Annotated in this window: 111 protein-coding genes, 5 tRNA genes, 9 rRNA genes, 1 other RNA gene and 2 other annotated features (1 of these 128 running past the window's edge); of the genes, 118 read left to right on the plus strand and 8 right to left on the minus strand. The window is 45.1% G+C overall.

From position 1 onward, the window contains the following. The 13 genes from dnaA to rrf (HHK01_RS00065) all read left to right on the plus strand — a co-directional run bounded on the left by dnaA (nucleotide 1) and on the right by rrf (HHK01_RS00065) (nucleotide 16,215). Nucleotides 1-1,356 carry a chromosomal replication initiator protein DnaA gene (dnaA, locus tag HHK01_RS00005; protein WP_170005852.1) on the plus strand — a complete coding sequence of 452 codons (1,356 nt, stop codon included), beginning with the start codon at nucleotides 1-3 and terminating at the stop codon, nucleotides 1,354-1,356. Between the two features lie 353 nt (nucleotides 1,357-1,709). Further along, nucleotides 1,710-2,843 (plus strand): DNA polymerase III subunit beta, encoded by a 1,134-nt coding sequence (gene dnaN / locus HHK01_RS00010; protein WP_170005853.1) that lies wholly within the window; start codon nucleotides 1,710-1,712, stop codon nucleotides 2,841-2,843. Nucleotides 2,844-2,973: 130 nt separating this feature from the next. Further along, nucleotides 2,974-3,195, plus strand: coding sequence for a S4 domain-containing protein YaaA (yaaA, locus tag HHK01_RS00015; protein WP_170005854.1), 222 nt, complete (start codon nucleotides 2,974-2,976; stop codon nucleotides 3,193-3,195). Between the two features lie 14 nt (nucleotides 3,196-3,209). Continuing rightward, on the plus strand, nucleotides 3,210-4,325 hold the full coding sequence (gene recF, locus HHK01_RS00020; protein ID WP_170005855.1) for a DNA replication/repair protein RecF: 1,116 nt from the start codon (nucleotides 3,210-3,212) through the stop codon (nucleotides 4,323-4,325). Between the two features lie 82 nt (nucleotides 4,326-4,407). Beyond that, nucleotides 4,408-4,650: an extracellular matrix regulator RemB gene (remB, locus tag HHK01_RS00025; protein WP_170005856.1), complete on the plus strand. Its 243-nt coding sequence runs from the start codon at nucleotides 4,408-4,410 to the stop codon at nucleotides 4,648-4,650. A gap of 11 nt (nucleotides 4,651-4,661) precedes the next feature. Next, nucleotides 4,662-6,584 (plus strand): DNA topoisomerase (ATP-hydrolyzing) subunit B, encoded by a 1,923-nt coding sequence (gene gyrB / locus HHK01_RS00030; protein WP_170005857.1) that lies wholly within the window; start codon nucleotides 4,662-4,664, stop codon nucleotides 6,582-6,584. 146 nt (nucleotides 6,585-6,730) lie between these two features. Then, a complete protein-coding gene (gene gyrA / locus HHK01_RS00035; protein WP_170005858.1) occupies nucleotides 6,731-9,220 on the plus strand; it encodes a DNA gyrase subunit A in 2,490 nt (829 codons plus the stop codon). Nucleotides 9,221-9,554: 334 nt separating this feature from the next. Then, entirely contained in the window at nucleotides 9,555-10,667 is a 1,113-nt protein-coding gene (locus HHK01_RS00040) for an HD-GYP domain-containing protein (RefSeq protein WP_170005859.1), read from the plus strand. Nucleotides 10,668-10,959: 292 nt separating this feature from the next. Further along, a 16S ribosomal RNA gene (locus tag HHK01_RS00045) occupies nucleotides 10,960-12,510 on the plus strand. Between the two features lie 114 nt (nucleotides 12,511-12,624). After that, nucleotides 12,625-12,701 (plus strand) — tRNA-Ile (locus tag HHK01_RS00050). A 34-nt stretch (nucleotides 12,702-12,735) separates the two neighbouring features. Continuing rightward, nucleotides 12,736-12,811, plus strand: a tRNA-Ala gene (locus tag HHK01_RS00055). 191 nt (nucleotides 12,812-13,002) lie between these two features. Beyond that, nucleotides 13,003-15,927 (plus strand): 23S ribosomal RNA (locus HHK01_RS00060). Between the two features lie 171 nt (nucleotides 15,928-16,098). Beyond that, nucleotides 16,099-16,215 (plus strand): 5S ribosomal RNA (gene rrf / locus HHK01_RS00065). Together the 16S, 23S and 5S rRNA genes with 2 tRNA genes alongside form the textbook arrangement of a ribosomal RNA operon. A 409-nt stretch (nucleotides 16,216-16,624) precedes the next feature. Here rrf (HHK01_RS00065) and HHK01_RS00070 read toward each other — a convergent pair. Beyond that, nucleotides 16,625-17,587 carry a YaaC family protein gene (locus HHK01_RS00070; protein WP_170005860.1) on the minus strand — a complete coding sequence of 321 codons (963 nt, stop codon included), beginning with the start codon at nucleotides 17,585-17,587 and terminating at the stop codon, nucleotides 16,625-16,627. Between the two features lie 112 nt (nucleotides 17,588-17,699). On the opposite strand from HHK01_RS00070, the gene guaB reads away from it, so the two are divergent. The 9 genes from guaB to HHK01_RS00110 all read left to right on the plus strand — a co-directional run bounded on the left by guaB (nucleotide 17,700) and on the right by HHK01_RS00110 (nucleotide 25,719). Then, entirely contained in the window at nucleotides 17,700-19,166 is a 1,467-nt protein-coding gene (gene guaB, locus HHK01_RS00075; protein ID WP_170005861.1) for an IMP dehydrogenase, read from the plus strand. A gap of 157 nt (nucleotides 19,167-19,323) precedes the next feature. Continuing rightward, entirely contained in the window at nucleotides 19,324-20,619 is a 1,296-nt protein-coding gene (locus tag HHK01_RS00080) for a D-alanyl-D-alanine carboxypeptidase family protein (protein ID WP_170005862.1), read from the plus strand. Nucleotides 20,620-20,767: 148 nt separating this feature from the next. Beyond that, nucleotides 20,768-21,649 carry a pyridoxal 5'-phosphate synthase lyase subunit PdxS gene (gene pdxS / locus HHK01_RS00085; protein WP_170005863.1) on the plus strand — a complete coding sequence of 294 codons (882 nt, stop codon included), beginning with the start codon at nucleotides 20,768-20,770 and terminating at the stop codon, nucleotides 21,647-21,649. A 12-nt stretch (nucleotides 21,650-21,661) separates the two neighbouring features. Next, on the plus strand, nucleotides 21,662-22,240 hold the full coding sequence (gene pdxT, locus HHK01_RS00090; RefSeq protein ID WP_170005864.1) for a pyridoxal 5'-phosphate synthase glutaminase subunit PdxT: 579 nt from the start codon (nucleotides 21,662-21,664) through the stop codon (nucleotides 22,238-22,240). A gap of 51 nt (nucleotides 22,241-22,291) precedes the next feature. Then, nucleotides 22,292-22,513, plus strand: a binding site (T-box leader). Nucleotides 22,514-22,560: 47 nt separating this feature from the next. Next, nucleotides 22,561-23,835: a serine--tRNA ligase gene (gene serS, locus HHK01_RS00095; RefSeq protein ID WP_170005865.1), complete on the plus strand. Its 1,275-nt coding sequence runs from the start codon at nucleotides 22,561-22,563 to the stop codon at nucleotides 23,833-23,835. A gap of 158 nt (nucleotides 23,836-23,993) precedes the next feature. Then, nucleotides 23,994-24,086, plus strand: a tRNA-Ser gene (locus HHK01_RS00100). Nucleotides 24,087-24,267: 181 nt separating this feature from the next. Beyond that, a complete protein-coding gene (locus tag HHK01_RS15715; RefSeq protein WP_265575546.1) occupies nucleotides 24,268-24,402 on the plus strand; it encodes a hypothetical protein in 135 nt (44 codons plus the stop codon). 68 nt (nucleotides 24,403-24,470) lie between these two features. Beyond that, nucleotides 24,471-25,505 carry an AAA family ATPase gene (locus HHK01_RS00105; RefSeq protein ID WP_170005866.1) on the plus strand — a complete coding sequence of 345 codons (1,035 nt, stop codon included), beginning with the start codon at nucleotides 24,471-24,473 and terminating at the stop codon, nucleotides 25,503-25,505. A gap of 16 nt (nucleotides 25,506-25,521) precedes the next feature. Further along, complete coding sequence (locus HHK01_RS00110; RefSeq protein ID WP_228027609.1) at nucleotides 25,522-25,719, plus strand: hypothetical protein; 198 nt, start codon at nucleotides 25,522-25,524, stop codon at nucleotides 25,717-25,719. An 80-nt stretch (nucleotides 25,720-25,799) separates the two neighbouring features. Here HHK01_RS00110 and HHK01_RS00115 read toward each other — a convergent pair whose 3' ends face one another. After that, nucleotides 25,800-26,468, minus strand: a complete 669-nt coding sequence (locus HHK01_RS00115) for a deoxynucleoside kinase (RefSeq protein WP_170005868.1) — start codon at nucleotides 26,466-26,468, stop codon at nucleotides 25,800-25,802. After that, a complete protein-coding gene (locus tag HHK01_RS00120) occupies nucleotides 26,446-27,105 on the minus strand; it encodes a deoxynucleoside kinase (protein ID WP_170005869.1) in 660 nt (219 codons plus the stop codon). Before HHK01_RS00120 ends, HHK01_RS00115 begins: the two co-directional genes overlap by 23 nt. A gap of 360 nt (nucleotides 27,106-27,465) precedes the next feature. Between HHK01_RS00120 and HHK01_RS00125 the strand changes: the two genes are divergently transcribed. Next, entirely contained in the window at nucleotides 27,466-28,416 is a 951-nt protein-coding gene (locus HHK01_RS00125) for a hypothetical protein (RefSeq protein ID WP_170005870.1), read from the plus strand. A gap of 266 nt (nucleotides 28,417-28,682) precedes the next feature. On the opposite strand, the gene HHK01_RS00130 is transcribed toward HHK01_RS00125, so the two are convergent. Beyond that, on the minus strand, nucleotides 28,683-29,963 hold the full coding sequence (locus HHK01_RS00130) for a glycosyl hydrolase family 18 protein (RefSeq protein ID WP_170005871.1): 1,281 nt from the start codon (nucleotides 29,961-29,963) through the stop codon (nucleotides 28,683-28,685). Between the two features lie 66 nt (nucleotides 29,964-30,029). After that, nucleotides 30,030-30,584 (minus strand): cysteine hydrolase family protein, encoded by a 555-nt coding sequence (locus HHK01_RS00135; protein WP_170005872.1) that lies wholly within the window; start codon nucleotides 30,582-30,584, stop codon nucleotides 30,030-30,032. Between the two features lie 41 nt (nucleotides 30,585-30,625). Between HHK01_RS00135 and tadA the strand changes: the two genes are divergently transcribed. The 12 genes from tadA to rrf (HHK01_RS00195) all read left to right on the plus strand — a co-directional run bounded on the left by tadA (nucleotide 30,626) and on the right by rrf (HHK01_RS00195) (nucleotide 40,518). Beyond that, nucleotides 30,626-31,135, plus strand: coding sequence for a tRNA adenosine(34) deaminase TadA (gene tadA / locus HHK01_RS00140; RefSeq protein ID WP_228027610.1), 510 nt, complete (start codon nucleotides 30,626-30,628; stop codon nucleotides 31,133-31,135). A gap of 73 nt (nucleotides 31,136-31,208) precedes the next feature. Beyond that, nucleotides 31,209-31,476, plus strand: an RNA gene (gene ffs, locus HHK01_RS00145) — signal recognition particle sRNA large type. Between the two features lie 169 nt (nucleotides 31,477-31,645). Continuing rightward, the gene (dnaX, locus tag HHK01_RS00150; RefSeq protein ID WP_170005873.1) at nucleotides 31,646-33,367 is read left to right on the plus strand and encodes a DNA polymerase III subunit gamma/tau; all 1,722 of its coding nucleotides are present in this window, start codon (nucleotides 31,646-31,648) and stop codon (nucleotides 33,365-33,367) included. 15 nt (nucleotides 33,368-33,382) lie between these two features. Further along, nucleotides 33,383-33,703 carry a YbaB/EbfC family nucleoid-associated protein gene (locus tag HHK01_RS00155; protein WP_170005874.1) on the plus strand — a complete coding sequence of 107 codons (321 nt, stop codon included), beginning with the start codon at nucleotides 33,383-33,385 and terminating at the stop codon, nucleotides 33,701-33,703. Nucleotides 33,704-33,712: 9 nt separating this feature from the next. Next, nucleotides 33,713-34,312 (plus strand): recombination mediator RecR, encoded by a 600-nt coding sequence (gene recR / locus HHK01_RS00160; protein WP_170005875.1) that lies wholly within the window; start codon nucleotides 33,713-33,715, stop codon nucleotides 34,310-34,312. 13 nt (nucleotides 34,313-34,325) lie between these two features. Further along, nucleotides 34,326-34,547, plus strand: coding sequence for a YaaL family protein (locus HHK01_RS00165; RefSeq protein WP_170005876.1), 222 nt, complete (start codon nucleotides 34,326-34,328; stop codon nucleotides 34,545-34,547). Nucleotides 34,548-34,602: 55 nt separating this feature from the next. After that, nucleotides 34,603-34,872, plus strand: coding sequence for a pro-sigmaK processing inhibitor BofA family protein (locus tag HHK01_RS00170; protein ID WP_170005877.1), 270 nt, complete (start codon nucleotides 34,603-34,605; stop codon nucleotides 34,870-34,872). A 389-nt stretch (nucleotides 34,873-35,261) separates the two neighbouring features. After that, nucleotides 35,262-36,812 (plus strand): 16S ribosomal RNA (locus tag HHK01_RS00175). Nucleotides 36,813-36,926: 114 nt separating this feature from the next. Further along, nucleotides 36,927-37,003, plus strand: a tRNA-Ile gene (locus tag HHK01_RS00180). A gap of 34 nt (nucleotides 37,004-37,037) precedes the next feature. Next, a tRNA-Ala gene (locus tag HHK01_RS00185) sits at nucleotides 37,038-37,113 on the plus strand. Nucleotides 37,114-37,304: 191 nt separating this feature from the next. Then, nucleotides 37,305-40,229 (plus strand): 23S ribosomal RNA (locus HHK01_RS00190). Nucleotides 40,230-40,401: 172 nt separating this feature from the next. Further along, nucleotides 40,402-40,518 (plus strand): 5S ribosomal RNA (rrf, locus tag HHK01_RS00195). Between the two features lie 679 nt (nucleotides 40,519-41,197). Here the strand turns inward: rrf (HHK01_RS00195) and HHK01_RS00200 are convergent. Continuing rightward, a complete protein-coding gene (locus tag HHK01_RS00200) occupies nucleotides 41,198-41,923 on the minus strand; it encodes a DsbA family oxidoreductase (protein ID WP_170005878.1) in 726 nt (241 codons plus the stop codon). 271 nt (nucleotides 41,924-42,194) lie between these two features. Between HHK01_RS00200 and HHK01_RS00205 the strand changes: the two genes are divergently transcribed. The 73 genes from HHK01_RS00205 to HHK01_RS00565 all read left to right on the plus strand — a co-directional run bounded on the left by HHK01_RS00205 (nucleotide 42,195) and on the right by HHK01_RS00565 (nucleotide 102,290). Beyond that, nucleotides 42,195-42,671 (plus strand): CtsR family transcriptional regulator, encoded by a 477-nt coding sequence (locus HHK01_RS00205; RefSeq protein WP_170005879.1) that lies wholly within the window; start codon nucleotides 42,195-42,197, stop codon nucleotides 42,669-42,671. Nucleotides 42,672-42,676: 5 nt separating this feature from the next. Beyond that, a complete protein-coding gene (locus HHK01_RS00210; RefSeq protein WP_170005880.1) occupies nucleotides 42,677-43,231 on the plus strand; it encodes a protein-arginine kinase activator protein McsA in 555 nt (184 codons plus the stop codon). After that, nucleotides 43,231-44,301 (plus strand): protein-arginine kinase McsB, encoded by a 1,071-nt coding sequence (locus HHK01_RS00215; protein ID WP_170005881.1) that lies wholly within the window; start codon nucleotides 43,231-43,233, stop codon nucleotides 44,299-44,301. The genes HHK01_RS00210 and HHK01_RS00215 overlap by 1 nt, the downstream gene beginning before the upstream one ends. A gap of 13 nt (nucleotides 44,302-44,314) precedes the next feature. Next, nucleotides 44,315-46,759 carry an ATP-dependent protease ATP-binding subunit ClpC gene (clpC, locus tag HHK01_RS00220; RefSeq protein WP_170005882.1) on the plus strand — a complete coding sequence of 815 codons (2,445 nt, stop codon included), beginning with the start codon at nucleotides 44,315-44,317 and terminating at the stop codon, nucleotides 46,757-46,759. A gap of 333 nt (nucleotides 46,760-47,092) precedes the next feature. Beyond that, nucleotides 47,093-48,466, plus strand: coding sequence for a DNA repair protein RadA (radA, locus tag HHK01_RS00225; protein WP_170005883.1), 1,374 nt, complete (start codon nucleotides 47,093-47,095; stop codon nucleotides 48,464-48,466). A gap of 51 nt (nucleotides 48,467-48,517) precedes the next feature. After that, on the plus strand, nucleotides 48,518-49,561 hold the full coding sequence (gene disA / locus HHK01_RS00230) for a DNA integrity scanning diadenylate cyclase DisA (protein ID WP_170008591.1): 1,044 nt from the start codon (nucleotides 48,518-48,520) through the stop codon (nucleotides 49,559-49,561). Between the two features lie 400 nt (nucleotides 49,562-49,961). Next, nucleotides 49,962-51,056 carry a PIN/TRAM domain-containing protein gene (locus tag HHK01_RS00235; RefSeq protein WP_170005884.1) on the plus strand — a complete coding sequence of 365 codons (1,095 nt, stop codon included), beginning with the start codon at nucleotides 49,962-49,964 and terminating at the stop codon, nucleotides 51,054-51,056. A gap of 65 nt (nucleotides 51,057-51,121) precedes the next feature. After that, a complete protein-coding gene (gene ispD / locus HHK01_RS00240; RefSeq protein ID WP_322619375.1) occupies nucleotides 51,122-51,838 on the plus strand; it encodes a 2-C-methyl-D-erythritol 4-phosphate cytidylyltransferase in 717 nt (238 codons plus the stop codon). Nucleotides 51,839-51,843: 5 nt separating this feature from the next. Beyond that, on the plus strand, nucleotides 51,844-52,320 hold the full coding sequence (ispF, locus tag HHK01_RS00245) for a 2-C-methyl-D-erythritol 2,4-cyclodiphosphate synthase (RefSeq protein WP_170008593.1): 477 nt from the start codon (nucleotides 51,844-51,846) through the stop codon (nucleotides 52,318-52,320). A gap of 68 nt (nucleotides 52,321-52,388) precedes the next feature. Next, complete coding sequence (gene gltX, locus HHK01_RS00250; protein ID WP_170005885.1) at nucleotides 52,389-53,852, plus strand: glutamate--tRNA ligase; 1,464 nt, start codon at nucleotides 52,389-52,391, stop codon at nucleotides 53,850-53,852. A 756-nt stretch (nucleotides 53,853-54,608) separates the two neighbouring features. After that, nucleotides 54,609-55,325 (plus strand): serine O-acetyltransferase, encoded by a 717-nt coding sequence (gene cysE, locus HHK01_RS00255; protein ID WP_170005886.1) that lies wholly within the window; start codon nucleotides 54,609-54,611, stop codon nucleotides 55,323-55,325. Then, nucleotides 55,267-56,667: a cysteine--tRNA ligase gene (gene cysS / locus HHK01_RS00260; protein ID WP_170005887.1), complete on the plus strand. Its 1,401-nt coding sequence runs from the start codon at nucleotides 55,267-55,269 to the stop codon at nucleotides 56,665-56,667. Before cysE ends, cysS begins: the two co-directional genes overlap by 59 nt. A gap of 5 nt (nucleotides 56,668-56,672) precedes the next feature. Beyond that, a complete protein-coding gene (locus HHK01_RS00265; protein ID WP_170005888.1) occupies nucleotides 56,673-57,101 on the plus strand; it encodes a Mini-ribonuclease 3 in 429 nt (142 codons plus the stop codon). Next, entirely contained in the window at nucleotides 57,098-57,838 is a 741-nt protein-coding gene (gene rlmB, locus HHK01_RS00270) for a 23S rRNA (guanosine(2251)-2'-O)-methyltransferase RlmB (protein WP_170005889.1), read from the plus strand. The genes HHK01_RS00265 and rlmB overlap by 4 nt, the downstream gene beginning before the upstream one ends. Continuing rightward, complete coding sequence (locus tag HHK01_RS00275) at nucleotides 57,831-58,355, plus strand: NYN domain-containing protein (protein ID WP_228027611.1); 525 nt, start codon at nucleotides 57,831-57,833, stop codon at nucleotides 58,353-58,355. Before rlmB ends, HHK01_RS00275 begins: the two co-directional genes overlap by 8 nt. Before the next feature lie 97 nt (nucleotides 58,356-58,452). Next, entirely contained in the window at nucleotides 58,453-59,067 is a 615-nt protein-coding gene (sigH, locus tag HHK01_RS00280) for an RNA polymerase sporulation sigma factor SigH (protein ID WP_407646916.1), read from the plus strand. Nucleotides 59,068-59,224: 157 nt separating this feature from the next. Next, nucleotides 59,225-59,371, plus strand: a complete 147-nt coding sequence (gene rpmG, locus HHK01_RS00285; protein ID WP_170005892.1) for a 50S ribosomal protein L33 — start codon at nucleotides 59,225-59,227, stop codon at nucleotides 59,369-59,371. 29 nt (nucleotides 59,372-59,400) lie between these two features. Continuing rightward, nucleotides 59,401-59,580 carry a preprotein translocase subunit SecE gene (gene secE / locus HHK01_RS00290; RefSeq protein WP_170005893.1) on the plus strand — a complete coding sequence of 60 codons (180 nt, stop codon included), beginning with the start codon at nucleotides 59,401-59,403 and terminating at the stop codon, nucleotides 59,578-59,580. Nucleotides 59,581-59,722: 142 nt separating this feature from the next. Continuing rightward, the gene (nusG, locus tag HHK01_RS00295) at nucleotides 59,723-60,256 is read left to right on the plus strand and encodes a transcription termination/antitermination protein NusG (protein ID WP_170005894.1); all 534 of its coding nucleotides are present in this window, start codon (nucleotides 59,723-59,725) and stop codon (nucleotides 60,254-60,256) included. 174 nt (nucleotides 60,257-60,430) lie between these two features. Beyond that, complete coding sequence (gene rplK / locus HHK01_RS00300) at nucleotides 60,431-60,856, plus strand: 50S ribosomal protein L11 (protein WP_170005895.1); 426 nt, start codon at nucleotides 60,431-60,433, stop codon at nucleotides 60,854-60,856. A gap of 99 nt (nucleotides 60,857-60,955) precedes the next feature. Further along, nucleotides 60,956-61,657 carry a 50S ribosomal protein L1 gene (rplA, locus tag HHK01_RS00305; RefSeq protein WP_170005896.1) on the plus strand — a complete coding sequence of 234 codons (702 nt, stop codon included), beginning with the start codon at nucleotides 60,956-60,958 and terminating at the stop codon, nucleotides 61,655-61,657. Between the two features lie 54 nt (nucleotides 61,658-61,711). Beyond that, nucleotides 61,712-61,863, plus strand: a sequence feature (ribosomal protein L10 leader region). Between the two features lie 34 nt (nucleotides 61,864-61,897). Next, nucleotides 61,898-62,395 (plus strand): 50S ribosomal protein L10, encoded by a 498-nt coding sequence (gene rplJ / locus HHK01_RS00310; RefSeq protein ID WP_170005897.1) that lies wholly within the window; start codon nucleotides 61,898-61,900, stop codon nucleotides 62,393-62,395. Nucleotides 62,396-62,468: 73 nt separating this feature from the next. Next, complete coding sequence (gene rplL / locus HHK01_RS00315) at nucleotides 62,469-62,831, plus strand: 50S ribosomal protein L7/L12 (RefSeq protein ID WP_170005898.1); 363 nt, start codon at nucleotides 62,469-62,471, stop codon at nucleotides 62,829-62,831. A gap of 119 nt (nucleotides 62,832-62,950) precedes the next feature. Beyond that, nucleotides 62,951-63,556: a class I SAM-dependent methyltransferase gene (locus tag HHK01_RS00320; RefSeq protein WP_170005899.1), complete on the plus strand. Its 606-nt coding sequence runs from the start codon at nucleotides 62,951-62,953 to the stop codon at nucleotides 63,554-63,556. A gap of 462 nt (nucleotides 63,557-64,018) precedes the next feature. After that, the gene (gene rpoB, locus HHK01_RS00325; RefSeq protein ID WP_170005900.1) at nucleotides 64,019-67,573 is read left to right on the plus strand and encodes a DNA-directed RNA polymerase subunit beta; all 3,555 of its coding nucleotides are present in this window, start codon (nucleotides 64,019-64,021) and stop codon (nucleotides 67,571-67,573) included. Between the two features lie 189 nt (nucleotides 67,574-67,762). Then, nucleotides 67,763-71,371 (plus strand): DNA-directed RNA polymerase subunit beta', encoded by a 3,609-nt coding sequence (rpoC, locus tag HHK01_RS00330; protein WP_170005901.1) that lies wholly within the window; start codon nucleotides 67,763-67,765, stop codon nucleotides 71,369-71,371. Between the two features lie 261 nt (nucleotides 71,372-71,632). Further along, nucleotides 71,633-72,049 (plus strand): 30S ribosomal protein S12, encoded by a 417-nt coding sequence (gene rpsL / locus HHK01_RS00335; protein WP_170005902.1) that lies wholly within the window; start codon nucleotides 71,633-71,635, stop codon nucleotides 72,047-72,049. A gap of 45 nt (nucleotides 72,050-72,094) precedes the next feature. Beyond that, the gene (rpsG, locus tag HHK01_RS00340) at nucleotides 72,095-72,565 is read left to right on the plus strand and encodes a 30S ribosomal protein S7 (protein ID WP_170005903.1); all 471 of its coding nucleotides are present in this window, start codon (nucleotides 72,095-72,097) and stop codon (nucleotides 72,563-72,565) included. Nucleotides 72,566-72,619: 54 nt separating this feature from the next. Beyond that, nucleotides 72,620-74,698 carry an elongation factor G gene (gene fusA / locus HHK01_RS00345; protein WP_170005904.1) on the plus strand — a complete coding sequence of 693 codons (2,079 nt, stop codon included), beginning with the start codon at nucleotides 72,620-72,622 and terminating at the stop codon, nucleotides 74,696-74,698. Between the two features lie 129 nt (nucleotides 74,699-74,827). Continuing rightward, complete coding sequence (gene tuf / locus HHK01_RS00350) at nucleotides 74,828-76,018, plus strand: elongation factor Tu (protein WP_170005905.1); 1,191 nt, start codon at nucleotides 74,828-74,830, stop codon at nucleotides 76,016-76,018. 165 nt (nucleotides 76,019-76,183) lie between these two features. Further along, nucleotides 76,184-77,125 (plus strand): AAA family ATPase, encoded by a 942-nt coding sequence (locus HHK01_RS00355; RefSeq protein ID WP_170005906.1) that lies wholly within the window; start codon nucleotides 76,184-76,186, stop codon nucleotides 77,123-77,125. Nucleotide 77,126: 1 nt separating this feature from the next. Continuing rightward, nucleotides 77,127-78,335: a DUF58 domain-containing protein gene (locus HHK01_RS00360; RefSeq protein ID WP_170005907.1), complete on the plus strand. Its 1,209-nt coding sequence runs from the start codon at nucleotides 77,127-77,129 to the stop codon at nucleotides 78,333-78,335. Then, complete coding sequence (locus HHK01_RS00365; protein WP_170005908.1) at nucleotides 78,332-79,585, plus strand: hypothetical protein; 1,254 nt, start codon at nucleotides 78,332-78,334, stop codon at nucleotides 79,583-79,585. Before HHK01_RS00360 ends, HHK01_RS00365 begins: the two co-directional genes overlap by 4 nt. 322 nt (nucleotides 79,586-79,907) lie before the next feature. Further along, nucleotides 79,908-80,216: a 30S ribosomal protein S10 gene (rpsJ, locus tag HHK01_RS00370; RefSeq protein WP_170005909.1), complete on the plus strand. Its 309-nt coding sequence runs from the start codon at nucleotides 79,908-79,910 to the stop codon at nucleotides 80,214-80,216. A 39-nt stretch (nucleotides 80,217-80,255) separates the two neighbouring features. Further along, nucleotides 80,256-80,885: a 50S ribosomal protein L3 gene (rplC, locus tag HHK01_RS00375; protein WP_170005910.1), complete on the plus strand. Its 630-nt coding sequence runs from the start codon at nucleotides 80,256-80,258 to the stop codon at nucleotides 80,883-80,885. Between the two features lie 26 nt (nucleotides 80,886-80,911). Continuing rightward, complete coding sequence (rplD, locus tag HHK01_RS00380) at nucleotides 80,912-81,535, plus strand: 50S ribosomal protein L4 (RefSeq protein WP_170005911.1); 624 nt, start codon at nucleotides 80,912-80,914, stop codon at nucleotides 81,533-81,535. Next, nucleotides 81,535-81,819 carry a 50S ribosomal protein L23 gene (rplW, locus tag HHK01_RS00385; RefSeq protein ID WP_170005912.1) on the plus strand — a complete coding sequence of 95 codons (285 nt, stop codon included), beginning with the start codon at nucleotides 81,535-81,537 and terminating at the stop codon, nucleotides 81,817-81,819. Before rplD ends, rplW begins: the two co-directional genes overlap by 1 nt. Nucleotides 81,820-81,848: 29 nt before the next feature. Then, nucleotides 81,849-82,679, plus strand: a complete 831-nt coding sequence (gene rplB, locus HHK01_RS00390; protein ID WP_170005913.1) for a 50S ribosomal protein L2 — start codon at nucleotides 81,849-81,851, stop codon at nucleotides 82,677-82,679. Between the two features lie 60 nt (nucleotides 82,680-82,739). Continuing rightward, a complete protein-coding gene (gene rpsS / locus HHK01_RS00395) occupies nucleotides 82,740-83,018 on the plus strand; it encodes a 30S ribosomal protein S19 (RefSeq protein WP_170005914.1) in 279 nt (92 codons plus the stop codon). A gap of 21 nt (nucleotides 83,019-83,039) precedes the next feature. After that, nucleotides 83,040-83,381 (plus strand): 50S ribosomal protein L22, encoded by a 342-nt coding sequence (gene rplV, locus HHK01_RS00400; RefSeq protein ID WP_170005915.1) that lies wholly within the window; start codon nucleotides 83,040-83,042, stop codon nucleotides 83,379-83,381. A 3-nt stretch (nucleotides 83,382-83,384) separates the two neighbouring features. After that, nucleotides 83,385-84,041, plus strand: a complete 657-nt coding sequence (gene rpsC, locus HHK01_RS00405) for a 30S ribosomal protein S3 (protein WP_170005916.1) — start codon at nucleotides 83,385-83,387, stop codon at nucleotides 84,039-84,041. A 1-nt stretch (nucleotide 84,042) separates the two neighbouring features. Continuing rightward, nucleotides 84,043-84,477, plus strand: coding sequence for a 50S ribosomal protein L16 (gene rplP, locus HHK01_RS00410; RefSeq protein WP_170005917.1), 435 nt, complete (start codon nucleotides 84,043-84,045; stop codon nucleotides 84,475-84,477). Further along, nucleotides 84,467-84,667: a 50S ribosomal protein L29 gene (gene rpmC, locus HHK01_RS00415; protein WP_170005918.1), complete on the plus strand. Its 201-nt coding sequence runs from the start codon at nucleotides 84,467-84,469 to the stop codon at nucleotides 84,665-84,667. Before rplP ends, rpmC begins: the two co-directional genes overlap by 11 nt. 23 nt (nucleotides 84,668-84,690) lie before the next feature. Further along, nucleotides 84,691-84,954 (plus strand): 30S ribosomal protein S17, encoded by a 264-nt coding sequence (gene rpsQ / locus HHK01_RS00420; protein ID WP_170005919.1) that lies wholly within the window; start codon nucleotides 84,691-84,693, stop codon nucleotides 84,952-84,954. A 52-nt stretch (nucleotides 84,955-85,006) separates the two neighbouring features. After that, nucleotides 85,007-85,375: a 50S ribosomal protein L14 gene (gene rplN, locus HHK01_RS00425; protein ID WP_170005920.1), complete on the plus strand. Its 369-nt coding sequence runs from the start codon at nucleotides 85,007-85,009 to the stop codon at nucleotides 85,373-85,375. A gap of 35 nt (nucleotides 85,376-85,410) precedes the next feature. After that, nucleotides 85,411-85,719 carry a 50S ribosomal protein L24 gene (gene rplX / locus HHK01_RS00430; RefSeq protein ID WP_170005921.1) on the plus strand — a complete coding sequence of 103 codons (309 nt, stop codon included), beginning with the start codon at nucleotides 85,411-85,413 and terminating at the stop codon, nucleotides 85,717-85,719. A gap of 26 nt (nucleotides 85,720-85,745) precedes the next feature. Further along, nucleotides 85,746-86,285 (plus strand): 50S ribosomal protein L5, encoded by a 540-nt coding sequence (gene rplE, locus HHK01_RS00435; RefSeq protein WP_170005922.1) that lies wholly within the window; start codon nucleotides 85,746-85,748, stop codon nucleotides 86,283-86,285. 22 nt (nucleotides 86,286-86,307) lie between these two features. Further along, nucleotides 86,308-86,493: a type Z 30S ribosomal protein S14 gene (locus HHK01_RS00440; protein WP_170005923.1), complete on the plus strand. Its 186-nt coding sequence runs from the start codon at nucleotides 86,308-86,310 to the stop codon at nucleotides 86,491-86,493. 30 nt (nucleotides 86,494-86,523) lie between these two features. Next, on the plus strand, nucleotides 86,524-86,922 hold the full coding sequence (rpsH, locus tag HHK01_RS00445; protein WP_170005924.1) for a 30S ribosomal protein S8: 399 nt from the start codon (nucleotides 86,524-86,526) through the stop codon (nucleotides 86,920-86,922). Between the two features lie 30 nt (nucleotides 86,923-86,952). After that, nucleotides 86,953-87,489: a 50S ribosomal protein L6 gene (rplF, locus tag HHK01_RS00450; protein WP_170005925.1), complete on the plus strand. Its 537-nt coding sequence runs from the start codon at nucleotides 86,953-86,955 to the stop codon at nucleotides 87,487-87,489. A 33-nt stretch (nucleotides 87,490-87,522) separates the two neighbouring features. Beyond that, nucleotides 87,523-87,885: a 50S ribosomal protein L18 gene (gene rplR / locus HHK01_RS00455; RefSeq protein ID WP_170005926.1), complete on the plus strand. Its 363-nt coding sequence runs from the start codon at nucleotides 87,523-87,525 to the stop codon at nucleotides 87,883-87,885. A 23-nt stretch (nucleotides 87,886-87,908) separates the two neighbouring features. Then, nucleotides 87,909-88,409 carry a 30S ribosomal protein S5 gene (gene rpsE, locus HHK01_RS00460; protein ID WP_170005927.1) on the plus strand — a complete coding sequence of 167 codons (501 nt, stop codon included), beginning with the start codon at nucleotides 87,909-87,911 and terminating at the stop codon, nucleotides 88,407-88,409. Nucleotides 88,410-88,422: 13 nt separating this feature from the next. Then, entirely contained in the window at nucleotides 88,423-88,605 is a 183-nt protein-coding gene (gene rpmD, locus HHK01_RS00465; RefSeq protein WP_170008594.1) for a 50S ribosomal protein L30, read from the plus strand. Between the two features lie 29 nt (nucleotides 88,606-88,634). Beyond that, entirely contained in the window at nucleotides 88,635-89,075 is a 441-nt protein-coding gene (gene rplO, locus HHK01_RS00470) for a 50S ribosomal protein L15 (protein ID WP_170005928.1), read from the plus strand. Beyond that, nucleotides 89,075-90,373, plus strand: a complete 1,299-nt coding sequence (secY, locus tag HHK01_RS00475; RefSeq protein ID WP_170005929.1) for a preprotein translocase subunit SecY — start codon at nucleotides 89,075-89,077, stop codon at nucleotides 90,371-90,373. The genes rplO and secY overlap by 1 nt, the downstream gene beginning before the upstream one ends. 62 nt (nucleotides 90,374-90,435) lie before the next feature. Further along, a complete protein-coding gene (locus HHK01_RS00480; RefSeq protein WP_170005930.1) occupies nucleotides 90,436-91,086 on the plus strand; it encodes an adenylate kinase in 651 nt (216 codons plus the stop codon). Then, the gene (gene map, locus HHK01_RS00485; protein WP_170005931.1) at nucleotides 91,083-91,829 is read left to right on the plus strand and encodes a type I methionyl aminopeptidase; all 747 of its coding nucleotides are present in this window, start codon (nucleotides 91,083-91,085) and stop codon (nucleotides 91,827-91,829) included. The genes HHK01_RS00480 and map overlap by 4 nt, the downstream gene beginning before the upstream one ends. Before the next feature lie 17 nt (nucleotides 91,830-91,846). Beyond that, a complete protein-coding gene (locus HHK01_RS00490) occupies nucleotides 91,847-92,170 on the plus strand; it encodes a KOW domain-containing RNA-binding protein (protein ID WP_170005932.1) in 324 nt (107 codons plus the stop codon). Further along, entirely contained in the window at nucleotides 92,157-92,375 is a 219-nt protein-coding gene (gene infA, locus HHK01_RS00495) for a translation initiation factor IF-1 (protein ID WP_170005933.1), read from the plus strand. The genes HHK01_RS00490 and infA overlap by 14 nt, the downstream gene beginning before the upstream one ends. Nucleotides 92,376-92,406: 31 nt before the next feature. After that, nucleotides 92,407-92,520 (plus strand): 50S ribosomal protein L36, encoded by a 114-nt coding sequence (rpmJ, locus tag HHK01_RS00500; protein WP_000868344.1) that lies wholly within the window; start codon nucleotides 92,407-92,409, stop codon nucleotides 92,518-92,520. A gap of 23 nt (nucleotides 92,521-92,543) precedes the next feature. Continuing rightward, nucleotides 92,544-92,909 carry a 30S ribosomal protein S13 gene (rpsM, locus tag HHK01_RS00505; protein ID WP_170005934.1) on the plus strand — a complete coding sequence of 122 codons (366 nt, stop codon included), beginning with the start codon at nucleotides 92,544-92,546 and terminating at the stop codon, nucleotides 92,907-92,909. 29 nt (nucleotides 92,910-92,938) lie between these two features. Beyond that, complete coding sequence (gene rpsK, locus HHK01_RS00510; protein WP_170005935.1) at nucleotides 92,939-93,328, plus strand: 30S ribosomal protein S11; 390 nt, start codon at nucleotides 92,939-92,941, stop codon at nucleotides 93,326-93,328. Nucleotides 93,329-93,482: 154 nt separating this feature from the next. Next, nucleotides 93,483-94,427, plus strand: a complete 945-nt coding sequence (locus HHK01_RS00515) for a DNA-directed RNA polymerase subunit alpha (protein ID WP_170005936.1) — start codon at nucleotides 93,483-93,485, stop codon at nucleotides 94,425-94,427. A 35-nt stretch (nucleotides 94,428-94,462) separates the two neighbouring features. Continuing rightward, on the plus strand, nucleotides 94,463-94,828 hold the full coding sequence (gene rplQ / locus HHK01_RS00520; RefSeq protein ID WP_170005937.1) for a 50S ribosomal protein L17: 366 nt from the start codon (nucleotides 94,463-94,465) through the stop codon (nucleotides 94,826-94,828). Between the two features lie 313 nt (nucleotides 94,829-95,141). After that, nucleotides 95,142-95,984, plus strand: coding sequence for an energy-coupling factor ABC transporter ATP-binding protein (locus HHK01_RS00525; protein WP_170005938.1), 843 nt, complete (start codon nucleotides 95,142-95,144; stop codon nucleotides 95,982-95,984). Beyond that, entirely contained in the window at nucleotides 95,960-96,841 is an 882-nt protein-coding gene (locus HHK01_RS00530; RefSeq protein WP_170005939.1) for an energy-coupling factor ABC transporter ATP-binding protein, read from the plus strand. Before HHK01_RS00525 ends, HHK01_RS00530 begins: the two co-directional genes overlap by 25 nt. Continuing rightward, a complete protein-coding gene (locus HHK01_RS00535; RefSeq protein WP_170005940.1) occupies nucleotides 96,831-97,634 on the plus strand; it encodes an energy-coupling factor transporter transmembrane component T family protein in 804 nt (267 codons plus the stop codon). The genes HHK01_RS00530 and HHK01_RS00535 overlap by 11 nt, the downstream gene beginning before the upstream one ends. An 18-nt stretch (nucleotides 97,635-97,652) precedes the next feature. Then, nucleotides 97,653-98,411, plus strand: coding sequence for a tRNA pseudouridine(38-40) synthase TruA (gene truA, locus HHK01_RS00540; protein ID WP_170005941.1), 759 nt, complete (start codon nucleotides 97,653-97,655; stop codon nucleotides 98,409-98,411). Nucleotides 98,412-98,578: 167 nt separating this feature from the next. Beyond that, on the plus strand, nucleotides 98,579-99,016 hold the full coding sequence (gene rplM, locus HHK01_RS00545; RefSeq protein WP_170005942.1) for a 50S ribosomal protein L13: 438 nt from the start codon (nucleotides 98,579-98,581) through the stop codon (nucleotides 99,014-99,016). Nucleotides 99,017-99,036: 20 nt separating this feature from the next. Further along, nucleotides 99,037-99,429 (plus strand): 30S ribosomal protein S9, encoded by a 393-nt coding sequence (rpsI, locus tag HHK01_RS00550; RefSeq protein ID WP_170005943.1) that lies wholly within the window; start codon nucleotides 99,037-99,039, stop codon nucleotides 99,427-99,429. Nucleotides 99,430-99,713: 284 nt separating this feature from the next. Then, entirely contained in the window at nucleotides 99,714-100,163 is a 450-nt protein-coding gene (locus tag HHK01_RS00555) for a DUF2521 family protein (protein ID WP_170005944.1), read from the plus strand. 229 nt (nucleotides 100,164-100,392) lie between these two features. Beyond that, nucleotides 100,393-101,133: an N-acetylmuramoyl-L-alanine amidase CwlD gene (gene cwlD / locus HHK01_RS00560; RefSeq protein ID WP_170005945.1), complete on the plus strand. Its 741-nt coding sequence runs from the start codon at nucleotides 100,393-100,395 to the stop codon at nucleotides 101,131-101,133. Between the two features lie 101 nt (nucleotides 101,134-101,234). Then, nucleotides 101,235-102,290 (plus strand): Mrp/NBP35 family ATP-binding protein, encoded by a 1,056-nt coding sequence (locus HHK01_RS00565; protein WP_170005946.1) that lies wholly within the window; start codon nucleotides 101,235-101,237, stop codon nucleotides 102,288-102,290. 50 nt (nucleotides 102,291-102,340) lie between these two features. On the opposite strand, the gene gerD is transcribed toward HHK01_RS00565, so the two are convergent. Next, a complete protein-coding gene (gerD, locus tag HHK01_RS00570) occupies nucleotides 102,341-102,979 on the minus strand; it encodes a spore germination lipoprotein GerD (RefSeq protein ID WP_170005947.1) in 639 nt (212 codons plus the stop codon). Between the two features lie 150 nt (nucleotides 102,980-103,129). Here gerD and HHK01_RS00575 point away from each other — a divergent pair, with 150 nt between their 5' ends. Next, the gene (locus tag HHK01_RS00575; protein ID WP_170005948.1) at nucleotides 103,130-103,810 is read left to right on the plus strand and encodes a KinB-signaling pathway activation protein; all 681 of its coding nucleotides are present in this window, start codon (nucleotides 103,130-103,132) and stop codon (nucleotides 103,808-103,810) included. A 43-nt stretch (nucleotides 103,811-103,853) separates the two neighbouring features. On the opposite strand, the gene pdaB is transcribed toward HHK01_RS00575, so the two are convergent. Beyond that, complete coding sequence (pdaB, locus tag HHK01_RS00580) at nucleotides 103,854-104,606, minus strand: polysaccharide deacetylase family sporulation protein PdaB (RefSeq protein ID WP_170005949.1); 753 nt, start codon at nucleotides 104,604-104,606, stop codon at nucleotides 103,854-103,856. 176 nt (nucleotides 104,607-104,782) lie between these two features. On the opposite strand from pdaB, the gene HHK01_RS00585 reads away from it, so the two are divergent. The 9 genes from HHK01_RS00585 to HHK01_RS00625 form a co-directional block, all read left to right on the plus strand. After that, nucleotides 104,783-105,004 (plus strand): hypothetical protein, encoded by a 222-nt coding sequence (locus tag HHK01_RS00585; protein ID WP_170005950.1) that lies wholly within the window; start codon nucleotides 104,783-104,785, stop codon nucleotides 105,002-105,004. Between the two features lie 326 nt (nucleotides 105,005-105,330). Then, nucleotides 105,331-106,881: ribosomal RNA gene (locus HHK01_RS00590) — 16S ribosomal RNA — on the plus strand. A gap of 326 nt (nucleotides 106,882-107,207) precedes the next feature. Further along, nucleotides 107,208-110,131, plus strand: a 23S ribosomal RNA gene (locus tag HHK01_RS00595). 173 nt (nucleotides 110,132-110,304) lie between these two features. Beyond that, nucleotides 110,305-110,421 (plus strand): 5S ribosomal RNA (rrf, locus tag HHK01_RS00600). A gap of 491 nt (nucleotides 110,422-110,912) precedes the next feature. After that, on the plus strand, nucleotides 110,913-111,113 hold the full coding sequence (locus tag HHK01_RS00605; protein WP_170005951.1) for a sigma factor G inhibitor Gin: 201 nt from the start codon (nucleotides 110,913-110,915) through the stop codon (nucleotides 111,111-111,113). A gap of 1,323 nt (nucleotides 111,114-112,436) precedes the next feature. Then, nucleotides 112,437-113,867, plus strand: coding sequence for an aminotransferase class I/II-fold pyridoxal phosphate-dependent enzyme (locus HHK01_RS00610; protein ID WP_170005952.1), 1,431 nt, complete (start codon nucleotides 112,437-112,439; stop codon nucleotides 113,865-113,867). A gap of 18 nt (nucleotides 113,868-113,885) precedes the next feature. Beyond that, the gene (gene tmk / locus HHK01_RS00615) at nucleotides 113,886-114,530 is read left to right on the plus strand and encodes a dTMP kinase (RefSeq protein WP_170005953.1); all 645 of its coding nucleotides are present in this window, start codon (nucleotides 113,886-113,888) and stop codon (nucleotides 114,528-114,530) included. Between the two features lie 79 nt (nucleotides 114,531-114,609). Further along, entirely contained in the window at nucleotides 114,610-114,939 is a 330-nt protein-coding gene (locus tag HHK01_RS00620; protein ID WP_170005954.1) for a cyclic-di-AMP receptor, read from the plus strand. A gap of 21 nt (nucleotides 114,940-114,960) precedes the next feature. Further along, nucleotides 114,961-115,343, plus strand: partial view of a YaaR family protein gene (locus tag HHK01_RS00625; protein WP_170005955.1) — the 5' portion only. 58 nt of this gene lie beyond the right edge of the window; only the first 383 of its 441 coding nucleotides appear in the window; it begins with the start codon at nucleotides 114,961-114,963; the stop codon falls past the right edge of the window.

Genomic DNA, 115,343 nt, shown 5'->3' on the forward strand with positions numbered 1-115,343 from the left:
ATGGATAATTTGGAAGAACTGTGGGGTCAAGTGTTAGCTAAGATTCAGAAGAAAATCAGCAAACCAAGCTTTGAAACGTGGCTTAAATTTACAAAAGGATACTCCATTCATGAAACCCATATTGTTGTAGAAGCACCTAACGAGTTTGCTAGAGATTGGCTTGATGGACATTATACAGGCATGATCGGTAATATTATCCAAGAACTGACTGGAGAAGTCCTAGATGTGAAGTTTATTATTCCACAAACAGAAAAAGAGACAGATACCGATATCACTCTACCGCCGAAAAAGGTGAAAAAACCAATGAAAACCTCAGCTCAATCAGAACATCCAAGGCATATGCTCAACAATAAATATATATTTGATACGTTCGTCATTGGCTCTGGTAACCGCTTTGCCCACGCCGCGTCTTTAGCCGTAGCAGAAGCACCAGCAAAAGCATACAACCCGCTATTCATTTATGGAGGAGTAGGTTTAGGAAAAACGCACTTAATGCATGCAATCGGCCATTACGTACTCGAGCATAAGCGAGACGCAAAAGTCGTTTACCTATCTTCAGAGAAGTTTACCAATGAATTTATTAACTCAATTCGTGACAACAAAACTGTCGAATTCCGTAATAAATATCGGAATGTGGACGTGCTGCTAATAGATGATATTCAGTTCCTTGCTGGAAAAGAACAAACCCAAGAGGAATTTTTCCATACGTTTAACACACTGCATGATGAAAGCAAGCAAATTGTGATTTCAAGTGACCGTCCGCCTAAGGAGATTCCAACATTAGAAGACCGGCTACGATCAAGATTTGAATGGGGACTTATTACTGATATCACCCCGCCAGACTTAGAAACACGGATCGCCATCCTTCGCAAAAAGGCAAAGGCTGAAGGACTTGATATTCCAAATGAGGTTATGCTCTATATTGCTAACCAAATTGACTCCAATATTCGAGAGTTAGAGGGGGCGCTTATTCGCGTTGTAGCGTATTCTTCTCTTATCAATAAAGATATAAATCCAGATCTTGCTGCAGAAGCATTAAAGGACATCATTCCTAGTGCAAAACCAAAAGTCATTACGATTGCGGATATTCAACGTATTGTCGGGGAATTCTTTACTGTTAAACTAGAAGATTTTGTCGCGAAAAAACGCACAAAATCAGTAGCGTATCCTCGACAGATTGCTATGTACCTATCGAGAGAGATGACAGACTTTTCTTTGCCAAAGATAGGTGAAGAATTTGGTGGACGAGATCACACAACAGTGATTCACGCACACGAAAAGATCTCTAGGCTACTCAATACAGACACGCAATTACAAAAACAAATTCAAAACATACGTGATCAACTGTCCGGATAACCATTGTGCACAGTGTGAATAACACGCGGAAAAAAGTGCGGACTTACGCACAGACTGTCCACATGTGAATAACTCTATGGCGCTGCCTTTTTTTGAGATATCCACATTTCCACAGTGCCTACTAGTACTTTTACTATATTTTTAAACCATATTATTAAAGTTTTATTCGAAATAAGGACAATGAATTCTGCGAAAGTTTTGAGGAGCGAAAATCTCGAGGACCGGAATTTTTGAGCGATTTTCTTAAAAATGATACAAATTAATAACCTGAAGAATTCAGTACTAATACAATCAGGCGCATAGGCAACGAATGCGAGCGTTTCTCAAATGCCTGACAAGTGGGGGCAAAGAACATGAGAGTGTCCATTGACCGGAAACAGCTACAGGAAAACGTGCAAGATGTAATGAAAGCTGTCTCTTCTCGCACAACCATTCCTATTTTGACAGGTATTAAAATGGTTGTGACAGAAGAAGGCGTGACGTTAACTGGAAGTGATTCTGATATTTCCATTGAGACGTTTTTACCTCGTGAGGATGAAGAACGGACGTATATTGACATAGAGGAGCCAGGAAGTATTGTATTTCCTGCAGCCTATTTCAGCGAAATCGTTAAAAAACTTCCAGAACAAGACGTAGAAATATACGTACAAAATGGAACGCAAATCTTAATTCAATCTGGAAACGCACAATTCCGATTAAACGGTTTAGATGCTGATGAATATCCTCGTCTACCGAAAATTGAAGAGCAGGATACATTTTCTTTGCCAACCAATATACTCCGTATGCTCATTCGTCAAACTGTATTCGCTGTGTCTACTTCTGAAACTCGCCCTGTTCTCACAGGGGTTAACTGGAAGATCGGAAATGGTAGCCTAACAAGTGTCGCGACGGATAGTCACCGTCTGGCATTCCGTGATGTGCAATTAGAAACAGGTGATGCATCTTTTAGTGCGGTTATTCCAGGTAAAAGTTTGAATGAATTAAATAAAATTATAGATGACACCCAAGAAGAGGTAGAAGTTCTGATCACAGCAAACCATATTTTGTTCCGCTCGGAGAATCTACTGTTTCTGTCCCGGCTGCTGGAAGGAAATTATCCTGATACATCAAGACTAATCCCTACAGAAATCAAGACAGAAGTATCTGTAAGTACAAAAGCATTCTTACAAGCAATTGACCGAGCGTCTTTATTTGCACGAAACGATCGTAACCACGTCGTGAAGTTATCCACACTGGAAAATAAAAATTTAGAACTATCTTCTGATAGTCCAGAGATTGGGAAAGTAGTAGAAAAAATTGAAACGAATGCATTCGAAGGAGAAGATTTGAAAATCTCTTTCAGTGCAAAATATATGATGGAAGCATTAAAAGCGATGGAGGGTAGCAATGTCCGTATTCAATTTACGGGTGCTATGAGGCCATTTGTCATTCGTAGCGATGAAGAGGAGCAGTTCATGCAACTCATCACACCAGTACGTACATTCTAAAAGTCCAGCTTATGAAAAGGGGGATCTCGACAGGGGTTCTCCTTTTTGTTTTTGGTTATCGAGTGTCTTTGCGTAAAGCATCTAATGTTTAGTACAATGGAGGGTAGGAACGAAAAGGTGCGTGAGGATATTGGAAAAAATACCCATAGAAACAGAATACATTACCCTCGGTCAGTTGTTGCAACTTGCTGAAGTGATTCAGTCTGGAGGACAAGCAAAGATTTTTTTGCAAGAATTCCAGGTGTTTGTAAATGGAGAAGCGGAGGAGCGACGAGGGCGAAAATGCCGTCCTGGTGATGCAATCGAAATTCCAAGTTGGGAACGCTCTTTTGAAGTATCAGCTCGAACGTAAAGGAAGTCGAAGCGATGTTTATTGAAGAGCTAAGCTTGCGAAACTACCGAAACTACGAAAATGTCTCGCTATCGTTTCGCAATAAAGTAAATGTCTTAATCGGGGAAAATGCTCAAGGAAAAACCAATGTCATGGAGTCCATTTACGTTCTAGCTATGGCAAAATCTCATCGAACGTCTACGGATAAAGATTTAATTCAATGGGACAAAGAGTATGCTAAAATAAAAGGGACTATCCAAAAAAAAGAAGATCGTATACCAATGGAACTTGTGCTTAGCAAAAAGGGGAAAAAAGCGAAAGTTAATCACCTAGAGCAAGCAAAGCTGAGTCGTTATGTTGGGCACTTTAATGTCGTCATGTTTGCCCCAGAAGATCTCACCATCGTAAAAGGGAGTCCACAAGTGCGTAGAAGATTTTTAGATATGGAACTTGGCCAAGTGTCACCTATCTATCTACACACTTTGGGGCAATATATGAAGGTGTTACAACAACGCAACTCACTCCTAAAAAAATACGGAAGACAACCGAGTAAACTGGAAGAAATGTATGATGTCTACACAGAGCAACTCGTACAATGTGCAGTTCCTATTATGGCGAAACGTTTTCAGTTTATACGTTTATTAGAAACTTGGGCCGCTCCTATTCATGCTGGCATCACACGCGATAAAGAAGCGTTACGAATCTTCTACAAACCCAGTGTGGATGTATCAGCGGAATCAGATTTGACGATGATAGAAGCAGCATTAAGAGAAACGTTTGTAAAAAAAAGAGAACGAGAATGGGAACGTGGCGTAACGCTAGCAGGTCCGCATCGAGACGACCTTACCTTTTCGATTAATGATCGGGATGTTCAAACGTTTGGTTCACAAGGGCAGCAACGCACCACAGCTCTATCAGTAAAGCTGGCTGAAATCGAGTTAATCCATGGAGAAATTGGGGAATATCCAGTGTTGCTTTTGGATGATGTGTTGTCAGAACTTGATGATCACAGACAGTCTCATCTTCTTCATACCATCCAAGGGAAAGTCCAGACATTTGTGACGACAACGAGCACTGAAGGCATTCATCATGAAACATTAGAAGAAGCAGAAACGTTTCATGTTCACCAAGGGAAAGTAACGAAAACTTAATGTCTGTTTTCAAATATAGGCACAGTCAGGTTTTAAGCATGGTCAGGCGCATTTACACAGCCTGACTGTTAGAGGTGATGAGATGTATGTACACGTAAGTGATCAAGCCATTGTAAGGGCCAAGGACATTATCGCCATTATCGACATCGCATCTGCGGAACTGTGCACTGATTTTTTGCAGGCGAACGAACGAAGTGTTGTACACAGTAGAAGACAGAATGCGAAGAGTATGGTCATCACAGAGCAGACTATCTATTTTTCTTCCTATTCCTCAGCAAATATTAAGAAAAAAGTACTAGTCGGATCAGTTGGAAAGAGCAGGTGAAAAGAATGACTATGGAAGAAAAGCAAAATCAAGAGCCTGTTTATGATGAGAACCAAATACAGGTACTGGAAGGGCTCGAGGCCGTTCGAAAACGTCCAGGCATGTACATTGGGACAACGAGTGCAAAAGGCTTGCACCATCTAGTATGGGAAATTGTAGATAATAGTATTGACGAAGCATTGGCAGGGTACTGCTCAACTATTTCGATCACCATTGAAGAGGACAACTCTATTACTGTTCAAGACAATGGGCGAGGAATACCGGTGGGAATTCAAGAAAAAATGGGTAGACCTGCAGTAGAAGTAATCATGACGGTTTTACACGCAGGCGGAAAGTTTGGCGGTGGAGGCTATAAAGTATCAGGTGGATTGCATGGAGTGGGTGCATCCGTCGTAAACGCACTGTCTACGATGTTAGAAGTCACTGTACATCTAGGTGGGAAACAGTATTACCAACGTTACCACAGAGGAGTACCTGAAAAAGACTTAGAAGTCATCGGTACGACAGATGTAACTGGAACCGTTACGCACTTCAAACCAGATCCTGAGATTTTCACGGAAACGGTCGAATATGACTTTGAAATTCTCGCAAATCGACTTAGGGAGCTCGCTTTTCTTAACAGAGGTGTTGAAATCCTACTCTACGACAAGCGTGGAGAGGGTAAAGACGTTCGCTATCATTACGAGGGCGGTATTAAATCGTACGTTGAACATATTAACCGATCCAAAGAAGCCTTGCACGAAGAGCCGATTTACATGGAAGGCGATAAGGACGGGGTTTCTGTAGAAGTAGCTCTACAATATAACGATGGATACACGAGTAATATCTACTCGTTTGCCAACAATATTCACACATATGAAGGCGGTACCCACGAGTTCGGTTTTAAAACAGCCCTAACGCGTGTGATTAATGACTATGCACGCAAAAATAACTTGTTTAAAGAGGCGGATCCGAACTTGATCGGAGAGGATGTACGCGAAGGGTTGACAGCTATTGTCTCGATCAAGCACCCAGACCCACAGTTTGAAGGTCAAACGAAAACAAAACTCGGAAATTCAGAGACACGCGCTATTACAGACTCGGTCTTTGCAGATGCTTTTGAAACCTTTATGTACGAAAATCCAATTGTTGCTCGAAAAATTGTTGAAAAGGGTTTGACTGCATCTCGTGCCCGTGTCGCAGCAAAAAAGGCACGTGAACTGACACGGCGAAAATCTGCATTAGAAGTATCAAGTCTTCCAGGAAAACTGGCAGATTGCTCATCTAGAGATCCAAAAATCAGCGAGCTTTATGTAGTAGAGGGAGATTCAGCCGGAGGATCAGCTAAACAAGGGCGAGATCGACATTTCCAAGCTATTCTGCCCCTACGTGGAAAAATTATTAACGTGGAAAAAGCACGGTTGGATAAAATTCTCTCCAACAATGAGGTGCGGGCAATCATCACAGCCCTCGGTACAGGTATTGGAGAAGATTTTGATATTTCCAGAGCGCGCTATCACAAAATCGTTATTATGACAGATGCCGATGTCGATGGGGCTCACATTCGCACACTCTTGCTTACATTCTTTTATCGATACATGCGTCAAATTATTGAGGCCGGATTTGTCTACATTGCACAACCGCCACTCTACAAGATTCAACAAGGCAAACGTATTGAATACGCCTACAACGATAAAGAGATGGAGCAGATTTTATTAGAGATGCCGAAACAACCGAAACCGGCACTTCAGCGTTACAAAGGTCTAGGGGAAATGAACGCAGGGCAACTATGGGACACCACGATGGATCCAGAAACGCGTACGCTGCTTCAAGTGGATTTAAAGGACGCGATCGAGGCGGATGAAACCTTTGAAATCTTGATGGGTGACCGCGTTGAACCCCGACGTCAATTCATCGAAGAGAATGCCTTGTACGTTCAAAACCTAGACATCTAAGGCAGTACCCTTTAACAAACAGTAATGCAGTCACTATTCTTAGGCAGGGGTCTACACTTAACGCCCCTGTTCTTTTCCTTTTTTTACACACGTGAGTTTGTGAAAAATGTTAGCTCATGGAAGCTTGTTTTGAAGGAGGAACACACATGGCGGATATACCGAGTTCAAATGTACGTGGGATTAACATAAGCCAAGAGATGCGTACATCGTTTTTAGATTATGCGATGAGTGTCATCGTGCAGCGTGCGTTACCGGATGTACGCGATGGCTTGAAACCAGTTCATCGCCGCATTTTGTATGCAATGAATGATCTTGGTATGACGGCAGATAAGGCGTACAAAAAGTCAGCGAGGATCGTTGGAGAAGTTATCGGGAAATATCACCCACATGGAGACTCAGCTGTGTACGACACGATGGTGCGTATGGCACAAGATTTTAACTATCGCTACATGCTCGTAGATGGTCACGGGAACTTTGGTTCTGTTGACGGTGATGCTGCTGCAGCAATGCGTTACACCGAAGCGAAAATGTCGAAGATTTCGATGGAACTTATCCGGGACATTCAAAAAGACACGATTGATTACCAAGATAACTACGATGGTGCGGAAAGAGAACCAGTCGTACTACCTGCAAGGTTCCCAAATTTGCTCGTGAATGGATCGTCTGGTATCGCTGTCGGCATGGCAACAAATATCCCGCCTCACCAACTTGGTGAAGTAATTGATGGTGTTTTAGCACTGAGTGCACAGCCGGATATTACGATCGAGGAGCTCATGGAATACATTCCAGGACCTGACTTTCCGACAGCAGGGATTATTTTAGGACGGAGTGGGATTCGTAAGGCGTACCAAACCGGTCGTGGTTCGATTACCATACGTGCGCGTGTAGAGATTGAAGAAAAAGCGAACGGAAAGCAAACGATTCTCGTACACGAACTTCCGTACCAAGTAAATAAAGCAAAGCTCATTGAAAAAATTGCAGAGCTAGTCAGAGACAAAAAGATTGATGGCATAACCGATTTGCGAGATGAATCGGATCGGAATGGAATGCGTATGGTCATTGAAGTGCGCAAAGATGCCAATGCTAACGTGCTACTCAATAACTTGTACAAGCAAACAGCTTTGCAAACGAGCTTTGGAATAAACACACTTGCTCTTGTGGATGGCCAGCCAAAAGTATTGAACTTAAAACAGGCTTTAATTCATTATCTGGATCACCAAAAAGTCGTCATTCGTAGACGAACACAGTTTGAACTGCGTAAAGCTGAGGCGCGTGCCCACATTTTAGAAGGGTTGCGCATTGCTCTCGACCACTTGGATGAAGTCATTACGCTTATTCGAGAGTCACAAACAGCCGACATCGCCCGTAATGGATTGATAGAACGCTTTGGTCTCTCTGAGAAACAGGCACAGGCTATTTTAGATATGCGCTTGCAACGTTTGACTGGTTTGGAGCGCGAGAAAATTGAAGATGAGTATAACGAGTTAGTGAAATTGATTGCCGAGCTTAAAGATATCCTTGATAATGAGGAAAAAGTTTTAGAAATCATTCGGGATGAGCTCACAGAAATAAAAGAGCGATTTAACGATAAGCGTAGAACTGAAATTGCGATAACCGGTTTCGAACATATCGAAGACGAGGACCTTATACCTGAGGAACAAATCGTTGTGACACTTACACACAATGGCTACATTAAACGACTCCCAGCTACTACGTACCGATCTCAAAAAAGAGGCGGCCGAGGGATTCAAGGAATGGGAACGAATGAAGATGACTTTGTTGAACATCTACTCACCACATCGACACACGATACGCTCCTTTTCTTTACAAATAAAGGAAAAGTGTATCGTTCAAAAGGATATGAGGTTCCAGAGTACTCAAGGACGGCAAAAGGAATTCCAATTATCAACTTACTGGAAGTGGAAAAAGGGGAGTGGGTGAACGCGATCATCCCAATCCGTGAATTCACGGATGATTGGTACTTATTCTTTACCACGAGACAAGGTGTGTCTAAACGTTCATCACTTTCTTCGTTTGCCAACATTCGTACTTCGGGACTCATCGCGATTTCGTTGCGTGAGCAGGATGAACTGATCTCCGTGAAACTGACAAACGGGGAGCGGGAAATTATTATTGGTACGAAGCAAGGGATGCTCATACGCTTCCCGGAACATGCAGTCCGCTCGATGGGAAGAACGGCAGCAGGAGTGAAAGGCATCAATCTCGGAAAAGATGATGAAGTCGTCGGAATGGAAATTTTAGAAGAAGATGATGACGTATTAATCGTTACGAGAAAAGGATACGGTAAGCGAACGAAGGAAACTGAATACCGTAGACAAAATCGAGGCGGTAAAGGAATTAAAACATGTAACATTACAGACAAAAACGGGCAGCTTGTCGGTATGAAAGCGGTCAAAGGTGATGAAGATCTCATGGTCATCACGGCGAGCGGGGTTTTGATCCGTATGTCTACCGAGGATATTTCCCAAACGGGTCGTAATACGCAAGGTGTAAAACTCATTCGCCTAAATGGGGAAGAAGACCATGTAGCTACCATCGCACGGGTTGCAAAAGATGAAGAAGAAGTAGAAGAAGTAGAAGAAACTTTGGAAGAAGCAACAGATTTGAATGAATAACAAGGCAACTGGAGTAGATGCGACACACTGCATCTGCTCCAGTTTTTTATTCTTGTGGAAAAGGGGCGGAGTTACGCAGACTCCTGAAATCGTGTTAATTGTCTCATTGGAGAACAACTTTGGATGCTTACTCCCTAAATTATTTGGAGCTCCACTCGCACCGCCTTCATCGCAACTCGACTGCTTTGTGACCAGTTTCCGTGCATGGTTAAGTACTCAGCGCTCATGAATGTTTTCTTATGGTGCTCATTTTCCTTAAGATAGAAGACATTTTGTCGATATAGAAAGGAAGATGTTCGTATCGAGAAATTTTCAGCGTAGGTGGGTGTGTGCTATGAAGCTAAGACGAGAACAAGTAGAGATCGGTTACATCTTACAGCGAGATATTATGGGAACGACTAAACCACTTATAACAAAGGGGACCGTATTCAAAGAGATTCACTTAGAGGTACTCCGTTCTTTTGCAGTGGAAGAAGTAACAGTAGAAAATACAAAGGAAGATGGCTCTCCTATTCATCCACAAAACGAGAATCCTCCCACCAATAAAGAAAAGCAACGTGAGCAAGAACAACTTGTACAAAAAGAGTTACTCGTACCAGCAACATTTGAAGAGAAATACGAAGCAGCAGTAATGGCGATACGAAAAGAGTTTAAAAGTTGGCAATCTGGTGCACCGATCCAGGTATCCGCTGTTCGTATGCTTCTTTACCCTATTTTAGAAGATAAAGAAATTACAGCACAGCACGTTTTACAAATCCCCACGTACTCTACCGAGGAAGATTACCTCTTTCACCATGGGGTAGCCTGTGCCTTTATTTGCGCTTATATTGCAAAGCAGCTCCACTACGCAAAAGGCGAGATCATGCAAGTAGGAATGGCTGCGATTTTATCTGACTGCGGAATGGCAAAGCTAGATCAACACTTATTAATGAAAAAGGGAACCTACAATGAGACTGAGCGACAGGAGATGCAACAACACCCAACCTATAGCTACCGTATGGTGCAAAGTCTAACTACTGTTTCAGATTCTGTGAAAGTTGCCATACTCCAACATCATGAACGCATTAATGGAAGTGGATATCCATTCGGAGAAAATGGAGCTCGGATTCATCGGTTTGCTAAAATTATTGGAGTAGCCGATATTTATCATGCTATGACTTCTCAACGCAAGCACCAAAAAAGACAGTCACCTTATGCTGTATTAGAAGAGATTCGCCATAAACAATTTGGGCAATTCGATTTGCAGGTTGTCGACGTTCTACTAAAAACGATTAGTTCTTTCTCGGTAGGAAGCAAAGTCGAATTAACAGATGGAAGACGCGGAGAGATCGTATTCATAGATGAGCAGAATCCTACGAAACCAATGGTAAGGCTGGAACAATCAGAGGAAATCATCCCGTTATCGAAAGTAAGAGGTGTCCATATACAAGAAGTCATCTCATTTTAATTCCTATAAGGATAGCAGTCATTCTCCTTCTATTTTTCGCCTATCCTTATTTTTTAAAGAAAGTTATTGACACCTAGAGTTAAAGATGATAAATTATAAAAGTCGCCGATGAGAACAAGCGATGTTTTGGACCCACACGATGCGGGTCAGAAAGGCGTTGCGACAGGACGTCGCGCACTTAGCCTTTCCTCCTTGAACATTGAAAACTGAACACAAACCTGCTAGTAAGACCAAATCCAAATGGATACGGTCGTCGTTGATTTTAAAGTAAGACAGTTAAGAGCTTTCTCTTTTTATGGAGAGTTTGATCTTGGCTCAGGACGAACGCTGGCGGCGTGCCTAATACATGCAAGTCGAGCGGACTTTAGGGAGCTTGCTCCCTAAAGTTAGCGGCGGACGGGTGAGTAACACGTGGGTAACCTGCCTGTAAGACTGGGATAACTCCGGGAAACCGGGGCTAATACCGGATGACCCTTCGGATCGCATGATCTGAAGGTAAAAGGTGGCTTCGGCTATCACTTACAGATGGACCCGCGGCGCATTAGCTAGTTGGTGAGGTAGTGGCTCACCAAGGCAACGATGCGTAGCCGACCTGAGAGGGTGATCGGCCACACTGGGACTGAGACACGGCCCAGACTCCTACGGGAGGCAGCAGTAGGGAATCTTCCGCAATGGACGAAAGTCTGACGGAGCAACGCCGCGTGAGTGAAGAAGGTTTTCGGATCGTAAAGCTCTGTTGTAAGGGAAGAACAAGTACCGTTCAAATAGGGCGGTACCTTGACGGTACCTTACCAGAAAGCCACGGCTAACTACGTGCCAGCAGCCGCGGTAATACGTAGGTGGCAAGCGTTGTCCGGAATTATTGGGCGTAAAGCGCGCGCAGGCGGTCCTTTAAGTCTGATGTGAAAGCCCACGGCTCAACCGTGGAGGGTCATTGGAAACTGGAGGACTTGAGTGCAGAAGAGGAGAGCGGAATTCCACGTGTAGCGGTGAAATGCGTAGATATGTGGAGGAACACCAGTGGCGAAGGCGGCTCTCTGGTCTGTAACTGACGCTGAGGCGCGAAAGCGTGGGGAGCGAACAGGATTAGATACCCTGGTAGTCCACGCCGTAAACGATGAGTGCTAAGTGTTAGAGGGTTTCCGCCCTTTAGTGCTGCAGCAAACGCATTAAGCACTCCGCCTGGGGAGTACGGCCGCAAGGCTGAAACTCAAAAGAATTGACGGGGGCCCGCACAAGCGGTGGAGCATGTGGTTTAATTCGAAGCAACGCGAAGAACCTTACCAGGTCTTGACATCCTCTGCTACCTCTAGAGATAGAGGGTTCCCCTTCGGGGGACAGAGTGACAGGTGGTGCATGGTTGTCGTCAGCTCGTGTCGTGAGATGTTGGGTTAAGTCCCGCAACGAGCGCAACCCTTGATCTTAGTTGCCAGCATTCAGTTGGGCACTCTAAGGTGACTGCCGGTGACAAACCGGAGGAAGGTGGGGATGACGTCAAATCATCATGCCCCTTATGACCTGGGCTACACACGTGCTACAATGGGTGGAACAAAGGGTCGCAAAGCCGCGAGGCTGAGCCAATCCCACAAATCCACTCTCAGTTCGGATTGTAGGCTGCAACTCGCCTACATGAAGCCGGAATCGCTAGTAATCGCGGATCAGCATGCCGCGGTGAATACGTTCCCGGGCCTTGTACACACCGCCCGTCACACCACGAGAGTTTGTAACACCCGAAGTCGGTGAGGTAACCTTTTGGGGCCAGCCGCCGAAGGTGGGACAGATGATTGGGGTGAAGTCGTAACAAGGTAGCCGTATCGGAAGGTGCGGCTGGATCACCTCCTTTCTAAGGAAAACTCGTCACTTAGGTGACGATACAAAACGACGCTAGCAGCGAACTTGTGTTCAGTTTTGAAGGTTCAACAACCTTCAAAACGGTTTTTTGTTTTGTGAAGAAAAGGGGCCTATAGCTCAGCTGGTTAGAGCGCACGCCTGATAAGCGTGAGGTCGGTGGTTCGAGTCCACTTAGGCCCACCATCTCTTTACTTTTATAAACATTCTTATAATTACTGGGGCCTTAGCTCAGCTGGGAGAGCGCCTGCTTTGCACGCAGGAGGTCAGCGGTTCGATCCCGCTAGGCTCCACCAATCTGTTCCTTGAAAACTAGATCATACGCAAACGACATCTTTTTAGGCCCACACGATGTGGGTCAGAAAGGCATTGCGACACGACGTCGCGATATGAGCCTTTTATCAAAAAAAAGAACACCGAGTCGTAGTTCAATCACCAACAGTTGGTGTTGTTTTATTCGCAGACAACGCAAGCCAACTTATTTTTAAGAGAAGTTAGTAAGGGCGCACGGTGAATGCCTTGGTACTAGGAGCCGATGAAGGACGGGACGAACACCGATATGCTTCGGGGAGCTGTAAGTAAGCTTTGATCCGGAGATTTCCGAATGGGGAAACCCACTGCCCGTAATGGGGTAGTATTCTTACCTGAATACATAGGGTAAGAAAGGCAGACCCGGGGAACTGAAACATCTTAGTACCCGGAGGAAGAGAAAGCAAATGCGATTCCCTGAGTAGCGGCGAGCGAAACGGGAACAGCCCAAACCAAGAGGCTTGCCTCTTGGGGTTGTAGGACACTCTATACGGAGTTACAAAGGAACAGGGTAGACGAAGCGATCTGGAAAGGTCCGTCAAAGAAGGTAACAACCCTGTAGTTAAAATCCTGTTCCCTCCAGAGTGGATCCTGAGTACGGCGAGACACGAGAAATCTCGTCGGAATCCGGGAGGACCATCTCCCAAGGCTAAATACTCCCTAGTAACCGATAGTGAACCAGTACCGTGAGGGAAAGGTGAAAAGCACCCCTGGCGGGGAGTGAAAAAGATCCTGAAACCGTGTGCTTACAAGTAGTCAGAGCCCGTTAAAGGGTGATGGCGTGCCTTTTGTAGAATGAACCGGCGAGTTACGATTTCATGCAAGGTTAAGCTGATAAAGTGGAGCCGCAGCGAAAGCGAGTCTGAATAGGGCGAATGAGTATGAGGTCGTAGACCCGAAACCAGGTGATCTACCCATGTCCAGGGTGAAGGTAAGGTAACACTTACTGGAGGCCCGAACCCACGCACGTTGAAAAGTGCGGGGATGAGGTGTGGGTAGGGGTGAAATGCCAATCGAACCTGGAGATAGCTGGTTCTCTCCGAAATAGCTTTAGGGCTAGCCTCAAGTAAGAGAGTCTTGGAGGTAGAGCACTGTTTGGACTAGGGGCCCTCATCGGGTTACCGAATTCAGACAAACTCCGAATGCCAATGACTTGTTTCTTGGGAGTCAGACTGCGAGTGATAAGATCCGTAGTCAAGAGGGAAACAGCCCAGACCGCCAGCTAAGGTCCCAAAGTATACGTTAAGTGGAAAAGGATGTGGAGTTGCTTAGACAACCAGGATGTTGGCTTAGAAGCAGCCACCATTGAAAGAGTGCGTAATAGCTCACTGGTCGAGTGACTCTGCGCCGAAAATGTATCGGGGCTAAACGTATCACCGAAGCTGCGGATTCCGTAAGGAATGGTAGGAGAGCGTTCTAAGGGCTGAGAAGCAAGATCGTAAGGACTTGTGGAGCGCTTAGAAGTGAGAATGCCGGTATGAGTAGCGAAAGAAGGGTGAGAATCCCTTCCACCGAATGCCTAAGGTTTCCTGAGGAAGGCTCGTCCGCTCAGGGTAAGTCGGGACCTAAGCCGAGGCCGAAAGGCGTAGGCGATGGACAACAGGTTGAAATTCCTGTACCACCTCACTTCCGTTTGAGCAATGGGGGGACGCAGGAGGATAGGGTAAGCGCGCTATTGGATGCGCGTCCAAATCGTAAGGCTGAAGGGTAGGCAAATCCGCCCTTCACAGAAGGCTGAGCGATGATGGCGAGGGAAATAAAGTACCGAAGTTCCTGATTTCACACTGCCAAGAAAAGCCTCTAGCGAGGAAGCAGGTGCCCGTACCGCAAACCGACACAGGTAGGCGAGGAGAGAATCCTAAGGTGATCGAGAGAACTCTCGTTAAGGAACTCGGCAAAATGACCCCGTAACTTCGGGAGAAGGGGTGCTCTTCTGGGTGAATAGCCCGGAGGAGCCGCAGTGAATAGGCCCAGGCGACTGTTTAGCAAAAACACAGGTCTCTGCGAAGCCGTAAGGCGAAGTATAGGGGCTGACGCCTGCCCGGTGCTGGAAGGTTAAGAGGAGAGGTTAGCTTACGCGAAGCTTTGAATCGAAGCCCCAGTAAACGGCGGCCGTAACTATAACGGTCCTAAGGTAGCGAAATTCCTTGTCGGGTAAGTTCCGACCCGCACGAAAGGCGCAACGATCTGGGCACTGTCTCAACGAGAGACTCGGTGAAATTATAGTACCTGTGAAGATGCAGGTTACCCGCGACAGGACGGAAAGACCCCGTGGAGCTTTACTGTAGCCTGATATTGAATTTTGGTACAGCTTGTACAGGATAGGTAGGAGCCTATGAAACGTGAGCGCTAGCTTACGTGGAGGCGTCGGTGGGATACTACCCTGGCTGTATTGAACTTCTAACCCACGCCCCTCATCGGGGCGGGAGACAGTGTCAGGTGGGCAGTTTGACTGGGGCGGTCGCCTCCTAAAGAGTAACGGAGGCGCCCAAAGGTTCCCTCAGAATGGTTGGAAATCATTCGTAGAGTGTAAAGGCACAAGGGAGCTTGACTGCGAGACCTACAAGTCGAGCAGGGTCGAAAGACGGGCTTAGTGATCCGGTGGTTCCGCATGGAAGGGCCATCGCTCAACGGATAAAAGCTACCCCGGGGATAACAGGCTTATCTCCCCCAAGAGTCCACATCGACGGGGAGGTTTGGCACCTCGATGTCGGCTCATCGCATCCTGGGGCTGTAGTCGGTCCCAAGGGTTGGGCTGTTCGCCCATTAAAGCGGTACGCGAGCTGGGTTCAGAACGTCGTGAGACAGTTCGGTCCCTATCCGTCGTGGGCGTAGGAAATTTGAGAGGAGCTGTCCTTAGTACGAGAGGACCGGGATGGACGCACCGCTGGTGTACCAGTTGTCTTGCCAAAGGCATCGCTGGGTAGCTACGTGCGGACGGGATAAGTGCTGAAAGCATCTAAGCATGAAGCCCCCCTCAAGATGAGATTTCCCATTGCCTAGCAAGTAAGATCCCTGGAAGATGACCAGGTAGATAGGTCTGAGGTGGAAGCACGGTGACGTGTGGAGCTGACAGATACTAATCGATCGAGGACTTCTCTAACGATTTAAACTCGGTAGTCGTGAACCGTATGATCTAGTTTTGAAGGAATAGAACCTTCAGTATGTCTAAACATATTGAAGAAAGTACCTTCACCACCTTGTAATATGCAGGGCGAGGGTTTCGAGAAGCAAGCTGACGCAGAGATGCGCCGCTTATCGGAAGCCGCAGCAATTTGGTGATGATGGCGAAGAGGCTACACCCGTTCCCATCCCGAACACGGAAGTTAAGCTCTTCAGCGCCGATGGTAATTGGGGGCTGTCCCCCTGTGAGAGTAGGACATCGCCAAGCGAATGCGAAGAAAAAGGTGAGTTCCCCGCAGACTGTGATTTGTTTAGAACGCGGGGGACAGCCAACTCGGCGGAAGGCATGTTAAGAACGCGCCGTCCATGGCGCAACACATGCACACCAACGTCCTGTTGGCGTGAGAGTAGGACATCGCCAAACAACTGAGAAGGACCCAAAAAGGGTTCTTTTTTTTTTTTTTGAGAAAAACGTCTTCAATAACTACAGTTCCTGCGTGTCCAGATGCAAAGCAAGGAACCTCTGCTAAACGCACGCCGTCCATGGCGTAAAACATGCACACTCACGTCCTGTGAGCGTGAGAGTAGGACGCTTCCAAGTAATATAAAAAAGCTGCTTCACGTTAGTGCGGGAGACAGCTTTTTATTTCTTAATAGTAATCAATCGAAATTGAGTGTCATGACCCGCGGATGTCATGAACTTTAGTACCTAGCCAATTTGAAATAAGGTGGTTGATTTTCTTAGTAGCGACAGCAATGTATTCTGTTAGTAGACCGTATTCGTTTCCTTGTCGGTAGTGGAGTGTTTCAAGCCACCATTCTGTTTCGTATCTGCTGATCATACTAAGATTGTAGAGAATGAGGTAATGAATAAGCAGATCTGGTACTGTTGTCCATTTACTTAGCTGAGATGGGAGCGACCAGTGTTGTGATGCAGCGCTATAGCGTAATGGGAGCATTTTTTCCTCATTTTTCGGGGGAATCATGTGAGTGTGTATGAGATGATCTCCGTTTTTCTCCCAAGAAGAAAAAAGTGAATTTTTCTCTTTCATAAATTGATTAAATCGAGTTGTCGTCATGTGATAAGTATCAAGTACTTTGTCAGAAAGAACCCATCCGTTATTTGATTGACAGTCGAAACGAATTGGTTCTCCATTATAAAAGGTAAACGCTTCATTCATTTCTGGCACCTCTTGTAGAAGAGTGAGCATAGAAACTTTTTCCCCCTCAAGAAATTGTTTCACGTGAAACATGTTGGTTGCTGCGTGCATAAAGAGTCCGTTTCGCTGAATCTTCACTTCGTCTTTTAGAAATGTATATTGTTGTTTTTTTCTTTTTCTTGATGTGACACCGTGGGCAAGTACAGTGGTTGTCTCTGGATATAAAGGGTCTATAGTCAGAAGGCATGCCTTTAAATGTTGAACTAATCCGTAAAAGAGTAGGGTTGGTTTAATTTGGTTAGGGGTGTGTTCAGCGTTGTCTAAATAAATGCTTCCTTGTTCAAGGTAATACATGAACGGTGTGCAATTATTAAAAGCATGTTTTTGATCCATATGAATACGTTCGTAAGCGGATGCTAAGAAGGAACGGGCAAACTCCGCACTCTGGAATAAATGAAGGTCATTAAGTTGATATTTCATTGGTGCCAGCTCCTAAATGGAATTTTGAAAAGTTTGTCTTATCTCTCTTGTATTGACATAGTCTTGTCCAGTTGGTAACCTACTACTAATATTTTTCGGGGAGGCGTAGTGTATGTGGGAATCTAAGTTCCAAAAAGAGGGAATTACCTTTGATGATGTGTTGCTTGTACCCGCTCGTTCTGATGTATTGCCACGTGATGTAAGTTTGCAAGTACAGCTTGCAGAAAAGGTGAAGCTAAACGTCCCGATGATTAGTGCCGGTATGGACACGGTAACAGAAGCTGAAATGGCAATAGGAATGGCTCGCCAAGGTGGACTAGGTATTATTCATAAAAATATGTCGATTGAGCAGCAAGCTGAGCAAGTGGATCGGGTTAAGCGATCAGAAAACGGAGTGATAACAGATCCATTTTTTTTAACGCCCGAGCATCAAGTTTTTGACGCCGAGCATCTCATGGGTAAATATCGCATTTCAGGTGTCCCTATTGTGAACAACGAAGAAGACCAGACTTTGGTCGGAATTCTCACTAACCGTGATCTACGCTTTATTCAAGATTATTCAATCTCTATAGCAGAGGTTATGACACAAGAAGATCTCGTCACTGCCCCTGTCTCAACCACTGTTCAGGAAGCAGAGAAAATTCTTCAACAATACAAAATTGAAAAGCTCCCACTCGTCGATGATCAAGGTCGCTTAAAAGGGCTTATCACGATTAAAGATATTGAAAAAGTTATTGAATTCCCGAATGCCGCAAAGGATGAACATGGCAGATTGCTTGTCGGAGCAGCTGTAGGAGTAACACAAGATACAATGAAACGAATTGAACTACTCGTGAAGGCAAGTGTCGATTGCTTAGTGGTAGATACAGCACACGGGCATTCTGCAGGGGTTTTGGATATGGTCAGACAAATCCGTGAAGCGTATCCTGAACTTACAATTATCGCAGGGAATGTGGCGACTGCAGAAGGCACTCGCGCTTTGTATGAAGCAGGAGCGGACGTAGTCAAAGTAGGCGTTGGCCCTGGTTCTATTTGTACTACACGTGTCGTTGCTGGTGTCGGTGTTCCACAAATTACAGCGATTTATGATTGCGCTACGGAAGCGCGCAAGCATGGAAAAGCGATCATTGCTGATGGAGGCATCAAATACTCTGGTGATATCGTGAAGGCACTTGCTGCAGGTGGTCATGCCGTTATGCTAGGTAGTCTCTTAGCAGGTACTTCAGAAAGTCCTGGTGAGACAGAAATTTACCAAGGTCGCAGGTTCAAAGTGTATCGTGGTATGGGATCTGTAGGTGCTATGGAGCGTGGGTCTAAAGATCGGTATTTCCAAGAGGATAATAAAAAGTTTGTTCCTGAAGGGATTGAAGGGCGCGTTCCATATAAAGGGCCACTCAAAGATACGATTTACCAGCTTGTAGGGGGTATTCGGTCTGGTATGGGTTATTGTGGTGCTGAATCTCTCTTAAAACTCCGTGAAGAGGCGCAATTTATTCGGATGACAGGGAATGGACTACGTGAAAGCCATCCACACGATATTCAAATTACAAAAGAATCACCGAACTATTCACTATCCTAGAACACATTGATACGGTGAGTGTACAACTCGTGTTTTTACGAAAATCGTGACATTTTACACAGGTAGACAGTGCGACTTGCGCTGTCTATTTTTTTAGGGGAGCTTGTGGTAAACTGGAGAAAGTGTTTTGACAAGTTATGAAAACGGAGGGCGCACCATGAAGCAATATAAAATGATATCATTTACGGCGATTCTTTCCTTTGTTCTATTTTTGGGGGCAGTTGTTTCTTCCATTAACTCAACAGTTATTGCCGCGGAAACAGATATAACACCTAATGCGGAAGCTGCGATTTTGCTGGACGGTGAAACTGGACAAGTTCTTTATGAAAAGAATGCTGACACCGCGCTTGGTGTGGCAAGTATGGCAAAAATGATGACCGAGTATTTAGTCTTGGAAGCAATCGAAGAAGGTAGAATTTCTTGGGACCAGGATGTTTTAATTAATGAATATATTTATAATTTGTCCCGCGCCCCTGGGTTGTCAAATGTGGGGCTAACACAAGGAGAAGCGTATACAGTTGAAGAGCTATACAGAGCGATGGCCATCTTCTCAGGGAACGCCGCGACTGTTGCCTTAGCAGAAGTTGTAGCAGGAACCGAAACCGAGTTCGTTAAGCAAATGAACGACAAAGCGGCTGAACTTGGTTTAGAAGATTATAAATTTGTCAATTCAACTGGGTTAAATAATAGTAGTTTACTAGGGCAGTACCCTGAAGGAACCGGTGAAAATGAAGAGAACGTCATGAGTGCAAGAGACACGGCTAAATTAGCCTACCGCTTATTACAAGACTACCCAGAGGTCCTGGATACGGCGAGTGTGTCCCGTTTAGAATTCCGGGATGGCCGATCGTACCCGAACTTCAACTGGATGCTTCCGGGACTCATCTATGAGTATGAAGGTGTAGATGGACTGAAAACGGGATCCACTGAATTTGCTGGTTATGGATTTACAGCCACAGCAGAACGAGACGGACAGCGGTTCATTTCTGTTGTCATGAAAACAGCTTCTCAGGAAGAACGCTTTTCGGAGACTAGAGCGCTTTTGAATTATGCATTTTCTTCCTACAGTGAACAAGAAGTACTTGAAGACGGATTTGTTCCAGAGCAAGATTCGATTACTGTAGAAAAAGGGAAGGAAGCTGAGATCGCGATCGCAGGAGAAGGAAGCTTGAATCTCCTTTTAGAAAGTGGCGAAGCTGAAAATTACAAACCAGTCGTTGTCCTTGATGAAGAATCATTAACAGCTCCAGTGGAAGCTGGTCAACAAGTAGGAACAATTGAACTACAGTATACAGGTGAGGGTTCGAGTGGGTTTATTGATGGGGATGACAAGATGACGGTCCCGCTTGTGACACAAGGATCGGTGGAAAAAGCAAATTGGTTTGTGCTGATGTTCCGAGGTATTGGTGACTTTTTCGCCGGACTATGGGGAACTGTAATCGGTTGGTTCTAATTCCTTTTATGAAGCGAATCAATCTTGTAGGAAAAGAGAGGTTTTTCGTGCTACAATAAGAGCACGAAACAACCTCTCTTTTTTCGGATAATACATATTCTTTTACGAAACGATAAGAAGAGAAGAGCACCTGAAGGGGTTGAACTTTATGCAACAAGGTACAGATCGAGTGAAACGTGGTATGGCTGAAATGCAAAAAGGTGGCGTCATTATGGACGTTGTCAATGCAGAGCAAGCAAAAATTGCTGAAGAAGCTGGCGCTGTTGCCGTTATGGCATTAGAGCGCGTACCTGCAGACATCCGAGCTGCTGGTGGCGTCGCACGGATGGCAGACCCACGCATTGTAGAAGACGTAATGAACGCAGTGACGATTCCTGTCATGGCGAAAGCAAGAATTGGACATATTGTCGAAGCGCGTGTCCTCGAAGCAATGGGTGTTGATTATATTGATGAGAGTGAAGTATTAACTCCAGCTGATGAGGAGTATCACCTAGATAAAAAATCATATACCGTACCATTTGTTTGTGGATGCCGTGATATCGGCGAAGCAGCTCGCCGTATCGGAGAAGGTGCGTCTATGCTTCGTACGAAAGGTGAGCCAGGTACAGGAAACATTGTGGAAGCAGTTCGTCATATGCGAAAAGTGAATGCACAAGTTCGTAAAATTGTTCATATGAATGAGGACGAGCTGATGACAGAAGCAAAAGTTCACGGGGCTCCGTATGAAGTACTTTTGCAAATTAAAAATCATGGCAAATTACCTGTCGTGAACTTTGCTGCTGGTGGAGTCGCAACACCTGCGGATGCAGCGCTTATGATGGCGCTTGGGGCAGACGGAGTATTTGTTGGTTCTGGAATCTTCAAATCAGAAACACCAGAGAAGTTTGCGAAAGCGATCGTGGAAGCAACAACTCATTTTGAAGACTATGAGCTGATCGCAAAACTTTCTAAAGGGTTGGGCATTCCGATGAAAGGGATGGAAATCTCTAACCTAGCTCCTGAACAACGTATGCAAGATCGCGGTTGGTAAGGAGTGAGTGGAATGAAGATTGGTGTGTTAGGACTACAAGGTGCAGTTAGAGAGCATGTCAAAGCTGTGGAAGCTCTTGGAGAAACTGCTGTCGTGATTAAAAAACGGGAGCAGCTTCACGAAATTGACGGGCTGATGCTACCCGGTGGAGAGAGCACGACCATGCGTAGGCTCATCGACCGTTACGGATTCATGGAAGATTTGCGAGCGCTCGCTGAGCAGAAGCTACCGATGTTCGGAACGTGTGCGGGATGCATATTGTTGGCCAAGCATATTGTGGACGCACCCGAGCCTCATATTGCGGCGATGGATATTAAGGTGGAGCGTAATTCCTTTGGGAGACAGCGTGAAAGCTTTGAAGTCGATCTACCTGTTGCATACCTTGGTGAAGAGGACTTTCCTGCTGTCTTTATCCGGGCGCCACACATCGTGGAAGCCGGCGAAAACGTGGAAGTATTAGCGAAATATGACGGCCGGATCGTAGCGGCACAGCAAAGCCATTTGCTTGCTTGTTCTTTCCATCCTGAGCTAACAGACGATCACCGCATGACGAGGCATTTTATTGAGATGGTTCGTCAGCACGCAAAATAGGCTTGCAATTTGTTTTTGTAACGTGTATGGTATGTAACAAACTATAGCGGAATAAACGCGTTGAAAGGAACTAGTATAAGGAATCGCCTTTTGTAGAGAGTCGGTGGGTGGTGCGAACCGATAAAGGCAGCCTTAGAATCCATCCTGGAGCGGGTGAATGAAAGGCAATTGCCTGTAACTTCACACGGGGTGACTCGATACAGTCTACAAGCCGGAGAACGATTCATTTGTTCTCAACTAGGGTGGCAACGCGGGTTAGCTCTCGTCCCTTTTCTCTTAGGGATGAGGGCTTTTTCTATTCCAAAAAGGAGGAAATCATTATGTTGGATATGAAATTATTACGTACAAATTTTCAGGAAGTGAAAGAAAAACTCTCTCATCGTGGAGAGGATCTGACTGACTTTGACAAATTTGAGCAATTAGATGTAAGACGGCGCGAACTGATCGTGCAAACTGAGGAGCTTAAAGGTAAGCGTAATGAAGCAAGCCAAAGAATAGCAGAAATGAAGCGAGCAAAGGAAAATGCCGATGCAGCGATTGCGGAAATGCGCGCTGTCGGTGACCAAGTGAAAAAATTTGATGACGAGTTACGGGTAGTAGAGGCAGAATTAGAAAAGTTATTGCTCTCTATCCCGAACATTCCTCACGAAAGTACACCAGTAGGGGAAACAGAGGACGATAATATAGAGGTACGCCAATGGGGTGACGTACGCGAATTCAACTTCGACATACAACCGCACTGGGATGTAGCGACAAACCTCGACATTGTCGATTTTGAACGAGCTGGCAAAGTAACAGGTAGCCGCTTTGTCTTTTACAAAGGACTCGGAGCTCGCTTAGAACGTGCATTGATGAACTTCATGATTGACTTGCACACAGATGAGCATGAGTATCATGAAGTATTGCCACCTTACTTAGTCAACCGGGAGAGCATGACAGGCACTGGTCAACTACCAAAGTTTGAAGAGGATGCCTTTAAAATTCGTGAAGAGGACTATTTCCTTGTCCCGACTGCAGAAGTGCCAGTGACAAACTTACATCGTGATGAAATTTTAGACGGGGAAACGCTACCACGCAAATACGTTGCCTTCAGCACCAATTTCCGCTCTGAAGCAGGATCTGCCGGGCGCGACACACGCGGACTCATCCGCCAGCATCAGTTTAACAAAGTCGAGCTTGTCCACTTTGTGAAGCCTGAGGAGTCTTATGCGGTGTTAGAACAACTGACAGGTCATGCGGAGAAAGTGTTGCAGCTATTAGGACTACCCTATCGCGTGCTCAGCATGTGTACAGCGGACTTAGGATTTACGGCAGCGAAAAAATACGACATCGAAGTATGGATCCCGAGTCAAGAAACGTACCGAGAAATCTCTTCTTGCAGTAACTTCGAAGCGTACCAAGCACGCCGCGCCAACATCCGTTTCCGCCGCGAAGCAAAAGGCAAGCCAGAGCACGTCCACACACTTAACGGAAGTGGTTTAGCAATCGGACGTACCGTTGCTGCGATTTTGGAGAATTACCAAAACGAAGATGGCACGGTGACGATTCCTGAGGTGTTACGTTCTTATATGGGGAATAAGACGGTGATTGGGTAATTTCATTGTTCAAACGACAATCTGTTAAATGTCGTCAACAGCTTTGACAAAGGGCAAGAATCCTCTTTGAAAAGCTGTTGGCGTTTTTTGTTTATTGTTTTTCTCATTTCATGTTGACACTCCACAACAAACCATGTTATAGTATCTCTTGTCGACACGGAGGAATACCCAAGTCTGGCTGAAGGGATCGGTCTTGAAAACCGACAGGGGTGTAACAGCCCGCGGGGGTTCGAATCCCTCTTCCTCCTCCATTTTTACAATCAACCATAGCGCATAAAATATGGAGATAAAACCAAGGTTACGCAGCCTTGGTTTTTTTGTGTGCTTTTTTACGTTTTCAACGACCAGTAGAGCGATTTCAACTACCAGTTGATCGTCTCTTGCCCAAGTCGTGTGCTACGCTTGCCTTACAACCGAAATGGGGGAATGAGAATGTTAACTGCAAGTCGAATTGGCGCATATATATCCAAGCTAAGAAAAGAAAACATGTGGACACAGGCAGAGTTACCTATAGGATTTACTAGTAGTGCTTCTATTCGGTGGAATTTTCTCTTATTATATGGGTAATGGTTATTCTTCTTTATCTTTGTCAACGATGAAGAAGTAGTAGGCTTATTCGAATAGAGGTGATTGATATGAAACTTCACGTTCAAAATTTCAACATGATTAAAGAAGCTAATTTAGAGTTAAATGGACTTACCGTTATCGCAGGCGATAATGATACAGGGAAAAGTACAATTGGGAAGTTATTGTTTTCAATTATAAAATCATATAATATGTCGCGAGTAAAGGCAGAGAGAAAAGGACATGCAGCGTATGAAGGTACTTTCCGACAAGTACTTTCTCTTGTATTTGAAAGTTTTGACGTGAGTGACGCAACTCTTGCACTCATTCACGATGAGAAAAAGCAGTATGAAGTGACTGGCAATCAAACGGGTTACATGAGGATAAATGCCAACAGTGAGGCGTTTAAGTTGGAGGATTCCATTTATATTGAGAGTCCGATTGTATGGAGCTTAGTAGACTTCTTCTCTACGGTCAGCAAATTGCGCGAACAAGATGAGATGTTTGGTATTGCGGATGAAATTACATATCCATACTTGCTGTGGGATTTATATCGCAAACTTACACTCAGGCGGAACTTTGTGTTACCCCAAGAAAATAAATATTTAGCTATACCTGCTGAAATTTCTACGATAGTTGGTGGGGATGTTGATACTAGCTCATTAAATCGCTTTTCTTTTGTTCGAAAAGATGACCAGGAAAAGTTCCCGATTTCGACTGTGGCGAGTGGGATTAAAAGTTTTGCAATTTTAGATATGTTAACAAGAAATAAGCATATACACCCTAACAGTGTGTTAATTATTGACGAACCGGAAGTCCATCTCCACCCAAAGTGGGAGTATGAATATGCACGTATGATTGCTCAGTTTGTGAAGCTAGGTGTACGAGTTGTTGTGACAACGCATAGTTTGTACATGGTGAAGGCTCTGAGGGAATTCACAAAAGAGATACCAGATCATGTGAATTTCTATTTGACTTCTAAAAATGAGAGGCATCAATCAGAGTTTGAAGATGTGACACATGAAACACATAAAATTTTCAAAAAGTTTGCAGATCCCCTTCAACCAGCTAATAAATTTTGGCAAAGATCAAGGGCTTTTTCATGAGATTCCCTTAAAAGAAGTGGGACATACAGTGTGCAGAAGAGATGTCAATGCCGAGGAGTTAATTGAGTTTACCCTATTTTATTTGGCAGATGAATCGCTTTCACCTGATTTATTTATCCAACTAAAGTTGAGTGAGTTACTTGAGACAAACTTTACGCAAAACGAAAAGCCAATCTTAATGACTTGTAGTCAGATTGAATCTTATTTAGGATAGCGTATTGTTACATAATAGAGTGATCCTTCTTCTTATTGATAGAAAAAAGGACGCCCTCTACACATTGGGCGTCCTTTTCCTCATTTCCTCGCCAACGCAGGCTGATTCAAAAAACTACTCATCCGCTCAACAATCGTTTCAACCGAACCTGGATTATTAACCAAGTCATACTCATTAATGTTAATGCGCATAACTGGACAAGAGTTGAACTCATTAATCCATTTCTCGTAACGTCCGTGCATTTCTTCCCAGTAGGACAATGGCGTTTGCTTCTCCATTGGTCGACCGCGCTCTTGAATGCGGTGTACCACGTCATCGAATGATCCTTCCAGATAAATGAGGAGATTCGGATGAGGGAAGTACGGCGTCATCACCATCGCATCGAATAAACTTCTGTACGTATCGTAGTCTGTTTCAGACATATTTCCTTTTTCGTAATGCATTTTAGCGAAGATACCTGTGTCTTCGTAAATAGAGCGGTCCTGTACAAATCCACCGCCATATTCGAAAATGCGTTTTTGCTCCTTGAAACGCTCTGCTAAGAAGTACACTTGCAAATGGAAGCTCCAGCGCTCAAAGTTTGCATAAAACTTGTCCAAATACGGGTTCGTTTCCACCTTTTCAAATGATGTGCGAAATCCGAGTGCGTCGCTCAATGTACGCGTCATCGTGGATTTCCCTACTCCTACAGTTCCCGCAATTGTAATCACTGCTTGGGAGGGAATATTATAGTGTTCGCGAAGGTTCATGAGGTGACGCTCCTTTTTGTAGTGTCTGTTGAATCGTATCCATAATCAAACGAAGATCCTCTTGCCGATGAATGAAATCGAATTCGTCTCCATTAAACCGGAGAACCGGTACGTCTGGATGCTCTTGCTCGAACGTATCCATAAAGGCAGCATAGTCCTGTGACAATTGTTCGAGGTAGAGAGGGCTCATATTTTGTTCAATAGATCGACCTCGACGCTCAATTCGTCTTAGTAGCGTATCTAAACTGGCGTGGAGATAGATGACAACGTTTGGTTTCGGCATATCACTCGTTAAAATACGAAAGATTTGCTCGTACTTGACGAATTGGTGTGGCCCGAGAGTACGCTGTGCAAAGATCATGTTTTTGAATATATGATAATCCGCCACGACTGGCTGTTTGGCGTGTAAGTAGTTTTTTTGTATGTCTTCTAGTTGCTTATATCGATTGCAAAGAAAAAACATCTCCGTTTGGAAGCTCCACTCCTCAATGTTTTCGTAAAATTTCCCGAGGAAGGGGTTCTCGTCTACAATTTCCTTTAAAATAGGCATGTCAAATTGCTGTGAGATGGCTTTTGCTAAGGAGGTTTTCCCTACGCCAATCGGGCCTTCTACAGTAATGAATGGGATTTGTGCCACAAGAAGACCTCCTTTCGTGCGGGTTCTATATCTACTTAGTCCTTGGTTATTTTACCACAGCTCGCTACAAGATTGGTGAAAGGAATAAACTATTGTCAGTAGCTGTCTAAAACTATCTACAGTAAAGTGAACTAACATACTATGGAACTAGCATGAAACCGGTAAAATTACCTATATTTCAGATGAGCTATCTAAAATTCAGTATTATGTAAAGGAGTTATTATGTATTATTACCTATTTTTTATAATTTAATGGTATAATATGGACAATAAACATACAGAATGATACCATTATTTGGAGAGATGAAAGGGGGACATTTGAACTTTATAAAGAATCTATTAATGAAAAAGAGAAGATTAAATGAAAAAGATTGTATATTTACTACTAATCTTGATTTTGTCACTTGCATATGTTTCACCATCATATGCAAATGCAGCTCAAAACTCAGGTGCTATCGAGGATAAATTTTCTTATCCTATAAAAAGTCTTGAAACTGGTGAGGAAATTGGAGTTCAAACTTATGAAATTACCTCAACTATTAAGGAACTGCACGATAGTGTAAAAGAGATTACTCTCAAAATTACAACCACTGAAGAGTTCTTTAGTACTGGTGAAGAAAAAGTCAAGACTGACGAGAAGGTTCTTGTATTTGAAGACGAAAAATTGATTAGTATCAACGGTGAAACTATCAAAACAGACAGTGATCAAGAAGTTTTATCTCTAAGTGAGTCCGATCAAGAGAAGATAAAACCGTATGCTGAAAAACTACGACAAGGAGACCTTGATTATACGGAGTATGTTGAACAACTAAAGGGTTTAGATCTTGACATATATCAAGACAATCAACCCGAAGACCAACCGCAGTTCTCTATTCAGTCTAGCGGAGGACTGGAATGGGTTACTCACTATTATAGTTCTTACCAAGGTGGCTATTATCTAGAAGCACATGAGATGGAGGGTTATTTTACTGGTACTCTTCATTCATTCATGCTCGACTCTGACGCAGTGGTACCAGATAGTGGAATCACTAAACACAATTATTTGACCTCAGATCAAGGGGGACTCGTTGCACAGTTTATGTCAAGAGCTGATTCTATTAGTTCAGCGCGAACTGAGTTGTCTATTGAGGCAACTGCTCTTATGGGAGCCTTAGGGGTTGGAGTACTGACTATTGGCACAGTAATTGGTGCTTTAACTGCGGCAGGAGCAGCTGGTGCTATAGCGGCTAGAATGTATTCAGTTTCAAGCAGTGCCCACACAGACATAGAGCGAGCCTATGAAATTGTTCAATCTATTAGAAATCAACCATAAAAGAGGGGGAGATCATATGATATGGTTGGATATATTTACCTCCCTAGTGTTAACATTGGTGATGGTTTCTCTTATCGAAAGAAAAATTTCAAAAAGGGAAAAATTAGCTTTATACATTTTTCTCTTCGTATTGTTGTTTGTTATTTCTAGGTAATAAGACCTGTTATTTAAAAGAGTCTCTTGGGTTAGAGGGATGAACATAGCATTTAAATGTGTCTAGTATTATCAGCAGATTAATAGCTGTGAATCTAAAAAATCCTCCGAGTCTATCTATTCGGAGGATTTTTGCTTTTAATGGTAAACGTATCCGCTAAAATGAGCCAGTTTTGTGGAAAGTCAAAAGCGATTTGCCAAGCCCCGACTCCGCGCAAATTGTATTCTTTCACGAGCTCAAACTTGGCTTGGCTACTTCTGGCATCCTCAAACCAAACGCGATGCTCTTTGGCGTTTTCGTCAATATAATCGATATACGGAGCCTGATCCCGGTAGTCATAGCGGATCGGTCTGTTGTACCGCCTAGCTATATCAATGGATTCCTGTGGACTCACGGATTGTGCAGGTCGATTTTCCGCATAAGGAAGCGTCCAATCATAGCCATACAAATTTTGACCGAGTAATATTTTGCTAGCTGGTATTTGTGACAAAGCGTATTCGAGCACCTCTCGTACTAGGGGAAGCGGTGATATGGGGAGTGGAGGCCCACCTGACCAACCCCACCCGTATGACATGAGGACGACAAAGTCGCATATTTCCCCATGAACACTATAATCAATCCCTTCATATAGAAGTCCTGTTTGATCGGAAGATGTTTTTGGGGTGATCGCCGTCGATAAGAACCAACCGTTTCGAGTGCACATGACTTTGGCCTCACGCAAGAATAACTCGTAATCATCAGCACTATCTTTCGGAACATATTCAAAATCAAAGTGAATGTCACGATAACCCACGCGTTCTGCCTCGGCTTCAATTTGAGCGAGTAGTTGTCCGCGTTTTGTAGCGTTTGAGAGCAAATCACTTACCAATTCACTATCAAACTGTCCGTTTTTTATGTTTGTGGTCACCATGGAGAGAGCTGCTCTTGAGGTGACAGCAGCTTCATAAATCTCCCCAAGAGCGGGAGTACGTAAATCTCCATCCTCCGTAAATTCATAGCTGAACAGAGCCAAGTAGGATAAATAAGGGAGTTCCCGTTGGAGGGAAGACGTTTCAATAGGTGCGTATTCGTAGCCGAGATACTCCTTTTCCGGCTTCGATTGCTCTGGGATATACAAACGCAAACCAATGGTTATAGGCTGAGAAACATTGAGTTCGTTAACAGCTGCAAGCTCTTCGAATGATACAGAGAACTTCCGACCGATTGAATAAAGAGAATCGCCCGGCTGCACCCAGTAAAATTGACCGTAGATGGGAATGACGAGTGCTAATCCAACAACGAGTGTTTCTTCTGGAGCGATCCCGTTTGCCTCTACTAACTCATTGACCGTAATGCTATAGGCTTGTGCAATACCGAATAAAGTTTGCCCGCGTTGGACCGTGTGAATTTGCATAGATAGGCCCTCCCTTTCGTTGTAGCCAATCTATGCTAAAGGTCTCATATATAGTACAAATCACTGCTAACTTTGTGTTAATTCAACAGTAGGGGCAACGCGCGCCTTCAAAACGTTTTGCATCATGGTAAGTGCGTATGCCTGATCATTCTCACTGACAGAAGCACTCGCATCTTGCGGAACGACAAGCGAAAAGTCCCGCATGTATGCGTCATTCGCGGTAAACAATACACAGATGTTTCCAGCTAAGCCAGCAAGCCAGACGGTGTTTACGCCACGTTCATGAAGAAACGTATGTAAAGCTGTTCCGAAAAATGCAGAGTGTCTCGGTTTGATTAAGAACTCGTCTTTTTCTGTTGGTCTGTACTGAGAAATCCAATCTTTCGTGAGTTCATTTTGGCAGTGTGCTAAAATTTTGTCATAGTCTGCTTGCCACAATTCGTAATGGTCGTTAATGTATACGACCGGCCAGTTGTGCTGATAAAAGTACTGTTTGCAAGCCAGGATGTTCGGAACGAGGGCTTTTGCTTTACTGGCAAGTGTTTCTCCGTGCTGAAACTGACAGTCGTTGAGAAGATCAATAAGTAATAAAGCAGTTGTTTGCGTATTTGTTTTTGTCATCGACATCACCTACGCTTATCGTTTGTTAAGGGAGTTAGATTATGATGAGTCATGAAAAAAATGTACAGGAAATAGATGAAGAGTGGATGAGGCGCGCTTTGCAATACGCCGTTGAAGCTGAAGAGGTCGGGGAGGTTCCAATCGGAGCGGTGCTAGTGCACGAAGGATTGCAAATTGCAGGCAGTAGAAACCGCCGCGAGCAAGCGCAAAGTGCGCTCGCCCATGCAGAGCTCGATGTCATCCAACAGGGTTGTGAAGTGAGGGGCAGTTGGAGGCTTGAGAACTGTACATTGTATGTGACGCTCGAACCGTGTCCGATGTGTGCCGGTGCTATTGTTCAGTCACGCATTCCGCGCGTCGTATTTGGCGCCTATGACCCGAAAGCTGGTTGCTGCGGTACGTTGTATCAGCTTTGTAATGATGAACGCTTTAACCATCGAGCTGAATGTGTCGGGGGCGTTTTGGAAAAGGAATGTGGCGAGCTCCTATCCGATTTCTTTCGACAGCTACGAACTCGAAAAAAAGCGGAGAAGCAAAAGCACACCCAATAAAAAGGAAGCACTCACCAACTCAGTGAGGATTAAACATTGCATTTTGTCCATATCCTTTGTATACTAGGTGTTGCCGTGCTAGACGGGGAGGTAGCGGTGCCCTGTACCCGCAATCCGCTCCAGCGGGGTTGAATTCCTCTCTCTGAGGCTATCTGTCTGTGGGGTCTGACCTAAGTAAGTAGTGTTGACGTCTGGGTCCCGCGCAATGAAGACCCACGAACCATGTCAGGTCCGGAAGGAAGCAGCATTAAGTGGATTCCTTCATGTGCCGCGGGGTCGCCTGGACTGAGCTAACTGCTTAGGTTCCGCCCATGGGCAGTAGTCGAAGGAGAGGTGCACGGCTTTACATACTTCTAACAAAACTTTGCTTCTTTATATGAGGGCAAAGTTTTTTTGTTGTCTAAGTAGTTTTTCGCCTTTAAATTGCTAGTAACTTGTTCGGTGTTCTTTGGCGTTTCCTCACTTTTTTCTGTATAATAGCACGAGACAGGAAGTGAGGAGGCAAGTGATGTGAGCTATCAGGCATTGTACCGGGTGTTTCGTCCGCAAATGTTTCAAGACGTTGTAGGACAGGAGCATGTCACACGAACATTACAAAATGCACTAGTGCACAATCAGTTATCCCACGCCTACTTGTTCTCCGGACCGAGAGGAACTGGGAAGACAAGTGCTGCCAAAGTGTTAGCAAAAGCCGTCAACTGCGAAAACGGTCCGACGAGCGAGCCGTGTAACGAATGTGCGGCATGTCGCGGAATTACGAATGGCAGTGTTCAAGACGTAATTGAAATGGACGCAGCCTCTAATAACGGTGTCGATGAAATTCGTGACATTAGAGACCAGGTCCACTACGCACCGAATGAAGTTCGCTATAAGGTGTACATTATTGATGAGGTACATATGTTATCTCAAGGGGCATTTAATGCTCTTTTGAAGACATTAGAGGAACCGCCTGCTCACGTATTATTTATCTTGGCGACGACCGAGCCTCATAAAATACCAGCCACGATCCTATCGCGATGCCAGCGATTTGATTTTAAAAGATTTACTCCAGAGCACATTACCGGTAGACTTTCTGTTATTTTGCAAGAAACAGGAAAGCAAGCCGACGAACAAGCGCTAACTTTGATTGCACGAGCTGCAGACGGTGGAATGCGGGATGCGATTAGTTTGTTAGATCAAGCTATTTCCTTTAGCGATGATAGCGTTACAGTAGACGATGCCCTTATGGTAACGGGTGCTGTTTCACAAGAAGTGTATCAACAAATTTTAGAGTCACTTGCCCGGAACGATATAGCAGGTGCACTGGGACAAGTAGATCGTCTCCTACAAGAAGGGAAAGACCCGGCGCGTTTTTTAGAAGACTTCATCTATTTCCATAGAGACCTTCTATTGTATAAAACTGCCCCGACACTCCGAAGCTCCCTCAAAACAGTGGTCGTGGACGATGCATTCCAACAGTTAGCGAATGCCCTTACGGTGGACATACTCTCTGAGAGAATCGGTATACTGAATGAAACACAACAATCGATGCGCTTTACACACCATGCACGCATTTATTTAGAAGTAGCCTTGATTAAACTGGCTGAAGTACGCTCAAGCGTAACGGGCATTGTACAAGATGCGGCCTCTTCAGCTGAGTTGCAACAGTTACAGCAGCAGGTACAACAACTTACCGAGAAATTAGCTGGTATGCAATCGGCACCAGCCCAAGCGAGCCCAACACCGAAACCAAGACCAACTCGCTCTCCAGCAAAGTCCGGAATGCGGTTGCCTGAAGCGGCGATTCGGAATGTGTTGAAGGATGCGACGAAGCAAGATTTGCAACAAGTAAAACAAGCATGGGGGAACGTGTTAGCCCATCTCGCTGACAAAAACTCGCGCTCATTGGCTGCATTGTTGAATGATGCAGAGCCTGTGGCCGCGTCTAATGCTGGGGTTGTCATCAAATTCGCATATGATATACACTGCCAAATGGCATATGAAAAGAGCTTGTTCGATGGTGTACTGCCAGATTTGTTAGAGCAACTCTCAAATAAACAGTACAAAACTTTTGGTGTTCCAGAAAAGCAATGGATCTCCATTCGGAAAGCATTTATTGAGGCACATAAAGAAGGAAATACAGAAGATGTGCAAGAAACTAGTAGTATAGAAGAAGTGGAATCGGATCAAGACGAACTCGTAACGAAGGCTCAAGAGCTATTCGGAACAGAAATTGTCCATATAAAAGATTAATTGGAGGAATGACGTATGAAAGGTATGGGGAATATGCAAGGTATGATGAAGCAAATGCAAAAAATGCAAAAGCAAATGACAAAAGCACAAGAAGAACTCGGGGAAAAACGTCTTGAAGGAACAGCGGGTGGAGGTATGGTGAAAGTCATCGTCTCCGGACATAAGGAAGTACTCGATGTAGTGATCGATCCAGAAGCAGTAGATCCAGAAGACGTAGAAATGCTTCAAGACCTTGTATTAGCCGCAACGAATGATGCAATGAAGCAAGCAGACGAGCTAACGAACTCCACGATGGGCCAATTCACAAAAGGCATGAATTTGCCAGGAATGTTTTAAGGAGACGTTATGCAACATTACCCACAACCTATTACAAAATTAATGGATGGGTTCATGAAACTGCCAGGCATCGGTCCGAAAACGGCTGCTCGTCTGGCTTTTTTCGTCCTGTCAATGGAAGAAGACGACGTACTGAACTTCGCCAAGTCGTTAGTCGACGCTAAACGAAAATTGAATTATTGCTCGGTATGTGGTCATATTACTGACCAAGACCCGTGTAGAATATGTGAAGACAAACACCGCGATCAAACGGCAATCTGCGTAGTTCAAGATCCAAAAGATGTGATCGCAATGGAAAAAATGCGTGAGTATTCAGGGTTGTATCATGTTTTACACGGAGCCATCTCTCCAATGGACGGCGTTGGCCCAGAAGATATTAATTTGACTCCTCTCATTCAAAGATTACAAGATGACACGGTGCAAGAGGTGATCTTAGCTACCAACCCTACTATTGAAGGGGAAGCGACCGCTATGTATATCTCTCGGTTAATTAAGCCCTCTGGCATTCGAATTACGAGAATTGCCCACGGCCTTCCTGTCGGCGGTGACTTGGAATATGCCGATGAAGTGACTTTATCGAAAGCGTTAGAGGGTAGAAGAGAATTATAAGAAGGTGAAGTCTTTGTTATTTAAGAAAAAAGGTTGGCTGCGCCGAGAATATGATGACCGCCTTTTCGCGGAACTACACGAAGCAAAAGCAGAATGGGATCGCAGGCAAAAGTTTTTAGAGCAGTGCGTCGATGTAAATGATGCACAAATTGCCCACGTAGAAGAGGCAAAGACGTGGTATTTCTTGTTATTAAGAGAAGCAAAGTATCGGCGCATGAATATGTCCTCTTATTAGTTCTTCTTGTCCATCCTCTTTCATAAATGTAAGTAGTAGAGAGGAGTGGACATGCGTGGAACCTGTGTGGGTAGTTTCAATTATTGTTGGAGTAATTGTTTTGCTTTTGTTTTGGGGTGTCTCGTTTCGTCCGTTACGTTTTATTGGACTTGGAGTGATGAAAATATGTATTGGGGCTCTATTTCTGTTTTTGGTTAACACGGTAGGTGGCCAATTTGATTTGCATGTGCCGATTAACTTGGTCACGGCAACGGTTTCGGGAATTTTAGGCATTCCAGGGGTAGCTGCACTTATAGCTATTGATATGTGGGTCCTTCCTTCTTAAAGCACACGTGAGAAAGTACGTGTGTTTTTTCTTTGGTAGAGGAAAGGGCAACTCTTTCAAATAGAGTAAACTTTCGTATTGACTTCTCTGTATATGTGTTATATGATAGAGCCTGTCGCTAAGAAAGCAGTCAGCAATTCTGCTTTAAAAATTTTCACTTTGTTGTTGACATTGAATGGCGAACTTGGTATGATATTAAAGTCGCCGATGAGAACAAGTGATGTTGGGCTTATGCGATATGGGTCAGAAAGGCGTTGCGACAGGACGTCGCGCACTTAGTCTTTCCTCCTTGAACATTGAAAACTGAACACAAACCTGCTAGTAAGACCAAATCCAAATGGATGCGGTCGTCGTTGATTTTAAAGTAAGACAGTTAAGAGCTTGCTCTTTTTATGGAGAGTTTGATCTTGGCTCAGGACGAACGCTGGCGGCGTGCCTAATACATGCAAGTCGAGCGGACTTTAGGGAGCTTGCTCCCTAAAGTTAGCGGCGGACGGGTGAGTAACACGTGGGTAACCTGCCTGTAAGACTGGGATAACTCCGGGAAACCGGGGCTAATACCGGATGACCCTTCGGATCGCATGATCTGAAGGTAAAAGGTGGCTTCGGCTATCACTTACAGATGGACCCGCGGCGCATTAGCTAGTTGGTGAGGTAGTGGCTCACCAAGGCAACGATGCGTAGCCGACCTGAGAGGGTGATCGGCCACACTGGGACTGAGACACGGCCCAGACTCCTACGGGAGGCAGCAGTAGGGAATCTTCCGCAATGGACGAAAGTCTGACGGAGCAACGCCGCGTGAGTGAAGAAGGTTTTCGGATCGTAAAGCTCTGTTGTAAGGGAAGAACAAGTACCGTTCAAATAGGGCGGTACCTTGACGGTACCTTACCAGAAAGCCACGGCTAACTACGTGCCAGCAGCCGCGGTAATACGTAGGTGGCAAGCGTTGTCCGGAATTATTGGGCGTAAAGCGCGCGCAGGCGGTCCTTTAAGTCTGATGTGAAAGCCCACGGCTCAACCGTGGAGGGTCATTGGAAACTGGAGGACTTGAGTGCAGAAGAGGAGAGCGGAATTCCACGTGTAGCGGTGAAATGCGTAGATATGTGGAGGAACACCAGTGGCGAAGGCGGCTCTCTGGTCTGTAACTGACGCTGAGGCGCGAAAGCGTGGGGAGCGAACAGGATTAGATACCCTGGTAGTCCACGCCGTAAACGATGAGTGCTAAGTGTTAGAGGGTTTCCGCCCTTTAGTGCTGCAGCAAACGCATTAAGCACTCCGCCTGGGGAGTACGGCCGCAAGGCTGAAACTCAAAAGAATTGACGGGGGCCCGCACAAGCGGTGGAGCATGTGGTTTAATTCGAAGCAACGCGAAGAACCTTACCAGGTCTTGACATCCTCTGCTACCTCTAGAGATAGAGGGTTCCCCTTCGGGGGACAGAGTGACAGGTGGTGCATGGTTGTCGTCAGCTCGTGTCGTGAGATGTTGGGTTAAGTCCCGCAACGAGCGCAACCCTTGATCTTAGTTGCCAGCATTCAGTTGGGCACTCTAAGGTGACTGCCGGTGACAAACCGGAGGAAGGTGGGGATGACGTCAAATCATCATGCCCCTTATGACCTGGGCTACACACGTGCTACAATGGGTGGAACAAAGGGTCGCAAAGCCGCGAGGCTGAGCCAATCCCACAAATCCACTCTCAGTTCGGATTGTAGGCTGCAACTCGCCTACATGAAGCCGGAATCGCTAGTAATCGCGGATCAGCATGCCGCGGTGAATACGTTCCCGGGCCTTGTACACACCGCCCGTCACACCACGAGAGTTTGTAACACCCGAAGTCGGTGAGGTAACCTTTTGGGGCCAGCCGCCGAAGGTGGGACAGATGATTGGGGTGAAGTCGTAACAAGGTAGCCGTATCGGAAGGTGCGGCTGGATCACCTCCTTTCTAAGGAAAACTCGTCACTTAGGTGACGATACAAAACGACGCTAGCAGGGAACTTGTGTTCAGTTTTGAAGGTTCAACAACCTTCAAAACGGTTTTTTGTTTTGTGAAGAAAAGGGGCCTATAGCTCAGCTGGTTAGAGCGCACGCCTGATAAGCGTGAGGTCGGTGGTTCGAGTCCACTTAGGCCCACCATCTCTTTACTTTTATAAACATTCTTATAATTACTGGGGCCTTAGCTCAGCTGGGAGAGCGCCTGCTTTGCACGCAGGAGGTCAGCGGTTCGATCCCGCTAGGCTCCACCAATCTGTTCCTTGAAAACTAGATCATACGCAAACGACATCTTTTTAGGCCCACACGATGTGGGTCAGAAAGGCATTGCGACACGACGTCGTGATATGAGCCTTTCATCCAAAAAAAGAACACCGAGTCGTAGTTCAATCACCAACAGTTGGTGTTGTTTTATTCGCAGACAACGCAAGCCAACTTATTTTTAAGAGAAGTTAGTAAGGGCGCACGGTGAATGCCTTGGTACTAGGAGCCGATGAAGGACGGGACGAACACCGATATGCTTCGGGGAGCTGTAAGTAAGCTTTGATCCGGAGATTTCCGAATGGGGAAACCCACTGCCCGTAATGGGGTAGTATTCTTACCTGAATACATAGGGTAAGAAAGGCAGACCCGGGGAACTGAAACATCTTAGTACCCGGAGGAAGAGAAAGCAAATGCGATTCCCTGAGTAGCGGCGAGCGAAACGGGAACAGCCCAAACCAAGAGGCTTGCCTCTTGGGGTTGTAGGACACTCTATACGGAGTTACAAAGGAACAGGGTAGACGAAGCGATCTGGAAAGGTCCGTCAAAGAAGGTAATAACCCTGTAGTTAAAATCCTGTTCCCTCCAGAGTGGATCCTGAGTACGGCGAGACACGAGAAATCTCGTCGGAATCCGGGAGGACCATCTCCCAAGGCTAAATACTCCCTAGTAACCGATAGTGAACCAGTACCGTGAGGGAAAGGTGAAAAGCACCCCTGGCGGGGAGTGAAAAAGATCCTGAAACCGTGTGCTTACAAGTAGTCAGAGCCCGTTAAAGGGTGATGGCGTGCCTTTTGTAGAATGAACCGGCGAGTTACGATTTCATGCAAGGTTAAGCTGATAAAGTGGAGCCGCAGCGAAAGCGAGTCTGAATAGGGCGAATGAGTATGAGGTCGTAGACCCGAAACCAGGTGATCTACCCATGTCCAGGGTGAAGGTAAGGTAACACTTACTGGAGGCCCGAACCCACGCACGTTGAAAAGTGCGGGGATGAGGTGTGGGTAGGGGTGAAATGCCAATCGAACCTGGAGATAGCTGGTTCTCTCCGAAATAGCTTTAGGGCTAGCCTCAAGTAAGAGAGTCTTGGAGGTAGAGCACTGTTTGGACTAGGGGCCCTCATCGGGTTACCGAATTCAGACAAACTCCGAATGCCAATGACTTGTTTCTTGGGAGTCAGACTGCGAGTGATAAGATCCGTAGTCAAGAGGGAAACAGCCCAGACCGCCAGCTAAGGTCCCAAAGTATACGTTAAGTGGAAAAGGATGTGGAGTTGCTTAGACAACCAGGATGTTGGCTTAGAAGCAGCCACCATTGAAAGAGTGCGTAATAGCTCACTGGTCGAGTGACTCTGCGCCGAAAATGTATCGGGGCTAAACGTATCACCGAAGCTGCGGATTCCGTAAGGAATGGTAGGAGAGCGTTCTAAGGGCTGAGAAGCAAGATCGTAAGGACTTGTGGAGCGCTTAGAAGTGAGAATGCCGGTATGAGTAGCGAAAGAAGGGTGAGAATCCCTTCCACCGAATGCCTAAGGTTTCCTGAGGAAGGCTCGTCCGCTCAGGGTAAGTCGGGACCTAAGCCGAGGCCGAAAGGCGTAGGCGATGGACAACAGGTTGAAATTCCTGTACCACCTCACTTCCGTTTGAGCAATGGGGGGACGCAGGAGGATAGGGTAAGCGCGCTATTGGATGCGCGTCCAAATCGTAAGGCTGAAGGGTAGGCAAATCCGCCCTTCACAGAAGGCTGAGCGATGATGGCGAGGGAAATAAAGTACCGAAGTTCCTGATTTCACACTGCCAAGAAAAGCCTCTAGCGAGGAAGCAGGTGCCCGTACCGCAAACCGACACAGGTAGGCGAGGAGAGAATCCTAAGGTGATCGAGAGAACTCTCGTTAAGGAACTCGGCAAAATGACCCCGTAACTTCGGGAGAAGGGGTGCTCTTCTGGGTGAATAGCCCGGAGGAGCCGCAGTGAATAGGCCCAGGCGACTGTTTAGCAAAAACACAGGTCTCTGCGAAGCCGTAAGGCGAAGTATAGGGGCTGACGCCTGCCCGGTGCTGGAAGGTTAAGAGGAGAGGTTAGCTTACGCGAAGCTTTGAATCGAAGCCCCAGTAAACGGCGGCCGTAACTATAACGGTCCTAAGGTAGCGAAATTCCTTGTCGGGTAAGTTCCGACCCGCACGAAAGGCGCAACGATCTGGGCACTGTCTCAACGAGAGACTCGGTGAAATTATAGTACCTGTGAAGATGCAGGTTACCCGCGACAGGACGGAAAGACCCCGTGGAGCTTTACTGTAGCCTGATATTGAATTTTGGTACAGCTTGTACAGGATAGGTAGGAGCCTATGAAACGTGAGCGCTAGCTTACGTGGAGGCGTCGGTGGGATACTACCCTGGCTGTATTGAACTTCTAACCCACGCCCCTCATCGGGGCGGGAGACAGTGTCAGGTGGGCAGTTTGACTGGGGCGGTCGCCTCCTAAAGAGTAACGGAGGCGCCCAAAGGTTCCCTCAGAATGGTTGGAAATCATTCGTAGAGTGTAAAGGCACAAGGGAGCTTGACTGCGAGACCTACAAGTCGAGCAGGGTCGAAAGACGGGCTTAGTGATCCGGTGGTTCCGCATGGAAGGGCCATCGCTCAACGGATAAAAGCTACCCCGGGGATAACAGGCTTATCTCCCCCAAGAGTCCACATCGACGGGGAGGTTTGGCACCTCGATGTCGGCTCATCGCATCCTGGGGCTGTAGTCGGTCCCAAGGGTTGGGCTGTTCGCCCATTAAAGCGGTACGCGAGCTGGGTTCAGAACGTCGTGAGACAGTTCGGTCCCTATCCGTCGTGGGCGTAGGAAATTTGAGAGGAGCTGTCCTTAGTACGAGAGGACCGGGATGGACGCACCGCTGGTGTACCAGTTGTCTTGCCAAAGGCATCGCTGGGTAGCTACGTGCGGACGGGATAAGTGCTGAAAGCATCTAAGCATGAAGCCCCCCTCAAGATGAGATTTCCCATTGCCTAGCAAGTAAGATCCCTGGAAGATGACCAGGTAGATAGGTCTGAGGTGGAAGCACGGTGACGTGTGGAGCTGACAGATACTAATCGATCGAGGACTTCTCTAACGATTTAAACTCGGTAGTCGTGAACCGTATGATCTAGTTTTGAAGGAATATGAAATCAATATGTTTACACATATTGATCAGCATACACCCTTCACCACCCTGTAATATGCAGGGCGAGGTTTCGAGAAGCAAGCTGACGCAGAGATGCGCCGCTTATCGAAAGCCGCAGCAATTTGGTGATGATGGCGAAGAGGCTACACCCGTACCCATCCCGAACACGGAAGTTAAGCTCTTCAGCGCCGATGGTAATTGGGGGCTGTCCCCCTGTGAGAGTAGGACATCGCCAAGCGAATGCGAAGAAAAAGGTGAGTTCCCCGCAGACTGTGATTTGTTTAGAACGCGGGGGACAGCCAACTCGGCGGAAGGCATGTTAAGAACGCGCCGTCCATGGCGCAACACATGCACACCAACGTCCTGTTGGCGTGAGAGTAGGACATCGCCAAGTAATTAGAGAACCTGTAAAGGGTTCTTTTTTTTATTGAGAAAAACGTCTTCAACGAACTAAACTTTCTGAGAACCGAGAAGCAAGGAATTCGAGGAAGCAAAGGGAGTGAACACCGGAGCGTACAGCGTACGTGAGGATGTGAACGAGTGAAGTCTGACGAAGAAGTCCGCAGCTTATCGGCTCTCAGACGGAAGTTAAGCTCTTCAGCGCCGAGGTAATTGGGGGCTGTCCCCCTGTGAGAGTAGGACATCGCCAAGCGAATGCGAAGAAAAAGGTGAGTTCCCCGCAGACTGTGATTTGTTTAGAACGCGGGGAACAGCCAACTCGGCGGAAGGCATGTTAAGAACGCGCCGTCCATGGCGCAACACATGCACACCAACGTCCTGTTGGCGTGAGAGTAGGACATCGCCAAGTAAAAGATTTAAAGCTGTTTCTTGTATTTAACAAGAGGCAGCTTTTTTTGTGTGTGTAATAATAAAGAGGGGCACTCGCGACGTTTTGCACATCACGGGTGCCCCTCTAGTTAGTTGTTAGTAGGGACATTGCAAGTTGTATCATCACAGCTAGAAGCATCAGTACTACCTTTTGGCGAGTCGCTCAGAATAGTAAGAGGCTTTTCTTCACTCCATGCCTTTTCTAAAGCAGAGAGAAACACTTCAGTAGGTTGAGCACCTGAGACAGCATATTTTCGGTTGATCACGAAGAAGGGAACCCCTTGAATACCGAGTTTTTGCCCCTCTTCTACATCTGCATGTACAGCTTGTGTGTATTCATCGCTGGCTAACATGGCGAGAGACTCTTGTTGGTCAAGTCCAACTTCTGCGGCTAGTTTAGCTAGCGTATTGTGGTCACTGATATTTTCAGAATCGGTGAAGTAGGCTTTAAGTAATCGTTCGGTCATATCGCTTAGTTTTTCTTGTTGTTTGGCAAAGTGCATAAGCCGATGCGCATCAAACGTGTTTGTTGGAATCATTGTGTCGAAGTGATAGGTTAAGCCTATCTCTTTTGCTTGGTTACCAACATTTTCGTTCATCGCTTTTGCCTCTTCTCGGCTCATACCGTATTTCGATGCGAGTAGGTTGTGAATGTCAGTGTTGTTGTCGCGTTTAGCTCGCGGGTCTAGTTCAAAACTTCGATAAATGACCTCTATTTCTTCCTGACCTTCAAATTGAGAGAGGGCTGCCTCAAACCTTCTTTTTCCTATATAACAAAATGGGCAAACAAAGTCGGACCAGATTTCGACTTGCATGATGTAGCCTCCTTTATAGCACAGCGTTGTTACACCTTTTCGCTTAGTGCTCTGAAAATGTATTTTACTCTTCTCTATAGTTCCCTTCAAGAAAAGGGGCTTCACAAGGTGAACTTGTTCTATGAACAGAGGATTATCTGTAACGTAGAATGGGAATGATTAGTACTATTGTATGAGAGCATCTGAATTGTCAGGATGCAAATCCTTCTGTATAATCAAAGTCAAAGATAGTCAAAGTCAAACAAGATTTTATAGACAGGAGGAGGCATGGTTGAGAAATACCTCAGATATTATTGAAGCGTATTTAAAACATGTCTTAGAGGCAAGCCATGGTGATATCGTTGAAATTAAACGTAGTGAGATGGCTCACAAGTTTCAGTGTGTTCCTTCTCAAATTAATTATGTCATCAACACTAGATTCACCGTAGAGCGTGGATATGTTGTGGAAAGCAAGCGTGGTGGTGGTGGGTACATTCGGATTACGAAGGTACAATCTCATAATCACACCGCGTTAGTAGATGAGATATCACGGCGAGTTGGCGGGCATGTAAGCCAAGCTCATTCGAGTGCTGTGATAGAACGATTGCTTGAGGAGGGGGTCATCACACTGAAGGAAGCAAAAATGATGGAAAGTGTAATGGACCGTTCTGTATTGTTTATCGGGCTTCCTGAACGTGACCAGCTTCGAGCTAGAATATTAAAAGCCATGTTGACTTCATTGCGGTACAAAATTCATGAAAAGGAGTGAGTCTCGTGATTTGCCAAGAATGTCATGAGCGCCCAGCAACACTCCATCTAACTAAGGTGATTGGCGGAGAAAAAACTGAGGTGCACTTATGTGAACATTGTGCGCAGGAAAAGGGCGAGTGGGTCTTGCATCAAGAAGACTTTGGCTTTTCATTTCATCAGTTGTTATCTGGGCTCCTTCAAGGGAACACAGGATTTCAAGAGTCATCCCACCCTCTTCAACCTGGAAAAGAGTCCCAAAAGGTTTGTTCGGGATGTGGCATGACGTATACAACCTTTAAACATAAAGGAAAGTTTGGGTGTGCCACCTGTTATGAAACATTCAGGCAGGAATTTCCTCCTATTGTGAAGCGTCTTCATGGTGGCAACACGCAACATCATGGAAAGATTCCGAAGCGGTCTGGAGAATCTTTGCAACGGAAAAAGCAAGTTGCCTTATTGAAAGAGGATATGCAGACGGCGATTTCGAGAGAAGAGTTTGAACATGCTGCTGAGATTCGAGACCGAATTCGATCTATGGAGTCTTTTTCACCTCCTCCAGACGAAAGGGGAAAAGAATAATGTCGTTGGATTCATTTCTATCGAAGGCAGTGAGTTCGTGGATGAACGATGAAGGACCCGCTGGTGACATTGTTCTGACGAGCCGAGTGAGATTAGCTAGAAATTTACAGGATACGCCGTTTCCTACTGTGTTTTCAGAAGAAAAGGGACAAATTGTGTTAAGTCGTATTGAGCAACTTGTCCAAAAAACGTCTAACTCACATGTACCGTTAGAGTTCTTGGAGTTAGAGAAGCTGCAGCCTATTGAAAAAAACGTACTCGTTGAGAAACATTTGATTAGTCCTCATCTAGTAGAAGAATCGCGTAAAGGGGGCTGTTTGCTTTCAGAAGATGAGTCTGTGAGCATCATGATTAATGAAGAAGACCATTTGCGCATTCAGTGTCTTGTTCCGGGATTGCAGCTCAACGTGGCGTTAAATATGGCCAATCAAATAGACGATTGGTTAGAAAGTCATCTCGAGTATGCATATGATGAACAGTTAGGATATCTTACGAGTTGCCCCACAAATGTTGGAACAGGATTGCGCGCATCAGTCATGATGCATTTGCCCGCACTTGTGTTAACGCAGCAAATGAACCGGATGATCCCGTCAATAAATCAGCTTGGTCTCGTCGTTAGGGGCATTTACGGTGAGGGTAGTGAGGCACAAGGAAATATTTTTCAAATTTCGAATCAAACTACATTAGGTAAATCAGAAGAAGATATTATTAGTGACTTAACGAGCGTTGTTCAACAGATGATTGCTCAAGAAAGGGTTGCTCGTGAAGCATTGGTACAACGTTCAGGCATACAATTAGAAGATAGGGTGTTTCGCTCATACGGAGTGTTAACACAAGCCCGAGTCATGGAGTCGAAAGAGGCAGCACAAAAACTATCAGACCTTCGACTTGGAATTGATTTAGGATATATTAAACATATTAATCGCACCATTTTAAATGAATTGATGATTTTAACTCAACCGTATTTCTTACAACAGTTTGCCGGGAAGCCGTTGAAGCCAACTGAACGTGACTTCAGGCGTGCGAGCCTCATTCGAGAACGATTACAAATGGAGAAACAAGAGAGCTAGGAGGTAGAATCGTATGATGTTTGGTCGTTTTACAGAACGCGCCCAGAAGGTATTAGCCCTTGCCCAGGAGGAGGCTATTCGTCTCCGACATAGTAATATTGGAACAGAACATGTTCTTCTCGGACTTGTGCGGGAAGGAGAAGGGATTGCAGCAAAAGCATTGTACGGACTCGGATTAAACCCTGAGAAGATCCAAAAAGAAGTAGAAGGATTAATCGGTACTGGTGATGAAAAAGGTCAAAACATTCACTACACCCCTCGTGCTAAAAAAGTGATTGAATTATCTATGGATGAAGCACGCAAGCTCGGGCATTCCTATGTCGGCACTGAGCACATCCTTCTCGGATTAATTCGTGAAGGAGAAGGGGTCGCTGCTCGTGTGCTAAACAATCTAGGCGTTAGCTTGAATAAAGCGCGTCAGCAAGTGCTACAGCTATTAGGTAGTAACGAAGCGAATGGAGGCCAGTCAGGTGCAGGTTCCTCAAATGCGAACACGCCAACACTTGATAGTTTAGCTCGTGACCTAACAGCCGTTGCTCGTGAAGGTAACCTGGACCCTGTCATCGGACGTAGCAAGGAGATCCAACGTGTCATTGAAGTCTTGTCTCGCCGCACAAAAAACAACCCCGTTTTAATCGGTGAGCCTGGTGTCGGGAAAACCGCCATTGCGGAAGGTTTAGCTCAACAAATTATTGAGAATGAAGTTCCGGAAATTTTACGTGATAAGCGCGTCATGACTCTTGATATGGGTACTGTCGTTGCTGGTACGAAATATCGCGGAGAATTTGAAGATCGCTTAAAAAAAGTGATGGACGAAATTCGCCAAGCTGGAAATATTATTTTGTTTATCGATGAGCTACACACATTGATTGGAGCAGGTGGAGCAGAAGGGGCTATTGATGCTTCTAACATTTTAAAGCCATCGCTCGCTCGCGGTGAGTTGCAATGTATCGGTGCGACTACACTCGATGAGTATCGTAAATATATTGAGAAAGATGCCGCTCTTGAGCGTCGCTTCCAGCCTATTACTGTGGATGAGCCGACAGAAGAAGAGTCTGTGCAAATTCTACAAGGTCTTCGTGATCGGTATGAGGCACATCATCGTGTGTCTATAACAAACGAAGCCATTGAAGCAGCCGTGAAATTGTCCAGTCGCTATATTTCCGATCGATTCCTTCCAGACAAAGCGATCGATCTAATTGACGAGGCTGGATCGAAAGTGCGACTCAAATCATTTACAACACCACCCAATTTAAAAGAACTAGAAATGAATCTTGGTGAAGTGCGCAAAGAAAAAGACGCGGCTGTCCAAAGCCAAGAATTTGAGAAGGCGGCTTCGCTTCGTGATACAGAACAACGTCTTCGTGAACAAGTAGAAGAAACAAAGAAGACATGGAAAGAAAAGCAAGGGAAAGAAAACAGCCAAGTAACTGTTGAGGATATCGCTAGTGTTGTATCCAGCTGGACGGGTATTCCTGTATCCAAGATCGCTCAAACAGAAACCGACAAGTTGCTAAAATTAGAAGAAACGCTTCACTCCCGAGTTATCGGACAAAATGAAGCGGTCAGTGCGGTTAGTAAGGCAGTTCGACGTGCGCGTGCTGGTCTAAAAGATCCGAAGCGCCCCATCGGTTCGTTTATTTTCTTAGGGCCAACTGGTGTCGGGAAAACTGAGCTGGCTCGTGCGCTAGCGGAATCGATGTTCGGAGATGAAGACGCGATGATCCGGATCGACATGTCTGAGTTTATGGAGAAACATTCTACGTCTCGTCTTGTCGGCTCCCCTCCAGGCTATGTCGGTTTTGACGAAGGTGGTCAGTTGACCGAGAAAGTGCGTCGTAAGCCGTATTCGGTCATTTTGCTAGACGAAGTAGAGAAAGCACATCCAGATGTGTTTAATATTTTGCTTCAAGTACTAGAGGATGGCCGTTTGACCGATTCCAAAGGTCGTACGGTTGACTTCCGAAACACGGTACTCATCATGACTTCAAACGTCGGGGCGGAGCAACTGAAGCGGAACAAGTTTGTCGGCTTTAACGTGCAGGACGAAGGGCAACAGTACAAAGACATGAAGGGGAATGTAATGGAAGAGCTCAAACGTGCTTTCCGTCCAGAGTTCCTAAACCGTGTCGATGAAATCATTGTCTTCCACGCATTGGAAAAGGCGCAACTGAAACAAATTGTTTCCTTGCTATCAGATCAATTAACAAAGCGTTTAAGTGAGCAAAACATTAGCTTAACGCTTACTGAAGTAGCGAAAGACAAAATCGCAGAAGTGGGCTACGATCCAGAGTACGGAGCTAGACCATTACGTCGTGCTCTGCAAAAGCACATTGAAGATCGCCTTTCTGAAGAACTTTTGAAAGGGAAAGTGCTGACTGGAACGAACGTCACCGTTGACGTCGAAAAAGGAGAGTTTATCGTTCGTACGAGTGAAGAGGTTGAGCAAACAACATAAACGAACAAAAGAGGTGCCAAATAGAGGCACCTCTTCCTTTACATAGTAGCTAACATGGGTGGATTCTTGCTCGACAGGCCTGTCAAGCATCCTCTAGATCGTTCCCTCAGTAAAGTAAGTGTGCCTATTTTCAAACCCCCATTACGATAGATTTTCAGAAAGTGTTATATAGAAAAAAGTGAGTCCGAGGGTATTCAAAACCCATTCATTAAAGTATGGACAAAGGAGACAAAGTACCTGCTAAAATTAAATCGAGCTGTAGGGTTGTCTACTACTCTAGAAGAAGCATATTTTCCAAAAATTATCGGTAAGGTGTAGAGAGGAAGAAGCAAAATGGCAAAAAAGAAATCAGTGTATGTGTGTGGGTCTTGTGGGTATGAGTCCCCGAAATGGATGGGGCGTTGTCCAGGGTGTGGGGAATGGAATACGATGATCGAAGAGAAACAAATGACCGGTAGTGGACGTAAGGGCGCATTCCAACCGGCTGCTACTAGTTATCAAACAAAACCGACACCATTAAAAGATGTGGAAACCATTCAGGAAGCACGACTCCATACCGGAATAGGTGAGTTAGACCGTGTATTAGGTGGGGGTATTGTCCCAGGGTCGCTTGTTTTGATTGGCGGTGACCCCGGAATCGGAAAGTCAACGCTTCTTCTTCAAGTGAGCGCCCAGTTAACGAACCAACAGCAACGGGTTTTGTACATTTCTGGAGAGGAATCTATGAAACAAACAAAACTTCGGGCCCATCGACTCGAGATGCCTACAGATGAGCTGATCGTATACAGTGAAACGAATTTGCATGAAGTGATCGAGACGATAGCAGAGATCAATCCATCTTTTGTCGTCGTAGATTCCATACAAACGATGTTCCACCCGGAAGTCACCTCAGCACCAGGTAGTGTTTCACAAGTGCGAGAATGTACATCGGAATTAATGCGTATTGCCAAAACAAAAGCGATTGCGATTTTCATCGTCGGACACGTGACAAAAGAAGGTGCTATCGCAGGACCGAGATTGCTTGAGCATATGGTTGATACGGTGTTGTATTTTGAGGGAGAACGCCACCATTCTTACCGGATGGTACGCGCGGTAAAAAACCGCTTCGGTTCCACAAATGAGATGGGTATTTTTGATATGAAAGAAAGTGGTCTTCATGAAGTGGAAAACCCCTCAGAAATCTTTTTGGAAGAGCGATCAACGGGGGCATCTGGTTCTACTGTGGTTGCTTCGATGGAAGGGACTAGGCCGTTACTCGTCGAAATCCAGGCGCTTGTTTCTCCTACCTCACTGACCAATGCTCGGCGGATGGCAACAGGAATTGATCACAGTCGGGTCACTCTATTGATGGCTGTTTTGGAAAAGCGAGTTGGCTTGCTTTTACAAAATCAAGATGCCTACTTAAAGGCTGCAGGTGGTGTGAAGTTAGATGAACCAGCAATTGACTTAGCCGTTGCCGTGAGTATTGCATCAAGCTTTCAAGACACACCAACACAGCCACATGATTGCTTTATTGGTGAAGTCGGTCTTACTGGTGAGATACGGCGCGTGTCACGTATTGAAGGACGACTTAATGAGGCGTATAAATTAGGGTTTCGTCGGGTCATTATGCCGAAGAATAATTTGGATGGAATTCGTATCCCAGACGGATTACGTTGTGTCGGGGTATCCACGGTGAAAGAGGCGTTACAAGCAGCCTTTAGTTAAGTCAAATACATGCATATAGAGCGGAGGAGATGTCGATTGAGTGGGCAGCATATGTCAGGCATCTTACAGCTAATTTCCCCGGGTTCCCCTTTGCGAGAAGGGATTGAAAATGTGTTACGTGCCAACACCGGAGGGCTCATTGTTGTTGGATGCAACGACAAAGTACGGTCAATCGTAGATGGAGGGTTTCAAATTCATTGTTCGTTTACCCCAAGTAATTTGTACGAGTTGGCCAAAATGGATGGAGCAATCGTGCTTAATGAAACAGGAACAAAAATCTTAATAGCTAACGCTCAATTAGTGCCAGACTCATCTATTCCTTCATCGGAAACAGGGATGCGCCACCGAACAGCAGAACGTGTTGCCAAAGAAACACGAGCACTCGTGATTGCTATTTCGCAACGTAGAAATGTCATTACGCTCTACCAAAATCACTACCGCTATGCGCTGAAAGATATGAGCGTGATTTTAACAAAGGCAAACCAAGCTTTGCAGACGCTGGAAAAATACAAAGTCGTTATGGACCAAGCGATTGCTAACTTTAGTTTGCTAGAATTCGAAGAGCTTGTCACCTTTCAGGAGCTATTACAAGTGTTGCATCGCTTCGGCATGCTCATGCGTATTAAGAAAGAACTTCAGCTTTATTTGCACGAACTAGGAGTAGAGGGGCGCCTCGTTCGCTTACAAATGAAGGAGTTACTCACGGATCTGGAGACAGAAATGCTGCTGTTGTGTAAGGACTATATGGCGGACAAAGGACTCAAAGCACAAGGTAGTCTAGAGCGTTTCAAAGACATTTCAAAAACGGAAGTGTTTGACGATTCGTTCTTTCTGAAGGCTCTAGGCTTTGTTGGCCATCCGCAATTAGATGATGCGCTACTCCCGAGAGGATATCGTATTTTAAATAAAGTGCCACGTATCCCCCCGACTGTTGTGGAAAATTTAATCTCGCGTTTTCACACATTGTCACATGTGCTACAGGCATCAGAGGCAGAGCTAGATGAAGTAGATGGTATTGGCGAAATACGCGCTCGCAAGATTAAAGAAGGGTTAAAGCTCATACGCGAGCAATTGTTGGCTGACAGACAACTATAATGCTGTAGTAGTTCTACCTCGTTCGTGAAAGACTTCACAGATTTGCAACAATTGCCTACAGTTACCGTGAAACTCTTTATTCGCAAAAACGTATAACTAGTAGAGAACACCCTTTGGTAATCGAAAGCAATCTTTCATCCCCAAAAGGAGAGATAAAGTTGTCCAAAGTATACTGAGCCCCATCTTTACCGCACTGGACGTTGGTGTTCTTGTCATCTACCAATATGTCCTTGATCGATAGTCCTTAAAGTATTTGACTGCGTGTCACTTTGTCTCAAAACAGGAGTCAATTAAGACGATTCCATGTCAATAGTTTTACAATTTAAAAAAACAACTCGTAAAGACGTTTCAATTTGTGAGAGTTGTTTATAATGAATAAGAAAAGGGAGGTGATGGCAGCATGTTAAAGCGAATTGTGCAAGTTTGCTTTCTTATCATGGGAGGTACACTTGGGATTTTTCTTCTCCCAGCGCTTTTTACATTTGCCAATGTGCAAGAGTTGGTTTGGCTGAATAATTCGTATACCTCAGCCGTATTAGGTGCAATTATTTTTTACTTTCTTACTCTGTGGGCTGTTGATTATGTCATTGATTTTGTGAAATGGATAGAGGAAGCGCTCATAAAGGCTCCGATTACCGATTTGATTTTTGGTAGTGTGGGTCTACTACTTGGATTATTCGTAGCGTTTTTAGTAGGGTATGCGTTAAATACAATTCAAGTCCCAGTTCTAAACACTGTTGCTCCAATTATTGTGACGTTACTGTTTGGATACCTTGGTTTTCAAGTCGGTTTCAAGAAACGGGACGAGTTATTGAACCTTTTTTCCTTTGCAAAAAATCAAGGGAAAAGGAAATCGGGTGACGAGGAGAACACGCAGGGTAGAGAAGTACCACACAAGATTTTGGATACGAGTGTTATTATTGATGGACGCATTGCGGATATTTGTCAAACGCGTTTTATAGAGGGGACGGTAGTGATTCCGCAGTTTGTGTTGGAAGAACTTCAGCACATCGCTGACTCCTCAGACGTGTTAAAGCGAAATCGAGGACGTCGTGGGTTGGACATTCTCAACCGAATTCAGAAGGAACTGCCCGTCAATGTTGAAATCTATGAAGGTGATTTTGAAGAGATTCATGAGGTAGATAGCAAACTTGTGAAGCTTGCTAAGCTCACGGACGGGATTGTTGTGACGAATGACTTTAACCTAAATAAAGTTTGTGACTTACAAGGTGTAGCTGTTTTAAACATTAATGACTTAGCAAATGCGGTAAAACCGGTTGTGCTTCCCGGTGAAGAAATTAACGTACAAGTCATCAAAGATGGAAAAGAGCAAAACCAAGGCGTGGCGTATCTAGATGATGGTACGATGATTGTGGTAGAAGAAGGCCGTAATTATATCGGAAAACGGATTGATGTACTCGTGACGAGTGTACTTCAAACATCGGCGGGTCGGATGATCTTTGCTAAACCGAAGCTACTAGAAAAGGTATTGTAGGTATCGATACACTAGTATCACACAAATAAAAAATTCAGGCGCATCACGCTTGAAGGTCTGTAAGGATGAATGTGATGTCATATACAGTTGTCATTCCAGCAGCCGGGAGAGGAACACGGATGGGAGCAGATGAAAATAAGCTGTTCCTTCCTCTTTTGGACAAGCCCATTATTGCTTACACGCTTCAAGTGTTCGAAGGTGACAAAGCATGTGATGGAATTGTTCTTGTTGTAAAGGACGAGGAGCGGGATAGGTTTCTAGAGATTTGTACTACTTATGGAATACAAAAAGTAACTCAGTATGTAGCTGGCGGGAATGAACGTCAAGATAGCGTGATGAAGGGAGTGCGTGCGATTCAAAACACGTCCTCCCTTGTGTTCGTTCATGACGGGGCAAGACCTTTTGTTCGTAGAAAAACGTTAGAAGAACTCGCAGAAAAAGCAACAAATTCAGGAGGCGCGATCGTGGCTGTTCCTGTAAAAGATACGGTCAAAAAGGTGCATGACAACAGGGTAACAGAAACCATAGACCGCGCTTCTTTATGGGCTGTACAAACACCGCAAGCGTTTCAAATCGGCGTGCTCCTGCGCGCTTACGAATGGGCGGTTGAACACAACTTTTTAGGAACAGATGAGGCTTCTGTTGTAGAGCAGCTGGGTGTAGACGTCTGTGTAGTAGAAGGGGACTATGAAAATGTTAAAATGACAACGCAAGAAGATCTGATTTACGGCGCAGCCATTCTTGCAAAACGTCAGGAACAAGAGTCGAAGGAGAAAGGATGAACAATGTGTTTCGGATTGGACAAGGATTTGATGTACATCAATTTGCAGAAGATCGTCCGCTCATACTCGGTGGTATACGCATCCCTTATGAGAAGGGGCTTGCCGGACATTCTGATGCGGATGTATTGCTACACACCATTGCAGACGCATGCTTAGGAGCTATTGGAGAACGCGATATCGGTAAGCATTTTCCGGATACAGATCCTGCATTTAAAGACGCAGACTCCGCTGTGCTTCTAGAGTATGTGTGGAAGCTCGCCCTCGAAAAGGGATTTACACTCGGAAATATTGATAGTACGATAATTGCCCAACAGCCAAAAATGGCGCCGTATGTTGATGAAATGGAAGCGCGTATTGCGGATATTTTGCAAGCTGATGTTGCACAAATTAACGTGAAGGCTACTACCACAGAGAGATTAGGATTTCCCGGACGTGGAGAGGGAATTGCCTCCATGGCGGTTGTCTTACTGATAAAGAAGTAGCGGTGACTTTTTTTGCTAGAGAGTGCATGGTAAGATAAGACGGATAAAAGAATAAGGGGGACCTTTTGATGGCACAAGACATCCGCGTGCGTTATGCACCGAGCCCGACTGGTCATTTACATATTGGAAACGCCCGTACAGCACTGTTTAATTACTTATTTGCCCGTAGTCAAAACGGGAAATTTATAATTCGGATTGAAGACACGGATAAGAAGCGCAACATTGAGGGGGGCGAAGAGAGTCAGCTTCACCATTTAAAGTGGCTTGGTATCGATTGGGACGAGAGTGTGGATGTAGGTGGAGATTATGGGCCGTATCGTCAATCGGAACGGAATAATCGTTATGAGGAATTGTACAAACAACTACTTGAAGAAAAGAAAGCGTATTACTGCTACTGTACCGAAGAAGAGCTAGAAGCGGAGCGGGAAGCACAACAAGCACGTGGGGAAATGCCGCGTTACTCGAACAAGTGTCGCCACTTGTCCGATCAGGAGCAAAGCAAACTACGTGCAGAAGGTCGCAAGCCAAGCGTTCGTTTCCTCGTACCCGCAGGAAAAGTATACCGCTTTGATGATATTGTCAAAGGGGATGTATCGTTCGAAGCAGATGGAATTGGTGACTTTGTCATTGTGAAAAAAGATGGGACACCGACTTACAACTTTGCAGTAGCTGCAGACGATCACGATATGAAGATTTCTCACGTATTGCGAGGCGACGATCATATTTCTAACACACCGAAGCAAATGATGGTGTATGAGGCGTTTGGTTGGGATGTTCCAGTTTTTGGTCACATGACGTTGATCGTGAATGAATCCAGGAAGAAGCTGAGTAAACGGGACGAGTCTATTATCCAATTTATTGAGCAATATAAAGAACTTGGATACTTACCTGATGCCCTTTTTAACTTTATAGCGCTCCTTGGTTGGTCACCAGTGGGAGAAGAGGAGATCTTCAGCCCTTCTCAATTCGTTGAAATTTTCGATCCAGCTCGTCTTTCGCGTTCTCCAGCTCTTTTTGACACACAGAAGCTGACATGGATGAACAATCAATATATGAAAGAGTTGGGCCTAGACAAAGTAGTGGAGTTGGCATTGCCACATTTAGTGAAGGTGGGACGTGTGTCAGAAACTCCATCGGATGAAGAGGCAACGTGGACCCGACAATTGATTGGTTTGTACCAGGAGCAAATGAGCTTCGGTGCGGAAATTGTGGAGCTGTCGGAGTTGTTTTTTAAAGAGCAAATCGAGTATGATGAAGAAGCGAAAGAGGTTCTTTCTGGTGAGCAGGTGCCAGAAGTACTCGCTACTTTTGCGAAGCAGCTAGTAAAGGTAGAAGTGTTTGAAGCGCAAGCGATTAAAAAAGCGATTAAAGCTGTCCAAAAAGAGACGGGTCACAAAGGCAAACAATTGTTCATGCCGATCCGTGTGGCGACAACAGGTCAAACACACGGACCAGAGCTTCCAAATGCTATTGAACTTCTAGGTCAAGAGATTGTGCAAAAGCGATTAGCTGCGGCAACGCAAACCGTGTAAACATTTGACCGATTCGTGAATATAGTAACCAACATAAATAAATGAAAGCTGCTTTCGTATTCTTTGTTGTTTTTACTAAACAGTTATCCCATGATGTGACATACTGCTGTGTTGATTTCCGCTGCAGGCGGACGCTTTCCGCTCCAATCAACGAACAGATAGTGGTTTGCAAGATTCCCTTATTAAGTGTTGAGTTCAGTACAAACAAGGAAATGTATGTGCACTTTTGAAATGCAATCAGTATCTTTCGTACGATGTATTTTCAAAACTAGCGTAGTGTATTTCCGGAGCGATATTTAGCAACATGAATTTGCAGTATGTCGCATCATATAGCTATTGTGCAATGAGACTCCATGAAAAAAGCAACAATCTTTTAGAAAACAGCCTTAATATAAGAACGTTTGACGAAGGAGAAGTACGTAGATGATGCTTTGTAAAGAGAGAACCTCCACCGGCTGAAAGGGGTTCAGAGCCACTCGTATACGGAAATGCACCTTCAGAGTCTCTTCTTGAAACACCTTGTTCTTGGTGAAGTAGGGAGGAGCGGCACCGGCCGTTATCCGATTGGAAAGTAGTAAGAATCTTTGTGGGATTTTTACAAGCAGAGTGGAACCGCGCCATCACGCCTCTGCCCGTCAAAGCACGGGTGGAGGCGTTTTTTGTGTGGAGCCTTTTAGCAGCTTGATTTTATGAAAGTAGAAACATGTTCATACTGAAAAATACAGGAATATGGCAAAGCTTGAAGGAGGGATACTTGTGTGGAGCACGATAAGGGAAGATGTTCAGGCAGTTTTTGAGCGTGACCCTGCAGCACGTCATTTGCTAGAAGTAGTTTTAACATACTCTGGACTTCACGCTATTTGGGCACACCGACTAGCTCATGGACTATTCAAGAGACGGCTCTACTTTTTAGCACGACTCATTTCACAAGTTTCACGGTTTTTTACCGGTATTGAAATTCATCCAGGCGCCAAAATCGGCAAAGGCTTTTTTATAGATCATGGTATGGGTGTTGTCATTGGGGAAACATGTGAGATTGGCGATTACGTGACCGTTTTTCAAGGCGTCACGCTAGGTGGTACTGGGAAAGAAAAGGGAAAGCGTCACCCAACTATTAAGGATCACGCGCTCATTGCGACAGGTGCCAAAGTGTTAGGGTCTATTACGATCGGTACTTATTCAAAAGTAGGAGCGGGTTCTGTCGTGTTAAAGGATGTCCCGTCAAATTGTACGGTGGTAGGAATTCCGGGAAAAGTTGTGATACAGGATGGTGTACGTATTACGGAGAACTTTGACCACTGTAATATGCCAGACCCAGTTCAGGATAAGTTTGTGGAGTTAGAAGCAGAGATTCAACGTTTACAAGAAGAAGTGGCAGTGACAAAGAGAGAGGTAGAAAGGAGTTTGTCAGCTTATGACGATTCAGATGTACAACACATTGACAAGAACAAAAGAGCCGTTTCGTCCGATTGAAGAAGGAAAAGTAAAGATGTACGTATGTGGTCCTACTGTGTACAACTATATTCACATCGGTAATGCACGTCCGGCTATAGTGTTTGATACAGTTCGCAAATATTTAATATATCGAGGGTACGACGTGCAGTTTGTATCGAACTTTACGGATGTGGATGATAAATTAATCCGGGCAGCTAAAGAGATTGGTGAAGACGTGCCTGCTGTAGCCGACCGCTTTATTGCTGCTTATCATGAGGACGTAGGTACACTAGGCTGCACGGTTGCCGATGCCCACCCTCGCGTTATGGAAAACATGGGTATCATCATCGAGTTCATTCAAGCACTCATAGATAAAGACTTTGCCTACGAATCTGGTGGTGACGTGTATTACCGCACACGGAAATTCGATGGATACGGAAAGCTTTCGCACCAATCTATCGATGAGCTTAAGGTAGGGGCTCGTATCGAAGCAGGCGAACAGAAAGAAGACACGCTCGATTTCACTCTATGGAAAGCAGCTAAGGAAGGAGAGATTTCGTGGGAAAGCCCCTGGGGTGAAGGGCGCCCAGGCTGGCACATCGAATGCTCGGCAATGGTGAAGAAATATCTTGGGGATACGATCGACATCCACGCTGGAGGGCAAGATTTGGCGTTTCCTCATCATGAGAATGAGATCGCTCAAACAGAGGCATTGACTGGGAAATCGTTCGCTAACTACTGGTTACACAACGGGTATATCAACATCGACAATGAGAAAATGTCTAAATCACTCGGAAACTTTGTCCTTGTGCATGACATTTTGAAGCATCATGACCCACAAGTGTTACGCTTTTTTATGTTGAGTGTCCATTACCGTCATCCGATTAACTACTCTGAAGCCCTTTTGCAAGATACGAAGCAAGCCTTTGAACGTTTACAAACTGCGTACAGTAATGTTTTGCAACGGTTAGACAGCTCTATAGACTTGGCTGAAGATGCTTCCTATTGGACAGAGAAAATAAATGAATTAGAAAAACGCTTTGTGCTTGAGATGGACGATGACTTTAATACGGCAAATGCCATTTCGGTACTCTTTGACCTTGCAAAACTTGCCAATCTTTATACACGTGAAGACAATACAAACGTGCGTGTATTACAGCAACTCATTCATAAATTCGACGAGTTCACAGGCGTGCTCGGGTTTTCTGTAAAGCGTGTTGAATCACTGTTAGATGAGGAAATTGAAGCGTTGTTGGATGAGCGTGTGCAAGCACGGAAAGATCGCAACTTTGCTCGTGCCGATGAAATTCGTGACCAATTAAAAGGCTTAAACATTTTGCTGGAAGACACCGCACAAGGCACGCGTTGGAAGAGAGGATAATGAGTATGGAATTTTCCACTTCGCTTCCGACTATAGATGCGAAGCAACTGAATGGATTGACGCTAGCTTATATGGGTGACGCTGTTTACGAATGGTACGTGCGTCACCATTTGCTTAGCCATCATACGTACAAGCCTAATATTTTGCATAAAAAGGCAGTGGGCTATGTGTCTGCGAAGGCGCAAGCGACCATCGTTCAACGTTTAAAGAGTGCAGAGGTACTTACGGAGCAAGAGATGGCCGTATATAAGCGAGGGCGCAATACGACGAGTCATACGGTTCCGAAAAACACGTCTGTACAAGTTTACAGAGAAGCGACTGGATTCGAAGCGCTCATTGGCTATCATTATCTACAACAAAATAGCGCAAGATTGCAGGAGTTACTTAAGATGAGCTGTGAATTTATTGAAGATGAGAGGAGGAAATTGTCGTGAAGGCAGGATGGATTTATGGCAAAAATACAGTGTTAGAGGCACTTAGAAAAAATGAAACAGTTGACAAGGTATATGTGGCTGAAGGTGCACAAAGAGGAACGAATCAAACCATTATGAATGCAGCGAAAGACCGGGGAATTCGAGTAGAGGTCGTGCCGAAACAAAAGCTTAACGCTATGACTGATATTCCTCACCAAGGAGTGGCGGCACAAATCGCAGCTTACGAGTATGCAGAGCTAGATGACTTGTTTGCGGTGGCTCAGGAGCGAGGAGAGGATCCCTTTTTCCTCATTTTGGATGAGGTGGAAGATCCGCATAATTTAGGCTCTATGCTTCGGACAGCAGACTGTACTGGGGTACATGGCATTATTATTCCGAAGCGAAGAGCGGTTGGACTTACCGCAACCGTTGCGAAGGCCTCAACAGGAGCTATAGAACACGTCAAAGTCGCTCGCGTGACGAATATAGCTAGAACGATTGAAGAGTTACAGCAATCTGGGGTGTGGATTGCAGGCACAGACGCGACAGGCAATACCGATTTTCGACAAATGGATGGTACGATGCCGCTTGCTCTAGTGATCGGCAGTGAAGGGAAGGGAATGAGTCGCCTCGTACGGGAAAAATGCGATTTTCTCATTTCTTTACCGATGACAGGTCACGTTACGTCATTGAATGCTTCCGTTGCGGGGGCTCTCGTGATGTATGAAGTGTATAGGAAGCGACACCCCGTTGGCTAAGGAAAAAGAAGAGATTTTGCTGGTAGATGGGTACAACATTATCGGCGCTTGGCCTACATTACGGAGTCTGAAGGAAAAAGGATTAGAAGAATCCCGCAATGAACTGATTCAACAAATGACCGAATATCAAGCGTATACAGGACAGCGCGTGATGATCGTTTTTGATGCTTATGGTGTAAAGGGATTAGAGCGAAAAATAAGGTCTGGTCGTGTAGACGTACTATTTACCCGGGAAAAAGAAACCGCTGATGAACGTATTGAAAAGCTGGCGGTAGAGCTCCAATCGATTCGTACACAGGTTTATGTAGCCACGTCAGACTTCACGGAGCAGTGGTCGGTTTTTGGGCAAGGGGCACTACGGAAATCAGCTCGTGAGCTACTTCGAGAAGTGGAAACGATTCAAGGTGGTATTCGCAAAAGTGTCGAGCGAACCCAACGATCAAGACCGCAATCCAAGATCCAACTTAGTAATGAAGTGGCAGAAATTTTCGAAAAGTGGCGAAGAGGAGACCGATAAGCGGTTGACGTTAGAAAATTATGTACAGTATAATAATTCTATCTAGTGCGTTTCGGAGGGATTCTTAGTGCCTATACACATCGAAGGAGAAACGAGCTTGGAAACTATGGAAGATGAGAAAGTCGTGGAGCGTGTGCATGAAGGGGATCACGATGCCTTAGACTACTTGATTCGAAAATACCGCAACTTTGTTCGTGCAAAGGCGCGTTCTTATTTTCTGATTGGTGCAGATAAGGAAGATATCATCCAAGAAGGTATGATTGGCTTATACAAAGCAATACGTGATTTTCAAGGAGACAAGCTTTCGTCGTTCAAAGCATTTGCAGAACTGTGTATTACTCGCCAAATTATTACCGCGATTAAAACCGCCACTCGTCAAAAGCATATCCCTTTAAATTCTTATGTTTCATTGGACAAGCCTATTTACGATGAAGAATCCGACCGAACACTTATGGACGTGTTAACGGGGACGAAGCAATCGGACCCGGAAGAAATTATCATACATCAGGAAGAATTTGATCATATTGAAGTGAAGATGTCTGAGCTCCTTAGTGATCTGGAACAAAAAGTTTTATCACGTTATTTAGACGGCCAGTCCTATCAAGAGATTTCTCATGAGTTAGACCGTCACGTGAAATCGATTGATAACGCACTACAACGGGTGAAGAGAAAACTAGAGCGGTACTTGGAAGTCAGAGAAGTAGTCAGGTAGTCGTTGTGCAGCACAACCGCGACCGTTCGGTATAGGTTGTTCTATGTGTCTTACGTAATGTGCGACTTCATTCCTGTTTTCTAGTCTCATTGACAGGGTTGTACGTGCGTGATAAAGTTTACTAGACGTAGACCCTACAGATGGGGATGAGAAAAATATGCGCAAGAAAGTAACGTTAGCGTGCAGCGACTGTGGTTCACGGAATTACTCTACTGAACAACGTCGAGATGCAACCGAACGTCTTGAGATAAAAAAGTATTGCAAAACGTGTAGCGCTCACACTATGCACCGTACTACAAAGTAACGCAATTTGTAAAGCTGGAGGGTCTTTTCATGCAACGCATCGTCGGTTTCTTTCAAGGTGTCGGCCGTGAGATGGGAAAGGTAAGCTGGCCTAAACGGAAAGAGCTTACTCGTTACACCATCACCGTATTAGCGACAGTTATTATTATGACTTTATTCTTTTCGGTTCTTGACATTGGATTTACTGCACTATTTGACACGATTCGCTGAATAGCGTGACGCTTGTTATGGAATAATGGTAAAGCATACCAACAAATAAAGCCCGTTTAACGGGTTTTTTCATTGTGTAAACATTTTACCTAATAGAATGAGATACAGCAGATGTTGTTACATTAAGGGAGGGAAGGAACACGTGGAGAAAAATTGGTACGTAGTACACACCTACTCAGGTTACGAAAACAAGGTGAAAATGAACCTGGAGAAGCGAGTAGAGTCTATGGGGATGCAGGACAAGATTTTTCGTGTTGTTGTTCCAGAAGAAGAAGAGACAGATGTGAAGAACGGTAAGAAAAAAACGACTATGAAAAAGACATTTCCAGGTTATGTACTTGTGGAAATTGTTATGACAGATGATTCATGGTATGTAGTTCGTAACACGCCTGGTGTTACTGGATTTGTTGGTTCTTCAGGATCAGGCTCGAAACCAACACCACTATTGCCGGAAGAGGTAGAAACTATTCTTCGTCGCATGGGAATGAACGAAAAACGTGTTGGAATTCAGTTTGAACTTGGGGAGTCTGTGAAAGTACAAGAAGGTCCTTTTGCTAACTTCACAGGGTCAGTGGAAGATGTTGATTCTGACAAAGGAAAAGTAAAAGTGCTCGTTAATATGTTCGGGCGTGATACCCCTGTCGAGCTGAACTTTGATCAGGTTGCAAAAATCTAACTTATAACAACTTGAAAACATCATGAAAAAATGGTACTATTTTTTAGGTCAGTATGTCTTGGACTAGGGACATCACTGGAAACTGCCTATTACACGACACGTTAAAGGTATATTGAGTGGGAGGGGCGACTTTAGCTCCTATGACCACATCACGGACTTAAGGAGGTGTGTCTCGTGGCTAAAAAAGTTATTAAAGTTGTGAAGCTCCAAATCCCAGCAGGGAAAGCGAATCCAGCTCCACCGGTAGGTCCAGCTCTAGGTCAAGCGGGTGTAAACATTATGGGATTCTGTAAGGAGTTCAACGCACGTACAGCAGAACAAGCTGGTCTTATTATTCCTGTAGAAATTACGGTATTTGAAGACCGTTCTTTTACATTCGTAACAAAAACGCCACCGGCTGCCGTTCTACTTAAGAAAGCAGCAGGAATTGAATCCGGTTCAGGCGAACCGAATCGTAATAAAGTCGCGACTGTCAAGCGTGACAAAGTACGCGAAATCGCGGAAACAAAAATGCCTGACCTGAATGCTGCCGATGTAGAAGCAGCGATGCGTATGGTTGAAGGTACTGCCCGCAGCATGGGGATTGTTATCGAAGACTAATGCGTATAGTTTGACTAAGGTTGCGATTGTGAGTCCACGCTCGCAACCTTTTTCGTGGGAGGTATAATCCGTTACAACCACAATGAGGAGGATATAAGAATGGCTAAAAGAGGTAAACAATATCAAGAAGCGTTGAAGCTAATTGATCGTTCAAAACATTATGATGTACAAGAAGCAATTGATCTAGTGAAGAAAACAACGTTCACAAAGTTTGACGCTACCGTTGAGGTTGCGTTCCGTCTAGGTGTTGATCCGAAAAAAGCGGATCAGCAAATTCGTGGAGCGGTTGTTTTACCAAATGGTACAGGTAAAACTCAAAAAGTACTTGTTTTTGCTAAAGGCGAAAAGCTAAAAGAAGCGGAAGCGGCGGGCGCTGACTATGTTGGTGACAGCGAATATATAAACAAAATCAGCCAAGGTTGGTTTGACTTTGACGTAATCGTAGCTACTCCAGATATGATGGGTGAAGTCGGTAAGCTTGGCCGTGTACTCGGACCAAAAGGTTTAATGCCAAACCCTAAAACGGGTACTGTTACATTTGACGTTGAAAAAGCAGTAAAAGATATTAAAGCAGGGAAAGTTGAGTACCGTGTTGAAAAGGCAGGGAATATTCATGTTCCTATCGGTAAAGCTTCTTTTGACACAGCTAAACTCATTGAAAACTTCACAACAATGTATGAAACGTTGTTGAAAGCGAAGCCTGCAGCTGCAAAAGGAACTTATATGCGGAATGTGTCTGTCACTTCAACGATGGGCCCTGGTGTGAAAGTAGATCCTTCTAGCTTCGGAGTAAAACAATAAACAAACACTTGACAACAAGGTGTTACTTTGTGTAAAGTAAATCTTGTTGAAATTCAATACGAAACATTTGTGCCGTAGACAGTAGGAGTGACATGTCACTTAATGTCCTGCCGAGGTATGTGAGTCATATACGTTGCAAGAGGGACTCGATTCTCTTGCTTGTGCCTCCATGTCTACTTAGGGCGTGGAGGCTTTTCTATGGTATGAATGTTGGATCATGAAGATACAGGAGGTGTCAGGATGTCCAGCGTTCTTGAGCAAAAGAAACAGATCGTTCAAGAAATTACAGAAAAATTCCAAGCGAGCCCATCTACTATTATCGTGGATTACCGTGGACTTAACGTGTCAGAAGTAACTGAACTTCGTAAGCAACTTCGCGAAGCAGGTATCGACTTCAAAGTGTACAAAAACTCAATGACTCGTCGTGCGGTAGAAGCTGCTGGTTTAACGGGGTTGAACGACGCACTTACTGGACCAAACGCAATCGCATTTGGTGTAGAAGATGTCGTTGCTCCAGCAAAGATTTTAAATACCTTTGCAAAAAAACACGATGCGCTTGAAATTAAAGCCGGTGTTATTGAGGGGAACATTGCTTCGGTCGAAGAAGTGAAGGCGTTAGCGGAACTTCCATCACGCGAAGGTCTACTTTCTATGCTTCTTTCTGTACTTCAAGCACCGGTTCGAAATTTTGCCCTTGCAACAAAAGCAGTGGCAGATCAAAAAGAAGAAGGCGCGTAAGACGCACTTTCTATCTGATGTTACAGCCTAGCTGTAGTTATGCATAAACCAACTTTTAAGGAGGAAAACTCTCATGTCTAAAGAACAAATCATTGAACAGATTAAAGAAATGACCGTTCTTGAATTGAACGATCTTGTAAAAGCAATCGAAGAAGAATTTGGTGTAACAGCTGCAGCTCCTGTAGCGGTTGCTGGTGCTGCTGGTGGCGAGGCTGCTGAAGAACAAACTGAATTCGACCTCGTACTTACAGGCCCTGGTAGCCAAAAAATTAAAGTTATCAAAGTGGTTCGCGAAATCACTGGTCTTGGACTTAAAGAAGCGAAAGAACTCGTTGACAACACTCCAAAACCGCTTAAAGAAGGTATCGCGAAAGAAGAAGCTGAAGAACTTAAAGCGAAACTTGAAGAAGTTGGCGCTGACGTCGAAGTTAAGTAATCATCTTCTGACGACACAGGAAAGCTCGCTATTAACTAGCGAGCTTTCTTTCGCTTTATCCCCATAAAGTTCTCCTTGTAAATTCTTCAGTATTTTTTACGGTAGGGAGGCACCTAAAGTTGAGTCAACACTATTTTGAAAGAAATCCAGCTTCATCGCATAAACGTGAACAGTGGTCATCTACTTTGCGTGGGCACACTTTTCGGTTTATAACAGATAGTGGTGTGTTCTCAAAGGGTGAAGTTGATTTTGGAACACGTGTACTGCTTTCTCGAATAAATGTAGCGCAACTAAGTGATGGTGGCCCTCTGTTAGATGTGGGTTGTGGTTATGGACCCATAGGGCTGGCGCTGGCTAGAGAGCTTCCAGACCGAATCGTGCACATGGTCGACGTTAACGAACGGGCGCTTTGTTTAGCAAAAGAAAATGCAGAACTGAATTCGGTTTCCAATGTACAAATTTACGAAAGTGACGCAGGTTCTCGTGTTACCGAAAGAGGTTTTGAGCTCGTAGTGACCAATCCCCCAATTCGAGCGGGTAAAGAAGTGGTGCACCGAATTTATGAAGATGCCCATCAGCTCCTGTCTCCTAAAGGTACACTTTGGGTAGTGATCCAAAAAAAGCAAGGGGCACCGTCTACCTTGAAAAAGCTAGAACAACTTTTTAGTTCTGTAGATACAGTACACAAGGAGAAAGGTTACTATATTATTTGTGCATGGAAATAGTCTTCTTCTATTAGGGATCTAATGCTCTTATTTCGGTATAGCGCTTATAAATCAAGGGTAGCGCTCTTATCTCTGGAATATCGCTCACATGGTGTAGTTTCCGAAACTTGTAAAAACTTGTCGAAATCAAGACTTGAATTTTTTTGATGTTTATGGTTCGAAGGATTGACCGCCTACTAGCGCTATGCTATTATTAAAAAATGCCAAACTGCCATTGTTGTGTAGACTGTATGTAAATCTTAAATCTTAAATAAGTGGCAGGTCAAAAGAAATGGCGATTTTTAGTATATGACGTATAGCCACGGATTAACCTGGAAAAGATAACAAAATACTAGCTGGTTTCTGAGGAAATTGTGGTTTTAGTCTAAAACCCTTTTTCTTTTTGCCTTTCACAGCTTAAGGTCGTTCCTAGTTGTGGGGTTCAATAGATTCCGAATACGTGTGATATGAGGGGTGAAACAGTTGACAGGTCAACTAGTTCAATACGGACGACACCGCCAACGCAAAAGCTTTGCTCGCATTAGCGAAGTGCTCGAGTTGCCGAACCTTGTCGAGATACAAACTGCTTCATATGAGTGGTTTTTAGATGAGGGTGTTAGAGAAATGTTCCAAGATATTTCTCCAATAGAAGATTTCACAGGGAATTTATCACTTGAATTTATTGATTATAGTTTAGGTGATCCAAAGTATCCTGTCGATGAGGCAAAAGAACGTGATGTGACTTATTCAGCGCCTTTGCGTGTAAAAGTACGTCTTATTAACAAAGAAACAGGTGAAGTGAAAGACCAAGAAGTGTTCATGGGCGATTTCCCTCTCATGACAGATACAGGAACGTTTGTGATCAACGGAGCTGAACGTGTCATCGTTTCCCAGCTCGTACGTTCCCCTAGTGTTTATTATAACCAAAAGCTTGATAAGAACGGAAAAAGAGGGTATACAGCAACGGTTATTCCGAATCGTGGGGCTTGGCTTGAATACGAAACGGATGCAAAAGACGTAGTTCATGTGCGTATCGACCGTACAAGAAAGATGCCCGTATCCGTTCTTTTGCGTGCGTTAGGTTTTGGAAGTGACCAAGAGATTCTTGATTTAGTCGGGGACAATGAATACATTCGTAATACGCTTGAAAAAGACAACACTGAGAGTACGGAAAAAGCGCTATTAGAAATTTATGAGCGCCTTCGTCCTGGAGAACCGCCAACGGTTGAAAACGCTAAAAGTTTACTTGTCTCTCGTTTCTTTGATCCAAAGCGTTATGACCTTGCCAATGTAGGTCGCTACAAAATGAATAAAAAGCTTCATATTAAGAATCGTTTATTTAACCAACGTGTAGCTGAAACGTTAGCTGACCCAGAAACAGGGGAAATCCTTGTAGAAGAAGGGACGACGCTTGATCGTCGTACGTTGGATAAACTACTTCCGTACTTAGAACAAGGAATTGGTTTCAAGAGTTTTACGCCAAACGGCGGAGTGCTTGAAGACGATATGATTGTTCAGTCTATTAAAATCTATGCGCCAAATGACGAAGGTGAGAAAATCATCAATGTCATAGGTAATGGATCTGTAGATATAGCGCAAAAGCATATTACGCCTGCTGATATTGTCGCGTCCATTAGTTATTTCTTCAACCTACTACACGGTGTTGGAGATAAAGACGACATTGACCATCTCGGAAACCGTCGCTTGCGTTCTGTTGGTGAGCTTCTGCAAAACCAATTCCGCATTGGGCTTTCTCGTATGGAGCGTGTCGTTCGTGAACGTATGTCCATTCAAGATACTGCAACGCTTACACCGCAACAATTGATTAATATTCGACCTGTAATTGCGTCGATTAAAGAATTTTTCGGAAGCTCGCAGCTGTCACAATTTATGGACCAAACAAATCCTTTAGCTGAGTTAACTCATAAACGTCGTCTTTCAGCGCTTGGACCTGGTGGTTTAACGCGTGAACGTGCTGGATTTGAAGTGCGTGACGTTCATTACTCTCACTACGGTCGTATGTGTCCGATTGAGACGCCTGAGGGACCTAATATCGGCTTGATCAACTCCCTATCTTCCTTTGCAAAAGTAAATCGTTTCGGGTTTATTGAGGCGCCGTATCGTCGTGTTGATCCGGAAACAGGGATGGTTACAGAGCGGATCGATTATTTAACAGCCGACGAAGAGGACAACTATGTCGTGGCTCAAGCGAATGCACGACTTGGTGATGACGGCTCATTTATTGACGACGAAGTGATTGCGCGTTTTCGTGGTGAGAACACCGTTGTGAAACGTGAGCGGATCGATTATATGGACGTTTCACCTAAGCAAGTTGTGTCTGCTGCAACTGCATGCATTCCGTTTTTAGAGAATGATGACTCGAACCGTGCCTTAATGGGTGCGAACATGCAACGCCAGGCAGTACCGCTTCTCCAGCCAGAAGCACCGCTTGTTGGAACAGGAATGGAGCACGTGTCTGCCAAAGACTCTGGTGCTGCCGTAACCGCCAAACATGAAGGTATTGTTGAACACGTCGAAGCCAAGCAGGTGTGGGTACGCCGTATTAGTGAGATCGACGGCAAAGAAGTTCAAGGCGATCTCGATAAATATCGTCTACAGAAGTTTATTCGTTCGAACCAAGGAACTTGCTACAACCAGCGTCCAATTGTCTCTATTGGTGATCGGGTAGAAAAAGGAGAAATCCTTGCTGATGGTCCATCTATGGAGGTAGGAGAGCTTGCTCTGGGTCGTAACGTATTAGTTGGTTTCATGACTTGGGACGGTTACAACTACGAGGATGCTATCATCATGAGCGAAAGACTCGTTAAAGATGATGTGTACACTTCGGTGCACATTGAAGAATACGAGCAAGAAGCGCGTGATACGAAGCTTGGGCCGGAGGAAATCACACGTGATATTCCGAATGTCGGGGAAGACGCTCTTCGTAATTTAGATGAACGTGGAATTATTCGCATTGGTGCGGAAGTGAAGGACGGCGATTTGCTAGCAGGAAAAGTAACACCAAAAGGGGTTACTGAATTGACAGCAGAAGAGCGCCTCTTACATGCAATCTTCGGAGAGAAGGCGCGCGAAGTACGTGATACATCACTACGTGTACCACACGGTGGTGGCGGTATCGTTCATGATGTGAAAGTGTTTAATCGAGAAGATGGTGATGAACTCCCGCCGGGTGTAAACCAATTAGTTCGTGCGTATATCGTGCAAAAACGGAAGATTTCTGAAGGAGATAAAATGGCAGGTCGCCACGGAAATAAAGGGGTAATCTCCCGCATTCTCCCTGAAGAAGACATGCCGTTTCTGCCAGATGGTACGCCGATTGATATTATGTTAAACCCACTTGGTGTTCCTTCCCGTATGAATATCGGGCAAGTGTTGGAGCTTCACCTCGGAATGGCTGCACGTCAACTTGGCATCCATGTCGCATCTCCAGTTTTTGATGGTGCCCGTGAGGAAGACGTTTGGTCTACGATTGAGGAAGCAGGCATGGCTCGTGATGCGAAAACGGTTTTATACGATGGTCGAACAGGTGAACCATTCGATAACCGTGTTTCTGTCGGAGTGATGTACATGATTAAGTTGGCGCACATGGTTGATGATAAACTCCATGCACGCTCGACGGGTCCTTACTCGCTCGTTACACAACAACCACTTGGAGGGAAAGCGCAGTTTGGCGGACAGCGTTTTGGAGAGATGGAAGTATGGGCACTCGAAGCCTACGGTGCAGCTTACACACTTCAAGAAATCCTCACTGTAAAATCTGACGATGTGGTTGGACGTGTGAAAACATACGAAGCTATTGTTAAAGGAGACAACGTTCCTGAGCCAGGTGTTCCGGAATCGTTCAAGGTCTTGATTAAAGAACTTCAAAGTTTAGGAATGGACGTCAAAATCTTGTCCGGTGATGATCAGGAAATTGAAATGCGCGAACTTGATGATGAGGAAGAAGCACAGCAGGCGGAATCGCTGACAGTCTCAGAGGAAAGTGCGGAAATAGAAAAAGTCGGCTCAAGTGAATAAAGACCAAAGTAGATAGTCTAGAACCTTCAGCCCGAATAGAAACGCTTGTCAGTCGAGGGCTCACAACGATGTGAGTTTCTCGGCGTTGCACCAAGATCGGTGCATATTTAGTTGAGCTTCTTTTAAAAGGGAGCTAGCAGGCTTGAAGATATAAGGGAAAACCTGAGACGAAAAAGGGAGGTAGACCCCTTGTTGGATGTCAACAATTTTGAATATATGAAGATTGGCCTCGCATCACCCGACAAGATCCGCTCATGGTCTTTCGGGGAGGTCAAAAAACCCGAAACTATTAACTACCGAACGTTGAAGCCAGAAAAAGATGGTTTATTTTGCGAACGAATTTTCGGACCGCAAAAGGACTGGGAATGTCATTGTGGAAAATACAAGCGCGTCCGATACAAAGGTGTCGTTTGTGACCGTTGTGGTGTTGAAGTAACACGTGCCAAAGTGCGTCGCGATCGAATGGGGCATATAGAACTAGCAGCACCCGTTAGTCACATTTGGTACTTTAAAGGGATTCCAAGCCGGATGGGTCTTGTGCTCGATATGTCACCGCGTGCACTGGAAGAGATTATTTATTTTGCGTCGTACGTTGTAACAGAGTCTGGAGACACCGCGCTTGATAAGAAGCAACTTCTCTCTGAAAAAGAGTATCGTGCGTATCGCGAAAAGTACGGAACGAAATTCCAAGCGTCAATGGGAGCTGAAGCGATTCGTAAGCTTCTTCAAGACATTGATTTGAATAAAGAAGCAGAGGCGTTAAAGGAAGAGTTGAAAACGGCGCAAGGACAACGGCGTACACGTGCCATTAAGCGTTTGGAAGTCGTCGAAGCATTCCGGTATTCTGGGAATGAACCTTCTTGGATGATCCTTGATGTTCTTCCGGTTATTCCTCCAGAGCTCCGTCCGATGGTACAGCTAGATGGTGGACGCTTTGCTACATCTGACTTAAACGACTTGTATCGCCGCGTCATTAACCGGAACAACCGGTTAAAGCGTTTGCTTGACCTTGGTGCTCCGAGCATCATCGTTCAAAATGAAAAGCGGATGCTACAAGAAGCAGTGGATGCACTTGTTGACAACGGTCGTCGAGGTCGTCCGGTAACAGGGCCAGGAAACCGTCCATTGAAATCTCTTTCTCACATGCTGAAAGGGAAGCAAGGACGATTCCGCCAAAACTTGCTTGGTAAGCGTGTTGACTATTCTGGTCGTTCCGTTATCGTTGTAGGACCGAACTTAAAAATGTATCAATGCGGATTACCGAAAGAAATGGCTCTAGAACTGTTCAAGCCGTTCGTCATGAAGGAATTGGTAGGACGTGGATTAGCGCATAATATCAAATCCGCAAAACGAAAAATTGAACGCGTTCACCCAGAAGTTTGGGACGTGTTGGAAGATGTGATTAAAGAGCATCCGGTTCTATTAAACCGTGCCCCAACACTTCATAGACTTGGCATTCAGGCGTTCGAACCGACACTCGTAGAAGGTAGAGCTATTCGATTGCACCCACTTGTTTGTACGGCATACAACGCGGATTTTGACGGAGACCAAATGGCAGTTCACGTTCCACTTTCTGTAGAAGCACAAGCAGAAGCTCGTCTCCTCATGCTAGCGGCGCAAAACATCTTGAACCCGAAAGATGGAAAGCCAGTAGTTACACCGTCACAGGATATGGTTTTAGGGAACTATTATTTATCGCTTGAGCGTAAGGATGCCATCGGAGAAGGAATGATCCTAAAAGATACAAACGAAGCGCTCATTGCTTACCAAAATGGTTATGTACATTTGCACACTCGTGTAGCTGTTCATGCGGGAGCCCTGCAAAATCAAACCTTTACAGAAGAGCAAAACAGCAAGCTGTTGCTAACTACTATTGGAAAGATGATTTTTAACGAAATTTTGCCGGAAACATTCCCGTATTTGAATGAACCAACACAAGACAACTTAGAGGTTGGCACGCCGAGTAACTACTTCGTAGACGCAACGACAAATGTGGCGGAGGAATTTGCTTCCCGTGAAACTCTCAAACCGTTTAATAAGAAATATCTAGGAAATATCATCGCAGAAGTGTTTAAGCGTCATCACATTTCTGAGACATCTAAAATGTTGGATCGTATGAAGGATCTAGGGTTCAAATTCTCTACAAAAGCAGGTATTACGGTAGGTATTAGTGATATTGTTGTTCTTTCAGAGAAAGAAGCAATTCTTCATGAAGCACAGTCAAAAGTTGATAACGTACTAAAGCAATTCCGTCGAGGTCTCATCACGGAAGAAGAACGGTACGACCGTGTCATCTCCATATGGAGCCAGTCCAAAGACACCATCCAAGGAAAGCTTATGGAAACATTGGATAGCTTGAATCCAATCTTCATGATGAGTGACTCTGGTGCCCGTGGTAACGCATCAAACTTTACACAGCTCGCGGGTATGCGTGGATTGATGGCCAACCCGGCTGGTCGTATTATTGAACTTCCTATTAAGTCTTCTTTCCGTGAAGGATTGACAGTGCTTGAATACTTTATTTCTACACATGGTGCACGTAAAGGTCTGGCTGATACTGCCTTAAAGACTGCTGACTCTGGTTACTTAACACGTCGTCTTGTTGACGTTGCACAGGATGTTATCGTCCGAGAAGATGATTGTGGTACCGATAAAGGCTTCTTAGTTGGTGCCATTCAAGAAGGATCAGAAACAATCGAACCTTTGGATGAACGTCTGGTTGGACGCCACGCTCGTAAGAAGATTAAACATCCAGAAACAAACGAGATCATGGTCGAAGAAAATGGCCTCATTACAGAGGATTTAGCTAAACAAATAGTCGATGCTGGTATTGAGGAAGTTTGGATTCGCTCGGCATTTACGTGTGATACTCGTCACGGGGTTTGCCGTAGATGTTATGGACGTAACTTAGCGACTGGTCAAGAGGTTGAAGTAGGTGAAGCGGTTGGAACGATCGCTGCACAATCTATCGGAGAACCGGGAACACAGCTAACTATGCGTACGTTCCATACTGGTGGGGTTGCTGGAGACGATATTACACAAGGTCTTCCGCGTATCCAAGAGCTCTTTGAAGCGCGGAATCCGAAAGGGCAAGCAGTGATCTCTGAAATCGGGGGTATAGTGACTGCTATTACCGAAGGCCGTGATCGTCAACAAGAGATTGTCGTTCAAGGTGAGGTAGAATCACGCTCCTATACGACACCTTACACAGCTCGGTTAAAAGTGGCTGTAAATGATGAGGTGAAACGCGGTCAAGAGCTGACAGAAGGCTCAATTGATCCGAAAGAACTTCTTCGTATTCGTGACGTTCGTTCTGTACAAGAATACCTCCTTCGTGAAGTACAAAAAGTGTATCGCATGCAAGGGGTTGAAATTGGTGATAAACACGTAGAGGTTATGGTTCGCCAAATGATGCGTAAAGTACGTGTTATGGACGCAGGAGAAACAAATGTCTTGCCGGGCACCTTACTAGAGCTACACCAATTTACAGAAGCAAACGAGCAGGCGCTTCTCAAAGGGAAGAATCCTGCAACAGGCCGTCCACTAATACTGGGTATTACGAAGGCATCTCTTGAAACAGATTCCTTCCTCTCTGCTGCATCATTCCAAGAGACAACTCGTGTTTTGACAGATGCAGCAATTAAAGGAAAGCGCGATGAACTTCTCGGTTTGAAAGAAAATGTTATTATCGGAAAGCTTATTCCTGCGGGTACGGGAATGCAACGCTACCGAAAGTCAACGCCGAAAATTGTCGACGAACAAGTTGAAGAGGTCGAAGAGACGGTTTCTGTAGAATAACAAATATGTCTTTTTCGTTGGGCTAGCGCTTGTATGGCTAGCCCCATGAAGAAGGTAATAAAATAAGTTTGACTATGAAAAAACCGCTAGAAGTCTTGTTGACATCACATTTCCAAAGTGATATGATATCCAAGGTGTTTCAACAATACTAGATAAGGATTTGTGATTCGAACGCAAATTCTTGATCTTTTCTTTTATCCGAAAATGAGCCACCTGGATGTGTGGGCTTACATGATCAACTTTGAAAGGAGGAACATCAATATGCCAACTATTAATCAACTTGTGCGCAAGCCGCGTAAATCAAAAGCTGAAAAGTCCGATTCTCCGGCTTTAAATAAAGGGTATAACAGCTTTAAGAAAGCTCAAACAAACCTTTCTTCTCCGCAAAAACGTGGGGTATGTACTCGTGTAGGTACAATGACACCGAAGAAGCCGAACTCAGCACTTCGTAAATACGCTCGTGTACGTTTGACAAACCAGATTGAAGTGACAGCTTACATTCCTGGTATCGGTCATAATTTACAAGAGCACAGTGTTGTACTTATCCGTGGTGGACGTGTAAAAGACTTACCGGGAGTACGTTATCACATTGTTCGTGGTGCATTAGATACTGCTGGTGTTGACGGTCGTATGCAAGGTCGTTCTAAATACGGTACAAAACGTCCGAAGAAAAAATAATTTCAAATAAATAATATAACCACTCGTGAAAGGAGGAACTATATAATGCCTCGTAAAGGACCTGTCGCAAAACGTGACGTATTACCAGATCCTATTTATAATTCTAAGCTTGTTACTCGTCTCATCAATAAAATGATGGTTGACGGAAAAAGAGGGACATCACAAAAGATCCTCTATAAAGCCTTTGACCTTGTTCAAGAACGTACAGGTAAAGACCCTATGGAAGTTTTCGATCAAGCGTTAAAGAATGTCATGCCAGTTCTTGAAGTGCGCGCTCGCCGTGTCGGTGGTGCGAACTACCAAGTGCCGGTTGAAGTCCGCCCAGACCGTCGTACAACTCTTGGTTTGCGTTGGATGGTGAACTATGCTCGTCTTCGTGGTGAACACACTATGGAAGAGCGATTGGCAAATGAAATTCTTGATGCTGCTAACAACACAGGTACAGCAGTGAAAAAACGTGAAGATACTCACAAAATGGCTGAAGCGAACAAAGCATTCGCTCACTATCGTTGGTAATCCACTCGCGTCTCTCTACTATTTCACATTCACACAAGGAAGGAGAAAGACGATATGCCTAGAGAGTTCTCCTTAGACAAGACTCGTAATATCGGGATCATGGCTCACATCGATGCCGGTAAGACGACTGCGACTGAGCGTATCCTTTTCTATACTGGACGTATTCACAAGATTGGGGAAACTCATGAAGGTGCGTCTCAAATGGACTGGATGGAGCAGGAGCAAGAGCGTGGAATTACGATTACTTCTGCTGCTACAACAGCACAATGGAAAGGTCATCGTGTAAACATCATCGATACACCAGGACACGTGGACTTCACTGTTGAAGTTGAGCGTTCCCTCCGTGTACTTGATGGTGCGGTAGCTGTACTTGATGCTCAATCTGGAGTAGAGCCACAAACTGAAACAGTTTGGCGTCAAGCAACAACATACCACGTCCCACGTATCGTGTTCGTTAATAAGATGGACAAGATCGGTGCGGACTTCCTTTATTCAACCAAAACTCTTCACGAGCGCCTACAAGCGAATGCGCACCCGATCCAATTACCGATCGGTGCAGAGGACGACTTCGAAGGAATTATCGACCTTGTTGACATGGTTGCTTATTTCTACGAAGACGATCTCGGAACTCGTTCTGATGCTCGCGAAATTCCTGCTGAGTACAAAGATCAAGCTGAAGAGTACCGTGCTAGCTTAATTGAAGCAGTAGCGGAACTTGATGAAGAATTGATGATGAAGTACTTAGAAGGTGAAGAGCTTACTAAGGAAGAAATTAAAGCTGCTATTCGTAAAGGGACATGTGACGTAGAGTTCTACCCAGTTATCTGTGGTTCTGCGTTCAAAAACAAAGGTGTTCAGTTGATGCTAGACGCGGTTCTAGACTATCTTCCAGCACCGACTGATGTTCCAGCAATTAAAGGTGTTCTCCTTGACTCTGAAGAAGAGCAAACACGTGAATCTTCAGACGAAGGTCCATTCGCTGCTCTTGCGTTCAAAGTGATGACAGACCCTTACGTTGGGAAGCTTACATTCTTCCGTGTATACTCTGGTACACTCGATTCAGGTTCTTACGTTCTTAACTCTACTAAAGAGAAGCGTGAGCGTGTAGGACGTATTCTTCAAATGCACGCGAATTCTCGTGAAGAGATTTCAACTGTATATTCTGGTGACATCGCAGCAGGTGTAGGTTTGAAACAAACAAGCACAGGGGATACTCTTTGTGATGAAAAGAACCCAATCATTCTTGAATCAATGGAATTCCCTGAGCCGGTTATTTCCGTGGCGATCGAACCGAAATCAAAAGCTGACCAAGACAAAATGTCTACAGCTCTTGGAAAACTTCAAGAAGAGGACCCAACATTCCGTGCGCATACTGACCAAGAAACAGGTCAAACGATCATCGCTGGAATGGGTGAGCTTCACTTAGATATCATCGTGGATCGTATGAAGCGTGAATTTAAGGTAGAGGCAAACGTTGGTGCACCTCAAGTATCTTACCGTGAAACATTCCGTGCCTCTGCACAGGTTGAAGGTAAATTCGTACGCCAATCTGGTGGTCGTGGACAATTCGGACACGTTTGGATTGAATTCAGCCCTAATGAAGAAGGTAAAGGCTTTGAGTTTGAAAACGGTATCGTTGGTGGGGTTGTTCCGCGTGAATATGTCCCAGCTGTTCAACAAGGTCTTCAAGATGCAATGGGTAACGGTGTATTAGCTGGATATCCACTTATCGACGTGAAGGCTCGTCTTTTTGACGGTTCCTACCATGATGTTGACTCGAATGAAATGGCGTTTAAAATTGCCGCTTCTATGGCATTGAAAAACGCAGTTTCAAAATGTCAGCCGGTTATTCTCGAGCCATTGATGAAAGTAGAAGTTGTTATCCCTGAGGAATATCTCGGAGACATTATGGGTGACATTACTTCTCGTCGTGGTCGCGTAGAAGGAATGGAAGCACGTGGTAACGCTCAAGTTGTTCGTGCATTTGTTCCACTTTCAGAGATGTTTGGATATGCAACGAGCCTTCGTTCTAATACGCAAGGTCGTGGAACGTATTCTATGCACTTTGATCACTACGAAGAGTTACCGAAATCTCTTTCTGAAGAGATTATCAAAAAAAATAGCGGTCAGTAATTGATTTTATCCGCTTGTTCAAGTATAACTTTTACTGTGAGCTTGGTAGCTAAGAGAGACGTTGTACCGTACTCTCTTAGTCCCATATAAAAAAACTATACTTATGAAAATATAAAGGAGGACTTCCTAATGTCTAAAGAAAAATTCGATCGTTCGAAGCCCCATGTGAACATTGGTACTATTGGCCACGTTGACCATGGTAAAACAACTCTAACTGCTGCTATCACAACTGTTCTTCATAAGAAATCTGGTTCTGGTACTGCAATGGCATATGACCAAATTGATGGTGCCCCTGAAGAGCGTGAGCGTGGAATCACTATTTCTACTGCACACGTTGAGTACGAAACAGCTAACCGTCACTATGCACACGTTGACTGCCCAGGACACGCTGACTATGTTAAAAACATGATTACGGGTGCTGCACAAATGGACGGCGGAATCTTAGTAGTATCTGCTTCTGATGGTCCAATGCCACAAACTCGTGAGCACATCCTTCTTTCTCGTCAAGTAGGTGTACCTTACCTAGTTGTATTCATGAACAAATGCGACATGGTTGACGACGAAGAGCTTCTTGAGCTAGTTGAAATGGAAGTGCGTGACCTTCTTTCTGAGTATGACTTCCCTGGTGATGACATTCCAGTAATTAAAGGTTCTGCCTTGAAAGCACTTGAAGGTGACGCTAGTTGGGAAGAAAAAATCTTTGAATTAATGGACGCTGTTGATGAGTACATTCCATCTCCAGAGCGTGACACGGACAAACCATTCATGATGCCAGTTGAGGACGTATTCTCAATCACTGGACGTGGAACAGTTGCTACAGGTCGTGTTGAGCGTGGACAAGTAAAAGTTGGGGACACAATTGATATCATTGGATTAACTGAAGAGCCTAAAAGCACAACAGTTACTGGTGTTGAGATGTTCCGTAAACTCCTTGACTATGCAGAAGCTGGAGACAACATTGGAGCATTGCTTCGTGGTGTTGCTCGTGACGATATCCAACGTGGTCAAGTACTTGCTAAGCCAGGTTCAATTACACCACACACTAAGTTCAAAGCGGAAGTTTACGTTCTTTCTAAAGAAGAGGGCGGACGTCATACTCCGTTCTTCTCTAATTATCGTCCGCAATTCTACTTCCGTACAACAGACGTAACAGGTATTTGCGCACTTCCAGAAGGCGTTGAGATGGTTATGCCTGGAGACAACATTGAAATGACTGTAGAATTGATTGCTCCAATCGCGATTGAAGATGGTACTAAATTCTCTATCCGTGAGGGTGGACGTACTGTAGGCGCTGGCGTTGTGGCGAAAATTGATCAATAAGATTACTCGATGATCTATAGACAGACCTCTAGTTTGAATGGGGGTCTGTTTTTTTGTGTTCATAAGGAAATAACCGCAAACGTCCACCAGAGTCGTGCCCCTTTTTACAAACTATCTGACAAGTAGAATCGTGATATTGTACAATTAGTAGTAGGGGGGGTTTCTATGAATGACACAATTGAAGCGATTCAGCAAGAAATCAGAAAAGTGGTAAAAGGGAAGGATGAGCTTGTAGAACTGTTAACCATCGCGTTGTGTGTTGGTGGACATATTTTGTTGGAGAGTGTCCCTGGTACTGGAAAGACGATGTTGGCAAAATCCTTTGCGCAAGCTTTACAATTACAATTTTCAAGAATTCAATGTACTCCGGATGTTTTACCGTCAGATGTGACCGGCATTCGGTATTTTCACCCCGGTGAACAAGCATTTGTTAAGCAGCCTGGACCCGTGATGACCAATGTACTGTTAGTAGACGAGATTAACCGTGCGACACCAAAAACGCAATCAAGTTTGTTGGAGGTAATGGAAGAAAAGCAGGTGACAATAGACGGTGAGACACTTCCTCTCCCGCAACCATTTTTTGTTGTTGCGACACAAAATCCAGTAGATGTACAACAAGGCACATACGCTTTGCCGATCGCACAAATGGATCGCTTCTTCATGAAGCTTGAGATGTCATACCCATCAGAAATTGAAGAACGTGAAATGATTCAATCTCACATCTATGCAAGAGAGAAAGAACAAGTCTTACCGGTCGTTGGAGCAAAACAACTGCATCGAATTCAGGAATCCATTCGGACAGTGAATGTGTCATCAGATATAGAGGCTTATGCTTTGGCACTCGTTCGAGCAACACGCGATGCTTCAGGAATCGAGGTGGGGGCAAGTCCGAGGGCGACGCTTGCATTATTTCGCGCTGCGCAAGGCAAAGCGTTTGTTAGTGGACGATCGTATGTATCGCCTGATGATGTAAAAGCAGTGTTTTCCGCTGTCATTTCGCATAGGCTCATCCTCACAACTGAAGCGTATATGACGATGAATCCCCAAGAATTGATTGAAGGTATTTTGTCGGTTATCCCAGCACCTGTTGAAGCGAGTGCCAATTAAGATGAGTGGTTGGAACCGGGACCTTGTTAGGGTGAGTGACTTTTCGGCCATCTCCTTTTTTCTCCTGCTCATTCTATTGATGACTTTTTACATGCAGTCGTTTTTTATTATGTTTTTTGTGTTGGTCGCACAAAGTGTTGTTGTGGGGCAGTTGCTTTACAATAAGTACGTAGGAAAGGGCTTGGTACTACACACCGTGAAAAAGCGGACGCGGTTGTTTTCTGGAAGTGAAGGAGTCTTTCTATTCACATGGGAAAACAGAGGTCTTCCTATTGTTGGAGCGAAGTTGCGCGTCACCTTTGATACGACTATTGAGCCCCTTGGTGTATCATTTCAAGAGAATAACCATCGATTTGAGTGTCTACTACCGATTACAATAGGATATCAAGAAAGAATGGTATTACGGTTACCTTATCGTGCTAAGCGTCGAGGGATTGCAAAGATACGCCATGTCGAGTTGATTATTCCCCAGTTATTTGGATTTGGTGATACCCACTTGACATATCCTTTACCTTTACGGCAAGAAGTCTACATACTGCCTAGACCAAAACAAGTGTTAGTGCGTGAGCAACATGCCATTCCGCGATCAGGCGAGGTTGCGACTCCATTTGCTTTTGATCTAGATGAACAATCTCCGGTGGGAACGAGACCGTATGCGCCTGGAGATGCATTTAAGCACATTCACTGGCAGGCAACGGCTAAGATGCAAACACTCCAAACGAAACAATTTGAGCGTGTGCAGGATCGACATTGGTTGTTCACGATGAATGTTCAATCCGGCTATTCCATAAATGTAAATGCAGATGATGCAGCACACCGCGTGGCATATCTCGTACAAAAAGAAGTGGAACGCGGGAGCACAGTTCAATTCGCTATTAATTTGCGTACGTTCGGACCTGCCGCTTATTTGTCAACTGAACCAGGCCAGGGTCAGGGAGTGGCACTGCGCATATTTGAGCAGCTAGCTATGATTTACTCAGATTCGTTTGCATTTCCGTATCACCGTCTCGTAGCCAGTTTTGTCAGAAGTGGTGTGTTGCCAACAGTATGGGTGCATGCAGGGGAAGTGGATAGTACGACCAGCGAGATATTTGAAAGGATGGTAGACAGAGGCGTCTCTATATGGCAATTAGTTTACCCGAGTGAATCAAGAGAAGATCCTCCTTTTTTACAACCTTTTGTTGCTAGCAAAGGGAGGGTGGTATCATGACGAGATGGTGGTTAGCTCTTTTAGTTGCAACAAGAGCTTTTGTGGAGGGATCTGTTCTTTTTTATATTGTCTATACGATGGGTTATTTGGGCGAAACGGTTGCTATTGTTGCCTACTTCCTCATGGTGGTGTTGGGCGCCGTGCTTGCAGTGCTAGGTTATGAGAGAACCGCGAATAAGGCAGTGCTGCTTTTGGGTGCTTTAGTAGGCGTTGGTACTATTCAATGGTCGTTCGGTTTTCCTATTCAGTGGCTACTCATTCTCGCACCGCTTGTTAGTTGGCGTGCCGTTCGTTCAGAGGGAGTTTACTATCAGCTCGACAATATGAGCGTGTTAGTATGGAGCGCCTTCTTAGGATTTGGTTCCTTCCTTTATTTGAGCATAGCTTCAGATATAGGGAACGGGACTGTCCTTATTGTGCTATGCCTACAGTGGGTGCTTACCGCATTCCATCGTCAATTGTACCTGGTCAAGACGGCGGTGGATGAAGGGGGATCTCCAAAAGCATTCACGCAAGGAATTGGGTTGACGGGTGTATTAATTGTTGTAACTGTAATGGTGTCTCTAATGATGCCGTTAGTTTGGAAAATGGTTCAGGGAGGATTTAGTGGTGTCATCTATGCAGTTTCCTGGGGGCTTAGTCCGTTTTGGAACTGGTTGGAATCAATAGAGCCTGCTGAGCCAATCAGTCAAGAAGGGGAAGGGGTCGGCTCTGCTCAAGAACAAGAAGAAGACTTTTCATTAGATGGATCATACGAAGGGGCGGCAATAGAAACTCTCGGGTTTTTAGAGTGGGTGTTGTTAGGGTCGTTCGTGATCGGTATTGTACTTTGGATTTTGCGCAGGAAAAAGGAAAGCCGTGAAACAGCCACTTCTGAAACCGTGATAGTCTTTCATGAGAGGCTAGACGATTCGGCTAAAAGAGGTGAAGTGTTCTCTAGATGGTTTGGACGAGGGAAAGGTAAGCGTCCAGAGCAAGCGATACGAGCACTTATGTATGATTTATTAGAGATAGGCTCCAAGTACAGCGCCTATCGGAAGCGCCCCGGTGAAACGGTCCGCGATTGGGCACATCGAGTACGACTAACAGGAGAGCACTTTCAAGACGCCATCGTACTCTACGAACGATGTCGGTACGATGCATACAGACCAACCGTGCAAGAACAAGATATGTATAAAGATCAATTACTACAATGGAAGAAACATATAAAAGACGAAATAAAGAAATCAACAGACAAGAAGAGTAAATAACAGAAAAGGAGAGCTATAGTGATTCTACGTAGCTCTTTTCCAGTTATAGAAAAGTCGAAGTATAATTGACAGACTTTTTCCTTTAGGCTTGCGACAGACGACCTGATCCACTATAATAATAAAAGTGTGCCTGAGCCCGATGATTAATTGGATTTAGGTTGCTTCGAGCGTCCAACCTTGCTATAATAGGCAATGTTGGCTAAAATGTTGCGATGAAGTGGAAGGTTGCTGACACACCCGGCCGCTTTGCCATGGCTCGTGCGTCAGGTGAATTTCCATGGAGAACAGTCTATCTCGATATAGGCGAAAAGGAGGGAAAATAATGGCAAAACAAACGATTCGTATTCGTTTAAAAGCGTATGATCACCGTATTATAGATCAATCGGCTGAAAAGATTGTAGATACAGCGAAACGCTCTGGAGCAGCGGTTAGTGGTCCAATCCCACTTCCGACAGAGAAAAGTGTATACACAATCCTTCGTGCGGTTCATAAGTACAAAGATTCTCGTGAGCAATTCGAGATGCGTACCCACAAACGTCTTATTGACATAGTGAATCCAACACCACAAACAGTTGATTCTTTAATGCGCCTTGATCTACCATCAGGCGTTGATATTGAAATCAAACTATAAATAATAAAACGAAAACAATGTAATCAGGAGGTGTGACAAATGACCAAAGGAATCTTAGGAAGAAAAATCGGTATGACGCAAGTTTTTGCAGAGAACGGTGAATTAATTCCGGTAACAGTAGTTGAAGCAGCTCCAAACGTTGTCCTTCAAAAGAAAACAATTGAAAACGATGGCTACGAAGCGATCCAAATCGGTTTCGAAGACAAGCGCGAAAAGCTTGCTAATAAACCTGCTAAAGGACATTTTGCCAAAGCAGAAACCGCACCTAAGCGCTTCGTTCGCGAACTTCGCGGTACTAACTCGAGTGAGTATGAAGTTGGTCAGGAAGTCAAAGTTGATATTTTTGCTGAAGGTGACGTTATCGACGTAACTGGAGTAACAAAAGGGAAAGGGTTTGCTGGTTCTATTAAACGCCACAACCAATCTCGCGGACCTATGTCCCACGGTTCCCGTTACCACCGTCGCCCAGGTTCAATGGGTCCTGTAGACCCGAACCGCGTATTCAAGTCAAAAGCTTTGCCTGGACGCATGGGTACAGATAAAGTGACTGTACAAAACCTACAAGTTGTTAAAGTAGATACAGAACGCAATTTGCTTTTAGTAAAAGGAAACGTACCAGGGCCGAGAAAAGGTCTTGTTAAAATTCAATCTGCAGTAAAGGTAAAGTAATCTAATAAGAAAGGAGGCACACCGGAATGCCGAAAGTGACTGTATTCAATCAGAGCGGATCTCAAGTTGGTGAGTTGGAATTAAACGATACTGTGTTTGGTATTGAGCCAAACCAAGCCGTTCTCTATGATGCGATTGTGATGCAACGAGCTTCACTTCGTCAAGGAACTCATAAAGCAAAAGGACGTTCCGAAGTACGCGGTGGTGGGCGTAAACCATGGCGTCAAAAAGGAACAGGTCGTGCGCGTCAAGGATCTATTCGTTCCCCGCAATGGCGAGGAGGCGGTGTAGTATTCGGTCCCGTACCACGTGGATATAGCTACAAACTACCTAAAAAGGTTCGTCGCTTAGCGATTAAATCTGCCCTTTCTTCTAAAGTCAACGAATCAAGTGTTCTTGTATTGGAAGGTTTGGCATTTGAAACACCAAGAACGAAAGAATTTGCAGCTATGTTGCAAAGCCTTTCAGTCAATAAAAAAGCATTAATCGTAACAAATGGGGAAAGCGAAAACGTAGCGTTATCTGCTCGTAACATCCCAGGTGTGAAAGTAGTAGATGCAACAAGCGTAAACGTTCTCGATGTTGTCGGACACGACAAACTCATCTTTACGAAAGCTGCTGTTGAAAAAGTAGAGGAGGTGCTTGGTTAATGGATGCACGCGATGTAATTAAGCGCCCCGTCATTACTGAACACTCAGCTGACTTAATGGCAGACAAAAAGTACACCTTTGAAGTGAACGTACGTGCCAATAGAACGCAAGTGAAAGACGCTATCGAAGAAATCTTTGACGTGAAGGTTGAGAAGGTCAACATCATGAACTACAAAGGGAAATTCAAGCGCATGGGCCGATACAATGGCTACACAAGCAAGCGTCGCAAAGCGATTGTGAAGCTCACAGCCGATAGTAAAGATCTTGAAATTTTTGAAGGTTAATCATTTTATTATGATAGGAGGGAAAAGTCATGGCGATCAAAAAATACAAACCTACCTCTAACGGTCGTCGCGGCATGACAACATCTGATTTTGCTGAGATTACGACAGACAAACCAGAAAAGTCCTTGCTTGCTCCTTTAAGCAAGAGAGCTGGCCGCAACAACCAAGGTAAGTTGACTGTTCGTCACCAAGGCGGTGGTCATAAGCGCCAATACCGTATCATTGACTTTAAACGCGACAAAGATGGCATTCCAGGACGCGTTGCTACGATCGAATACGATCCAAACCGTTCCGCAAACATTGCGCTCATTAATTATGCAGACGGCGAAAAGCGTTACATCTTAGCGCCGAAAAACATCGCAGTAGGTACAGAAATCGAGTCAGGGCCAGCATCTGACATCAAAGTCGGAAACGCTCTTCCGCTCATCAACATCCCTGTAGGTACTGTCATTCATAACATCGAATTAAAACCGGGTAAAGGTGGACAATTAGTTCGCTCTGCAGGAACAAGCGCTCAAGTGCTTGGTAAAGAGGGCAAATATGTTCTCGTCCGTTTAAATTCTGGTGAAGTTCGTATGATTCTTGCAACTTGCCGCGCAACTGTTGGTCAAGTAGGAAATGAGCAACACGAGTTGATCAACATCGGTAAAGCGGGACGTTCGCGTTGGTTAGGTAAACGCCCGACTGTTCGTGGATCTGTTATGAACCCGAACGATCATCCGCACGGTGGTGGGGAAGGACGCGCGCCAATCGGACGCAAATCTCCTATGTCACCTTGGGGTAAACCAACTCTTGGTTTCAAAACTCGTAAGAAAAAGAATAAATCCGACAAGTTCATCGTACGTCGTCGGAAAAAATAACGGGATTGTACTACGGTTCTCTGCTAGAGCCGTAGTAGAGTCACGAAGGGAGGTACCCTCATGGGTCGTAGTTTGAAAAAAGGACCTTTCGCGGATGACCATTTGATGAAAAAAGTTGATCAATTGAACGAAACAGACAAAAAACAGGTCGTAAAGACTTGGTCTCGTCGTTCCACGATCTTCCCATCCTTTATCGGACATACCATTGCTGTATACGATGGCCGTAAACACGTACCGGTATACGTAACTGAAGATATGGTCGGACACAAGCTTGGTGAATTTGCACCAAGTCGTACGTACAAAGGTCATGCTAATGATGACAAGAAAACAAGACGCTAAGTAGAGAGGAGGTCACTCTAGATGCAAGCTAAAGCTGTTGCCAAAACAGTTCGTATTGCGCCTCGTAAAGCTCGTTTAGTGATCGACTTGATTCGCGGAAAGAAAGTTGGCGAAGCGGTTGCGATTCTAAAGCATACGCCGCGTGCAGCTTCTCCGATCATCGAGAAGGTTTTAAACTCAGCGATTGCGAATGCAGAGCATAACTACGAAATGGATATAAACTCACTTGTTGTTGAAAATGCCTTTGTAAACGAAGGCCCGACAATGAAACGTTTCCGCCCGCGCGCTATGGGTCGAGCAAGTCAAATTAACAAGCGCACAAGTCATATTACGATCGTTGTATCAGAACAAAAGGAGGGATAATTCGTGGGACAAAAAGTTAATCCGGTTGGTCTTCGTGTCGGCATTATCCGCGATTGGGAATCCAAGTGGTACGCGGATAAAGATTACGCAGATCTTCTCCATGAAGACATTAAAGTTCGTGAATATATCACAAAACGTCTCGCTGACGCTTCACTTTCAAAAGTAGAAATTGAGCGTGCTGCGAATCGTCTTAACGTTACGGTACACACTGCGAAACCTGGGATGGTCATCGGTAAAGGTGGTCAAGAGGTTGAAGCATTACGTAAAGCGTTGAATGCCCTAACAGGAAAACGCGTTCACATCAACATTCTTGAAGTGAAAAAAGCGGATCTTGACGCTCAACTTGTTGCACAAAACATTGCGCGTCAGTTGGAAAACCGTGTATCTTTCCGTCGTGCACAAAAGCAAACGATTCAAAGAGCTATGCGCGCAGGAGCAAAAGGAATTAAAACGATGGTATCTGGTCGCCTAGGTGGTGCTGATATCGCACGTTCTGAATATTACAGTGAAGGTACCGTTCCGCTTCATACGCTTCGTGCGGACATCGACTATGCAACTGCAGAAGCTGACACTACGTATGGAAAACTAGGCGTCAAAGTATGGATTTATCGCGGAGAGGTCCTTCCTACGAAGAAGAACGCTAGGGAAGGAGGCAACTAATATGTTATTGCCAAAACGCGTAAAACACCGTCGTGATCACCGCGGAAAAATGCGTGGACGCGCTAAAGGTGGAACAGAAGTTGCTTTTGGTGAATACGGTCTACAAGCTGTAGAAGCTTCTTGGATTACAAATCGCCAGATCGAAGCAGCTCGTATTGCAATGACTCGTTACATGAAACGTGGAGGGAAAGTATGGATTAAAATTTTCCCACACAAACCATACACTGCAAAGCCACTTGAAGTTCGAATGGGTTCCGGTAAAGGTGCTCCTGAAGGTTGGGTAGCTGTTGTGAAACCTGGTAAGATCATGTTCGAAATTGCGGGTGTCTCCGAGGAGGTTGCTCGTGAAGCGTTACGTCTTGCCGCTCACAAACTACCGATTAAAACTAAGTTTGTAAAACGTGAAGAAATTGGTGGTGAGACAAATGAAGGCTAATGAAATTCGTGAATTAACCACTGCCGAAATAGAACAAAAAGTCAAGTCCTTAAAAGAAGAACTTTTCAACCTTCGTTTTCAACTTGCTACAGGACAACTCGAAAACACTGCTCGCATTAGCGAAGTACGTAAATCGATCGCGCGCATGGGAACTGTCATCCGCGAGCGTGAAATCAGCGTAAACAATTAATTTAGAGGGGAGGTCGTACTCGAATGAGTGAACGCAACCAACGCAAAGTGTACACAGGACGTGTTGTATCTGACAGCATGGACAAAACGATCACTGTAACGGTCGAGACGTACAAAAAGCACTCACTTTACGGGAAGCGCGTCAAGTATTCTAAGAAATTCAAGGCGCACGATGAAGAGAACCAAGCAAAGGTCGGCGATATCGTCCGCATTATGGAAACTCGCCCTCTGTCTGCAACTAAGCGTTTTCGCCTCGTAGAAATCGTGGAAGAAGCAGTCATTATTTAACGCTGTTTCACTCGATCGGTAAACTCGCTGAATCCGAAGGGAGGTCAATAGAATGATCCAACAAGAGACTCGTTTAAAAGTAGCTGATAACTCTGGTGCACGTGAAGTACTTACGATTAAAGTGCTCGGTGGTTCTGGTCGTAAGACAGCAAACATCGGTGATGTGATCGTGTGTACAGTGAAACAAGCAACACCAGGCGGCGTTGTCAAAAAAGGTGACGTTGTAAAGGCAGTTATTGTTCGTACTAAAACTGGTGCGCGTCGTAACGATGGTTCATACATCCGCTTTGATGAGAACGCATGCGTCATTATTCGCGACGACAAGAGTCCTCGTGGAACACGCATCTTCGGTCCAGTAGCTCGCGAACTTCGTGACAATAGCTACATGAAAATCGTCTCACTAGCTCCAGAAGTTCTATAATCGAAGAAGAAGTGTAAACAAGGAGGTGCCACGATATGCACGTGAAAAAAGGTGACAAAGTAAGAGTCATCTCCGGTAAAGACAAAGGAAAAACCGGTGTCATCCTTCAAGCTTTTCCTAAGAAAGAGCGTGTTCTAGTAGAAGGTGTGAACATCGTTAAAAAACATGCCAAGCCTTCACAAGTGAACCCGCAAGGGGGCATTCTTAGTTTAGAAGCTCCAATCCATGTTTCTAACGTCATGCTTCTCGATCCGAAATCGAATGAGCCAACACGCGTTGGATACAAAATTGTGGATGGTAAAAAACAACGTTTCGCGAAAAAATCAGGTGAAGCGCTAGATTAAACGTCGTCTGAAAGGAGGTACACGACATGAACCGTTTAAAAGAGAGATATACTGGTGAAATTTCTCCAGCTCTAGTGAGCAAGTTTAACTATAAATCAGTTATGGAAGTTCCTAAAATTGAAAAGATCGTAATCAACATGGGTGTTGGTGACGCTGTTCAAAATGCGAAATCACTTGATACTGCTGTAGAAGAACTAGCGACAATCACAGGTCAAAAACCTGTAATCACACGTGCGAAAAAGTCAATCGCAGGATTCCGCCTTCGTGAAGGTATGCCGATCGGTTGTAAAGTAACTTTACGCGGTGAGCGTATGTATGAGTTCTTAGACAAACTCATCTCTATTTCTTTACCGCGTGTACGTGACTTCCGCGGAGTATCGAAGAAATCCTTTGACGGACGCGGAAACTACACACTAGGAGTACGTGAACAACTTATTTTCCCTGAAATTGATTACGATAAAGTAAACAAAGCTCGCGGGATGGACATTGTCATCGTGACAACTGCCAATACGGATGAAGAAGCGCGTGAACTATTAACTCAAGTCGGAATGCCGTTCCAAAAGTAATCAAGGAAAGGAGCGCGAAAACGTGGCAAAAAAATCAATGATTATTAAGCAACAACGTGAACAAAAGTATCAAGTACGCGAATACACGCGCTGCGAGCGTTGCGGTCGTCCACATTCCGTACTTCGTAAGTTCAAGCTTTGCCGTATTTGCTTCCGTGAATTAGCGTATAAAGGCCAGATTCCTGGCGTGAAAAAAGCAAGCTGGTAATCCCTGAATTAAGGAAGGAGGTTAATTAGAATGGTCATGACTGATCCAATTGCGGATATGCTTACACGTATTCGTAATGCAAATATGGTTCGTCACGAAAAACTTGAAATCCCTGCTTCGAAAGTGAAGAAAGATGTAGCTGAAATCTTGAAGCGTGAAGGATTTGTACGTGACGTTGAATTCGTAGACGATAACAAGCAAGGTGTGATTCGCATCTTCTTGAAATATGGTGCAAACAACGAACGAGTGATCACTGGTTTGAAACGTATTAGTAAGCCTGGACTTCGTGTTTATGCAAAAGCAGATGAAGTTCCTCGCGTATTGAACGGACTAGGTATTGCGATCGTTTCTACCTCTCAAGGGGTATTGTCAGATAAGGAAGCTCGTGCTAAACAAGTAGGCGGAGAAGTTCTAGCTTACGTTTGGTAATCATTTTGATTTGATCGGAGGTGTAATTCTATGTCTCGTGTAGGGAAAAAGCCTGTTGAACTTCCATCAGGAGTGGAAATCATTCAAGACGGAAGTAAAGTTACAGTAAAAGGTCCTAAAGGTGAACTTAGCCACACGTTTAATCCAGATATCACAATTGAGGTAGTGGATAGCGTTGTAACGTTCACGCGTCCTTCTGATTCAAAAGACCATCGTTCACTTCACGGTACAACTCGTGCCATCGTGAACAACATGGTAGAAGGCGTCTCTAAAGGATTCGAAAAAACATTAGAACTTATCGGTGTCGGTTATCGTGCGCAAAAACAAGGTACAAAACTTGTATTAAACGTAGGGTACTCTCACCCAGTTGAAATTGAACCAGAAGAAGGCATTGAAGTTGAAGTGCCTGCTAATACGAAGGTGATCGTTAAAGGTGTGAGTAAAGAACGCGTGGGTGCGTTAGCTGCGAACATCCGTGACGTACGCCCTCCTGAACCTTACAAAGGAAAAGGAATTCGCTATGAAGGTGAATATGTCCGCCGTAAGGAAGGTAAGACAGGAAAGTAAGACCTGATTAGATAAAGAAAGGAGTGAGCATGCGTGATCACTAAGCCTAGTAAAAATTCTGTGCGTAAGAAGCGTCATGTACGCGTACGTTCTAAGTTGACAGGAACTAGCCAACGTCCACGTCTAAACGTCTTTCGTTCAAATAAACACATTTACGCACAAATTATCGACGACGCAAGCGGGGTAACCCTTGCCAGTGCTTCTACTGTTGAAAAAGACTTTGGTACAGAAGGTACTGGAAACGTAGATGCTGCTACTAAGGTCGGCCAATTGGTTGCGAAACGTGCACAAGAGAATGGCGTTACTACTGTGGTTTTTGACCGCGGGGGCTATCTCTATCATGGACGTGTCAAAGCATTAGCTGATGCAGCTCGCGAAAACGGACTTCAATTCTAAGATAAAAAGGAGGGAAAACAAACATGCGTCGAATTGATGCTAGCAAACTTGAGCTCGAAGAACGAGTAGTAACCGTGAACCGTGTTGCGAAAGTAGTAAAAGGTGGACGTCGTTTCCGCTTCTCTGCACTTGTGGTAGTTGGCGATCGTAACGGTCACGTTGGTTTCGGTACAGGAAAAGCACAAGAAGTTCCTGAAGCAATCCGCAAAGCTATTGAAGATGCGAAAAAGAACTTGATTGCAATTCCTATGGTTGGTACAACAATTCCACACCAAATCAACGGTGTATTTGGTGCAGGGAATATCATGTTGAAACCAGCAAGTGGTGGTACAGGGATTATCGCTGGTGGACCTGTTCGTGCAGTGCTTGAACTCGGAGGCGTTGCCGATATTTTGTCAAAATCCCTCGGTTCCAACACGCCAATCAATATGGTTCGCGCAACCCTTAACGGACTTGCGAACTTGAAGACTGCGGAGGATGTAGCAAAACTTCGTGGAAAATCTGTGGAAGAACTGTTAGGATAAGGAGGGATTCATGATGACGAAGAATCTAGAAGTGACCCTCGAACGTAGCCTAATCGGTCGCCCAAAAGACCAACGTGTAACTGTAAGCACGCTTGGTTTGACAAAGATTCGTCAAACGGTTGTTCATCAAGACAGCCAAGCGATCCGTGGTATGATTGCAAAAGTAAGTCACCTTGTATCTGTCAAGGAAGTATAAGAATCGCTTAGAACAAGGAGGTGCCGAGCATGAAACTTCATGAATTGAAGCCTGCAGAAGGATCTCGTAAATCACGCAAGCGTGTCGGTCGTGGTATCGCGACAGGTAACGGAAAAACGGCTGGTAAAGGTCATAAAGGGCAAAACGCCCGTTCTGGTGGCGGCGTTCGCCCTGGATTTGAAGGTGGCCAAATGCCTCTATTCCAACGCTTACCGAAGCGTGGATTTACGAATATCAACCGTAAAGAGTATGCAGTTGTTAACTTAAAGACATTAAATCGTTTTGAAGATGGAACTGAAGTAACACCTGAACTTCTTGTAGAAACAGGTGTGATTAAAAATGTTAAAGCAGGGATTAAAATCCTTGCAGCTGGAACCATTGAAAAGAAACTAACAGTCAAAGCACATAAGTTCTCTGATGCTGCTAAACAAGCAATTGAGGCAAACGGCGGCTCAACTGAGGTGGTTTAATGTTCCAGTCAATCTCCAATTTTATGCGCGTGGGTGAAATTAGAAACAAAATAATTTTTACCCTTCTCATGTTAGTCATCTTTCGCCTCGGTACATTTATCCCTGTACCAGGGGTGAATCCAGATGCGTTAAATTTCGGTGAAAGCGATAGCGTTTTCGGATTGTTGAATGTGTTTGGTGGCGGTGCTTTGTCTAACTTCTCCATTTTAGCAATGGGGATCATTCCGTACATCACAGCTTCTATTATCATTCAACTTTTGCAAATGGATGTCGTTCCGAAGTTTACAGAATGGTCAAAGCAAGGCGAAGTAGGTCGACGTAAGCTTGCTCAGTTTACTCGTTACGGCACAATTGTACTTGGATTCATTCAAGCGCTTGGAATGTCTTACGGGTTCAACACATTGGCGGGCGGACAGTTGATTACAAATCCCGGCATTACAACATACTTGACTATCGCACTTGTGTTGACGGCTGGTACAGCTTTCCTTTTGTGGATGGGTGAACAGATTACAACGCACGGTGTTGGTAACGGTATTTCCATCCTTATTTTTGCAGGGATTGTTGCGGGGATTCCGACAACGGTTGCGCAAATTTTTGAGCAGCAGTTTGGAGATGCTGGGGAGCAACTGTTCCTTCGTATCGTAACCATTGCACTCATTTTGCTTGCTGTCATCGCCATTGTGGTTGGTGTTATCTATATTCAACAAGCATTGCGTAAAATTCCTGTACAATATGCAAAGCGTGTAGCAGGTCGTAACCCAATGGGTGGTGGTCAATCAACGCATTTACCGTTGAAAGTAAACGCAGCAGGGGTAATTCCGGTTATCTTTGCCATTTCGTTTATTATTACACCATCGACTATAGCATCGTTCTTTGAGACCAACAGTGTAACGACTTTCATTGAAAGAACGTTCGATTATACTGAGCCAGTTGGAATGGTGATCTATGTAGTGCTGATCATTGCTTTTACGTACTTCTACGCATTTATTCAAGTGAATCCCGAGCAAGTCTCAGAGAACTTGAAAAAGCAAGGTGGCTACATTCCTGGAATCCGTCCTGGTCAAGCAACGCAAGACTATTTGACACGTGTATTGTACCGGTTGACTCTTGTGGGCGCGTTGTTCCTATCAGTCATTTCCATCTTGCCGATGATCTTCATTAACCTTGCAGGATTACCACCATCTGCACAAATCGGTGGAACAAGTTTACTCATCGTGGTGGGGGTTGCCCTTGAAACGATGAAACAACTTGAAAGCCAATTAGTAAAACGTCATTATAAAGGATTTATTAAAGAGTAGGGTAGCGTGTGCTGTTAGCGCGGTGCTACCCTTTCACCTGAGTCTCGGAGGGGGAAAGATGAATGAATCTCGTACTCATGGGTCTTCCAGGAGCAGGAAAGGGAACGCAAGCAGAGCGCATTGTAGAACACTACAGTATTCCACATATCTCTACAGGGGATATGTTCCGGGCGGCCATTAAAGATGGAACAGATCTTGGTCTTAAAGCGAAATCGTTTATGGATCAAGGAGAACTTGTTCCGGATGAAGTGACGGTAGGCATCGTGAAAGAACGCCTTGCTAAACCGGATTGTGAAAATGGGTTTCTGTTGGATGGCTTTCCACGGACCATCGCACAAGCCGAACAACTTGAATCAATTCTTCAAGAATTGAGACGTCCGCTATCTCACGTCATTCACATCGATGTAGACAAAAGCCAGCTAATGGAGCGCCTGACAGGTCGTCGTATTTGTAAGGTGTGTGGCGCTACGTATCATAAGGTGTTTAACCCACCTGAGGTAGAAGGTATTTGTGATCGGTGCGGAGGCGAATTATACCAACGTGCAGATGATGCCGAAGAAACGGTGAAGAATCGCTTAGAAGTGAATGTGAAGCAAATGCAGCCGTTACTAGACTTCTATAAAGAGCGTAATCTTCTAGACAGCATTAATGGCGAGCAAGATATTCAAGATGTGTTTGGTGACGTACAGCAATTGCTCGGGGGATCTCGATGATCATTACGAAGACACCGAGAGAACTTGAGATTATGCGTGATGCCGGTCGTATTGTTGCGATGACTCACGAAGAACTCAAAGCTGCGATAACACCTGGAGTTACGACGCAAGAACTGGACAATATTGCTGCAAACTTCATCATCAAACAAGGTGCTAAACCATCCTTTAAAGGGTATAATGGTTTCCGTGGCAGCATCTGTGCCTCTGTAAATGAGGAACTAGTTCACGGAATACCAGGTTCGCGTGTCCTACAAGATGGTGATATTATCTCTATTGATATTGGTGCCTACTACAAGGGTTACCATGGAGATTCTGCTTGGACGTATGGTGTCGGCACCATCGACGAAGCATCACAAAAACTGTTGGATGTGGCGGAAACCTCTCTTTATAAAGGACTTGAATTAGCACACCCAGGGGATCGCCTTTCGAACATCTCCCACGCGATTCAAACGTATGTGGAAGCAAATGGCTTTTCTGTTGTGCGTGAGTATGTCGGCCACGGCGTTGGTCAAGACTTACACGAAGACCCACAAATTCCACACTATGGACCTCCGAACAAAGGCCCTCGCCTGAAACCAGGTATGGTGCTAGCGATCGAACCTATGGTGAATGCTGGGAAACGTCATGTGCGTACACTCCAGGACAACTGGACAGTTGTAACGGAGGATGGAAAGCGCTGTGCCCACTTTGAGCACACGATCGCCATTACAGAGGATAGCTATGAAATTTTGACGAAACCGTAAGAGCGGGTGAAGCAGTTGTGAAGGTGAATCAATCTTCTTTTCAACGTGGTCAGTTTGTGCAGATAAAGCAGGGACGTGATGCAGGGAAGTTTGCTATCGTTATCGAGCTCCTCGATGATCGGCATGTTTTACTTGCAGATGGACAGTGCCGTACATTTGACCGCCCGAAGAAGAAGAACATTTTTCATCTGCGGAGCCTACCGATCATTTCTCCAGAAGTCTGCGCGAGCTTAGCAGAAACGGGACGTGTAACGAATGGGAAACTTCGATATGCTCTTCACCAATACGTTGACCAATTGAACGACGAAGAGAAGGGAGATGGACACGATGGCGAAAGATGATGTGATAGAAGTAGAAGGTAAGATTGTAGAAACCTTACCGAATGCTATGTTTAAAGTAGAGCTTGAAAACGGACATACGGTCTTAGCTCACGTTTCCGGTAAAATTCGCATGCACTTCATTCGTATTTTACCTGGTGACCGTGTCACTGTGGAGCTTTCTCCATATGACTTAACACGCGGACGCATCACGTACCGTTACAAATAACAACACTCCGCCACCAAGGAGGTAGAAATCAATGAAAGTAAGACCATCAGTAAAGCCAATTTGCGAGAAGTGCAAAGTGATTCGTAGACGAGGCAAAGTTATGGTAATCTGTGAAAACCCGAAACACAAACAAAAACAAGGGTAACTTTGAAGGAGGTGCACGCTACAATGGCACGTATAGCAGGTGTTGACGTTCCACGCGAAAAGCGCGTCGTCATTTCTTTAACTTATATTTACGGAGTCGGAAAATCGACTTCCGAAAAAATTCTTGCAGAAGCAGGAGTTTCTGAAGAGACTCGTGTACGTGATTTAACAGAAGATGAGCTCGGAAAAATCCGTGACATTATCGATCGTTTAAAAGTAGAAGGAGACCTTCGTCGTGAAGTTTCTTTAAACATCAAACGTCTAATGGAAATCGGGTCTTACCGAGGTCTTCGTCACCGTCGTGGTCTTCCAGTGCGTGGGCAACATACGAAAAACAACGCACGTACTCGTAAAGGCCCTCGTAAAACAGTTGCGAACAAGAAGAAATAATTATGAAGTAAAGGAGGTCTATCAACCTTATGGCACGTAGAACAAACACTCGTAAACGTCGTGTGAAAAAGAATATTGAATCAGGTATTGCACACATTCGTTCAACATTCAACAACACGATTGTAACAATTACAGATGTGCATGGTAACGCGGTTTCATGGTCTAGTGCAGGTGCACTTGGCTTTAGAGGTTCTCGTAAATCAACTCCTTTCGCAGCACAAATGGCTGCTGAAACTGCGGCTAAATCATCTATGGAACATGGAATGAAAACGTTAGAGGTCACAGTGAAGGGACCAGGTGCTGGTCGTGAAGCTGCGATTCGTGCTCTTCAAGCTGCTGGTCTTGAAGTAACAGCAATCCGTGACGTGACACCAGTTCCACACAATGGCTGCCGCCCACCTAAACGTCGTCGTGTGTAATTTATCTGTATAACTTTCATAAACCTGTCTATAATGGGTTATGATAAGAAATCTGTCCGTATACAGGGATGTGTTGTTTTAAAATTTTGCTTATCTGTAAGATTTAAAACAACCTCTACCGGGGTTTCGACGTTTTGAAGGAGGGTTTGATAAAGTGATCGAAATTGAAAAGCCGAAGATTGAAACAGTTGAGATCAGTAATGACACCAAGTATGGGAAGTTCGTCATAGAGCCACTTGAGCGTGGATATGGTACTACTTTGGGTAACTCCTTACGTCGTATCTTGCTATCCTCTCTCCCAGGTGCAGCTGTGACGTCCATTCATGTCGATGGAGTACAGCATGAATTTTCAACCATTGAGAACGTCGTAGAGGATGTAACGACTGTCATTTTAAACGTGAAAAAACTTGCGCTCAAAATCTACTCTGATGAAGAAAAAACGCTAGAGATTGACGTGCATGGAGAAGGCGCAGTGACAGCCCGTGACATTACGTTTGATAGTGATGTAGAAATCTTAAACCCAGATCTTCACATTGCCACCTTGTCGAAAAAGGGTCATTTGCACATTCGTTTGACTGCACAACGCGGCCGTGGTTACACGATTGCAGATTCAAATAAGCGTGATGATCAACCGATTGGAGTTATTCCAATTGATTCGATCTACACACCAGTCTCTCGTGTTTCTTATCAAGTAGAGAACACGCGTGTAGGTCAGATGACCAACTATGACAAACTAACGTTAGATGTGTGGACAGACGGAAGCACAGGTCCACAAGACGCAATTGCACTTGGGGCGAAAATTCTAACAGAGCATCTCAATATTTTTGTTGGCTTAACGGATGAAGCGCAACATGCAGAGATCATGGTTGAGAAAGAAGAAGACCAAAAAGAAAAAGTGCTCGAGATGACAATTGAAGAACTGGATCTTTCTGTTCGTTCTTACAACTGTTTAAAACGTGCTGGCATTAATACCGTTCAGGAACTGGCGAACAAGTCTGAAGAGGATATGATGAAAGTACGTAACTTAGGGCGCAAATCGCTGGAAGAAGTCAAAGTAAAGCTTGAGGAGCTTGGCTTAGGCTTACGGAAGGACGACTAATAAGCTACATCTTGATGTAAAGGAGGGAATTCTTCATGCCATACAGAAAGCTAGGTCGTACAAGTGCACAGCGTAAAGCAATGCTACGTGACTTAACGACAGATCTAATCATTAACGAACGCATCCAAACAACAGAAACACGCGCGAAAGAGCTTCGTTCTGTTGTAGAAAAAATGGTGACCCTCGGAAAACGTGGAGATCTTCATGCTCGTCGTCAAGCAGCTTCTTACATTCGTAACGAAGTAGCGAACGAAGAGACAGGCCAAGATGCGCTTCAAAAGTTATTCGGTGACATCGGTCCTCGTTTTGCAGAGCGACAAGGTGGTTACACACGTTTGATGAAGCTTGGACCGCGTCGCGGAGATAGCGCGCCAATGGTTATTATTGAATTTGTGGACTAATCCAGAACAAGAAGCAAACTAGGTCAGTCTATTTTGCTACAGCTGGACTTATGGTAGGAAAAGGGCACATCTAGTTGCCCTTTTTCACTATATGAAGCGTAGGAGCGTTACGATGGACATCATAGAATGTTCCGTCTAGCTCGCTTCCCCCTTTTACTGAAGTAAGGTGAAGGGGGTCCTACCTTTCCGCAATAACACCTCATTTATACACCCCGCTAGTACTTTTCCCTCCGAATTAGATGAGACAGGATAGAGAGATAGAGAGAACGAAATCTGTAGAACGACCAGGCTCGTTTTCTAGGAGGAGAGAATAATGCCATCTACAAAAAAACTTTCCATAGAGAACCTCACTTTTACCTACCCTAACGGACAGGCACCCGCCTTGAAAAATGTTTCGATAGATGTATATGAACGCGAGTGGTTAGCTATCGTCGGTCACAACGGATCGGGGAAGTCTACACTAGCAAAGTGTTTACTAGGTCTACAGTTGCCTTCGGAAGGAACGATTACTGTAGGGGATTTTGTGTTAAGCGAAGACACAATCTGGGATGTGCGCAGTCAGCTCGGAATGGTATTTCAAAACCCAGATAACCAATTCGTTGGCAGTACGGTGGAAGACGATATTGCATTCGGTTTGGAGAATGCAGGCCTTCCAAGAGAAGAGATGCACAGACGTGTGGACGTCGTATTGGATCAGGTCGGGATGAGCGAGTTTCGTAAAAAGGAACCGCATCAATTATCTGGTGGACAAAAGCAACGTGTAGCGATTGCGAGTATCCTGGCGCTGCAACCAAGCGTTATGATTTTGGATGAATCGACCTCGATGCTTGATCCTATAGGAAGAAAAGAAGTCTACGAGACAGTACGGAAAGTTCAAGAGTCTCAGGGAATCTCCGTCATCTCCATTACGCACGATTTAGAGGAAGCCGCCCTGGCTGATCGGATGATTGTTCTGGAAGGTGGGCGAGTGTGGATGGAAGGAACCCCAGCTGACGTGTTTGCAAAAGGGACAGCTTTGACAGATCTAGGTCTCGATTTGCCGTTTCCTGTTCAGCTACAAAACGCTTTAGCACAACGAGGAGTTTCGCTTGATGAGATGCATCTTACAGAAGAACAGTTGGTGAACGCATTATGGACATACGCTTCCAAGAAGTAGGATATACCTACCAGCCTGGGACGCCTTTTGAACACCGGGCACTGAGCGAAATTAATTTGGACATTGAAGAGGGCTCTTACTGGGCAATCATTGGACATACTGGTTCAGGTAAGTCGACTTTGCTGCAGCATTTAAACGCCTTGCTGACGCCTACAGAAGGCGAAATCAAGCTAGGTGAATACCGTATTCGCGCAGAGCAAAAGGCGAAGCGCATTCGGCCTGTACGGAAACAAGTCGGGATCGTGTTTCAATTTCCAGAACATCAGCTGTTTGAAGAGAATGTGGTAAAAGATATCTGTTTCGGTCCGATGAATTTCGGCGTCTCCAAAGCCGATGCAGAAAAACGAGCAAGGGAAGCGGCAGAGCTTGTTGGGCTTCCGCAGGAGCTTCTAGAGAGATCCCCTTTCGACTTGTCAGGAGGGCAAATGCGTCGTGTTGCCATTGCGGGTGTATTGGCAATGGAGCCAGAAGTACTCGTTTTAGACGAACCAACAGCTGGATTGGATCCACGAGGGCGAAAAGAAATGATGAATCTCTTTGCCCGATTGCGCCGCGAAAAGGGGTTAACGATTGTTCTCGTTACGCACAGTATGGAGGATGCGGCTCAGTACGCGGACCGAATCGCTATTCTTCGGAACGGACAATTGCAAAAGAAAGGAACGACGGATGAGATCTTTTCGAACCCAACAGAATTAGTCTCTTTTGGGCTAGATGTGCCGAGTACAGTGCGTTTTCAAGTGGAAGTGGCGAAACGATGGGGACATGCCTTCCGATCTCCTGCCTTAAATGTGGATGATTTAGCCCAAGAGATTGCGACTCTTCTTGCTGAGGGAGGAGGATCTTCTAGTGAAAGATAAGATATTAATTGGTCAATATGTTCCTATAGAGTCGGTTGTGCATCGTCTTGACCCACGTGCGAAGCTTGTTTTCATCTTTGGATTTATTCTCATTATTTTTTTAGCAGACAATGCGACGAGTTATGCTGTGGTCGGAGTCTTCTCTTTGCTGGCTGCATTGAGCTCCAAAGTGCCGTTTTCCTTTTTGCTCAACGGGATGAAGCCTGTGTTCTTTCTCGTCATCTTTACGTTTCTCTTGCACATTTTTTTGACGAGAGAGGGAGATGTGTTGTGGCGGCTCGGACCGCTATCCATTTACGAAGAAGGGGTCAGGCAAGGGATTTTCATCTCTTTCCGCTTTTTCTTTTTAATTCTTGTAACCACCTTGCTTACGTTAACGACTACTCCGATAGAAATAACCGATGGGCTGGAGAAACTACTTGGCCCTTTGAAAAAGATAAGGTTTCCGGCACACGAATTGGCGTTAATGTTATCGATCTCGTTACGGTTTATTCCGACACTTCTCGAAGAAACTGAAAAAATCATGAAAGCGCAAATGGCACGGGGCGTCGAGTTTACATCAGGACCAATACGTGAACGTGTAAAAGCCATTGTTCCGCTGCTTGTTCCGCTTTTTGTGAGTTCATTCAAGCGAGCAGAAGAACTGGCTACGGCAATGGAAGCAAGGGGATATAGAGGTGGAGAAGGGCGATCAAAGTATCGAGCGCTGCACTGGTCGTTTCGAGACACAGCACTCATCTTCCTGTTTGGCGCTTTGACATTCGTTCTGTTAATGACAAGAACAGGTGGATGATAGAAGGAGTGAGCACAAGTGGTGAGGGTCAAATGTGTGATTGCCTATGAAGGTACAATGTTTCATGGCTATCAAATACAGCCGAGTGGTCGAACCGTCCAAGGGGAACTAGAACGGATTCTTACAGCTATGCATAAAGGGGAAGCCGTCCATGTCACGGCATCTGGTCGTACGGATGCGAAAGTACATGCTGTAGGGCAGGTTCTCCATTTTGATACTCCTTACTCGCTAACGGCCACTAGCTGGAAAAAAGCGCTTAACGCCCAACTTCCTGCAGATATTTTTGTTAAGAACGTCGCGTTAGTTTCTCCTCAATTTCATGCGCGGTTTGGTGTAAAGACAAAGGAGTACCGATACCGCGTTCTCTGTACGCCAGAACGGGATCCTTTCCGTCGACATGTGACGAGCCATTATCCATACCCACTTGATGATGACTCTATGGATGCAGCGCTTAAGGCCCTCATAGGTACACACGATTTCTCGAGTTTCTGTGCTTCCAACACGGACGTGGTAGATAAGGTACGTACACTATCCGAAGCGAAGTTATGGCGAGATGGCGATGAGCTTGTTTTTCAGTTTGTCGGAAGCGGGTTTCTTTATAATATGGTCCGGATTCTTGTCGGTACGTTACTAGAAGTGGGAAATGGGCATCGCAGTCCACAGTCGCTTCCAGAGTTGCTTTGTAAAAAGGATCGAACTGCTGCCGGGAAAACTGCGCCACCAGAAGGCTTGTTTCTATGGGAAGTAACGTATCACAACGAAGAGGGAACCGGATAATCTATTTGGGAAGCAAACTGGAAAATTAACTTGACTTCAGCGCCAGTAGAATATACAATATTCGATGGACTGTTAATTCCACGATGAAAAGCCCCGAACACTTTTTTCGTGATGAATAATAAATGTGAAATGAACGTTGAAAGAAAGATATTTAAGGAGGTACTCTCATGCGTCAAACGTATATGGCAAAAGCAACTGAAGTGGACCGTAAATGGTACGTGGTTGACGCGGAAGGACAAACACTCGGTCGCTTAGCGAGTGAAGTGGCTTCTATCCTTCGCGGAAAGCATAAACCTACGTACACTCCACATGTAGATACAGGTGATCATGTTATTTTGATCAATGCAGACAAAATCGAACTCACTGGCAACAAGCTGAACGATAAAATCTATTACCGTCACAGCCAATATCCAGGCGGTTTGAAATCACGCACGGCGCTGGAAATGCGCACAAACTACCCAACGCAAATGCTTGAAATTGCGATTAAGGGTATGCTTCCAAAGAACTCTCTTGGACGCCAACAAGGTAAAAAATTGCATGTTTACACAGGCAGTGAACATCCACATCAAGCACAACAACCAGTAGATTATACACTACGCGGATAACTTAGAAGGAGGGACTCACATTGGCACAAGTAGAATACTACGGCACTGGTCGCCGTAAAAGCTCAGTAGCGCGTGTTCGCCTCGTACCTGGTGATGGTCAAATCATCATTAACGGACGCGACGTTGAAAACTACCTACCGTACCCAGCACTTCGTGAAGAATTAAAACAACCCCTTACAATAACAGAAACGGTTGGAAGCTACAACGTTCTTGTTAATGTAAACGGTGGTGGCTATACTGGACAATCAGGTGCAATCCGTCACGGAATCGCGCGCGCACTTCTTCAAGCGGACCCTGAATTCCGTCCATCATTGAAGCGTGCAGGTTTGCTTACTCGAGATGCAAGAGCGAAAGAACGTAAAAAATACGGTCTTAAAGGCGCTCGTCGTGCACCACAATTCTCAAAACGTTAATTTTGTTTTACAAAACTCCTCAGTAGCATGGATGCTGGGGAGTTTTTTGTATGCGCTGGAACCGAGCTACTGAAATTCACATCCCTCAGAACACAGCTGTCGTGCCCGCACACCGGATTTGATGGATATCAGTTGAGATTTGATCAACCAATACCGGGGTTTGATGGATTATACACGATTTTATATGCCTCTTCTTTAGTTAGTATGTAAATATTGGTGCCTTTCCTATTGCATGACTTCACTACTCCCTTCTCACACTACGTAAAAAGGAGGGGTGTAGGTATATGGCTATCGTTGACATGAGAAAACATATTCGAGAACGGCAGCTACAGACAGAACGATTATTACTTCGTGGTTTGTCTGTGAACAAAATGCGCAAAGAAGTGGCTTCCTTTATGCCCAACCATATTCGTTTTGCACAAGAGTGGCACCGGACAAATGCGGAAGATCACTGTATAGATGTTGCAATTGAAGCGTATCTGCTCGGAGGCCAATACGCTAAGTTTAATTATCACGGCGAAGAAATGGAAGCCGTTCGGAAGCGAGCCGCCAAACAAGAACAAGAACTTATTCACACCTTATTCGATACGACAGAGTTCTGGGGATTCACTTCTGATCTTGGAATGAGTGGAGATGACCTTTATCTGAAATGTGATACGTTTGTTTCTGAGTGGTGGCAAAAAGGGTTTGATCAGTCACTTAAACGATTAAAGCTCCGCTTGAAAATGAAGTAAACGAATCTTCCTTTGTATAGTGATACGCACATTCATCGGGTATGTAAAATTGCACGGAAAAATGCCAGACGCGGGAGAAAATGATCAGATCTTGCCGCCAGACACTTAGATCTACCAACGAAATACGATCGCAACCAAACCCGCTTCCGTTTTTTTAAAAGTCCGCGTTCTAAAACCTAATGGTTGTCCATACGATGTAGATAGATGGACGAGCGGGAGGAGAACGGGGATGAAACAAAAGCTCAAGTGGGCGTTATTTACCCTTGGCGCCATTGTATTATTCATGATCATCCAAGTGCAGTTTAACGATGATTCTTCTTTTGAGGCGTGGAACTTACCGTTGACAGGCAAAGTCATCTATCTTGACCCTGGTCACGGAGGGGTAGACCCAGGCGCCAATAGTGACGCAGCCTTAGAAAAGGAGATTGCACTAAACGTATCATTAAAGCTACGGGATTACTTGCAGGAACAAGGTGCGCTCGTACTCATGACGCGGGAGGAAGACAAAGATTTAGCAGATGAAGAGATGAAAGGATATAGCAGAAGAAAAGTACAAGATTTACAACGACGGATGAACTTAATCAACGAATCAACTGCAGACTTATTTTTATCGATTCATCTCAATTCGGTACCGTCCTCTAAATGGAATGGTGCACAAACATTTTACTCACCAAAGTACGCAGAAAGTCAACGCGCGGCAGAGGCTATTCAAAATGAACTCATTCGCAATTTAGAGAACACAACCCGACAAGCAAAGGCGCTTGGATCCGTCTACTTGTTACGAAATGCAGAGAAGCCAGGAGCCCTCGTTGAAATCGGCTTTTTATCCAACCAAGAAGAAAGAGAACGGTTAATGACGGATGGCTACCAAGAAAAAGTGGCTGCCTCAATGTACGAAGGAATTTTACAACATTTCACGCTTGAAGATGAAGCACAAGAGAGTCCTAATGAAGAAACCAGCGATGAATAGTCGTTGGTTTTTCGTGCTTCTGCGAGAACATTCAATCTGACTTCGTTAACATGATTTGCTATACTGGGAGAGGAAACGAATTCATAAGAGGTGGACATATCTTGCTAACAGAACAAAGCGTACGTACGCTCGTTAATGAACTACAAGATCCAATTCTTCATGTGCCGTTGAAAGAAACAGACGGTATCGTGGAGATTTCAGTGAAAGAGGAAAAAAGTCATGTGAGTGTGAAGCTTGCCATTGCTAAAACAGGGACAAGCGAGCAGTTAGCGTTCCAACAGCAAGTGGTCGATGTACTAAAGCGTTCTGGCGCAGAGTCTGTAGGTATTCGATTTACTGAATTACCAGAAGAAACGCTAGCGAAGTTTCAAGCAAATGCTTCAAAGGCAACAGGAGAAGAAGGGCTTCTCTCACCAAATTCCAACACAACGTTTCTTGCGATTGCTAGTGGAAAAGGTGGTGTTGGGAAATCGACTGTATCGGTTAATCTAGCGACCGCATTAGCGCGAGCAGGAAAGAAAGTCGGTCTCATTGACGCAGATATTTATGGTTTTAGCGTTCCGGATATGATGGGAATAGCGAATCGTCCTCAAGTCCGTGGCGATCGAATTTTTCCAGTGGAACGGTTTGGTGTGCAAGTAATTTCTATGGCGTTTTTCGTAGAAGACAATGCTCCTGTTATTTGGCGTGGTCCGATGCTAGGGAAAATGCTTAACTCGTTCTTCACAGAGGTGGAATGGGGCGATCTAGATTATTTGCTATTGGACTTGCCTCCAGGAACAGGAGATGTGGCTCTGGATGTTCACTCGATGCTACCCGCGTGTAAAGAAGTGATTGTAACGACACCACACCCGACAGCAGCGTTTGTGGCAGCACGTGCCGGTGCAATGGCACTACAAACTAACCACGAAGTGATCGGCGTTGTTGAAAATATGGCCTACTTCGAAAGCAAGATAACCGGGGAAAAAGAATACGTATTTGGGCGTGGAGGAGGCGAGAAACTCGCTGACGAGCTACAAACTGTGCTTCTTGAAAAAATTCCTCTGCAGCAACCAGATTGGAATGATGAGGACTTTGCCCCGTCTGTTTATGATGCGGATCATCCGATTGGAGAACTTTATGGTAACATTGCTCAAAAAGTTATCGATCGCACGTAAGAACAAGACCCGAAAGCTATAGTGCTCTCGGGTCTTCGTTTATTATTATATTAAGCGCCGCCTGAACCAGATTTTTCCTGACCGCCACTACCACCTTCAGAGGAGCCTGATTCACCGCCACTTTCGCCTTCTTCACCACCAGCGGAACTAGAACCAGATTCGCCGGCTTTTTTTACTTGTTCTTGTACTTGTTTTTGAAAGAGTGGACTTTCCAGTGTCTCAAGAATGACGGTTTGTAAGTGTGAGCGAAATTCTTGTCCTTTTAGCTGCTCGCTTAATTGCTTCTCAAACTCAGGGTCTTTTAGCAATTCCAACATCATACCTTGGTATTCAGGGTCCTTCATTAGCTTTTTGAGTATTTTTTCATTTTCTTTCATCATGCTCTTCGCCATCGTTTCTGCGAATGCTGGATCCTCAAAGCTTTTCTTCCAAAATTCCGCCCCTTGTTCTGAGGAAAGAGTGCTTGTAATCGTTTCTGTCACAACTTTTTGATCCATAACGAGTTGTTGTTTCATTTTCTCATCAGTCAAGATTTCCTCGATTGCTTTTTTTCCATCATCACTTTTTAAAATATCGACCATCATTTTCTTTGTTTCCTCGTATTCCAGTTGTCCCCCTTGTGCTTGTCCCTTTCCGCCGCACCCCGTAGCTATGAGACAAACGCACAAAAGAATAATCAATTGCTTCATGTGAGATCCCCTTCTCTCTAGTGGGTGTTCTTATGTATTAATGTGAAGCATTTTTAAACAATCTATGCGTGCCAGAAACAGGACTTCCCTTTTAGGAAAAAGCTTTGGTACAATGGAGAATAGCTTAATAAGATTAAGGGAAGTGAAGCTGTGACTAGTCGATATTGGGTGCGCTTCTTTTTTCGCACTCTTTTTCTCGGGGGAGCGTCAAGTGTTTTAGTCGGGTTTATTGCTCGCTGGAGTGAATTTCAGCCTTATTTTACCAACCTTGATATTTTGTCTATACTGTCTACTGCATTTTGGTTGTTTGGTGTAGGTCTGATTTTTAGTGTGCTCAGTCAAATGGGATATTTCGCCTATTTAACCATTCACCGCTTTGGATTAGGGATCTTCAAAACGATAGGGCTATGGAACGGGGTGCAATGGCTATTCATCGCAGTTGTATTATTTGACTTAGTATACTTCCGTTTCCAAGCTTTTGCTGAGGAAAATGAGAGCGTGATCCCATATGTATTTATCTCAGGTTTTTTGCTCATTATTGGTTTAGTTGTTGCTACTCTAAAAGCAAGACAAACAAACAAAGATACATTCGTGTCGGCCTTGTTTTTTATGGTAGTGATCACAACAATAGAGTGGTTTCCGGTGTTGCGGGCAAATGAAGAGGGGTGGCTCTTCTTTATGCTCATTCCACTCGTTACGTGTAACGCGTATCAATTGCTTCGTTTACCAAAGTATTTAGTGCTATCGCAACTGGAGCGGGAAAAAAGGCAACAACGAAAAGCGGCGGAATCCACAACAATGAATCAAAAAAGAAAACCTAAAACGACATAACAAAAAGGGGGCGTGACCTTGTCGAGTCACGTCCCCTTTTATTTTACTGAATATCTTCTGTTGAAGAAGTGCCGCCAGAAATAAGCTCAGAGACAGTCGTCAGTTCGAAATCTTGAGTTTGAATATATTCAAGAATTTGTGGCAAAGCTGCTTCCGTTTGCTTCGCAGAATCTGAAGCGTGAAGCAAGACGATATCTCCATTTTCAGCTTTCTTTACTCGATCAATAATCTCTTCAGTTCCTGGATTTGTCCAGTCTTTACTATCCACGCTCCAATGAATAACACTCAATCCCATCTTTTCAGCAATGCGGATAAGACGTTCATCAAATTGACCTGTCGGAGCGCGCAAAAATGGCTCTGTCTCTACTTTGAGTTTTTCGAATACACTTTGGGCTCGTTGAATGTCCTGGATGATTTCCTTGTCACTTAGTTCGGTGTAATCTTCGTAGTTGTATCCTAGAAGACCAATTTCATGGCCGGCTTTCTCAATTTTTCTTACTAGGTCCGGATGACGTTCTGCCCAAGCTCCAGATAAAAAGAACGTGACAGGCTTGACCTTGTTTTCTTCTAAGTAATCCACAATCGGTTCTGCTTTTTCATCTCCCCACCCAATATTGAAGGACAGCACGATACCTTTGTCGCCGCGATAAAATGCCTTAGGTCCTTGGTCAGTGGAGAAAGCAGGGAAAATAGAGAAAGATTGCATGTATACCAGTCCTGCTGTAAACAATGCTAACGTCACAATGAGCACGGTGGTTCTTACGTTTTTCGCATGCACCACATAAAATCCTTTCATCTTCACCCACCTCGTCCTTCCTTGTCCTTTTCATTTTATGCGTAAAATGCACTCATATGTCTCTCGTTAATGAACTCAAACTACATACAAAGTGTTCACCAAAAAATATTCTACTTTTAGCTCATAAAAATTTGGAAATGCGTACAGAATACTGATACGAGGCGAGGTGAAGTCAATTGATTGGTTTGCTCATTAACGGAAGAGAGCGAGAAGAGATGATTTACCTGCTCAAACGTGAGATGGATGAAATTTTATTTGACTTAGGAGATGAACGGATTGAACATCTTGTAAAACGTTCCATGGAAGAGCGGTATAACATCCTACTGGCGTTGTTTAAGCGGGTAGCACCTCCGAAAGAGTGTTTTAAGTACATACAACTAAAGCGAAAAAAAGTATAAAATTAAGGGCTGTGATGCAGGCTTTGATAGTCTTGCTACAGCCCTTGAAACTTTCGGGGATTTTTTTCGAAAATTATGTTGACCGCTCACTAAAGTCCTGTTATAGTATTAAACGTCGCCACAAGCGGTACGATCATGTGGAACGAAAAAAGATGAAAAAAGTTCTTGACGATCGTCAGTTGCGATGTTATTCTATAAAAGTCGCTTTTGAGAGAAATAAGCGAAATTGTTCTTTGAAAACTGAACACAAACCTGCTAGTAAGACCAAATCCAAATGGATACGGTCGTCGTTGATTTTAAAGTAAGACAGTTAAGAGCTTGCTCTTTTTATGGAGAGTTTGATCTTGGCTCAGGACGAACGCTGGCGGCGTGCCTAATACATGCAAGTCGAGCGGACTTTAGGGAGCTTGCTCCCTAAAGTTAGCGGCGGACGGGTGAGTAACACGTGGGTAACCTGCCTGTAAGACTGGGATAACTCCGGGAAACCGGGGCTAATACCGGATGACCCTTCGGATCGCATGATCTGAAGGTAAAAGGTGGCTTCGGCTATCACTTACAGATGGACCCGCGGCGCATTAGCTAGTTGGTGAGGTAGTGGCTCACCAAGGCAACGATGCGTAGCCGACCTGAGAGGGTGATCGGCCACACTGGGACTGAGACACGGCCCAGACTCCTACGGGAGGCAGCAGTAGGGAATCTTCCGCAATGGACGAAAGTCTGACGGAGCAACGCCGCGTGAGTGAAGAAGGTTTTCGGATCGTAAAGCTCTGTTGTAAGGGAAGAACAAGTATCGTTCGAATAGGGCGCTACCTTGACGGTACCTTACCAGAAAGCCACGGCTAACTACGTGCCAGCAGCCGCGGTAATACGTAGGTGGCAAGCGTTGTCCGGAATTATTGGGCGTAAAGCGCGCGCAGGCGGTCCTTTAAGTCTGATGTGAAAGCCCACGGCTCAACCGTGGAGGGTCATTGGAAACTGGAGGACTTGAGTGCAGAAGAGGAGAGCGGAATTCCACGTGTAGCGGTGAAATGCGTAGATATGTGGAGGAACACCAGTGGCGAAGGCGGCTCTCTGGTCTGTAACTGACGCTGAGGCGCGAAAGCGTGGGGAGCGAACAGGATTAGATACCCTGGTAGTCCACGCCGTAAACGATGAGTGCTAAGTGTTAGAGGGTTTCCGCCCTTTAGTGCTGCAGCAAACGCATTAAGCACTCCGCCTGGGGAGTACGGCCGCAAGGCTGAAACTCAAAAGAATTGACGGGGGCCCGCACAAGCGGTGGAGCATGTGGTTTAATTCGAAGCAACGCGAAGAACCTTACCAGGTCTTGACATCCTCTGCTACCTCTAGAGATAGAGGGTTCCCCTTCGGGGGACAGAGTGACAGGTGGTGCATGGTTGTCGTCAGCTCGTGTCGTGAGATGTTGGGTTAAGTCCCGCAACGAGCGCAACCCTTGATCTTAGTTGCCAGCATTCAGTTGGGCACTCTAAGGTGACTGCCGGTGACAAACCGGAGGAAGGTGGGGATGACGTCAAATCATCATGCCCCTTATGACCTGGGCTACACACGTGCTACAATGGGTGGAACAAAGGGTCGCAAAGCCGCGAGGCTGAGCCAATCCCACAAATCCACTCTCAGTTCGGATTGTAGGCTGCAACTCGCCTACATGAAGCCGGAATCGCTAGTAATCGCGGATCAGCATGCCGCGGTGAATACGTTCCCGGGCCTTGTACACACCGCCCGTCACACCACGAGAGTTTGTAACACCCGAAGTCGGTGAGGTAACCTTTTGGGGCCAGCCGCCGAAGGTGGGACAGATGATTGGGGTGAAGTCGTAACAAGGTAGCCGTATCGGAAGGTGCGGCTGGATCACCTCCTTTCTAAGGAAAACTCGTCACTTAGGTGACGATACAAAACGACGCTAGCAGCGAACTTGTGTTCAGTTTTGAAGGGGCAATCCTTCAAAACATGTTCCTTGAAAACTAGATCATACGCAAACGACAATTCTTTTTGTGAAAAGAAAGAACACCGAGTCGTAGTTCAATCACCAAACAGTTGGTGTTGTCATATTCGCAGACAACGCAAAGCCAACTTTAAAATCTTTTACGCATTATCATAGATTGTGCGTAAAATTGGCTAGAAGCAAGGAGTTCGAGGAAGCTTCCTATGAAGCTGACGAAGAAATCTCCGCTTATAGACAATTTTTAGAGAAGTTAGTAAGGGCGCACGGTGAATGCCTTGGTACTAGGAGCCGATGAAGGACGGGACGAACACCGATATGCTTCGGGGAGCTGTAAGTAAGCTTTGATCCGGAGATTTCCGAATGGGGAAACCCACTGCCCGTAATGGGGTAGTATTCTTACCTGAATACATAGGGTAAGAAAGGCAGACCCGGGGAACTGAAACATCTTAGTACCCGGAGGAAGAGAAAGCAAATGCGATTCCCTAAGTAGCGGCGAGCGAAACGGGAACAGCCCAAACCAAGAGGCTTGCCTCTTGGGGTTGTAGGACACTCTATACGGAGTTACAAAGGAACAGGGTAGACGAAGCGATCTGGAAAGGTCCGTCAAAGAAGGTAACAACCCTGTAGTTAAAATCCTGTTCCCTCCAGAGTGGATCCTGAGTACGGCGAGACACGAGAAATCTCGTCGGAATCCGGGAGGACCATCTCCCAAGGCTAAATACTCCCTAGTAACCGATAGTGAACCAGTACCGTGAGGGAAAGGTGAAAAGCACCCCTGGCGGGGAGTGAAAAAGATCCTGAAACCGTGTGCTTACAAGTAGTCAGAGCCCGTTAAAGGGTGATGGCGTGCCTTTTGTAGAATGAACCGGCGAGTTACGATTTCATGCAAGGTTAAGCTGATAAAGTGGAGCCGCAGCGAAAGCGAGTCTGAATAGGGCGAATGAGTATGAGGTCGTAGACCCGAAACCAGGTGATCTACCCATGTCCAGGGTGAAGGTAAGGTAACACTTACTGGAGGCCCGAACCCACGCACGTTGAAAAGTGCGGGGATGAGGTGTGGGTAGGGGTGAAATGCCAATCGAACCTGGAGATAGCTGGTTCTCTCCGAAATAGCTTTAGGGCTAGCCTCAAGTAAGAGAGTCTTGGAGGTAGAGCACTGTTTGGACTAGGGGCCCTCATCGGGTTACCGAATTCAGACAAACTCCGAATGCCAATGACTTGTTTCTTGGGAGTCAGACTGCGAGTGATAAGATCCGTAGTCAAGAGGGAAACAGCCCAGACCGCCAGCTAAGGTCCCAAAGTATACGTTAAGTGGAAAAGGATGTGGAGTTGCTTAGACAACCAGGATGTTGGCTTAGAAGCAGCCACCATTGAAAGAGTGCGTAATAGCTCACTGGTCGAGTGACTCTGCGCCGAAAATGTATCGGGGCTAAACGTATCACCGAAGCTGCGGATTCCGTAAGGAATGGTAGGAGAGCGTTCTAAGGGCTGAGAAGCAAGATCGTAAGGACTTGTGGAGCGCTTAGAAGTGAGAATGCCGGTATGAGTAGCGAAAGAAGGGTGAGAATCCCTTCCACCGAATGCCTAAGGTTTCCTGAGGAAGGCTCGTCCGCTCAGGGTAAGTCGGGACCTAAGCCGAGGCCGAAAGGCGTAGGCGATGGACAACAGGTTGAAATTCCTGTACCACCTCACTTCCGTTTGAGCAATGGGGGGACGCAGGAGGATAGGGTAAGCGCGCTATTGGATGCGCGTCCAAATCGTAAGGCTGAAGGGTAGGCAAATCCGCCCTTCACGAAGGCTGAGCGATGATGGCGAGGGAAATAAAGTACCGAAGTTCCTGATTTCACACTGCCAAGAAAAGCCTCTAGCGAGGAAGCAGGTGCCCGTACCGCAAACCGACACAGGTAGGCGAGGAGAGAATCCTAAGGTGATCGAGAGAACTCTCGTTAAGGAACTCGGCAAAATGACCCCGTAACTTCGGGAGAAGGGGTGCTCTTCTGGGTGAATAGCCCGGAGGAGCCGCAGTGAATAGGCCCAGGCGACTGTTTAGCAAAAACACAGGTCTCTGCGAAGCCGTAAGGCGAAGTATAGGGGCTGACGCCTGCCCGGTGCTGGAAGGTTAAGAGGAGAGGTTAGCTTACGCGAAGCTTTGAATCGAAGCCCCAGTAAACGGCGGCCGTAACTATAACGGTCCTAAGGTAGCGAAATTCCTTGTCGGGTAAGTTCCGACCCGCACGAAAGGCGCAACGATCTGGGCACTGTCTCAACGAGAGACTCGGTGAAATTATAGTACCTGTGAAGATGCAGGTTACCCGCGACAGGACGGAAAGACCCCGTGGAGCTTTACTGTAGCCTGATATTGAATTTTGGTACAGCTTGTACAGGATAGGTAGGAGCCTATGAAACGTGAGCGCTAGCTTACGTGGAGGCGTCGGTGGGATACTACCCTGGCTGTATTGAACTTCTAACCCACGCCCCTCATCGGGGCGGGAGACAGTGTCAGGTGGGCAGTTTGACTGGGGCGGTCGCCTCCTAAAGAGTAACGGAGGCGCCCAAAGGTTCCCTCAGAATGGTTGGAAATCATTCGTAGAGTGTAAAGGCACAAGGGAGCTTGACTGCGAGACCTACAAGTCGAGCAGGGTCGAAAGACGGGCTTAGTGATCCGGTGGTTCCGCATGGAAGGGCCATCGCTCAACGGATAAAAGCTACCCCGGGGATAACAGGCTTATCTCCCCCAAGAGTCCACATCGACGGGGAGGTTTGGCACCTCGATGTCGGCTCATCGCATCCTGGGGCTGTAGTCGGTCCCAAGGGTTGGGCTGTTCGCCCATTAAAGCGGTACGCGAGCTGGGTTCAGAACGTCGTGAGACAGTTCGGTCCCTATCCGTCGTGGGCGTAGGAAATTTGAGAGGAGCTGTCCTTAGTACGAGAGGACCGGGATGGACGCACCGCTGGTGTACCAGTTGTCTTGCCAAAGGCATCGCTGGGTAGCTACGTGCGGACGGGATAAGTGCTGAAAGCATCTAAGCATGAAGCCCCCCTCAAGATGAGATTTCCCATTGCCTAGCAAGTAAGATCCCTGGAAGATGACCAGGTAGATAGGTCTGAGGTGGAAGCACGGTGACGTGTGGAGCTGACAGATACTAATCGATCGAGGACTTCTCTAACGATTTAAACTCGGTAGTCGTGAACCGTATGATCTAGTTTTGAAGGAATATGAAATCAATGTGTTTACACATATTGATCAGCATACACCCTTCACCACCCTGTAATATGCAGGGCGAGGTTTCGATAAGCAAGCTGACGCAGAGATGCGCCGCTTATCGGAAGCCGCAGCCGGTTTGGTAGTGATGGCGAAGAGGCTACACCCGTTCCCATCCCGAACACGGAAGTTAAGCTCTTCAGCGCCGATGGTAATTGGGGGCTGTCCCCCTGTGAGAGTAGGACGCTGCCAAGCGAATGCGAAGAAAAAGGTGAGTTCCCCGCAGATTGTGAATTGTCTAGAAACACGGGGGACAGCCAACTGGGCGGAAGGCATGTTAAGAACGCGCCGTCCATGGCGCAACACATGCACACCAACGTCCTGTTAGCGTGAGAGTAGGACGCTGCCAAGCAAGTGAGAAAAAGCTGTTTTTCGCTTAAATGCGAGAAACAGCTTTTTTGCGTTATTGCTCCCGTATTGTGTTTGGAAATATTGCGCTGACAAAAAAGGCGGAAAATGTAGAATGAAGTGGAATTTAGTCCTATATGTTTATGGTATATATGGGCATTACTGGCGGCGGTAATTAGGATACGACGCGAAAGCAAACAGGGCACGTACCCTCCTATACTAAATGGATCAGGAGTAACACAGGCACATTTTTCTGGGCACCACATAAACTAAAACACAGTTCACTAGATGTATAGAATCCGATTTTTTAGGTGAGACTACTAGTGGAGGTGGAGAGGATGGTTCAAAGAAGAGTGCCTGTGGGGAAAGACGTGTGTTCCATTTGTGAAGAGGAAAAGCAGGTCGGGTTTTATTTGTACACATCGTTTATTTGTGCAGGTTGTGAGCAAATGGTCGTGAATACAGAGCCGGAAGATCCAATGTACCAGCACTATGTGAAGCAATTAAAAGAGGCGATGATGCCTCGTACGTATTCGTAACTTCCGAATGTACTTAATACAAAGATACTCTGCGCACTCAAACTAGTATTTATGCTGGTTTTAGTGTGTTTTTTTGTGGTCGTCAGGAATCAACGGATTACCGACGACCAAAGAGACTTAGAGAAATAAATACATAATGTTTAGTATATGAGTGGATTTCACAAATCAGAGCCCATGCAGGACAAGGGTTTTGAGACATAATAAAAGGAGTACCTCCCCAAGTCTTGTATAATGGTAAGTATCAACTCAAACTAAAAAGACTGGAGGGACTCCCTATATCCACTATACGACAAGAGAGCTTGTTTATCATCCAAGAATTATACGAGATGGAACCTACCTAGCGTTATCAAGAGATCATTTCGGCGGTTGATGAGTGCTTTATTACGTATGAAATAGTCGCTATTGTTCCCACCCATTTTGAAGCGCGTGATCAAGCTCCAGTTAATCCCGGGAAAAGAGCGTTAATCTGGATTTATGAGCGTTAATCCCGGGAAAAGAGCGTTAATCTGGATTTATGAGCGTTAATCCCGGGAAAAGAGCGTTAATCCGGATTTATGAGCGTTAATCCCGGGATAAGAGCGTTAATCTGGATTTATGAGCGTTAATCTGGATTTATGAGCGTTAATCCCGGGAAAAGAGCGTTAGCGCGGATTTATGAGCGATTCCCCTGATCGCGGATATCGGCTCCTGTTAGTGGATAATTGGAGCGGAAGGCGGCGACTCATCGAACAATGCATTCGCATGTTCCTGTGTGCGATCTTTATTCAGGATGCAAATTCCATCCTGCGTGAAAAGTGTGGCCAGGTGAGACCTGTCTAGCTGCAGCGGTCTGCTCCTGTCTGAAAAATAACCTTCGTCTTTTGAGGAAAAAAACGCCTCTAAATCCAAAGAACATCTTTTAGAGGGAGCAAGACGGACCGCTTCCACATTTCATTCCCGCAGGAGCGAAGCGACGAGGAGTCTCACGACCCGCCCGCGGAAGGCATCCGCCTGTAGCGGAAATCAACAACCTTGTTCAAGTGGTACGAATCGAGAAAATTTTTAAGTAACTACTATTCTGCTGGTCTGTGAATTTTAAAAAAGAGCAATTATGAAATTGATTCATCCTTAGAATTATAAATCCAAACTAATCAAGCATAAATCCAGACGTAGGGTGAATCCACACTTGCCATGAGGATTTCATAACTCCTACCTATATCATAGTAAGCGTTTGACACCGATAGCTATGGATACACGGTAAAGTATTCTAAATTTTTCAGGTGTCCGACCTACTGATCGGCATGGTACACTATAAGTATTTGAAACAGATGAAGGTGTAGTTGAATGGATCATCAAAAGACTCCTCTGTACGATGCGCTGCGGCAGTTTGCAAAAACTACTGCTTACTCATTTCATGTACCGGGACACAAAAATGGTAGCTTGTTCAATCTACCCGAGTTATCACAGATAGCCCGTTTGGATGCGACGGAGCTTTCTTTTTTGGACCAGCTGCATGATCCTGATGGTGTCATTCTAGAGGCGGAGGAATATGTACGGGATTGGTATGGATCGAAAGCGAGTTTCTTTTCCATAGGGGGCTCGACTGCTGGTAATCAAGCACTAGTCCTAAGCGCGGTCAAAAGAGGGGACAAGGTGTTGGTTCCTAGAAACTGTCACCAGTCGGTTTTGCACGGTTGTTGGCTAGCTGGGGCAGTCCCTGTTACGTTGCCTGCTGAATGGGATCAAAGAACAAGGCTTGCGGTCGGTGTTTCTATACAGATCATTTGTGATGCGATAGAGCGGGTGCCGGATGCGAAGGCGATTGTGTTGACGTATCCTAGTTATGATGGATTTACGTTTGCTATTCAAGACATTATCACACTAGCTAAAGAGCGAGGACTTATCGTGATAGTAGATGAGGCACACGGGGCACATTTCAGTGTTGATCCTGACACGTTTCCGCCTTCTGCCTTAGCGCTCGGCGCAGATGGGGTCGTGCACTCAGCACATAAAACGCTTCCTGCTCTGACGATGGCGGGGTTTGTGCACCTTGGACGGGAGAGCGTTTTGGATGAGTCCCGTGTAAGAAGGGCGTTAGGAATTGTCCAAACGAGCAGTCCGTCTTATCTTGTTATGGCTTCTTTGGATGTAGCACGTTCCTACGTGGCCACTTTCACGCAGGCGGATCGAGACGCTTTACGTTCTACACTTATGGAATTCCGTAAGATCGTAGCAGACGCAGGTCCATGGGAGGTAGTAGAGGAAGGCGATTTACTGAAGCTCGTCCTCTATCTACCAGGACACGGCTTTACTCTTCAACAAAAGCTTCACGAACAGGGTCTGTTTACCGAACTGGCGAGCGTGGATCATGTACTGCTCGTACTGCCACTTATCAAAAATAACTTATCCCACAAACAAGAGCTTCTGGATACCTTGCCGAAGATCAAACGAGCGGGCGAGGACATTGAATATGAGCAAAACAAACCAGCTCAACAATTCCGTGGTAAAACATTTACAGAATTAACGTCAGTTTTCACTACTTTCGAGGATGTCCTGTGGGCAGAGAGGGAGTGGGTTTCTGCTCAGGAAGCCGTTGAGCGGGTAGTGGCAGATTCTATTGTGCCGTATCCACCGGGTATTCCTTTATTTTTTCCCGGAGAGACTGTGGACGAAAAGCGTCTTCATGAACTGCTTGCCTTTACAAAAGAAGGCGGACACGTGCAAGGAGCTTTCCGCTTAAACAATGAGCAAATAGAAATACTTATAGCAAAGTAAAAGAAAAGGTGAAAATAGATGCATCAAGGAACATTCATCACTTTTGAAGGACCTGAGGGCGCTGGTAAGACATCTGTTTTAGCGGTGCTTGCAGAACGTTTGCGAGAACAGGGTTATGTTGTGTGTAAGACGAGAGAACCGGGTGGAGTTGCGATTGCTGAGCAAATTCGTGACGTGATCCTGAACCGTGAAAATATAAAAATGGACGCGAAAACAGAAGCTCTTTTATATGCAGCTGCTAGAAGACAGCACTTAGTCGAAAAGGTTATTCCCGCTTTAGAACGAGGCGAGCTTGTCCTTTGCGATCGGTTTGTCGATGCCTCCCTAGTCTATCAAGGGATGGCGCGGCAGATTGGTATCGAACAGGTGCTTGACGTGAACACATTTGCCATTGATGGGGTGATGCCGTCTTTGACATTGTTATTTGATCTTCCTCCTGAAGTAGGATTGGCGCGTATTGAGGCGCATAAAGGGCGGGAAGTGAATAGATTAGATCTAGAAGGGTTAGCATTTCATCGTCGTGTGAGAGAAGGTTATCTAGGGTTGGTCAACCGTTTTCCAGAACGAATCAAACTGATCCGCGCTGATCAGTCCTTTGAAATCGTGTGTGAAGCTGCATGGAACAGCATTACGCAACATATGAAAAAGAGGAATAAGCGTTAGTTTGGTCGAATATAAGAGGGAAGCTTACTTCGCACCACGTCTGCTCAAATCGAACAAAATAATGGAGGTTGAGTTACTCATGAAAATGATCTTTGCTATCGTGCAAGACCAAGACAGTAGTCGTCTCCTTAGTGCGCTTGTGGACCATAACTTCCGAGCGACAAAGCTATCCAGTTCTGGTGGATTTTTAAAGTCAGGAAATACAACCTTTATGATAGTAACTGACGATATACGCGTAGATAAATGTCTTGATGTCATTAAAGAAAACTGTAAATCTCGTGATCAAATGGTGGCACCTGTCTCTCCGATGGGTGGGAACGCAGATTCATATATACCATACCCTGTTGAGGTGGAAGTAGGCGGGGCCACAGTGTTTGTGCTCCCGGTCGAGGGATTTCATCATTTTTGATCGAAGAAGAAGGGAAAAGAGATGAAAATCGGACAAGACGTACGAGTGTCTGTCGATGGGCTAAAGCAAGGTCAACTACCCGCTCACCTACAAAATGGACGCTTTCAATCTATCGTGACGGCCCAGCAGTCCAAACTTCACAACCAACAACTAAAGCAACTATATCAAGATATTGGGGTTGTGGCTAGTCAGTTGGGGCGCTCTCGTAATTTCCGCGACTTGGCGAAGTTTAAGACACTTGTCAAGCGTTTTGTAAAGGAAGCAACTGATTTTGGCCTAGATGTGAAGCAATCAAAACAGTGGAATGAATATGGAGAAAGTCGTACGTTTCGGATCGTGGAAACGATTGATGAAAAGCTTGTTGCGTTAACCGAAGCGATGCGTACGAACGAACAAGATTCACT

The sequence above is a fragment of the Bacillus fonticola genome, assembly GCF_012955605.1.
GTDB lineage: Bacteria > Bacillota > Bacilli > Bacillales > JC228 > Bacillus_CG > Bacillus_CG fonticola.

Coding starts and splice junctions, on each gene's coding strand:
- rplO (WP_170005928.1), top strand. CDS start 88,635: ATGAAACTTCATGAATTGAAGCCTGCAGAAGGATCTCGTAAATCACGC.
- rplP (WP_170005917.1), top strand. CDS start 84,043: ATGTTATTGCCAAAACGCGTAAAACACCGTCGTGATCACCGCGGAAAA.
- rpsK (WP_170005935.1), top strand. CDS start 92,939: ATGGCACGTAGAACAAACACTCGTAAACGTCGTGTGAAAAAGAATATT.
- gyrB (WP_170005857.1), top strand. CDS start 4,662: ATGGAAGAAAAGCAAAATCAAGAGCCTGTTTATGATGAGAACCAAATA.
- serS (WP_170005865.1), top strand. CDS start 22,561: ATGTTGGATATGAAATTATTACGTACAAATTTTCAGGAAGTGAAAGAA.
- tuf (WP_170005905.1), top strand. CDS start 74,828: ATGTCTAAAGAAAAATTCGATCGTTCGAAGCCCCATGTGAACATTGGT.
- rplN (WP_170005920.1), top strand. CDS start 85,007: ATGATCCAACAAGAGACTCGTTTAAAAGTAGCTGATAACTCTGGTGCA.
- HHK01_RS00115 (WP_170005868.1), bottom strand. CDS start 26,468: ATGAACCTTCGCGAACACTATAATATTCCCTCCCAAGCAGTGATTACA.
- infA (WP_170005933.1), top strand. CDS start 92,157: ATGGCGAAAGATGATGTGATAGAAGTAGAAGGTAAGATTGTAGAAACC.
- HHK01_RS00360 (WP_170005907.1), top strand. CDS start 77,127: ATGAGTGGTTGGAACCGGGACCTTGTTAGGGTGAGTGACTTTTCGGCC.
- rpmC (WP_170005918.1), top strand. CDS start 84,467: ATGAAGGCTAATGAAATTCGTGAATTAACCACTGCCGAAATAGAACAA.
- dnaN (WP_170005853.1), top strand. CDS start 1,710: ATGAGAGTGTCCATTGACCGGAAACAGCTACAGGAAAACGTGCAAGAT.
- rpsM (WP_170005934.1), top strand. CDS start 92,544: ATGGCACGTATAGCAGGTGTTGACGTTCCACGCGAAAAGCGCGTCGTC.
- rplA (WP_170005896.1), top strand. CDS start 60,956: ATGGCTAAAAGAGGTAAACAATATCAAGAAGCGTTGAAGCTAATTGAT.
- HHK01_RS15715 (WP_265575546.1), top strand. CDS start 24,268: ATGTTAACTGCAAGTCGAATTGGCGCATATATATCCAAGCTAAGAAAA.
- recR (WP_170005875.1), top strand. CDS start 33,713: ATGCAACATTACCCACAACCTATTACAAAATTAATGGATGGGTTCATG.
- rplJ (WP_170005897.1), top strand. CDS start 61,898: ATGTCCAGCGTTCTTGAGCAAAAGAAACAGATCGTTCAAGAAATTACA.
- rplX (WP_170005921.1), top strand. CDS start 85,411: ATGCACGTGAAAAAAGGTGACAAAGTAAGAGTCATCTCCGGTAAAGAC.
- HHK01_RS00130 (WP_170005871.1), bottom strand. CDS start 29,963: ATGCAAATTCACACGGTCCAACGCGGGCAAACTTTATTCGGTATTGCA.
- secY (WP_170005929.1), top strand. CDS start 89,075: ATGTTCCAGTCAATCTCCAATTTTATGCGCGTGGGTGAAATTAGAAAC.
- recF (WP_170005855.1), top strand. CDS start 3,210: ATGTTTATTGAAGAGCTAAGCTTGCGAAACTACCGAAACTACGAAAAT.
- gltX (WP_170005885.1), top strand. CDS start 52,389: ATGGCACAAGACATCCGCGTGCGTTATGCACCGAGCCCGACTGGTCAT.
- gyrA (WP_170005858.1), top strand. CDS start 6,731: ATGGCGGATATACCGAGTTCAAATGTACGTGGGATTAACATAAGCCAA.
- disA (WP_170008591.1), top strand. CDS start 48,518: ATGTCAGGCATCTTACAGCTAATTTCCCCGGGTTCCCCTTTGCGAGAA.
- rpmD (WP_170008594.1), top strand. CDS start 88,423: ATGACGAAGAATCTAGAAGTGACCCTCGAACGTAGCCTAATCGGTCGC.
- rplL (WP_170005898.1), top strand. CDS start 62,469: ATGTCTAAAGAACAAATCATTGAACAGATTAAAGAAATGACCGTTCTT.
- pdaB (WP_170005949.1), bottom strand. CDS start 104,606: ATGAAAGGATTTTATGTGGTGCATGCGAAAAACGTAAGAACCACCGTG.
- HHK01_RS00355 (WP_170005906.1), top strand. CDS start 76,184: ATGAATGACACAATTGAAGCGATTCAGCAAGAAATCAGAAAAGTGGTA.
- HHK01_RS00200 (WP_170005878.1), bottom strand. CDS start 41,923: ATGCAAGTCGAAATCTGGTCCGACTTTGTTTGCCCATTTTGTTATATA.
- rpsE (WP_170005927.1), top strand. CDS start 87,909: ATGCGTCGAATTGATGCTAGCAAACTTGAGCTCGAAGAACGAGTAGTA.
- cwlD (WP_170005945.1), top strand. CDS start 100,393: ATGAAACAAAAGCTCAAGTGGGCGTTATTTACCCTTGGCGCCATTGTA.
- rplQ (WP_170005937.1), top strand. CDS start 94,463: ATGCCATACAGAAAGCTAGGTCGTACAAGTGCACAGCGTAAAGCAATG.
- HHK01_RS00365 (WP_170005908.1), top strand. CDS start 78,332: ATGACGAGATGGTGGTTAGCTCTTTTAGTTGCAACAAGAGCTTTTGTG.
- HHK01_RS00480 (WP_170005930.1), top strand. CDS start 90,436: ATGAATCTCGTACTCATGGGTCTTCCAGGAGCAGGAAAGGGAACGCAA.
- rpsL (WP_170005902.1), top strand. CDS start 71,633: ATGCCAACTATTAATCAACTTGTGCGCAAGCCGCGTAAATCAAAAGCT.
- map (WP_170005931.1), top strand. CDS start 91,083: ATGATCATTACGAAGACACCGAGAGAACTTGAGATTATGCGTGATGCC.
- rplC (WP_170005910.1), top strand. CDS start 80,256: ATGACCAAAGGAATCTTAGGAAGAAAAATCGGTATGACGCAAGTTTTT.
- HHK01_RS00525 (WP_170005938.1), top strand. CDS start 95,142: ATGCCATCTACAAAAAAACTTTCCATAGAGAACCTCACTTTTACCTAC.
- HHK01_RS00080 (WP_170005862.1), top strand. CDS start 19,324: ATGAAGCAATATAAAATGATATCATTTACGGCGATTCTTTCCTTTGTT.
- rpsJ (WP_170005909.1), top strand. CDS start 79,908: ATGGCAAAACAAACGATTCGTATTCGTTTAAAAGCGTATGATCACCGT.
- tmk (WP_170005953.1), top strand. CDS start 113,886: ATGCATCAAGGAACATTCATCACTTTTGAAGGACCTGAGGGCGCTGGT.
- rpmJ (WP_000868344.1), top strand. CDS start 92,407: ATGAAAGTAAGACCATCAGTAAAGCCAATTTGCGAGAAGTGCAAAGTG.
- rplD (WP_170005911.1), top strand. CDS start 80,912: ATGCCGAAAGTGACTGTATTCAATCAGAGCGGATCTCAAGTTGGTGAG.
- rpsS (WP_170005914.1), top strand. CDS start 82,740: ATGGGTCGTAGTTTGAAAAAAGGACCTTTCGCGGATGACCATTTGATG.
- pdxT (WP_170005864.1), top strand. CDS start 21,662: ATGAAGATTGGTGTGTTAGGACTACAAGGTGCAGTTAGAGAGCATGTC.
- HHK01_RS00620 (WP_170005954.1), top strand. CDS start 114,610: ATGAAAATGATCTTTGCTATCGTGCAAGACCAAGACAGTAGTCGTCTC.
- HHK01_RS00125 (WP_170005870.1), top strand. CDS start 27,466: ATGAAAAAGATTGTATATTTACTACTAATCTTGATTTTGTCACTTGCA.
- pdxS (WP_170005863.1), top strand. CDS start 20,768: ATGCAACAAGGTACAGATCGAGTGAAACGTGGTATGGCTGAAATGCAA.
- dnaA (WP_170005852.1), top strand. CDS start 1: ATGGATAATTTGGAAGAACTGTGGGGTCAAGTGTTAGCTAAGATTCAG.
- rplB (WP_170005913.1), top strand. CDS start 81,849: ATGGCGATCAAAAAATACAAACCTACCTCTAACGGTCGTCGCGGCATG.
- guaB (WP_170005861.1), top strand. CDS start 17,700: ATGTGGGAATCTAAGTTCCAAAAAGAGGGAATTACCTTTGATGATGTG.
- fusA (WP_170005904.1), top strand. CDS start 72,620: ATGCCTAGAGAGTTCTCCTTAGACAAGACTCGTAATATCGGGATCATG.
- HHK01_RS00155 (WP_170005874.1), top strand. CDS start 33,383: ATGAAAGGTATGGGGAATATGCAAGGTATGATGAAGCAAATGCAAAAA.
- rpsG (WP_170005903.1), top strand. CDS start 72,095: ATGCCTCGTAAAGGACCTGTCGCAAAACGTGACGTATTACCAGATCCT.
- ispD (WP_322619375.1), top strand. CDS start 51,122: ATGAATGTGATGTCATATACAGTTGTCATTCCAGCAGCCGGGAGAGGA.
- HHK01_RS00135 (WP_170005872.1), bottom strand. CDS start 30,584: ATGACAAAAACAAATACGCAAACAACTGCTTTATTACTTATTGATCTT.
- remB (WP_170005856.1), top strand. CDS start 4,408: ATGTATGTACACGTAAGTGATCAAGCCATTGTAAGGGCCAAGGACATT.
- HHK01_RS00555 (WP_170005944.1), top strand. CDS start 99,714: ATGGCTATCGTTGACATGAGAAAACATATTCGAGAACGGCAGCTACAG.
- HHK01_RS00070 (WP_170005860.1), bottom strand. CDS start 17,587: ATGAAATATCAACTTAATGACCTTCATTTATTCCAGAGTGCGGAGTTT.
- rplE (WP_170005922.1), top strand. CDS start 85,746: ATGAACCGTTTAAAAGAGAGATATACTGGTGAAATTTCTCCAGCTCTA.
- HHK01_RS00040 (WP_170005859.1), top strand. CDS start 9,555: ATGAAGCTAAGACGAGAACAAGTAGAGATCGGTTACATCTTACAGCGA.
- rpmG (WP_170005892.1), top strand. CDS start 59,225: ATGCGCAAGAAAGTAACGTTAGCGTGCAGCGACTGTGGTTCACGGAAT.
- HHK01_RS00265 (WP_170005888.1), top strand. CDS start 56,673: ATGGAATTTTCCACTTCGCTTCCGACTATAGATGCGAAGCAACTGAAT.
- radA (WP_170005883.1), top strand. CDS start 47,093: ATGGCAAAAAAGAAATCAGTGTATGTGTGTGGGTCTTGTGGGTATGAG.
- HHK01_RS00610 (WP_170005952.1), top strand. CDS start 112,437: ATGGATCATCAAAAGACTCCTCTGTACGATGCGCTGCGGCAGTTTGCA.
- rpsH (WP_170005924.1), top strand. CDS start 86,524: ATGGTCATGACTGATCCAATTGCGGATATGCTTACACGTATTCGTAAT.
- rplM (WP_170005942.1), top strand. CDS start 98,579: ATGCGTCAAACGTATATGGCAAAAGCAACTGAAGTGGACCGTAAATGG.
- rpsQ (WP_170005919.1), top strand. CDS start 84,691: ATGAGTGAACGCAACCAACGCAAAGTGTACACAGGACGTGTTGTATCT.
- rplV (WP_170005915.1), top strand. CDS start 83,040: ATGCAAGCTAAAGCTGTTGCCAAAACAGTTCGTATTGCGCCTCGTAAA.
- HHK01_RS00605 (WP_170005951.1), top strand. CDS start 110,913: ATGGTTCAAAGAAGAGTGCCTGTGGGGAAAGACGTGTGTTCCATTTGT.
- rplW (WP_170005912.1), top strand. CDS start 81,535: ATGGATGCACGCGATGTAATTAAGCGCCCCGTCATTACTGAACACTCA.
- HHK01_RS00235 (WP_170005884.1), top strand. CDS start 49,962: ATGTTAAAGCGAATTGTGCAAGTTTGCTTTCTTATCATGGGAGGTACA.
- rplF (WP_170005925.1), top strand. CDS start 86,953: ATGTCTCGTGTAGGGAAAAAGCCTGTTGAACTTCCATCAGGAGTGGAA.
- cysS (WP_170005887.1), top strand. CDS start 55,267: ATGACGATTCAGATGTACAACACATTGACAAGAACAAAAGAGCCGTTT.
- gerD (WP_170005947.1), bottom strand. CDS start 102,979: ATGAAGCAATTGATTATTCTTTTGTGCGTTTGTCTCATAGCTACGGGG.
- HHK01_RS00530 (WP_170005939.1), top strand. CDS start 95,960: ATGGACATACGCTTCCAAGAAGTAGGATATACCTACCAGCCTGGGACG.
- HHK01_RS00215 (WP_170005881.1), top strand. CDS start 43,231: ATGTCGTTGGATTCATTTCTATCGAAGGCAGTGAGTTCGTGGATGAAC.
- HHK01_RS00105 (WP_170005866.1), top strand. CDS start 24,471: ATGAAACTTCACGTTCAAAATTTCAACATGATTAAAGAAGCTAATTTA.
- tadA (WP_228027610.1), top strand. CDS start 30,626: ATGATGAGTCATGAAAAAAATGTACAGGAAATAGATGAAGAGTGGATG.
- secE (WP_170005893.1), top strand. CDS start 59,401: ATGCAACGCATCGTCGGTTTCTTTCAAGGTGTCGGCCGTGAGATGGGA.
- clpC (WP_170005882.1), top strand. CDS start 44,315: ATGATGTTTGGTCGTTTTACAGAACGCGCCCAGAAGGTATTAGCCCTT.